Source organism: Enterobacter sp. 22466 (assembly GCF_052044775.1).
Lineage (GTDB): Bacteria > Pseudomonadota > Gammaproteobacteria > Enterobacterales > Enterobacteriaceae > Enterobacter > Enterobacter dissolvens.
The window spans coordinates 1-114330 of the sequence record NZ_JBQENX010000006.1 but is presented as its reverse complement, the minus strand read 5'-3'; the positions used below and the strand labels follow the sequence as shown (position 1 = coordinate 114330).

The following is a 114330-nucleotide window of genomic DNA, read 5'->3' as shown; positions in this document are numbered from 1 at the left end:
CTTGTGCGCCTCCCAGCGGTCCATCATCCACCCGGCGAGAAGAATGCCTGCGGTACCGCCGAAGGTGAACAGCGAGGTGAGCCAGGCAGATTCCGCCAGCGGATAACCCATCCCCTGCATCAGCGTCGGCATCCAGCTCAGCAGAACGTAATAAATCACCAGCCCCATAAAATAAGTCACCCACAGCATCAGGGTGCCGGGCAGCCAGGGCATAGAAAACAGCTGTGCCACGCTCCCTTTCTTAGACGCGACCCGCTCCTCCGCCAGGAAAAAGCCGGTCACGCCATCCAGCGTGCCGCGGGCGAAGCGGCTGGCGATACGGCGGATCTCCATCACGTCTCTTCCACGCTGTACCAGAAACTTCACCGACTCCGGCAAAAGCAGCGCCAGCAGCAGCGTCAGGAGCAGCGGGGCAATTGCGCCGGTCAGCAGTACGCTTCGCCAGCCGTGATGAGGAATCAGCCAGGAGGATATTGCCCCGCCGCCCGCCGCGCCCAGAGGAAAACCGCAGTACATGGTATTGATCGCCATGGCGCGACAGCGCTTAGGGGCAAACTCCGAGATCAGCGTGATGGCGTTAGGCATTGCTGCACCCAGTCCCAGGCCCGTGAGAAATCGCCACAGCGTCAGGGTGTTCAGGGTTTGTGCCCAGGCGGCGCCCAGGCTTGCAACACCAAAGAATAAACACGAAAAGACCAGCACGCGCTTGCGGCCCATCCGGTCCGATACCGGGCCTGCGATCAGCGCACCCAGCGACAGTCCCAGCAGCGCGGCACTCAGTACCGGCCCCAGATCCTGTTTGTGGATCCCCCATTCTGCCGACAGCGTCGGGGCGATGTAGCCCATTGCCGCCGTATCGAACCCATCGACCGCCAGCACCAGAAAGCCCAGCACAATGAGTAGCCAGTGAAACCATGAAAAGGAACTGTCGTCGATCACCTGCTGAATATCCACCTTACCTGAATAGGCCATACGCTCCTCTCTGATGTGATGTTGTTTTTGTGTTCTTGTCTTTGCTTGTCTATACAATTGCGTGTGGCAGGGGATGTCAAATATTCTTATCTAATATGTTATCTGGATGTTATTTGCGACACAAAAACGCGCCCGATGGAGGAGATCGGGCGCGTGAGTAAGGTAGGTTAAGCGGAGGGGATCAGGCCGCGTCTCCGTGGGTAAGCGGTGCCAGTGCCGCAGGGATCTTGCTCAGCTCCTGCACCAGAGAATCCTTGCTGATCTCGCCGATTGTTTTCGCCCCGGTGAGAGTCATAGCAACCTTCATCTCTTTCTCAATCAGGTTGAGCAGGTTTGCTACCCCTGCCTGGCCGCTGGTGGCCAGCGCGTAAAGATAAGCGCGTCCCAGCAGTACGCTGTCGGCGCCGAGCGCAATCATACGTACCACATCCAGCCCGTTACGAATACCGCTGTCGGCGAGGATAGCGATGTCGCCTTTAACCGCATCGGCAATCGCCGGAAGGGCGCGTGCGGATGAAAGGACGCCATCGAGCTGACGTCCGCCGTGGTTCGAGACCACTATCCCGTCTGCGCCAAAACGCACCGCGTCGCGGGCGTCGTCCGGGTCGAGGATCCCTTTGATCACCATTGGACCGTCCCAGAATTCGCGGATCCACTCCAGGTCTTTCCAGGAAATGGACGGATCGAAATTGTTCGCCAGCCAGCCGATATAATCTTCCAGCCCGGTAGGTTTACCGAGATAAGCCGAGATGTTACCCAGATCGTGTGGACGGCCATTCAGGCCCACATCCCACGCCCACTGCGGATGTGTTACCGCCTGCCAGTAACGACGCAGGGCAGCGTTCGGGCCGCTCATGCCGGAGTGGGCATCACGGTAGCGCGCGCCGGGGGTGGGCATATCAACGGTAAAGACCAGTGTGGAACAGCCCGCCGCTTTGGCGCGCTCCAGCGCGTTACGCATAAAGCCGCGATCGCGCAGGACGTACAGCTGGAACCACATCGGGCGCTTGAGGGTCGGGGCGACCTCTTCAATCGGGCAGACCGAGACGGTGGAAAGGGTAAACGGAATGCCTTTGGCATCCGCCGCGGCAGCGGCCTGCACTTCACCGCGACGGGCGTACATACCACACAGCCCGACCGGGGCGAGCGCTACCGGCATGGCGAGCGTTTCGTTAAACAGTTTCGTCTCAAGGCTCAGATCCGACATATTCTTCAGCACGCGCTGACGCAGAGCCACCTCCGACAGATCTTCCACGTTACGGCGCAGGGTATATTCGGCATAGGCCCCGCCGTCGATATAGTGGAACAGGAACGGCGGCAAAATACGCTGCGCCGCGGCGCGGTAGTCACTGGCTGCTGAAATAATCATGCTTTGTTCTCCCTGGATATATCACTGTCGCCAGGCAGACGGGTAATACGCGCCTGTCGGGCCTGATCTTCATCAAATCGTTTAATGGTGGTGTGGACGAAGCCCAGATGCGCCATCATCGCCTTGCGTGCGGCCTCGGCATCACCTGTCAGAATGGCGTTCAGCACCGCCTCGTGCTGTTCGGTCAGTTGGGCAAAGATCGGTGGGACCAGATACATGCGCTGGCGGCTCTGCTTCACGGAGGATTGCAGCAGGTCGAAAAAACCACGCATAGTCTGAAGCAGCACCACGTTGTGCGACGCCTCGGCAATCGCCAGGTGAAAGCGCACGTCCGCCTGCGAAGCGATATCCGGGTCGCTGCTTTGCGTGGCCTCAAAGCAGGCTTTGAGCTTCTCTTTATCGGCATCGGTTGCCCGCATGGCCGCATGCCAGGCGGTACTGGTTTCGATGGCGTGACGGGCTTCGAGGATGTCGAAGCTGTAGTCCGGGTCGTTCTCCATCAGGGTTTTGAGCGGCTGGACGATGTTTTGCTCGGACCAGTCGTCATGTTGCCAGCGCACAAAGGTGCCGCCGCCGCGACGGCTTACCAGTACCCCTTCGCTGACCAGCGTCGCCAGCGCTTCACGCAGGGAATTGCGCGACACGCCAAGCTGGGCGGCGAGTTGACGTTCGGCGGGCAATTTCATACCAGCTTCAAGCTGTTGTTCTTCAATCAGCGCCCGCACGCGAGAGGCAATCTCGTCGGACAGGCGTCTGGGCATAACTATCATGGGATCATCCAGGTTAAGACATAGGCCTGCAGGGTGGTGATCACCCCGACCATGCAGGTGAATATCAGGCTGTGTTTCACGGTAAAACGGAACAGGTCGGACTCTTTACCCACCAGCCCTACTGCCGCACAGGCAATGGCGATGGACTGGGGAGAGATCATCTTCCCGGTCACGCCGCCGGTAGTATTCGCGGCCACCAGCAGCACGTCAGAGACGCCAATCTGCTGAGCCGCCGTCGCCTGCAGGGCGGCGAACAGGGCGTTAGACGAGGTATCTGAACCGGTCAGGAACACCCCCAGCCAGCCGAGGAACGGCGAGAAGAAGGTGAAGGCGTGGCCGGTATGGGCCAGCGCGAGTGCCAGCGTTGATGACAGGCCGGAGTAGTTCGAGATAAACGCGAACGCCAGCACCATGCCGATGGAGTAGATCGGCAGCATCAATTCTTTAATGGTCGCCGCAAAGGTCTGTACCGCGGCGGCCGGCTTCATGCGCAACCACACCACAGAAAGGAGTGCGGCAAACAGGATGGCCGTGCCGGTGGCGGAGAACCAGTCGAATTTATACACCGCGGCGTACGGCGTGGCAGCGTGCACCACCGGCGGCATACGGGCGACCATCTTGTCGAGGAACGGCACGGAGATGTTAATCACCATGTCATACAGCGCACCGCCCGGGGCAAACAGGGCCTTAAACGGCGGGATGCTCCAGAGCGTTACGGTGGCGGTCAGGAACAGGAACGGTGACCAGGCGCGGACGATCTGCCCGGCGGTGTAGCCGGTGCGGGCGATCGTCTGATCCACATGCGATGCACCCATATCGGCGAAGCGGAAAATACGTACCGGCTGCCAGCGTTTCAGGAACAGCGTCAGACAGACCAGCGACACCAGGGAAGAGATAATGTCCGGCAGTTCCGGACCAAGGAAGTTGGAGCTGAGATACTGGGCGATAGCGAACGAACCACCCGCCACCATCACCGCGGGCCAGGTCTCCTTCACGCCGCGCCAGCCGTCCATAATCGCCATGATCCAGAACAGCACGATAATGGTCAGGAACGGCAGCTGGCGGCCAACAATCTGACCAATTTCGAAGCTGTCCAGACCGGTCACCTGGCCTGCGACCAGAATCGGAATACCCATCGCGCCAAACGCCACCGGCGCGGTGTTGACGATCAGGCAAAGACCGGCGGCATAGAGCGGGTTAAAGCCCAGCCCCACCAGCAGCGCGGCGGTGATTGCCACCGGTGCGCCAAACCCTGCCGCTCCTTCCAGAAACGCCCCGAAGGAGAAGCCAACAATCAGCATCTGCAGGCGCTGGTCCGGCGTGATGGAGAGAATCGACGAGCGAATGATGTCGAACTGCCCGGTTTTGACTGAGATTTTATAGACAAACACTGCGGCGATGATGATCCACGCAATCGGCCACAGGCCATAGAAGAAACCGTAGACAACGGAGGCCAGCGCGCGATCGATCGGCATTTTGTAGAAGAACAGCGCCACCAGCAGCGCGATGGCGACGGTGTACGTCGCGGCGAGGTAGCCCTTCAGCTTGAGCTTAATCAGCGCAAAGAAGAAGAACAGGATCGGCAGCGATGCGATCAGGCTAGACAGCCAGATATTCCCGGCCGGGTCGTAGTTTTGTTGCCAGAGGCTCATGCAGGTCTCCTGGGGACCAGACAGCCTATGCTGCGGGTGAGTCTCCGCTCATCTCTGCGTCACAGTCTGTGTAAAAGTGGTCCTGCCAATATTGTGTTGTAGGGGTAATGACAATGAATGGTTAATCAATTGTTGCTATTCGGCAATTCATTTGTGACATGAATCATTAAAAATGTGAACGGAGGATAGCTTTAAAACCTATTGGTAGGACCAAATCCATGATGTTCAGGGTTGAGCTGGAACCGGAGCAAAATCGTCTCATTCAGGCAGGCGCGGCGCGTAGCGAAGGGGGTAAATAAAACAAAACACCACGATTACGTTAACTTAAAGAGGGGGTTATGTTTTATTCTGGTTTGCGGTTGGTGTCTTGCGTGTTAAAGAAGTGATTTTTTTACCTAAAAATAAAAATTTTTTTTAGGTAAAAATGCGGAATATCATGTTTAGCAAAAAATTACATTTAAGATAAATTTCACATATAGGATTTAACAGCTTATTACAAACGATCATTTGCTGATCAATGATAAAATATCCTTTATAAGCGCCCCTAATCAGTATAAAAACGAGGTTTTTCGCACAATGCTAATAATTTCCTCTAATAATATTCTTAAAAAAATTGATCAAACAATGATCAGTTGAGAAAGTAAATTAATTTAGCTTAGGTATTAGGAGGTGGTTAATAATTATCAGGGCTATGGAAATGCGTTAAATATGTTATCTGGTTGTTAAATATGAAATGTGAAACAGGCCTGCTGAGCGCTTTTAAGTGCGTAGACGTTAAAAGACATTTGATTTACTATTTATTCAGATACAACGTTACAGAAGATGCTGAATTAAATTTTAACCACAAACTAATCATTTTTATTTGCGGCCTGACGGTTTTTCCTCAACTGTAGGATATAGCGAAAGGGTTTGCAGAAAATAAACGGATTGTCACGCTGGGATGGACCCTGATTTATTCTGTGAGGTCGTGTCACCAATTCTATTAGAACCCTTTGGGTGACGGTTTTAAAATCCTTATAGCAATTATTGTACCTGGTACAACAAATCTATATCTGTTTAATTTACAGAGGGGGAAGTGTTCCTAATGAAAATCAAAAATGTGGCGCTGGTAATTGCCGCGACAGGGTTACTGTTATCTTCTCAGGCGGTACTGGCAGGCAACGATTCGGGTGTCAATACTAACCTGGATACAGGTGCAGGTACGCAAAGCACTGGCGGGGTGATAAATTTTACCGGCAAAATCACTCTTATTTCCTGTGATATCACTCCTGCGTCAAAAAGCAAAACCGTAGACCTTGGGGCGTGGGCGAAAAACTACTTCGATGAGCACGTCGAAACGACACCGCGTGAGTTTAAAATCAACGTGGAGAATTGTCCGCCAGCGGTTGAATCCGTTGCGGTGCTGTTTGACGGGAATAAAGATGCGGATGATGACACGCTGTTGCAAGTTACGCCAGGCACGGGTATGGCGACGGGCGTCGGCGTGAAGCTTTATAACAGCGATCGCAGCACGGCTATTAAGCCGGGTACGGTTTCAAAAACAACCGCACCGGATAAGGATGGCGATGCTGAATTAACGTTCTATGCCGCACTGGACAAAGATGGTTCGGAAATCAACGCGGGTGATGTCAACGCCGTGTCCAACTTTCTGATGGTTTATAACTGATTTCAATTTTCAGCCACCTCCAGAGATAATAATGATGAAACGTTTATCGTATATTATGCTCACTGCATTAATGGTTAGTTCTGCGTCAGTTTCTGCAGGCGTTGTAATGGGCGGGACACGGATCGTATACCCGCAAAATAGCAAGGAGGTGGCATTTTCTGTTTCTAATATGGAAAGTGCAACGCCCTATCTTATTCAGTCATGGGTTGAAGGCGATGGGAAAACGGGAAATAACGCTGCGCCATTTATCGTCACTCCGCCACTTTTCAGGCTTGATCCGGATCAGACCAACACGCTGCGTATTCAATATACCGGCGCGCCGCTGCCCACAGATCGTGAATCTGTATTTTGGCTCGATATTAAAGCCATTGCGCCAAAGCCAAAAGAGAGCAGCAACGAATTACAAGTTAACGTTAAATCGAAATTTAAAATCTTCTACCGCCCTGAAAACCTGAAAGGCGATGCTGCAACCGCCTGGCAAAAGGTGAGATTCTCAACGACGCAGAAAGGGCTTGAGGCCACCAACCCGACGCCGTACTACGTCTCTTTTTATCGCCTCAGCGTCTCGGGGCACAAAATTGAGCAACCGGGCATGATCGGCCCAGGCGAAACCCGCGAATGGCCTGTGGCAGCCTCCGGCAGCGTTACCTGGTCGGCTATTAATGATTTTGGCGCTATTACCGCGACCCGGTCGCAGCCTCTTTAAACCATGCCTTCTCGCCTGTTTCGTTATGCGCCACTTTCGGTGCTGCTGCTCAGCTTCAGCCGCACAGGATGGGCCGAGGATTATTTCGATCCCGCCGCGCTGGAGCTTTCCTCCGCCGAACAGAAAACGGCGGATCTGCACTATTTCTCCGAAAAGGGCGGGCAGATGCCCGGCACGTGGCTCGTAACGATTGAGGTTAACGGACGCGAGGAGCGGCATCAGGAGATCGCCTTCGTCAATGAGAACGGCAGCCTGCAACCCGTTTTTAGCGTGCCGCTGCTGGAAGCGCTCGGAGTGAACGTGAGTGCAGTTCCGGGATTCTCCCGATTGCAGGAAGGAGAGACCTTTACGCGCCTCGCGGATTTTATCCCGGCGGCGCGCAGCTCCTATGACTTCAGCCAACAGCGTCTCTTTCTCAGCGTGCCGCAGGCGGCGATGACGCACCGCAGCCGCAGCTACGTGCCACCGTCGCAGTGGGATGATGGTATACCGGCGGCATTCGTTGATTACAGCCTCACGGGGGGACAGGCCCATCATCAAAACGGCGACACGACGTCAAGCTATCTCAACCTGCGTAACGGCGTAAACCTGGGACCGTGGCGGCTGCGTAATACGTCAGCCTGGAGCTACAGCAACGCGGGCGGCGATCGTTTTCAGTCACAAAGCAGCTGGCTGAGCAGGGATATTCGCAGCCTGAACAGCCAGCTGCGGATTGGCGATGCCTGGACTGCCGGCGATCTGTTCGATAGCGTGGCGTTTCGCGGGGTTCAGCTTTCGTCCAGCGAGAGTATGTTACCCGACAGCCAGCGCGGCTTCGCGCCGACAATCCGCGGCGTCGCGCACAGCTATGCCCGGGTATCCGTTTCGCAGAATGGTTATGTCATTTATGAAACCTGGGTTGCCGCCGGGCCGTTTGTCATTAACGATCTGTTCCCCGGCGCGCAGAGCGGTGATTTACAGGTGACCGTTACGGAAAGCGATGGCTCGAAACGAGTATTTACCCAGCCTTATTCAGCGGTGCCGTTTATGCGACGCCAGGGCAGCCTGAAATACAGCCTCAATGCCGGACGCTTTCACTCCGGCTCCAGCGATGCCCGATCGCCGGATTTTGTTGAAGGCGCTTTTTTTTACGGCCTGCTCTCCAGTATGACGGTGTACGGCGGCTTTCGTACCGCGAATAACTACCAGGCCGGCGCCATTGGCGTGGGCAGGGGGTTTGGCGCGTTCGGCTCGCTGGGTATTGACGATACGGTGGCAAAAAGCCGTTTACCCAACGGCAAAAGCGTAATGGGCCAGGCGTGGCGCGTTCAGTACCAGAAGGATTTTAATACCACCGGCACCGCCTTCAACCTGGCGAGCTATCGCTATGCCTCGCGCAACTTTTATGAGTTTAGCGAGCTGAATCAATCTGATAGCCAGCAGCTACGGCTTAATAATCGCCGTAGCCGCTCGCAAATAACCTTCTCACAGACGCTGGGGCAGTTCGGCAGCCTCAGCGTCTCGGCGTGGATGCAGGATTACTGGCATACCTCCGGGCAGGACAAAACCATACACCTTGGCTGGTACACCAGCTGGCGGGGAATTTCATGGGGAGCAGGGTATGACTACACCGACTCAGCGCGTGAGCAACATCCCGATCGCACCGTGTCGTTTAATATCAATATTCCGCTCGGTAAGTGGCTACCGGACAGCTCGGTCAGTTACTTGATCAATAAAAGCAACCGTGGGATGTCCACGCAGCAGGTGTCACTCAACGGCAGCGCGCTGGCGAACCGCAACCTCAACTACAGCGTTCAGCAGAGTAAAGCCAGCGGGGGACAAGCCGATAGCACTAGCCTGGCGCTGCAATACAACGGCGGCTACGGCAACGTAAGCCTCGGTTACGATCACAGCCGAAACGGCGATAATGCCAGTCTCGGCCTCGCCGGGGGCGTCATCGCCACCCGGTATGGCGTCACGCTCAGCCAGCCGCTGGGCGATACCGTAGCCCTGCTGCGCGTGCCGGGCGCGGCGAACGTCGAGCCGGAGGGCTACAGCGGCATCCATACCGACAGCCGCGGCTACGCGGTCATGCCCGCGCTTTCGGCCTATCGTAAGAATACCGTCAATCTTGATACGGCGACGTTTGGTGAAAACGTCGATGTTGAGCAGAGCGGGCTGACGCTCATTCCCACCAGCGGCGCGGTGGTGCTGGCCAATTACGCAACGCACATTGGCTATCGCGTGCTGTTCTCCCTGCGATACCACGGCGAGCCATTGCCGTTTGGCGCGCAGGCCGAGGTGGTGGAGCAAAACCGCCGTTCAGCCAACCGAAGCATGGTGGCTGACGCCGGCCAGGCTTACCTGAGCGGAGTACCGGAGCGCGGCACGCTGCGCGTAAGCTGGTATGAAGACGGGGAGCAACGTCAGTGCCAGGCGCCGTTCAAGCTGGGGGCGGCTCATATGGCCCCCGGCATCGCTACGCTATCTCTTGAGTGCCACTAGAGGAATATCATGCGTCACTTTATTCAATGGGTTTTCTATCTCAGTCTGCTTTCTCTTTTTGGCATGCTGAGTTTTCATGCGCACGCTCAGGCCTCGCCCTGCCGCACCACGCGCGATCAGTGGGTCGTCCAGGTGCCCTACGCCATTGGATATGCTCCCGGTACAGCGGACTGGACGCCGGTTTCTGCACCGATACAGTCTACCGGGCAAGACTTCTACAACTGTGATGGTGGTAGTGACCCCTGGCGTAGTATCGGATTTGTCGAGCTGGATAATCCCGTCGGCACCGTGGTGGGGGAAGACGGTGCGTCGCGGCACGTCTACAAAACCCAGATTGACGGCATCGGCTACGCGCTCGGGTTCCGCGAGCAGCACTACTGTGGCGCGGATGCCGTGCGGTATATTGATGGCACCAGCCCGGTAGACGGCAACGAGTCACGGCGTATTTGCGACGCCTCACAAAATCCTGCCTTTGCCAGCGCCTCAACGTACAAGTTGCAGTTCTGGATGGTGTTTTACAAAATCCCGACGACCAGCGCCATGCCTGACGATAACGCCAACTCCCAGGAGCAAAATGTCGGATCGCTGGTATTGCAGGCGGGAGAAAACAAAGCCAGCGCGACTAACGTCGCGACGCCAGTGCAAATCCATCTCGCCAGCTTCACCGTCATGCATACCAGCTGTTCCGTTGGCTCCCGCAGCATTCTGGTACCGATGGGAACCGTAAGCCAGAATGAATTTCACGGCACAGGCTCCCGCGCCGGGGGCGGGCGCTTCAGCATTCCGGTGACCTGTGAAAACAACACGACGGTGAAGATGGGCTTCTTCGGCGATACCACGCCGGGTAACGATAGGGCACTGGCGTTAACGAAGCAGCAGGACAGCGCCAGCGGCGTCGGGATCGAACTGATTTATGGCGACAATACCGGCTCGGTTCAGGGGCAGGTGGTGCCATGGAACACCCCGCAGGTGTCAGCGCTTGGGCAGGTTGGAAATAACCAGACGCAGACCTTCTGGTTTGATGCGCATTACATTCAGACGGAAGAGAGCGTGACGGCGGGAAAAGCGGATGCGATGGCCACGTTTAACCTGATTTACAACTGAGTTTTCCCCTGCCGTTGCGGCAGGGGAAGCGGGATCAGAACGCCGTCTTACAAAACCCCGTCATCTCTTTCAGACCCATCTCGCGGCCAAGCTCGGTCATCGGGTGGACCACCACCAGACCCCGGATGCTTTTCTTCAGCTTGCCCATGTCGGCCTGCTCTTTTTTGGTGATGGCGCGACGGTGCGGCATATTCATTAGCTTCTGCGCTTCTTTGCTCAGCTTCTGGCCTTTTACTTCACGCAGACGCTCGATTTCCGCTTCCAGCTTCGCGGTCTCTTTTTCAAGCTCGGCGTACTTCTCGGCGGAGTCTACCAGCGAGAGACCGGCCATCTGATGGCGGATCAGATCCAGGCGGTCGCTCAGGCGTTTAATTTCGTTCTTTTCGACTTCTTTCATGACAAATAACTCTGAAAACGGGGAATTTAGAGGGAAGGATACACCAATGTGAGCAGGCTTACTTCTGAAACGCTTTTTTTAAGCTGATTCGGGAAATCAGCTCAGTCAGGGAAAGAACCATCGTGGAACGGACAACCTGTTGATAACGCAGCTTTTGCATGGCGTACAGTTCCGGGTCGCTGTTATCAAAATGGGGGGCAGGGGGGAGCGCGGTAACGCAATGCAGCTCGCCGAAGGGGCCGAGGATCTCGTCATCGGTAAAGGTGTACTCATTGCCGTCATGATTGAGCTCTTCGCGCAGCGCCATCAACAGCTCCGCATCTTCATACTCTTGTCGGTTCAGCACGCCAAGACCATATATCAGCTTCAGACGCACGGATAAATCGCCCAGCGGTCCGTCGCCGTCCAGTAACGGTTCTACAGCATATTTTACCGCGTAGTCGTCTTTGCGAAACACCTGAAGTACCAGGATATTCACCGCCTCGGTTAACAACTCGACGGCGGTAATCAGGAAACTTCGTACGGTTTTGCCAGCATTCAGACGCTCAAGCACACGATTTTCAAAGGCCTGGGTTTGTTCCATTATTGCCTGCATATCTGACAATCTGTAATCAGGACGCAGGATTACCTGCGCCTCACTGTGCATCATTTGGTTGCGTTATATGCGTTAACCGCCTCCACAACCACATCGCTGTTGGCGTCCAGACCGGAAATCTGCGCCAGCGCAGCCTGCTCGCCTTTTTCATCAATCAACTGAGCCAGCTCCTGCGCCTGTGGATCCTGCTCGCTGCGGTAGTGCATCGCGGCGGCAATCCCTTTCACCAGGTTGGCGTGCGGCAGGCCGTATTCCAGCGTGCCCAGCAGCGGCTTAATCAGGCGATCGCCCGCGCTCAGTTTACGCAATGGCTGGCGGCCCACGCGCTCAACGTCATCTTTCAGATACGGGTTTTCAAAACGACCGAGAATTTTCTGGATGTATGCTGCGTGTTTATCAGCATCAAAACCGTAGCGTTTGATCAGCACCGCGCCGCTCTCTTCCATTGCCCCTTTTACCACCGCGCGGATCTTCTCGTCGAGGATCGCATCACGAATAGTCTGATGACCGGCCAATTTTCCGAGGTACGCGGTTATAGCATGACCCGTGTTCAGCGTGAAGAGTTTACGTTCCACAAATGCCATCAGGTTATCAGTTAATTCCATGCCTGGAATGGTCGGCAGCGCGCCTTTAAACTGGGTTTTGTCCACGATCCACTCGCTGAAGGTTTCCACCGTCACTTCCAGCGGGTCGTTAGTCGCAGATTCTGACGGCGGAACGATACGATCAACGGCAGAATCCACGAAGCCAACGTGCGTTTCAACCCAGGCTTTGTCTTCGTCCGCAACGGCGGCCAGAACGTGGCCTTTCAGTTGTGTGGTGCCACGCACCATGTTCTCACAGGCGATGATGTTCAGCGGGGTATCAATGCCCTGCGCTTTACGTTTTGCCAGGCCTTTTGCGACCGCAGGCGCGATGCGCTCAAGTACCACCGGGCCCACCGCGGTGGTCACCAGATCAACGCTGGCGATGAGGTCGATAACATCGTCACCAATGCTGCTTACCGCGTTGACGCCAGAGACCGTTTCAACCTGCTCGTTTTCTCCCACCACGTGTACCCGGTAGCTATGACGGGCATTCAGGGCATCCAGAACGACCTGATTCACATCGGCGAATGTCAGCGTAATGCCCGCGTCTGCCAGCAGTTTGCCGATAAAGCCACGACCGATATTACCTGCGCCAAAATGTAATGCTTTCATAGTGTTAACCTTTATCAATGTTTTTACCCGAGAGGGCTGGGGTGAGGAACGTTTACCCCTCACCCTAGCCCTCTCCCCGGAGGGAGAGGGAGGAGTACAGTTATTTGTTCAATAGCGCGAGCACTTCTTCCACGCTGGTGGTATTGGCCAGACGCTCAATGACGGACTCATCGTCCAGCGCATTGGTCAGGCTGGTAATCACCTGAATGTGCTCGTTGTTACGCGCGGCGATACCAATCACCAGACGGGCGATGTCGTCTTCTTCTTCACCGAAGCGCACGCCATCAGGATACTGGCAGAACACCACGCCGGTTTTAAGCACGCGGTCTTTCGCTTCCACTGTACCGTGCGGCACCGCGATGGATTCGCCCAGGTAGGTTGGCGTCAGTTTTTCGCGTTCCAGCATCGCGTCGACATATTCAGGCTGAACGTAGCCGCCTTTTACCAGCTGCTCACCGGCAAAGCGAATGGCCTCTTCTTTGGTCGTTGCGGTACGGCCGAGGAAGATATTCTCCGCACCCAGTTTAAACAGGTGGGCGTTGCTCTCGTCGAAGCTGTCCTGCAGGCTGGAGCGCACTTTCACTTCGTTGTCTTCGTGACGCTGCGCGGCCACCAGACGTTCAGTCAGGCTGGTGTACAGGCCGCTGTCGAGGAAGTTGGTCAGCGAAATATGCTGTGCCTGCGGTACCTGGCGCATGGCGCGTTCGGTCAGATCGCGGTGCGTAATCACCAAGTCAACATCCGGTGGCAGACTGTTAATGGCGCTGTTGGTCACCGAGATGTTGGTCAGGCCCGCATCCTGCACTTTCTTACGCAGCACGCCGGCACCCATTGCGCTGGAACCCATACCGGCATCACAGGCAACGATGATTTTACGCACGTGGCTCAGGTCGTTAGAAACATCACCCGCTGACAGCGGCGTTGCGCCTTTGGACTCGGCTTTCATGTCGTGCATACGACGGGTTGCCGCTTCGATATCGTCATCTTCTTTCACTTTGCTGGTTTTCAGCAGGATAGAAGCGACCACGAAGGAGACCGCCATTGCCGCACAGATAGCCGCGATGTTAGCAAAATAGGCACCTTTCGGCGTCATTGCCAGTACCGCCAGGATAGAACCCGGAGACGCCGGAGAAACCAGACCACCACCCAGCACACTCAGGGTGAACACACCGGTCATACCGCCGAGGATAACGGCCAGGATCAGACGTGGGTTCATCAGCACGTACGGGAAGTAAATTTCGTGAATACCGCCCAGGAAGTGAATGATAGCCGCACCGCCAGCAGACTGCTTCGCGCTGCCGCGACCAAAGAACATGTACGCCAGCAGAACGCCCATACCCGGACCCGGGTTCGCTTCAATCAGGAAGAAGATGGACTTGCCGAGGTCATGAGACTGCTGAATACCCAGCGGTGAGAAGATACCGTGGTTGATGGCGTTGTTCAGGAACAGGATTTTCGCCGGTTCAACAAAGATAGACGCCAGCGGCAGCATGTCGTGCGCCACCATAAAGTTAACGCCCGCCGCCAGAATTTTGGACAGGACTTCAACCGCCGGGCCAATGCCAAGGAACGCCAGAATCGCGAGGATCATCCCGATGATGCCCGCAGAGAAGTTGTTCACCAGCATTTCGAAGCCGGATTTGATTTTGCCATCAACCCAGACGTCGAATTTCTTAATCGCCCAGCCACCCAGAGGACCGGCAATCATCGCACCGAGGAACATCGGCATATCCGCACCGACGATAACGCCCATGGTGGTGATGGCACCCACTACGCCACCACGGTCACCGCCCACCAGACGACCACCGGTATAACCGATGAGCAGCGGCAGCAGATACGTAATCATGGGGCCAACAAGTTTCGCCAGCGTTTCGTTAGGCAACCACCCTGTCGGAATGAATAATGCAGTGATGATACCCCACGCGATAAACGCGCCGATATTTGGCATCACCATATTGCTGAGGAAACGACCAAAGCTTTGAACTTTGATCTTGAAATCGGATGACATAAAACACCCCTTCTTCTGTTGACGCTTAGGCTTGCGGCCCGAGGTTTATTGTTAATGAGGCGGCAGAGGTAGCCGGGCCCTGTTCTGATGCTGTGAAATCTGGCACTGAATCGTTCAACTGTCCAGACAGCGAAAAATTGTGTGATCGCAATCACGTAAACGCAGGGGGTGTGACGGGAAATGAGGTGATCTGAATCACAAAACCGCAGTCTAAAAAAAACACAATGGGGAGAAAATCGGCAAAACACCCTTCTTTTTGTGATGTGAATCACACTTGGTTGTCGCGAGTTTGTTTCTGAGTTGTGACTGAATTCACAAAAAATTTTTATGCAGATTTCTCCGGATGTGATCGCTGACAAATTCTGCTCTGCGATTCAACGCCAGGATGATTACGACACACACATAAAGCTAAAAAACCACTTTTAAGATGTGGTATGGCGAAAAGTTAAAACCTGGATTACGCTCATAATGTAAGGTTAAGTATATTATTATTCAGGATATATTTTGACACGTTTATAAACTTGCATGGAGATATTATAAAAAACGATACTCCCCGGCTCTGAAATTACCCGCATACCTTTTATGTTTAAAAATAAATTAATTAGGTTGCGTACTGTTTTATTAATTTAATGAGTTGACGTTGTTTAAGTGAGGAGAATATGTTTCTCAACTATTTCGCGCTGGGCGTATTGATTTTTGTATTTCTGGTTCTTTTTTACGGAATCATCGCCATTCATGACATCCCCTATAATATGGCCAAAAAGCGTAATCATCCCCATGCCGATGCGATTCACACGGCGGGATGGATTAGCCTGTTTACGCTCCATGCCATCTGGCCGTTCCTGTGGATCTGGGCCACGCTGTACCGGGAAGATCGCGGTTGGGGCATGCAAAACCACATCACCAAACCTGATGAGGTGCCAGGTATGGATGCGCTGGCCAAACGCGTGGCCGAATTAGAACAAAAGCTGGCAGCGGTACAGCCCACTGCTGATACGAAAACGCTGGAGCGCTAATTATGGATCTGTTGATTATTTTGACCTACGTGGCGTTTGCCTGGGCGATTTTTAAAATATTCCGTATTCCGGTTAACCAGTGGACGCTCGCCACCGCCACATTAGGCGGGGTATTTATCGTGGCGGGTCTCATTTTATTAATGAACTATAACCACCCGTATACGTTTACGGCGCAAAAGGCGGTTATTTCTATTCCGATTACGCCGCAGGTGACCGGGGTGGTCAGCGAAGTCACCGATAAAAATAACCAGCTCATTAAAAAAGGCGAAGTGTTATTTAAACTTGATCCAGGTCGCTATCAGGCTCGTGTCGACAGACTGCAGGCCGACCTGGTGACCGCGACGCACAATATTGACGTGCTCAAAGCACAGCTGTCGGAAGCGGTAGCCAACACCACGCGGGTCTCCGCGGAGCGGGACCGTCTGTATAAAGATTACCAGCGCTACCTGAAAGGCAGCCAGGCGAAGGTAAACCCGTTCTCTGAAAGCGATATCGACAACGCGCGGCAGAACTATCTGGCACAGGATGCGCTGGTAAAAGGCTCTGTGGCGGAACAGACGCAGATCAAAAGCCAGCTGGACAGCATGGTGAACGGCGAACAGTCGCAGATAGCCTCTTTACGCGCCCAGCTGGCCGAAGCCAAATACAACCTGGATCAGACCGTGGTGCGTGCGCCGAGCAATGGCTACATCACCCAGGTGCTGATTCGCCCAGGAACGTATGCCGCCGCGCTGCCGCTGCGCCCGGTTATGGTCTTTATTCCTGAACAGAAACGTCAGATTGTGGCCCAGTTCCGTCAGAACTCGCTGCTGCGTCTGAAGCCGGGCGATGAAGCGGAAGTGGTGTTTAACGCTCTGCCGGGGCAGGTCTTCTCTGGCAAGCTCACCAGCATTCTGCCGGTGGTGCCAGGGGGCTCGTATCAGGCACAGGGGGCGCTACAGTCGTTAACGGTGACACCGGGAACGGATGGCGTGCAGGCGCTGATAGAACTGGAGCCGAACGCCGAGGTGGATGCGTTGCCGGACGGTATTTACGCGCAGGTGGCGGTCTATTCCGACCATTTTGCGCACGTCTCGGTGATGCGTAAAGTCCTGCTGCGCATGACCAGCTGGATGCACTATCTCTATCTTGATCATTAATCCTCGCCGGGCAGGAATGCGACATGCATACCTGCCCTTTTTTCAGCGCTTGATCCATACTGACTTTTTCTGGCATCAAGGATCAGGCAATGAAACTCATCGGCAGCTACACCAGTCCCTTCGTGCGAAAGATCTCGATTCTCCTGCTGGAGAAAGGGATTGAATTTGAATTCGTTAATGAACAGCCGTACAACGCCGAAAACGGCGTTGCGCAGTACAACCCGCTGGGGAAAGTCCCGGCGCTGGTGACGGACGAGGGCGAATACTGGTTTGATTCCCCGATTATCGCTGAGTACATCGAGCTGCTCGGCGTTGCGCCAGCCATGTTACCGGCAGATCCGAAGGCGGCCCTGGCAGTGAAGCAAATTGAAGCGCTGGCCGATGGCATCATGGATGCGGCGTTAACTTCCGTGCGCGAGCAGGCAAGGCCCGTTGCTCAGCAGTCGGAAACGGAGCTGCTGCGCCAGCGTGAGAAAATCAGCCGCAGCCTGGACAGGTGCGAGCAGCTCATTCAGGAGGGCAAAATTGCAACGGATAGCCTGAATCTGGCGACGATCGCTATCGCCTGCGCCATTGGTTATCTCAACTTTCGTCGCGTCTCTCCGGGCTGGTGCGTCGACCGTCCACTGCTGGTGAAGCTCGCCGAAACGCTCTTCCAGCGCGAGAGCTTTGCCCGTACCGAACCGCCAAAGGCTTGACGCGGGTTATAACACTTCGCGTCAGGAGGCGGTACAATCCCTCCACATGTTAACTCCCTCTCCCGTCGGGAGGGGGGATGATATTTACTCGCCAGGCGCTTTCATGACTACTCATCATTCCCTGTACAGCCAGATCCCTGCTACCGACCGACTTCTTCGAGAACCCCTTATTCATTCCGCTGTCGAGCGGTTCGGCCATACCGCGACGGTTGAGATGTTACGTCTGCTTCAGGACGAGGCCCGGCGCCATATACAGACAGAAAATGCCTTGCCCGCCTGGTGCGTGGCGTGGGAGCAGGCGCTGGAACAGAGGCTGGTTGAGAAAGGGCAAAGCGCGTTGCGCCCGGTGATTAACCTGACGGGGACCGTCCTGCATACCAATCTCGGGCGTGCGCAGCAGGCAGAAGAGGCGGTAGACGCCGTAACGCAGGCCATGCGTTCGCCTGTCACGCTGGAGTACGATCTCGGCGGTGCAGGACGCGGGCATCGTGATCGGGCCCTTGCGGATCTGCTTTGTCAGCTCACCGGTGCTGAAGATGCCTGCATTGTGAATAACAACGCGGCGGCGGTCCTGTTGATGCTGGCAGCGACCGCCAGCGGCAAAGAGGTGGTCGTCTCGCGCGGCGAACTGGTGGAGATTGGCGGCGCGTTTCGCATCCCGGACGTGATGCGCCAGGCGGACTGTACCCTGCAGGAAGTGGGTACCACTAACCGGACCCATGCGAAAGATTACCGTGCGGCGGTTAATGAAAACACCGCCCTGCTGATGAAGGTCCACACCAGTAATTATCATATTGAAGGGTTCACCAAAACCGTTGAAGAGGCTGAGCTGGCGGCGATTGGCCGCGAGCTGAATGTACCGGTGATTGCCGATCTCGGCAGCGGCTCGCTGGTGGATCTAAGCCAGTATGGTCTGCCGAAAGAGCCGATGGTGCAGGAGATGATTGCGGCGGGCGTTAGCCTGGTCAGTTTTTCTGGCGATAAGCTGCTGGGCGGGCCGCAGGCCGGGATCATTGTCGGTAAGCGTGAGCTGATTGCGAAGCTGCAGCAGCATCCGCTCAAGCGCGCCCTGCGCGCCGATAAAATGACGCTTGCCGCGCTGGACGCGACGCTGCGACTCTATCTCCACCCGGAGAAACTGGCGGAACGCCTGCCAACGCTGCGTCTGTTAACGCGTGATGCCGCCTCGATTCGCGCACAGGCCGAGTTGCTGTTGCCCAATGTCGCGTCGCATTACGCCGATTTCGACGTGCGCATTGAGTCCTGCCAGTCGCAAATTGGCAGCGGCTCGTTACCGGTGGATCGGCTGCCCAGCGCGGCCCTGACCTTCACCCCGCGCGATGGCCGCGGCAGCAGGCTTGATGCGCTCTCTGCGCGCTGGCGTGCCCTGCCAACGCCGGTTATCGGGCGGATTTACGATGGCCGAATGTGGCTGGATCTACGCTGTCTTGAAGATGAAGAGCGATTTCTGGAGATGTTGTTGAAATGATTATTGCCACCGCCGGTCATGTTGACCACGGAAAAACCACCTTGTTGCAGGCCATCACGGGCGTGAATGCCGATCGCCTGCCGGAAGAGAAAAAGCGCGGTATGACCATCGATCTGGGTTATGCCTACTGGCCACAGCCCGATGGCCGCGTGCTGGGCTTTATTGACGTCCCCGGCCACGAAAAGTTTCTTTCCAACATGCTGGCGGGGGTTGGTGGTATTGACCATGCCCTGCTGGTGGTGGCCTGTGATGACGGCGTTATGGCGCAAACGCGTGAACACCTGGCGATCCTGCAGTTGACGGGCAACCCACAGTTGACCGTGGCGCTGACCAAAGCCGATCGTGTGGACGCGACGCGTATTCACGAGGTGCGCGAGGCGGTGCAGGCCACGTTGCGCGAATATGGCTTTACCGATGCTGCGCTGTTTGAAACGGTCGCCACAGAAGGGCGCGGGATCGACGCACTTCGCCACCATTTGCAGCAGCTTTCGTCGCGGGAACATGCCAGCGATCATCGCTTTCGTCTGGCCATCGACAGGGCGTTTACCGTGAAAGGGGCGGGTCTGGTGGTGACCGGTACCGCCCTGAGTGGGGAAGTGAAGGTGGGCGATACCGTATGGCTGACGGGTATTAACAAACCGATGCGGGTGCGCGGGTTGCATGCACAAAACCAGCCCGTTGATCATGCCCATGCCGGGCAGCGTATCGCCCTCAATATTGCCGGCGATGCGGAGAAAGCGCAGCTAAACCGCGGCGACTGGCTGCTGTCTGAGGCGCCGCCAGAACCGTCTGAGCGGGTGATTGTCTCCCTGCAGACGCATATCCCGCTCAGCCAGTGGCAGCCGCTGCATATCCACCATGCGGCCAGCCATATCACCGGGCGCGTGTCGCTGCTGGAAAACGATCTCGCTGAACTGGTTTTCGATACGCCGCTCTGGCTGGCAGATAATGACCGTCTGGTGCTGCGTGATATCTCGGCGCGGGAAACGCTGGCCGGGGCGCGGGTGGTGACGCTCAACCCGCCGCGTCGTGGGAAGCGTAAACCGGAGTATTTGCAGTGGCTGTCGGCACTGGCGCAGGCCAGCAATGACAAGGCTGCGCTGGAGGTGCATCTTGAACGCGGTGCGGTGAACCTGACCGACTTCGCCTGGGCACGACAGCTCAGCAACGAAGGACTCCTCCCGCTGACCCAGCAGCCGGGATTTATCCAGGCCGGTAATAACCTGCTGAACGCGCCGGTTGCGGCGTGCTGGCAGCGTAAGGTGTTAAACACGCTCGCCACCTACCATGAACAGCATCAGGATGAACCTGGCCCAGGGCGCGAGCGCCTGCGTCGCATGGCGCTGCCCATGGAAGACGATGCGCTCGTCCTGCTGCTGATAGAAAACATGCGTGAAAGCGGCGTGATCAAAAGCCACCACGGCTGGCTGCATCTGCCGGATCACAAAGCCGGGTTCACCGCAGAGCAAGAGGCAATCTGGCAAAAAGCGGCCCCTCTGTTTGGCGATGAGCCGTGGTGGGTTCGCGATCTCGCCCGGGAAACGAATACCGACGAGCAGGTGATGCGCCAGGTATTGCGCCATGCCGCGCAGCAAGGGCTCATCGTTGCGATCGTGAAAGATCGTTATTACCGCAACGATCGGATTGTCGCGTTTGCCAGTTTGATCCGCGAACTGGATCAGGCGCGAGGCTCTACCTGTGCGGCTGATTTCCGCGATCGTCTGAACGTCGGACGTAAGCTGGCCATTCAGATCCTGGAATATTTCAACCGCATCGGTTTTACCCGCCGTCGCGGTAACGACCATTTATTACGGGATTCGTTACTCTTTCCAGAAACAGCGTGACCCCTGTCGTAAACACCGTTACCGGCTGGCGATAAAATCACCAGCCGGGACTACCCTTGATGTACACCAACAGCAAGGAGACGGTCATGACAAACAATCCTCCCTCTTCACGCATTCAGCCAGGCGAGTACGGTTTTCCTCTCAAGCTGAAACCCCGCTATGACAACTTTATTGGCGGCGACTGGGTGGCACCCGTCGACGGCGAATACTATTCCAACCTGACCCCCGTCACCGGCCAGCCGCTGTGCGAGATAGCCAGCTCAGGCAGGCGCGATATCGATCTGGCGCTGGATGCGGCGCATAAAGCCAAAGATAAATGGGGACAGACTTCCGTGCAGGACAGGGCGGCGATCCTGTTCAAAATTGCCGACCGGATGGAGCAAAATCTTGAGCCGCTGGCGACGGCAGAAACCTGGGATAACGGCAAGCCGATCCGTGAAACAATGGCGGCGGATGTGCCGCTGGCAATTGACCACTTTCGCTATTTTGCCTCCTGTATTCGTGCGCAGGAGGGGGGGATCAGTGAAGTTGATAGCGACACCGTGGCGTATCACTTCCACGAGCCGCTGGGCGTGGTGGGGCAGATTATCCCGTGGAACTTCCCGCTGCTGATGGCGAGCTGGAAAATGGCGCCCGCGCTGGCGGCCGGGAACTGCATTGTGCTGAAACCGGCCCGCTTGACGCCGCTGTCGGTACTGCTGTTGATGGACATTATCGGTGACCTGCTGCCACCAGGCGTGATTAACGTGGTCAACGGGGCCGGGGGTGAGATTGGGGAATATCTGGCGACCTCAAAACGCATCGCCAAAGTGGCGTTTACCGGCTCGACGGAAGTGGGCCAGCAGATCATGCAGTACGCCACCCAGAACATCATTCCGGTGACGCTGGAGCTCGGCGGTAAATCCCCGAATATCTTCTTTGCGGACGTGATGGAGGAAGAGGACGCGTTCTTCGATAAAGCGCTGGAAGGGTTTGCGCTGTTTGCCTTTAACCAGGGCGAAGTCTGTACCTGCCCAAGCCGTGCGCTGGTACAGGAGTCGATCTATGAGCGCTTTATGGAACGGGCCATTCGCCGTGTGGAGTCGATCCGCAGCGGTAACCCGCTTGATAACGTGACGCAGATGGGCGCACAGGTGTCACATGGACAGCTGGAGACCATCCTCAATTACATTGATATCGGCAAAAAAGAAGGGGCGGATGTCCTGACCGGTGGACGTCGTAAAGTGCTCGGCGGCGATCTGCAGGAAGGGTATTACCTTGAACCGACCATTCTGTCTGGCAAGAACAACATGCGCGTTTTCCAGGAGGAAATTTTCGGACCGGTGCTGGCCGTGACGACCTTTAAAACGATGGAGGAGGCGCTGGAGATTGCCAACGATACGCCGTATGGCCTGGGAGCTGGCGTCTGGAGCCGCAACGGCAATCTGGCGTATAAAATGGGGCGGGGGATTCAGGCCGGTCGCGTATGGACCAACTGCTATCACGCCTACCCGGCGCATGCGGCCTTTGGGGGTTATAAGCAGTCAGGCATCGGGCGTGAAACGCACAAGATGATGCTGGAGCATTATCAGCAGACGAAATGCCTGCTGGTCAGCTACTCCGATAAACCGCTGGGGCTGTTCTAATCATCCAGTTCAGGCCGTCCGTTGGCGGCCTGAGCTATTTGCTGGCGAAGATTATTCAGGACGCCATCCAGAACGTATTGCACGCGCCATGGCTGGTATTCACGCTTGCGGAAAATGGCCGTGAGATCAAGCCACCACTCTTCCTGATGCGGGAAGCAGGGAACAAGTGAACCGTTTTTTAACTCTTTTTTCAGGCTCTCTTTTGGGGCAAAGACGATACCGAGATTATTTCTCGCCAGCTCCAGAGCGGTCTGCGTATTGTCGCAAATATAATTCCCGGTAACCCGGTAATCCTGTACATCATCACTGCCATGAACGCGAAAACGCCAGATGTTAGCATCATCCACCAGCATGGAGTCGATTAAAATACAAGAATGGTTTATTAAATCTTCCGGACCGTTTAATGGGTACTGATTTAAATACTCTTCGGTCGCGAAGGCGGTAACGGAATATTGGGTTAAAACACTCGCGACCAGACTTTCGTCTTTCGGCTGAGCATAGGTAATTAAAATATCGCAGTCATCCGGAAAGGTCACACCCTCAGAAAATTCATTGCGATCCAGATTGTATGTTTTGAGTGAGATACGAATATCACCGATATCTTTTATCTGGTGGATCACATGACGGGAGAGATAGGTCACGATACCTGTCGGGGCGTAAATCGTCACTTTCCCGCGTTTTTCATGCTTATAATCGGCAATAAAATTAATAAGCTGACTATTTTTATCCAGCGTGGCGTTCACATAGGGAAGTAAGGCCTCACCAAACTGCGTCAGTGCCAGCTGTCGGGTGGTGCGCTCAAAGACCTTCAGGCCGACTCGCGTTTCAAAATCAGAGAGATATTTACTGACGTTGGCCTGTGCCATGCCCAGCAGGGCGGCGGCGTCGCCAATGCTGTGGGTGGCGGCGATGACGGAAATTATTTTTAATTCACGGGGTTTTAGTTGTAATTTATTCATCATGCGCACCCATCTATATGATTTTATATATAATATTATATAAACAGCGGCGTTGCACAGGCAAATTTGTAACCATTATTATTCGCCTCGCTTGTTTGGCGTTTAAATGGATTACATGGAATGACTATTAAAAACAATTTACTCATCGCTGCCACGTTATTTGCGACCTCATCCGCAATGGCCGGTGACTTTTCACTTGGCGCGGGGGCTGTATTTAATGAGTCACCTTATAAAGGGTATAATGAAAATACCACCGCGGTTCCGTTAATTAGCTATGAAGGTGACCGATTCTATGTCCGCCAGACCACGGGAGGGTGGATCCTGTGGAAAGACGAAAAAAATGAATTTAGCCTGACCGCGTCGTGGATGCCGCTGCATTTTGATCCCGACGATAACGACGACCCTCAGATGAAACACCTGGATGAGCGTAAAGCGTCCGCTTTCCTGGGGGGCGCCTATTACCGCCATGAAAACTGGGGTTCGCTGAAAGTGGCCGTCTCTGGCGATGCGATGGATGAAAGTGGTGGCGTAGTCGGTGAGATTTCGTACTTCCGCCCCATCCGGATGGAACGCCTCACGCTGACGCCATCTGTGGGCATTTTCTACAGTGACGAGAGCTATAACGACTACTACTACGGGGTTTCCGGCAGCGAGTCTCGCCGTTCAGGTCTCAATGAATACACCGCCGGAGACAGCTGGACGCCCTACGTGGGTCTGGCGGCAAAATATCAGTTAACCCAGAACCTGTTCCTTAACGCCAGTGCGGTTTATACCGTATTGCCTGACGATGTGAAGAACAGCCCGATGATCGACCGCGACGACAGCTTTGCGCTGATGACCGGGCTGAGCTGGCGCTTCTGATGCTGTAAAGCCGGGTGGCGGCTTCGCCTTACCCGGCGTTGTGATAGCGCCTGCATGTTGATCAGCAATTTACCTGTTCCGCCTTTCTTTTTGCGTTGCTTCTTCCTGTTCAGACAAAACCCGGCTGCGTTTGCATTTCCTTTCGTCTATTGTCATCTGCACCAGTAGCGATGGTGTGTATGATGTGTATAATCATGGAAGGATTGGAATGTGAAAAGTGCGGATGTCATTACTGTTCTGGTCAGGCATGGCTGGAAATGTGTAAGAACGAAAGGAAGCCATCATCAGTTTCGCCACCCAGTACATGCGGGGTTGGTAACCGTTCCACATCCCAAAAAGGACATAAAACCCGGCACCCTCGCGCAAATCTGGCGGCAGGCGGGAATCAAACACTGATATCAGGAGTAGTTATGTTTTATCCGGCTTACATTCATTCTGATCCCGACGGTAGCGCCAGCGGTTTTTTTCCTGACTTTCCTGGTTGTTTTTTTGCCGGCAATTCTCTGGATGATGCTTTTCAGGATGCACGTGATGCACTGACAGCTCACTTCGAAGCGCTATTTGAAATGGATGAAGAGTTACCTCTCCCTGGCAATGTTGAAGCACATCTTGAAGCCACACCGGGTGATTTTATCGGCGGACAATGGTTGCTTGTAGATATCAATATGAAGCAATTCGACGGTAAGGCCGAGCGTATCAATATCACCCTGCCTCGTCGATTGCTGGTGAAAATTGATTCTTTTGTGAGTGAACATCCGCAGTTTAGTAACCGAAGCGCTTTTCTGGCTGAGGCAGCGCGTCGCGTGCTGCCTTAACGATCCCTCTCCCGTGGGAGAGGGTTGGGGTGAAGGCATCAGGCCGCAGATACTCAGTCTTCATCCACCCAAATGCGCATTTCCCCTTCTCCCCGGTTAGCCCAGCTAAACCACGGAATAAAGGTCAACGTTTTGGGTTGACGTTGCACCGCAGGACGGTCGTACTGCCATAACGCCTCCGATCCCGCTTCTGCGGCGTCATGCGTGACACCTTCCGCCTGAATCAGCATCTTATGAGCGAAAATTCCTTTACCCTCGAAAACCCGGAATTCACTGTCGGCAGGCAGGGCTAGATTATGCAGGTTGGCGCCATTATCGGCTTCTTCCAGGCAGTAGACCAGCGGACCGCGCTGCAGCGCGACCTTTCCGGCCTGCTGACGAACCTGTGGATGACCGTACACGCGGCGGACCGGCATCGGTAAGGTTAGCGTGAGCGTATCGCCCTCCTGCCAGCGACGGGTGAGGTGAAGATAACCCCGTGATACCTCGCCCGTCATGCCTTCTCCGTTCAGCGACACGTGAGGATTTGCGCACCAGTCCGGCAGTCGCAGGGCCAGGGTGTGCGTTACCGGTACGGGCGAGGCGATCTCAATGTTGACCTCTTCCTGCCACGGATAATTACCGCTGATCCGCAGCTTGAGCGTCTCATCGCCCACCGGGATGGTGACCTCATTCCCTACGTAGAGATTAATGAAAAGCGCATCCGGGCGAACGGTGTAAATGTAATGCCCCAGCGACGTCAGCACGCGAGCGATATTCGGCGGGCAACAGGCGCAGCCGAACCAGCGCTGACGAACCGGTTTGACGTGGTCATAGATGTGGTTAAAGGCCAGCGTCCTGGGGTATACTTCCAGCGGGTTGACATAGAAGAAATGCTTACCGTCCAGCGCCATGCCGCCCAGCACCGTGTTGTACAGGGCGCGCTCCATCACGTCGGCGTAGCGGCTATCCGCTTCCATCTCCAGCATCCGACGGGCAAACATCATCAGGCCAATCGAGGCGCAGCTTTCGGCATACACCGTATCATTGGGCAGATCGTAATCGCTGCTGAAGGCTTCACCGCTACTTTGCGAACCCATCCCGCCGGTAATGTACAGCTGGCGCTGCGCCATGTTGTTCCACAGGCGTAAGCAGTCCTGACGTTTTGCGTCGTCTTTGCTCAGACGGGCCAGGTGTGCCATACCCGCCATCAGGTAGACAAAACGCACCGCATGGCCAATCGCCGTTTGTTGTTCAGCAAGCGGTTGATGCGCCTGGCTGTAAGCTTTGTCCTTGACCATCCATGCCGGGCCGTAGGTGTGCCAGTACGATGTTCTGCCGCGCTTCTCGTATTCGATATCATAGAAGTGAGGCTGCGTACCGCGCGCCTCGATGAAGTATTTCACCAGGTTCAGGTAGCGTGGCTCCTGAGTAACGTCGTACAGCCGCATCAGCGCCAGCTCAATTTCCGGGTGGCCCGGATAGCCGTGAAGCTGACCTTCCCGGGGGCCGAAAACGCTGTCGATATGATCTGCCAGTTTACACACCACCTCCAGCAGTCGGCGTTTTCCGGTGCCCTGAAAATACGCCACGCCAGCTTCGATCATATGCCCGGCGCAGTAAAGCTCGTGGCACTCGGCCAGATTGGTCCAGCGTTCGTCAGGCGCTTTGACGGTGAAGTAGGTATTGAGATAACCATCTTCACACTGCGCCGCGGCGATCAGTTCAATCACCTCATCGGCGGTTTTTTCCAGTTCAGCATCTGGTTTCTGACACAGCGACCACGCCACGGCTTCCAGCCATTTCGCCACGTCACTGTCCTGAAAGACCATGCCATAGAACTCACCTTCTTCAAGACCTGCCGCAATGCGGAAGTTGGTGATGGCATGACTGGGCTCGGCTTCCGCCACGCGATCGTTGAGCGCATCCCACTGATAGGGGATGACCACATCACGCACCAGCCGCTGATACTGGCCAAGAAACGGGTCGGTGATTTTCAGGTTATGCAGGTTGGCTTCCATTATGGACATCACGTTCTCCTCAGGACGGTACATGACGCTGGCGCAAATCGGTGGCAATGCGCGACATCATCGGATTGTTGAGTCTGCACCAGCGGATTGAGACCGCCAGCAGCAGGTGGAAAAGGGCAGGGAGCAGCGTCTCCATGGCGGTAATGCCCTGCAGCGAGGCAGGTGTCTGGTTACCCGCTCCCGGCTGATAGGCGACGGCGATAAACACCAGGCTGATGATCCCGGCGCTGGAGGCCCACGCCAGCTTGATGAAAAACAGGTTGAAGGCGAAGTTCATGCCCGACGATCGCACGCCGGTCTTCCACTCGCCGTAGTCGTCGGCAAAAGCCATCAGCGAGAAGTGCAGCGGCAGGGTAAAGCCCAGGATGACGCCGTTACTCAGAATCACGATCAGCCAGAGCGACTGATGCGCCGGGCCGCCGGGCAGGAACCACATGCCAGCCGCGATCGCGGCGAGCACCAGGTTGGTGTAGTAGTAGAGTTTGACCGTATCAATACGGCGAGAGAGGGGGCTGACGATCACCGCCCCAAGGATCGCTGCGAAGGTCACCATGGTAAAAAACAGCGAGGTGTAAGCGGTGCTGCCCTGCAGCACATAGGTGATGAAGTACATGTATCCGCCGCCACGGATATTGAAGACGTTGATCAGCAAAAACGACATCACCAGCATCAACAGCAGCTGGTCGTTTTTACGCAGCCCAGCCAGGTGTTCGCGCAGGGTGAATTTACCCATCAGCGCCAGTGGGACGCGTTCACGGACCCAGAAGAAGCAGCAGAGAAACATCACCACGGCGAGTGTACACAGAACGCCAACGCCCAGCTGATAACCCCGGGCGGCGTTGCCTTGCCCCAGCGCCGCCACCAGCCACGGCAGGCCGACGGAGACCAAAAATCCCGCAACGCCGCACAGCACAAAGCGCCATGACTGGCAGGAAATGACCTCGCTGTGGCGGGTGGTCATGGTGTTGATCAGCGCACAGTAGGGCACGTTGATGGCGGTATAGCCGACGGACAGCAGCAGGTAAGTGCCGAATGCCCACGCAATCTTCACGCCCATGCTGGCTTCAGGTACGGTGAAGGTCAGCACGCCGATGATGCCAACAGGGAATGCCACCCACAGCTGCCAGGGACGAAAGCGCCCCCATCGGCTTTGGGTGCGGTCGGCAATCACGCCCATGACAGGGTCAGAAATCGCGTCAAATACGCGCAGGGCAATAAACAGCGTGCCGACAAGCGCCGGGGTCAGGCCAAAAATATCGGTATAGAAAAAGGTCAGAAAATTCATGATCAGGCAGGTAATGACCGTGCCGCCCGCGTCGCCCAGGCCGTAGCCAATTTTCTCGCGAACGGACAAACGATCTTCTCTCACCCGTTGTGCAACGTCAGACTCGGTAATCGGTGTGGAAGTCATGAGATAACTCCTCGGTAATCGATTTTTATCGTATTTGTGCAAGGTACCTCATTCATTCTGCACCGAACGCAAAGGGCAACAAGGGAAGGGAAAAGTATAAAAAGAGGACGATTCCGACCTGATGAAGAAAGTGTGAGTTTGATCGGGCAGCTATAACGGTAATTGTTAATAATCAATGGATAAGTCAATTAAATACGGCAATAAAAGCGGAATGGTGAATATCCATGCTCGAATTATCCATAGCGCTTCCGATTAAGGTGCAAAATGGCGGATTATTTATTTCGCGGGGCGTGGGTCGCCACCCGGCGCGTAAATTAACGTCGTGGGAGATTATTTTTGTCGAAAAAGGGACATTAACGATCCGGGAGGAGAACCGTCTTTTTGAGGTGAAGGCGGGGGAGAGTTTATTGCTCTGGCCGAAGCGGCGGCATGTGGGTACAGAAGATTTTCCGGCCGATCTGCGATTCTACTGGCTGCATTTTGAGGTGAAGCCTGAGTCTTCCGCTTTGCCGGAGGCTTCTCCGCTGACCATTGAACAACATTGCTGCGTGAGGGATGTCCCGTCGGTGATTGCGCTTTTTCGCCAGTTCCTCAGTGAGCAGGAAAAATTACAGCGCAGCGTGGCGCTGGAAATGCTTTTGTTACTGATTTTGCAGCAAATATCCCTCTCAGCAGGATATGAGGACCGCGCCGATGAGGCCGGTGCAGCACTGGCCTGGAAGGCAAAACAGCTTATTCGCACGCAGTTTCATTTACCGCTCTCCACCTCGCTGCTGGCAAAATCGCTGCACTGTAATGCCGATTACCTCGGGCGCGTGTTTCGTCGGACATTTCATTTAACCCTGACGGAGGCGATTCATCGCCAGCGCGTCAGGGCGGCAGAAAAAATGCTGCTGAATGACTCAGCGTCATTAACGGAAGTGGCCACCCGCTGCGGTTTTAACGACGTGGGGTATTTCCGGCAGATATTTTCGAAGCATACCGGGTTAACGCCCGCCGTCTGGAAACGGCGGTACTGTAAGGAACACATTAATTCCGGTTGATCACTGCCCGTAATAGGCATGCGCACCGTGCTTGCGCAGATAATGTTTGTCGAGCAGTTCCTGCTGCATAACCGGAAGCTGCGGCGCAAGCTGGCGCGAAAACAGGCCCATGTACGCGCACTCTTCCAGCACCACGGCGTTGTGTACCGCATCGGCGGCATCTTTACCCCATGCGAACGGTCCGTGGGAGTGCACCAGCACTGCCGGGATCTGCATGGGGCTGATGTCGCGCTCTTCAAAGGTTTTGATGATCACTTCACCGGTCTGATACTCGTAGTCTCCTGCGATCTCCGCCGTGGTCATCCGCCGCGTGCAGGGGATCGCGCCGTAGAAGTAGTCCGCGTGCGTCGTGCCCCAGGCCGGCAGATCCTGACCTGCCTGAGACCAGATGGTGGCATGGCGGGAATGGGTATGGACGATGCCGCCCATCTCCGGGTAGCGACGGTACAGCGCAAGATGGGTAGGCGTGTCTGACGACGGTTTCATGCTGCCCTCGACCACCTCACCGGTGGCAATATTCACCACCACCATATCCTTCGCCGTCATCACGTCATACTCCACGCCGGACGGTTTGATCACCATCAGACCGCTGTCGCGATCCACCGCGCTGACGTTACCCCAGGTGAAGGTCACCAGCTGGTGGGCGGGCAGTGCCAGGTTGGCTGCCAGCACCTCGGCTTTGAGTTGTTCTAACATGTCATGCCTCCTTCCTGCATACGGGCTTCAATCCAGCGGCGCGCCTGGATAATCTCCAGCACCGGCTCTTTTGCTTTTTCGGTCCACATTTCAATCAGAAACGCGCCGCGGTAGTTCAGCTTATTGAGCGTGTTAAACACGCCAACGAAATCGACGCAGCCCTCGCCAAAGGGCACGTCGCGGAACTGTCCTGGGCTTTGTGCCGTGACGGGCTGGGTATCTTTCAGGTGAATTGCCGCGATGCGGTCAATGCCCAGCGTCAGTTCGGCGGCCACATCGTTACCCCACGCGCTGAGGTTGCCGACATCCGGGTAAACGCTAAACCACGGCGAGGCCAGCATCTCGTCCCACTTTTTCCATTTGCTGATGGAGTTCATAAACGCGGTGTCCATGATCTCAACGGCCACCATCACCTGCGCGGCGGCGGCCTGCTCGACTGCCCATGCCAGCCCTTCGGCGAAGCGTTGCCGGGTGCCTTCATCATGCTCTTCGTAATACACGTCATACCCGGCCAGCTGGATGGTGCGAATACCCAAATCACGCGCCAGTTTAATGGCGCTGGACATGATCTCCCGGGCGCGGGTGCGGACGGTTTCATCCCGACTGCCAAACGGGTAGCGGCGGTGGGCAGACAGGCACATGGAGGGGATCGACACACCGGTTTCCAGCATCGCTTCCACCAGCGATGCACGCTGCGTGGTGCTCCACGCCAGGCGTGACAGGCGTTCGTCCGTTTCATCTACCGACATTTCAACAAAATCAAAGCCACAGCTTTTTGCCAGCACCAGGCGCTCCGGCCAGGTGAGGGATTTCGGCAGCGCTTTTTCGTAAATACCTAACGGATGCTGACGCATGATTACGCTCCCCAGATGTCGCGGATTTGCGAATGGAAGGCCTCTGCCACCTGCGGTGGATTGGCCGCGCCTGCCAGCGCGCGACCGGCGATAAAGGCTTTGACGTTGATCTGCTTAAACAGCGGCAGGTCAGCCGGGGTGATGCCGCCGGTGACGGACAGCTGCAAACCGATGTCGGAGAGCGCTTTCATTCGGGCGAGATCGGCCTCACCCCACTGCTGACCGCTGGCCTGTGCGTCGCGTCCCCGGTGGTAGATGGCCTGCTTCACGCCGATGCGGTGCCAGGCGCGGGCATCGTCCAGCGTCCAGTTGCCAAACAGCTCCATCTGAATTTCCCCACCGCAGCGCAGCGCCACCGCGTGGCCTTTTTCAACCGTGGCCAGCGGCGCGGCGCAGATGATGGTCATCCAGTTCGCGCCTGCGCCAAACGCCTGCTCTGCCAGCGTTTCTCCGGCGTCGGCCACCTTCCAGTCCGCCACGAGGGTTTTTCCCGGACACTGCTCGCGTAGTGCACGCACGGCGTTAAGCCCTTCGGTCAGACATAAAATGGTGCCCGCTTCGATAATATCGACGTGATCGGAAAGCCTGGCGACATCGCGCTGGGCAGCCTGAAGTGAGGTGTGGTCGAGCGCCAGCTGCAGTAATGGTCGGCTCATAGGTCGTGCTCCTTTACACGGGCGTGATAACCCTGTAGTGCTGAAATCAGTAACTGGTAGCGCTGATACTTGCGCTGATAGGCCGCATGGGCGTGCATGTCGGGTTCAATGACCCGAATGTCGTGTCTGAGCGCGCGCTGCGCTGCGTAAAAATCGGGATAAACGCCGGTGCCAACCAGGGCGGCCAGCGCCGCGCCGGAACAGCCAGTCTCTTCCACCTGCGGCAGCGCAATCGCCAGACCGCTGACATCCGCCAGCATCTGCATCCATACGTCAGAGTGGGTCGGGCCGCCGGTGACGCGCAGTGCCTGTACGTCGGTAAAGCGTTCGAGCATGCGGCTGAGATGGGTCATATGGCTGAACACCACGCCTTCGTAAACTGCCTGCAAAAGATGCGCGCGAGTATGCAGCGCCTGCATGCCGTAGAAGCCGCTCGTCATCTCCAGCCCGGCGTTGCTGCCATAGAGAAACGGCAGGAAGAACAGATCGCTTTCGGCTTTCGGCAGGCTGGCCACGGCGTGGTTGATCTCGCAAAAAGAGATCTCTCCCCACTGGGCGGTTAACCACTCAAGGTTGCCGGAAGAGGTGGGGCTGGCTTCGTGGACAATGTACTGCTGCGGGTGGACGTAACGCCCATAGACATAGGGATACGGTTCGTTGTCCCGAAGCGCATTGGCAATCCCGCTGGTGACGGCCCAGGTGCCCATCACGGCGTTCAGCGTATGTTCGTCGTGCAGTCCGGCACAGATCGCGGTGGAAACCACATCAAACAGCCCACCAACGACGGGGGTTCCCGCCGCGAGACCGGTAAGTGCGGCAGCCTGAGCGGTGATTTCCCCGCAGATTTCTGCTGAACCGACAACAGGTGGCAGAGCGTTGTCGATTTCACTGATACCGAGCCAGCGCGTGAGCTGCGGATCGTACTGGCCGGTGTTCATGTTGTAGAGATTGGATTCAGAGATATTGCTCTCTTCGCAGCCTTTTACGCCGGTGAGGCACCAGCGCAGGTAGTCGTGCGCCATCATCACGCAGCCAATCTGCTGATAGCGCTGTGGCTCATTCTCTTTGACCCAGCGCAGAAGAGAGGCCGGATGCCCGGTCCAGAGCGTCTGTCGCGTGTGCGGATAAAGCTTTTCGGGAATATCGTCCTGCTGCCAGCGCTGCACGATGTCCAGTGCCCGACGGTCTGAGGAGAGCATTGCATTGCCCAGGGGACGATCCTGTTTATCGAGAAGAAACAGCCCCTTGCCCTGGGCGGAGATGCCCACACCTTTGATCTGCTCGCCGCTAACCCGGGCGTTGTTGAGCAGAAGAGCGACGGTGGTGTGACACTGCTGCCACAGCTGGTTCATGTCCCGCTCCGCATAGCCTGCTCGCGGGCTGAGCGTGGCAACCGTGCGGCGTTCAATACAGACCTCTTTGCCCTCGCGGGTGTATAAACCGGCTTTCAGATAAGTACCGCCACAATCGATACCCAGCCAGAAGGGTTCTTTTTCACTCATCTTTGACTCTCTCGTCTTTCTCCCTCTCCCCGTGGGAGAGGGCTGGGGTGAGGGCATCAGGCCGCACGCTTATGCGGGTTCACCGTAGGATTAGGCTCCGCACCGGCATCGCACTTCGCCGGTAGCAGCAGGGCCAGCAGCGAGGCCAGCGCCAGCGACACCGCCAGGCAGTAAACCCCCGCATCTTTGCTATACAAGGTGATCAGCACGCCGACCGCATAAGGGCCACAGAACCCGCCGAGGTTACCCAGGGCGTTAATTACACCCCGCGCACCGCCTGCCATCTCCGCGCTGAACAGGCGTGCCGGAATGGTCCAGAACACGCCCGCCGCCGACTGCAGGAAGAACCCACACCCCACCAGCGCGGCGTAGGCCAGCCAGGTATGCTCTTTCAGCGCCACGGAGAGGAACATGCAGAGCGCAAAACCAATCAGCGGCAGGGAGACAAACAGCTTGCGCTTACCGGTACGGTCAGAGAGCGAAGAGAAGAGGAACATACCCGCAATGGCCCCGATATAAGGCAGGATCGCGAGCACGCCTACCTGGCCGATGCTGGTGTGCGTGAGCTCTTTGAGAATGGTGGGTAGCCAGAGGGTGTAACCGTAAATGCCGGTCTGGTAGAAGAAGTTCAGGGCTATCAGCTGCCACATGGTTTTGTCGGACAGCACCGCGCTCAGCGAGGCGTTTTTCACCGCTTTACCGGCAATGGCCTGCTGTTCTGCGGCCAGGGTTTTGACCAGATAGTTTTTTTCCGCTTCAGAAATCCAGCGTGCTTCCTGCGGGCGGTCGTACACCGTGAAGGCCCACAGCACCAGTACAACGATGGACATCAGCCCTTCAATGATGAACAGCCAGCGCCAGTCGAGTGCGGTAATAATACAGCCCGACAGGGGGGCGGTGATGATCCCGGCAATGGGGACGAACATAATCACGATCGCATTGGCGCGACCGCGTTCGGCGTCAGGGAACCAGTTACTGATCATCGTCAGCACAACCGGCAGCATCCCGCCTTCCGCTACCCCGAGTAAGAAACGCAGCACCAGCAGTTGATACTGGCTGGTGACGAGTCCGGTCAGGACCGAAATCACCGCCCAGGCGACCAGCGACCAGCCAATAAATTTCTTCCCGCTACCATGAACGGCAATCTTGCCGCCAGGCACCTGCAAAAACAGATAGCCAATAAAGAAGATCCCACCCGCCAGGCCTGCCATGGTGGCAGAAATACCTAACTCTTCATCCATCCCGCCGGGCATGGCAAAAGCAATATTCACACGGTCCATATAAGAAATAATGCAGGCGATAAGAATCGGGGGAATAATTCTTAACCAGCGCTGGCGCGGAATGTCCGCATGTAGAGCTTGAGTAGACGTATTCATATTTAATATCTCAGTGTAGGTAACCGGAATAAGATTTTTTTATTGTTATTGCGTTGCTTTTTTCATTTGGCTAATGCCGTCGCGCAAAATAGCGATGCGATGGCTGATATCAGCATTAGCATTTATTTCCAGTAATTTAATACCGGAAAATTTCAATGTTGCGGCGCTCGCCGCAGTAAAGAGTGCTTTTGCATGTTCAGTGGTCATCAAACTGTCGGCACAGTACGATGAAAACGGCGCGTGCAGATCCTGCCATTCACCGTACGCTCCGCGAGTGGTGGTGCCGGAGAACATCAGCGCGGCCAGTTTTCCGGCCTGAAGGGCGGTCTGAACGTGCTCAAGCGGAAGCGTGGTGTTGCGCCCTTCAATGACTGAGCGCGCCCAGTTGATACAGACGCTGATATCCGTCTCTTTTATCACCTCCAGCACCTGCTCTAAGGGTAAAAATCCCTTACGCGGTGCGGGACCGGTCATGGCATCGCAGTGTTCAAGCACCAGATCGCAGTCCCACTCCCAGCGCGTGATGTCGCGGATGGAGCGCGCGAATGCCTCCGTGGCTTGTTCGACAGAACCTTTGCCCGCCTGCGGTGCTGCCTGCATTTCCAGAGCGATCACCTTTCCCGGAAAACGGGCGTTAACCGCAGCAATCTTTTGCTGCAGATGGCGGTAATATTCCACACACGCTTTACGCTGTTCTTCGTCAGCAGACGCCAGCCCAAATGCGCCGTTGGTACCACGGCGACGCATGGTTTCCATCACGGCCGTAACGACGATTTGCCAGTCTCCAGGCGTATGGCGGAACAGCCATTCATCACCAAACGGATGCAGGTTTTCCAGGCACGGTTGTTCCAGCCCACGGATGTGAGGCGTGTCGGAAAGCTCCCGCCAGAAGGCCTGTTCTTCTTGTTCCCCTTTCTGGTGAAACGAGGGTGCGCAGGGGTACGCACCAATAATAAACCCGGTGTTGGTCATTTCGCGTTCCTGTATTTATCAGAAAATTAATCTAATTCGCTGATTGCCACTTTCACCACAATTTTACGAATTGCAGCTTCCTTGTTTTTAATACAGGCAGGACGGTGTACATCCTGCGGGAAAAATATGGCATAACTGCCAGGTACCATTTCAATAAACGATTCATTTTCACTGTTGTGATAAAAAATAATATCCCGTTGTTCCAGTAATGATTCGCTGATTTTGTTATTTCCGGTATCGATAGCAATACCGATTTTTTCTTCACCCCACGCCAGAAATTGAATATCGAGATAGCGGCGATGAACTTCGGGGCGATTCTCATGCTGCTCTTTGGTGGTCAGGTCGATGACCTGGGCAAAGAGGTTCCGTCCGTCAATCTCCACCACGCCCGGCTCCAGGGCGGTGAAATCCGTGGTGCGCAGAAAATCGAGTGCTTTTTCAATCGCCTGCGGCAGGCGGCACGGATTGGGCTGCGAAATATGTCCGAATATCATGGCCCACTCCTTACAGCGCCTGGATTTTCGCCCACACGCTGTCGTCAATGGTGATGCCGTTGCGGCGGTTCTCTTCAAGCAGTCGCGTAAATTCATGCCCCGGCAGACGGACAGCGACGTTTTCGTCAGACTGCTCGGCGGTGGTGATGAAGTCCATAATACGCTGCAGTTTGGCATCGCGGGTTGGGCCGTCGATCAGGCGGTCGACCTCGATGGCGATAAAAATCTGCGACACGCCATACTCGTCGCTGTTGTCCTGGGTGACTTCCGCCACGGAGGCGCCGTTAGAGAGCAGGGTGGCGATCATGTCGAGCACAATCGATAAGCCGGAACCTTTCCAGTAGCCCATCGGCAGAATGCGGCGGTTTTTCTCAATCACGCCAGGCTCTTTGGTCAGATTGCCCTCGTCGTCGAATCCGCCGTCGACCGGTAACGTGCGTCCGGCCAGTCGGTTCACTTCCAGCATGCCGTAGGAGAACATCGACATCGACATATCGACCATGGTGATTGGGGAGGAGGGGATCGCCACGATCAGCGGGTTGGTGCCGATGCAACATTCTTTTGAGCCCCACGCGGGCATCACCGCAATAGAGTTGGTCCAGCAGATCCCGATGTAGCCCTTCTCTGCGGCTTGCCAGCCGTAGCTGCCCCCGCGCATCCAGTGGTTAGCGTTACGCAGCGCAACCAGACCGATACCGTGATCGGAGGCCAGTTCGGTGGCGCGATCCATCATTTTTTTCGCCGTCAGGTTACCGATGGCGCGTTGGGCATCCCACTGTTCGATGGCCCCTAATGTGGTCACCCGTTTTGGCTGGGCATCAGGAAGGATGTCGCCCGCGTCCAGTTGCTGAATAAAACGCGGGAAGCGGTTCACACCGTGGGAATAGACGCCAGATTCCGTGGTGCGGGCAAACATCTCCGCGCAGGCGTCCGCCGTGTCTGCTTTTACACCGCGATCGAGCAGAACCCGATTGAACGCTGCTTTCAACTCTTCGAATGTCACTTTCATCCCTGTTCTCCTGTTCTTCGTAGGGGCAAGTGCGAGTGCTTTTTTATCGCTACATTTCACTATGCGAAATCTGATTTCAAATATAGCGATCAAATTTTGCCAGATCAACGACATTCATGTTTTTCAAAATCGATTAAAATCAACTGGTTGTGTTTTTTCTGTTGAGATCGTGAACTGAACCACACTTTGCGCTACCATCAGGGCGCGATAAAAAGGAGCCATGGGATGAGCATGAAAGAGAGCGACATGACGCAAGAAAAAGAGAGGCCAGCTGGTAGCCAGAGCTTGTTTCGCGGTCTGATGCTGATTGAGATCCTCAGTAACTATCCGAACGGCTGTCCTCTGGCCCATTTATCGGAACTGGCCGGGCTGAATAAAAGCACCGTGCACCGGTTACTGCAGGGATTGCAGTCGTGCGGGTACGTCACCCCGGCACCGGCGGCGGGCAGCTATCGCCTGACCACCAAATTTATCGCCGTCGGGCAAAAGGCGCTGTCGTCGCTGAACATCATCCACGTGGCTGCTCCGCATCTTGAGTCGCTGAATATCGCCACTGGCGAGACGGTGAACTTCTCCAGCCGCGAAGACGATCACGCGATCCTGATTTACAAGCTTGAGCCGACCACCGGTATGCTGCGCACGCGCGCCTATATCGGCCAGCATATGCCGCTTTACTGCTCGGCAATGGGTAAGATCTACATGGCATTCGGTCACCAGGATTATGTGGCGAGCTACTGGGAAAGCCACCAGGATCAGATCCAGCCGCTGACCCGCAACACCATCACCGAACTGAGCGCGATGTATGACGAGCTGGCGGAAATCCGTGAGCACAGCATGGCGATGGACAAAGAAGAGAACGAACTGGGGGTCTCCTGTATTGCGGTGCCGGTGTTTGATATTCATGGCCGCGTGCCGTATGCGATCTCAATTTCGCTGTCGACCTCCCGCATGAAGCAGATTGGCGAAAAAAATCTGCTCACACCGCTGCGTGAAACGGCGGACGCGATCTCCAGAGAGCTGGGTTTTACCGTGCGCGAGGGATAACAGATGAACCGGTTCATCATGGCGGATTCGGCAAAATGCATCGGCTGTCGCACCTGCGAAGTGGCGTGTGTCGTGTCGCATCAGGACGCCATCTCAGCAGACGCCTTTACGCCCCGCATTCGGGTAATCAAAGGGGACGCTTTCACCACGGCGGTGGGTTGCCATCAGTGTGAAGATGCCCCTTGCGCGAATGTCTGTCCGACGCAGGCGATTCGCCGTGGCGAGGGGGCCTGGCAGGTTGAACAGGCGCGCTGTATTGGGTGTAAACGCTGTATGGTGGCGTGCCCGTTTGGGGCGATGCAGGTGCAGTGGGCAGGAAATACGCTTCAGGCGCTGAAATGCGATTTATGCGCGCATCGCGCGGACGGACCGGCCTGTGTGGAAGCCTGTCCGACCCACGCGCTGAGCTGTGTCGATCCCGCCAGATTACGCACTGAACGGTTGCGTCATCTGGCGTAGGTTCTTACTGGGCGTCTTCGCGCCAGGCGAATTCGATCTCCTCGGCGAGAATTTTTACCCCGGCTTCGATTTTTTCCGGATCGGGCACGTAGTTCATGCGCATACATTGATGCGTATGCGGCCACGGCTTGTCCAGCCCCGGGAAGAAGTAATCACCCGGCACCATCAATACGCCTCGCTTCTTCAGGCGCTGGTAAAGCAGCTCGGTGGTGATCGGCAGATCTTTAAACCACAACCACAGGAAAATCGCCCCTTCAGGTTTGTGGATCAGGCAGCGTTCTTCCGGTAAATGGCGGCGAAGAATGGCAATTGTTTCCTGAACGCGCTGATAGTAGAACGGCTTAATCATGTCATTAGACAGGCGCAGCAGATCGTTGCGTTTAATCATTTCGCACATCATCGCCGGGCCAATACCGCCAGGAGAAAGGCTGATAATGCCGTTCATGTTGGTAATGGCGGTGATGATTTTTTCATTGGCGACGATGATCCCGCAGCGGCTGCCCGGCAGGCCGAGCTTGGAAAGGCTCATACACAGGACGATGTTCGGGTTCCACAGCGGACGTGCTTCGCTAAAGATAATACCCGGGAACGGCACGCCATAGGCGTTATCGATCACCAGCGGGATGCCATGCTGATTTGCCAGCGCATCCAGCTTCATCAGCTCATCGTCGGTGATGACGTTGCCCGTTGGGTTGGTGGGACGTGATACGCAGATCATGCCCGTCTCTTCACCAATGTGCAGATGTTCAAAATCGACGTGGTATTTGAACTGGCCTTCCGGCAGCAGCTCAATATTCGGGCGCGCGGAGACGAACAGATCCTCTTCCAGACCCGAATCGGCGTAGCCGATATACTCCGGGGCCAGCGGGAACAGCACTTTTTTGGTGGTGCCGTCGGCGCGACGTCCTGCGAACAGGTTAAACAAGTAGAAAAACGCGCTCTGGCTGCCGTTTGTTAGTGCAATATTCTGCGGTTCGATATCCCAACCCAGCTCTTCACGCAGCATATCGGCGAGGAGTTTCAGCAGTTCGGTTTTACCCTGTGGGCCGTCGTAATTGCAAAGCGCATCGGTTGCTTTGCCGTTTTCCAGCATCTGAGCGAGCAGCGTCTGGAAATAGGTATTCATCTCCGGGATTTGAGCCGGGTTTCCGCCGCCGAGCATGATGGCGCCCGGTGTGCGCAGCCCGTCGTTGAGGTCCTCCATCAGGCGGGTAATGCCTGAATGGCGGGTAAATTTGTCGCCGAAAAGTGAAAACGTCATAGCAGGTGATCTGTCGAGCTTGTTTTGAAAGTGGGTAACCATAACGCTAGCACCGTGCGGGTGCAAATCGGCTGGTGTGGTCGGATTTGTGGTTTTATATGGCGGGTGTGGATTTTTGTAGTGAATAGTTCTGGTGGGTGCCCCTCACTCCGGCCCTCTCCCTAAGGGTTGAGGGATCCCCATAAAATAATGCCTGCACGGAGGACCCCCTCTCCCTTGAGGGAGAGGGTTGGGTGAGGGGGAACATATGGCTGTAGAGGTAATTCCGTTCACTTTATGTTCCTTGCTACTCTGTAACGGCATGACTTGTGAACGTGCCAGGGCGGCTCAATCGCCACCGCCCTGGCGACCCGGGCTCCCGGCGGTAAATCGCCGCTTCGCGGTGCCCTCGGCTTATTCCTTCCGGCTTATCGGGGACGGGCGGATGTAACGTCCCTGTAAAGCCGCCCTCTCGGCGCATCCATGCGCCTCGCCCCGGCCTGCAGGAAACGCCTCAGCGATTTACAGCCGGACCAGGGCGTCGCTGTAAGTCATTCATTTTCCTGAAGCAACATTCATCGCTTCCGGTAAAAAATTACTGGGGATTCCTCAGCCCTAAGGGAGAGGGAGAAAACCGCGGTGAGGGGGCTATTGATTTCCCGCCCAGACGACCATCACCTTATCGCCATCATGTTCACGTACGAATCCATACCCCTCTTTCAGCGAAAGCGTGGTTTGCTTGCCTTCACCTATCGCCGGATGGCGGGCGCGGAACTGACCCAGCGTTTGCCAGTGGGCGACGGTTAACGCCTGTTTGCCCGTCACATCCTGCCAGTTCATATCCGAGCGTGTTCCCTGCAGAGGGTCGGAACCCGTCGGCCCAAACGGACGCTCTGATTCATCCCCATAATAGATTTGTACGCTGCCCGGCGCTAATAGCAGCAGCTCTGCCGCGCGCTGGCCCCCTTCGCGGAACAGGCGGGTGTCATGCGAAGAGAGATAGCTCAGGACGTTAAAGGTTTGCAGTTTTTCCGCCATCTGCTGCCAGGTCAGATCGATATCGGCCAGGCAGCTCACCGCTTTTGCCGCCTGCTCCTGATAATCGAAGTTAATCATCGCATCGAAGCCGTGGCGGTAATAATCGCTCTGCATGACCCCGTGGCCCCAGGATTCACCCGTCATCCAGAATGGCGCATTGTCGAGTTTTTTGTCCGGGTGAGCACCTTTCCAGGCTGCCAGCGCCTGGCTTGCCTGGTCCTTCAACTGCTGCCAGGCCGCCAGCTCAACGTGCTTTGCCGTATCAACACGGAAACCGTCAATACCATATTCGCGTACCCACTGGCTCAGCCAGTGCGTCAGGTAATCTCGCGGGGTGTATCCCGGGATAGCTTTGGCATGGGTATCGGCCTTGTGTTGATAGAAGTTCGGCAAACCGGATGGCGTGGTGGATTCCGTTTTCAGGTCGGGTAAAAACGCCAGCGACATGGTCAGGTCGTCAAAGCCTGGGTTGTCGTAATCACCAATATCGGTGCGGATCCATTTTTTACCCCACCATTTTTCCCATGCGGCTTTATCGCTGAAGTTAATGTAATCATTAAAGCTGTGCCAGCTTTGTCCTGTGCCCGGCTTCCAGTCCGTCCAGCGTTCACCCAGCGTTTTCTTCAGCTCATCACCCTGCAGATAGAGCGCGCCAAACTGGTACTCCTGCATGTCGGCAAGCGTCGCGTAACCCGCGTGGTTCATGACGATATCGAACAGAATGCGGATGCCGCGCTTGTGCGCTTCATCGACGAGATGACGTAAATCATCTTCGGTGCCCATGTTGGCATCAAGCTTTGTCCAGTCCTGCGTGTAGTAGCCGTGGTAAGCATAGTGGGGGAAATCCCCTTTGGTGCCACCGCCGACCCAGCCGTGGATCTGCTCAAGCGGGGAACTTATCCAGAGTGCGTTTATCCCCAGTTGTTGCAGATAATCAAGCTTGCTCGCAAGCCCTTTCAGATCGCCGCCGTGGAAGGTACCAATCTCCTGCATCCCATCTTTATGGCGACCATAGCTGTTGTCGTTGGTGGGGTCGCCATTCACAAAGCGGTCGGTCAGTACGAAATAGACGGTGGCGTTTTGCCAGCTAAACGGCGCGGGTTTGTCGGTTTCGGCGCGCTCAAGCAGCAGCAGGCCGTTGCTGTTGGCGGCAGGCTGAAGGGTAATTTTTCCCTGTTGTACCGTCGCGGTTTGTTTGCTGTAGAAATCTCGCACCACGGAGCCTTCCGGGAACGTATTCCCCACCTCCAGCGTCAGCGGTTTTCCGTCCCATTTTGGACACTGGCGGATAACGTCTGCCACCGGCTGTTCTGCTGTGCTCTTGATGGTCAGCATCAGGGTTGGCGTGCCGGATCGGGTATCGACACGCATCTGGTACTCTCCGTCGCGGAACAGACGCCACTGCGGCGGCGTGCCGTCACACGGTTTGAGCGACAGCATCTCGTTGAGTTTTATCGCTTCTGTTGGCTGCCAGCACGTGTTGTCAAAACTCACTGTCAAAGGGCGCGTACCCTTCGCAAGCTTTGCCTGGCTGGTGAACACGCCGGTGCCTTCGGCGCTAAAGGCGCTAAATCCCGGTGATGACCAGTCGGCATGTGCCAGTGCGGGTAACATCAGAAAAGCCAGTGCGGTGCGTTTCATTCCATTTTCCTGTCGCGGCATTTTTGACCAGTGTGCCATCAGGTGTTGGGTAAAAACTCATCCCCCGGCGCTTTCTGCAAGGATGACGTGAGAGGATGAGTGATCCCGCGCAAAATTAGGCAGTTATCTGCGAGAACGCACACAAATTTTCAGAATTGATGTTTAAATGAGCACGTTTCAGGTGACATAGTTTCGGAATTGGACTATTTCTATACGTGCTCTTGAAGTCTATTTTTGATATGATTTGAGATTCCGCTCTCAAATTTGTGAAAAAAATAAGGTGTTGGAATGTTTATATCCGACCAGGAGACCTAATGATATCGACTCCCATTCGACGATATGGGGCCGCGATACTCATGTTACTCACCACGACATTTTCGGGTGGGGTGCTTGCGAAGACGCACACGGATACAACGAGTAAGAAAGCCCACGTAATAAAGACGACAAGTAGTAAGGTTAGCAGTAAACAAGAGTATTCTCGCAATAGTGCAAAGAGTAGTTCACTTCCTGATTTGCGAAAATACCCTTCCGGAACACCAAGGAAAAAAGCGTTTCTCCGGACGGTAATGCCTTACATCACAAGTCAAAACGCCGCGATTACGGCAGATCGTAACTGGTTGATCGCCAAACAGTACGATAGCCGCTGGACGCCGTCCGAGCGTGCGCGCCTGAAAGATATCGCAAAGCGCTACAAGGTGAGCTGGAACGGTAACACCCGTCGTGTGCCGTGGAATTCGCTCCTTGAGCGTGTCGACATCATTCCGGGCAGCATGGTTGCGACAATGGCTGCAGCCGAAAGTGGCTGGGGCACCTCGAAGCTGGCGCGCAACAACAATAACCTCTTCGGCATGAAGTGTGTGAAGGGGCGTTGTAAAAATGCGCCGGGTAAGGTGAAGGGCTACTCGCAGTTTGAATCGGTGAAAGATTCAGTGAACGCCTATGTGGTAAACCTGAACACGCATCCGGCCTACTCGTCGTTCCGTAAGTCGCGTGCTCAGCTGCGTAAAGCGGATCAGGAAGTGACGGCCAGTACGATGATCCACAAGCTGAAAGGTTATTCCACCCAGGGTCAGCGCTATAACAACTACCTGTTTGCGATGTACCAGGATAACCAGCGACTTATCGCCGCCCATATGTAATCCCAATAACGCCTTCCACTGGAAGGCGTTTTCTTTTCTACATCATGACTTCGCTGTGGCGTTCCCGATACTCTTTCGGCGTGTTGTCATACTCTTTACGGAATACCGAATAAAAATACTGCAGCGACGGATAGCCGCACATCTGCGAGATTTCGTTGATCGACAGCGACGTGGAAATGAGCAAACTGCGCGCTTTCTCCAGCTTCTCAGCGTGAATGACCGCATGGATGGTTTCGCCCACTTCCTCTTTAAAACGCTTCTCCAGATTTGAACGGGAAATACCCACGGAATCCAGCACCTGATCGACCTTGATACCTTTGCAGGCGTGGTTGCGGATGAAGTGCATCGCCTGGATGACCGCCGGGTCGTTCAGGGAGCGGTAATCCGTTGAGCGACGTTCTACCACGCGGACCGGGGGAACCAGCAGGCGCTGAAGCGGCAGGGATTCGTTATCCAGCAGACGATGCAGTAATTTTGCGGCCTGGTACCCCATCTGTCGGGTACCCTGCGCCACTGAAGAGAGAGCCACACGAGAAAGGTAACGGGTCAGCTCCTCGTTATCGATGCCAATCACGCACAGCTTTTCCGGCACCGGAATGTGCAAATGTTCGCAGACCTGCAATACGTGGCGCGCACGGGCGTCCGTCACGGCAATAATGCCGGTTTGCGGCGGCAGCGTCTGCAGCCAGTCAGCCAGACGGTTTTGCGCGTGCTGCCAGTTTTCCGGCGCGGTTTCCAGCCCCTGATAGACCACGCCGCGGTATTTCTCCTGGGCGACAAGCTGACAAAAGGCGTGTTCGCGCTCAACGGCCCAGCGTTTGCCGCTGGAGGCCGGTAAACCATAGAACGCAAAGCGATGGACGCCTTTCTCCTTTAAATGCAGAAACGCGCTTTCAACCAGCGCATGGTTATCGGTGGCGATATAGTGAACGGGAGGATAGTGCTCGGGCGAATGGTAAGAGCCGCCGACGCCCACAATCGGGACGTCGACGTCTGTCAGTAATTGCTCAATGACCGGGTCATCATAGTCAGCGATGACGCCATCGCCCAGCCAGTCTTTGATGTTCTCGAGTCGGGTGCGGAAATCTTCTTCAATAAAGATATCCCACTCGGATTGCGACGCCTGCAAATATTCACCAACGCCCTCTACCACCTGCCGGTCGTAAGCTTTGTTGGCATTGAATAACAACGTAATGCGGTGACGCTTTTCAAACATGGCTCGCTTCCCAAATAAGTCACAATACGGTTATCAGGCACGCCGCTTGGTGGCAGAGTCCATCCAGACTGCCAGCAAAAGAATGGCCCCCTTGACGATATACTGCCAAAATGTCGGGACGTCCATCATACTCATCCCGTTATCCAACGAAGCCATGATAAATGCCCCCATCACCGCGCCCGCCACGCTGCCGACACCTCCCGCGAGGCTGGTACCGCCAATGACGCAGGCGGCGATAGCATCCAGCTCGGCAATGTTCCCGGCTGACGGGGAACCCGCCCCGAGACGCGAGCTGAGGATCAACCCGGCGATAGCCACCATCAGTCCGTTAATGGCGAACACCGCCAGTTTAGTGCGCTCTACGTTAATGCCTGACAGACGGGCGGCCTCAAGGTTGCCGCCGATGGCGTAAATACGGCGGCCAAACGCGGTGCGCGTGGCCATAAACATGCCGCCCAGCAGCAAGAGGGCCAGCAGGAGAACTGGCGTAGGCACGCCGCGATAGTCATTCAGAAGCCAAATCGCGCCGAGCACGATCACCGCCGTGAGCGCCTGACGTCCCACCACGGATGCTGATGGAGAGGAGGCCAGCCCCAGCGACTGACGGCGCATACGGCCACGCCACTGCCAGGCCACAAATGCCAGCAGCCCGACCACGCCGAGGGTAAAGCCCACGCTATCGGAGAGGTAGCTCTGACCTATCTGTGACATGGCCGCGCTGGTGGGGGAGACGGTGGTGCCGTTGGTGATACCAATCAATACGCCGCGGAAGGCCAGCATTCCTGCCAGAGTAACAATGAACGACGGGACTTTCCGGTAGGCAACCCACCAGCCATTCCAGGCGCCAAGCACCAGACCCAACACCAGCGTCACCGCCACGGTCAGCGGCAGCGGCCAGCCAAGCCAGACGTCAAAAATGGCCGCGACGCCGCCGAGCAGGCCCATCATCGACCCGACCGACAGATCGATTTCCGCCGAGATAATGACGAAGACCATGCCCACGGCAAGAATGCCGGTGATGGCAGTCTGGCGCAGCAGGTTAGAGACGTTACGCGCGCTCAGGTAGGAGCCATCGGTCATCCACGTAAAGAACAACATAATGGCGATAATCGCCGCGATCATCACGAATACCTGCAGATTCAGCGCTTTTAACCCCGCGAATGCGCCGGGCGTCTGAACAGCGACTTTGATATCAGACGGATTGCTTTTCGACATGACGTTCGCTCCTTAAAGCGGCTTCCATCACCTGCTCCTGCGTCAGGTTCTGGTTAATCAGATTGGCTTTCAGTTTGCCCTCGTGCATGACCAGCACACGGTCGCTCAGGCCGAGCACTTCGGGTAATTCAGAGGAGATGACAATGACGGCAATCCCTTGCTGTACAAGCTGATTAATCAGTTTGTAGATTTCGTACTTCGCACCGATATCAATGCCACGCGTCGGCTCATCAAGGATCAATATGCGTGGATTGAGGAGCAGGCAGCGCGCCAGAATGGCTTTTTGCTGGTTGCCTCCGCTCAGGCGTCCAATGGCTAACTCCGGGGAGGATGTTTTCACTTTGAGCCGGGCGAGAGACTGCAGAATGCACTGTTGCTCAGCGGCATCATCAAGGCTGCTCAGCGCGCCGGAGAACTGATCGAGTGCCGCGAGCGTGATGTTTTTACCCACCGCCATTACCGGCACGATGCCGTCTTTTTTGCGGTCTTCCGGCACCATGGCAATTCCGTGGGCAATCGCCTGCTGGCAGTTGTCGATTTTTACCGGCTTACCATCGATATAAACCTTACCTTCCCATCGCCCTGGCCAGACGCCGAACAGGCACTGTACGGCTTCAGTCCGCCCGGCACCGACGAGCCCGGCAACACCGAGAATTTCACCCCGGTGCAGGGAAAAGGAGATGTTGTTAACGCGTTTGATATGGCGGTTAACCGGGTGCCACGCGGTCAGGTTCTCCACGCGTAATACTTCATCACCCATTGTGTGAGGTTCATTCGGGTAAAGGGCCGTCAGCTCGCGCCCCACCATCATGGTGATGATGTCATCCTCGCTCATGCCTTCGGCTTCTCGTGTGCCAATGTGTTGACCATCGCGGATCACGCAGATGGTGTCAGAAATGGCTTTGACCTCGTTGAGCTTGTGCGAAATGTAGATGCAGGCGATACCGTGGTTTTGCAGATCGCGGATGATATCCAGCAGGACGGCCGTTTCCTGTTCGGTGAGAGAGGCCGTGGGCTCGTCGAGGATCAGCAGTCTGACCTGTTTGTTCAGCGCCTTAGCAATTTCAACCAGCTGTTGCTGCCCCAGACCCAGGTCTCCCACGCGGGTATCTGGCGAAATGGCCAGACTGACCTGCGCCAGCAGTTTTTCACAGCGTAGCGTCATGGTGTCGTAATCCAGCACGCCGCGTCGCGAAATTTCGGCCCCGAGGAAAATATTCTCCAGCACGGTGAGATGCTTCACCAGCGCCAGCTCCTGGTGGATGATGGCGATACCCTTACGTTCGGTATCGCGAATGTGGGTGGCCTGAATGACCTCACCGGCAAAGACAATTTCACCTTCGTAGCTGCCATGCGGATAGATCCCGCACAACACTTTCATCAGCGTCGACTTACCCGAACCGTTTTCGCCGCAGAGCGAAACCACTTCACCAGGATTTAGCCGCAGGCTCACGTTATCGACCGCTTTCACCGCGCCAAAACGCTTGGTGATGCTCTTCATTTCAAGTAAATAAGGCATAACTGCTCCACATGACCCGAGGTAAAAACAGTACAAGTCGATGCGCCCCCGCAGAGCAGGGGCTGCGCTGGATTACAGTTCACTCTTCTTGTGGAAACCGTCTTTGATGACGGTGGCGTCAATGTTCTCTTTATTGACTTCAATTGGCGTGAGCAGGCGAGCCGGCACATCTTTCAGACCGTTGTTCAGCGTCGCGTCGGCTTTCGGTTGTTTACCGTTCCCCAGCTCTACGGCGATCTCTGCAGCCGTGTTGGCCAGTTCAGTGATGGGCTTATACACCGTCATGGTCTGGGTGCCCGCGATGATGCGTTTGACACCGGCGAGATCCGCATCCTGGCCTGAAATGGCCACTTTCCCGGCCAGCCCTTGGGCGCTCAGCGCCTGAATGGCACCCCCGGCTGTGGCGTCGTTGGAGGCGACGACGGCATCAATTTTGTTGTTATTCGCGGTTAGCGCGTTTTCCATAATTTTCAGTGCATTTTCAGGCAACCAGCCGTCCGCCCACTGATCGCCAACCACTTTAATCTTGCCGCTGTCGATATACGGCTTGAGGACTTTCATCTGGCCTTCGCGGAACAGTTTGGCGTTGTTATCCACCGGCGAGCCGCCCATCAGGAAATAATTGCCCTGCGGCACTTTATCAACCAGACTTTTGGCCTGCAGTTCACCCACTTTTTCATTGTCGAACGAAATATAATAATCAATGTCCGCATTATTAATCATGCGGTCATAGGCCAGGACTTTTATCCCTTCTTGTTTCGCTTCTTTGACGACGTTGCTTAATACCTGGCCGTTATAAGGGATAATGACCAGTACATCAACGCCACGGTTAATCATATTCTCAATTTGCGACATCTGCGTTTCTTCGTTGCCATTTGCAGACTGCACAAACACACTTGCGCCAAGTGATTCCGCTTTTTTAACAAAAATATCGCGATCTTTTTGCCAGCGTTCCAGACGCAGGTCATCAATCGCCATGCCAATTTTGACCTCTTTGGCATGTCCTGCAAAGCTTGCAAGGAGGAGAGTAGTGCAGAGCGTTAGGGTCAGGTTCTTTATCTTCATAATTATTAGGCCTTTTGTAGGGGTATGTGTTGCTGAGATAAAAGAAACATTCACTGCTGAGACGCAGCAAATTTTTAACGCGGAAAGGCGGGCTGGCAATTACAGATTTTTATCTTCTCATTACGATATTTGGTTTATTTCTGAATTTATGACCGCGATCGGATTTTAAAATACGTAAGGTCTTAATTACATTTGATTATGGAATCTGCGCCGAAAAATAGTTTGCTTGCGCATTATTTTGCGAGCTAGCGCACAGTTGCGCATTCTCTCAATAGCAGTGTGAAATAACGTAATTGAGCAACCCAAAATGTCTATTCACTATTACTCCTGTATCAACGACTCGCCGCATACCCTGATTATGGAGCTCAACATGCAAGCTTATTTCGACCAACTCGATCGTGTTCGTTACGAAGGCCCGAAAACGACCAATCCTTTAGCATTTCGTCACTATAACCCGGATGAGCTGGTGCTGGGTAAGCGCATGGAAGATCATCTGCGCTTTGCCGCCTGTTACTGGCATACCTTCTGCTGGAACGGCGCCGATATGTTCGGTGTGGGTTCCTTTGACCGCCCGTGGCAACAGCCGGGAGAGGCTATCGAGCTGGCGAAGCGTAAAGCGGATGTAGCATTTGAATTCTTCCACAAGCTGAACGTGCCGTATTACTGCTTCCATGACGTGGATGTGTCGCCGGAAGGCGCATCGCTGAAAGAGTACCTGAACAACTTTGCGCAGATGGTGGATGTGCTGGCGGCGAAGCAGCAGCAAAGTGGCGTGAAGCTGCTTTGGGGCACGGCCAACTGCTTCACCAACCCTCGCTATGGCGCCGGGGCAGCAACTAACCCGGATCCGGAAGTGTTTAGCTGGGCGGCCACGCAGGTCGTGACCGCAATGAACGCCACGCATCAGTTGGGCGGCGAGAACTATGTTCTGTGGGGCGGCCGTGAGGGTTACGAAACCCTGCTGAATACCGACCTGCGTCAGGAGCGCGAGCAGATTGGCCGTTTCATGCAGATGGTGGTTGAGCATAAGCATAAAATCGGTTTCCGCGGCACGCTGCTGATTGAACCGAAGCCACAGGAACCAACCAAGCACCAGTACGATTACGACGTCGCGACCGTGTACGGCTTCCTGAAGCAGTTCGGCCTGGAAAAAGAGATTAAAGTTAACATTGAAGCCAACCATGCCACCCTGGCGGGTCACTCTTTCCATCACGAAATTGCGTCTGCCATTGCGCTGGGCATCTTCGGCTCGGTCGATGCTAACCGTGGTGATGCGCAGCTGGGCTGGGATACCGACCAGTTCCCGAACAGCGTGGAAGAGAATGCGCTGGTGATGTATGAAATCATCAAAGCGGGTGGTTTCACTACCGGCGGCCTGAACTTTGACGCCAAAGTGCGTCGTCAGAGCACCGATAAATACGATCTGTTCTATGGCCACATTGGCGCGATGGATACCATGGCGCTGGCGCTGAAAGTCGCTGCGCGCATGATTGAAGACGGTGAGCTGGATAAACGTGTCGCGAAGCGTTATAGCGGCTGGAACAGTGAACTGGGCCAGCAAATTTTGAAAGGCCAGTTATCGCTGGCGGAAATTGCGAAGTACGCTGAACAACATCAGCTGGCGCCGCAGCACCAGAGCGGACACCAGGAACTGCTGGAAAATCTGGTCAATCACTACCTGTTCGACAAGTAAAAACGTAGGCCCGGTAAGCGGAAGCGCCACCGGGCATTTCTGTCAAAGGAGCCACCACAATGTATATCGGGATTGATCTTGGCACATCGGGTGTGAAAGCCATCCTCTTAAGCGAGCAGGGTGACGTGTTAGCAACGCAGACTGAAAAACTGCAGGTTTCGCGTCCGCATCCGTTATGGTCGGAACAGGACCCGGAGCAGTGGTGGCTGGCGACGGATCGCGCAATCAAGGCCTTAGGTGAACAGCACAGTCTGCGTGAGGTCACCGCGCTGGGTATCGCCGGACAGATGCACGGCGCTACGCTGCTGGACAGCCAGCATCGCGTGCTGCGCCCTGCGATCCTCTGGAATGATGGCCGCTGTGCGGAAGAGTGCGTACTCCTTGAAGCGCGAGTGCCTGCGTCCCGTGACATCACCGGCAACCTGATGATGCCCGGCTTCACCGCGCCGAAGCTCCTCTGGGTGCAACGCCATGAGCCGGCGATTTTCCGTCAGGTGGCGAAGGTCTTACTGCCAAAAGATTATCTGCGTTTTCGCATGACGGGGGATTTTGCCAGCGACATGTCCGACGCCGCCGGCACCATGTGGCTCGACGTGGCGAAACGCGACTGGAGCGAGGCGATGCTGGATGCCTGTCATCTCACCCGTGAGCATATGCCCGCACTCTTTGAAGGCAGCGAAATTACCGGCACCTTACAGTCCGCCGTTGCGGAACGCTGGAATATGCCTGCTGTGCCGGTGGTGGCCGGCGGTGGGGATAACGCGGCGGGCGCCGTGGGTGTCGGGATGGTTGATGCGGGGCAAGCCATGCTGTCTCTCGGCACATCTGGCGTCTATTTTGCCGTCAGCGACGGGTATCGCAGCAACCCGGAAAGTGCGGTGCACAGTTTCTGCCATGCGCTGCCAGGAAAATGGCATTTGATGTCAGTGATGCTCAGTGCAGCGTCTTGCCTGGACTGGGCGGCGAAGCTGACCGGGATGGCCGATGTTCCGGCATTGATTACCGCAGCACAGCAGGCGGATGAAAATGCCGGTACCGTCTGGTTTTTACCGTATCTCTCCGGTGAGCGTACGCCGCACAACAACCCGGAAGCGAAAGGGGTGTTTTTTGGTTTAACCCATCAGCACGGTCCTGCGGAACTGGCGCGTGCGGTTCTGGAAGGCGTGGGCTATGCGCTGGCGGACGGAATGGACGTGGTCCATGACTGCGGCCTGAAACCAGCAAGCATCACCCTGATCGGCGGTGGCGCACGTAGCAGCTACTGGCGCCAGATGCTTTCTGATATCAGTGGATTGCAGCTGGACTATCGTACCGGGGGCGATGTAGGCCCGGCGCTGGGTGCCGCGCGGCTGGCGCAGATAGCCATGAACCCGGAAAAACCGCTTTCGCAACTGTTGCCACAGCTCACGCTGGAACAGGCTCATCTGCCCGACGCAACTCGCCACGCGCGATATGCTGAAAGGCGCGATGTGTTCCGCAAAATCTATCAGCAGTTGCTGCCGCTGATGTCATAAGCGTGATTGTCTGTCAGAGGCACGAGGATGTCCTTTTTTGGTCTGTCCGTGTGCCTGTTTCCTCGCCAGTATGTACGCATACCCACTGGCGAGGAGATTCATCATGTCACGTATTGCATTAATCAACATCGATACCCAACAGTCTTTTCATCACCGCGATTACTGGCAGGAGCAAGATATGCCGGCCTTTCAGCAGGCAATGCTGGGGCTGATAGAAGGCTGTCAATCACGCGGCATTCCCGTCGTCGATATTTTCCATGTGGATGAAAAAGGCCCCTTCTCACTGCAAAGCGGCTACGTCAAACCGATGGCCTTTTTACGTCATCAACCGGATGTGGTTTTCCAGAAACACGTCCATAATGCCTTCACGGACACGGGCCTGGATCGCTGGCTGCGCGAGCGCGATATCAACCAGCTGATCGTGTGCGGCATTCGCACTGAACAGTGCTGCGAAACCACCGCACGGGTGGCATCCGATCTGGGTTATGCTGTGACCTTTGTTAGCGAGGCAACGCTGACGTTTCCCATGACGTACAAGGGAATTACCCTTAGCGCAGCGGAAATTCGTCATCGTACCGAAGCGGTACTGTCTGGGCGTTTTGCCGGAATTAAAACGGTAGCGGAGACGCTGGAGTCACTGTAATGCGCATCGACGTTTGGTTCGTTATGTTGCCCGGGGTGTTGTCATTAGACATGACCGGCCCGGCAGAAACCTTTGTCCTGGCAGGCGATGCCTTTCGTCTGCATTACATTGGCCCGCAACCTGAGGTTCAAACGTCGATTGGTTTGATGATGAGCGGTATCACGCCATTGCCGGAAAGGCTTCCGGAAGGGAGCCTGCTGGTTCTGCCCGGTGTAAGCGACTCCCGCGTTCAGTTTTCTACGCCGCAGGCGATGCAGATCCAGCACTGGCTGATGCGCCTGCAGCCGGCTATTCAGCGCCAGGATATCACCGTGATGTGCGTCTGTTCAGGGGCATTGCTGGCAGCAAAATCAGGGCTGCTGAACAACCGGCAGTGCACAACGCATCATGAAGTTATCGGGCGTTTACGTGCAGCCGCCCCCACGGCGACGATCAAAGAGAACCGGATATTCGTGCAGGATGAGAATGTCTGGACCAGCGCAGGGATCACCTCGGGTATCGACCTGGCGCTGCATATGATTAACCGCCTGTGCGGCCCAGAAAGGGCCCTGGCTGTGGCGCGCGAGATGGTGGTCTGGTTCCGCCGGTCCGGGGACGATCCGCAGCTATCGCCATGGTTACGCTACCGCAATCATCTTCATCCGGCTATCCATCGTGCTCAGGATGCGCTGACCGCAGACCCACAAAAAGCCTGGAACGTGCCGGATATTGCCGCGCTGGCGCATGTCAGCCCGCGCCATTTAACCCGCCTGTTCCAGACGCATTTGGGGATAAGCGTTCGTGATTACCTGGAACAGCTGCGTCTGGCGGTGGCGGAGCAGTGGTTATTGCAGGGGCGTGGCGTGGAGCAGGCCTCCCTGGCGGCAGGGTTTTCCTCCCCGCGCCAGTTTCATCGGGCCCGACAGCGCGTCGTCAACTGACGAAGCGGCGGGTGTCTACCTTCTGTAGCAGCATCGACAGCAGCAGGCTTACGACCAGTGTGACGGAGAAAATCCAGACGATATCCACCACTGGCCAGTTTTTGAGTTCAACGCCTCTCGTGCGTAGCGCATGGATCACCAGCGCGTGAAAGCCGTAAATGCCCAGCGAGTGCCGCGAGATAAAACCCAGCACGGGAAGAGGGCGCGCGTTCAGGGTGTTTTTAACGAGCGTCAGCAGGGAAACGGCACAGATGAAGACCATCGGCCCGCAGTACAGATACCAGGTATCAGCAAAATTGCCGCGCCATTGCAGCTCATGCAACGTCCCGCGTGAAATGACAATCACGCCGATGATAAACAACGCCCCACATAGCCAGTTGATACCGCGCTTTTGAGTATCCATCATGCCGATAGCACGTCCCAGCATGCCGTAAATTACGTAGTAAAAGGTATCGCCATTGATGTAAAGGTTTACCGGCAGCCACTCAAAACCGTCAATTTTTTGTGAGACGGTATTCGGGTTGGCGATGATGCCAATCACCACCATCAGCGCCAGAAGCATCTTTCCGCTGACGTTTTTTACCTGAATCAACGGTGATACCAGGTAGATAACGATAATGGCGAAGAAAAACCACAGGTGATAAAACACCGGCTTTTGCAGCAGATATTTGAGTGACAGGCCGGGGTTAATTGAGGTGAATAGCGTGATGTAAATCAGCGCGACGGCGCTATAAAACCCCAGGCATGCGGCGATGCGGATGAAGTGTCGCGGTTGCGCGCTACGCTCGCCAAAAAAGAGAAAACCGGAAATCATAAAGAACAGCGGCACGCTCACGCGCGACGCGGAGTTGAGAATATTCGCGATATCCCAGTCAACGGGGCTGATACTGTGTGCGTTTGTGACATACCATGTCGTCGCGTGGATCATGACCACCATCAGACACGCTATTCCTCGCAGATTATCAATCCAGTTAATTTTTGACTGCATCAGTTCCTCTTTTCCCTGTAAATAGAGTGTGACTGCTATTGTGTAAAAGTCTTTCCTTGGAAAAATCTGAGTTTTAATACGCGGACTTGTATGGCAAACGCGAGATTCGCAGAATGCCAGACCGTAATCTATAAAAGCTTTGCTACTAAAAATAACAGCCACTGACCAGGGCGGTAATAAAAATGATGATGAAGCGTGTGGGGTCACTCTTTCTGCTGGTGGTACTGGCCGGATGTAGTGCGCCTCAGGAAGCACCGGTGCAAAAAGCGCAGCAGGGCAAGATCAGCCCGGAACGCTCCCTGAATATGGAACAGCTGTGTAAAGATCAGGCGGCTCATCGCTATAACCTGGACGCGCAGAAAATTGATGTCATCGGCTTTGAGCGCTTTCAGGGCAGCTATGAGCTGCGGGGCCATACTTCTCGTAAAGAGGGCTTTGTCTGCTCGTTTGATGCGGACGGCCAGTTTTTGCATCTCTCCATGCGCTAACCTGCTCGCATAATCGACAGCCAGACGCCCGCCGCGTTCTGGCTCGTACGCTTATTTCCCAATTTTCCCTAAACAACCCCGTTTCGTACTGTATATCTTGCAGCCAGCGGGTATACTGGTCCCTTCCATTTAAAACCACACGTATCCAGCACGAAATACTATGCAAAAGTTTGATACCAAGACCTTCCAGGGCCTGATCCTGACCTTACAGGATTACTGGGCTCGCCAGGGCTGCACCATTGTTCAACCTTTGGACATGGAAGTCGGCGCAGGCACCTCACACCCGATGACCAGCTTACGCGCGTTGGGGCCAGAGCCAATGGCGACTGCTTATGTGCAGCCTTCCCGTCGTCCGACCGATGGCCGTTACGGCGAAAACCCAAACCGTCTGCAGCACTACTATCAGTTCCAGGTGGTGATTAAGCCATCGCCAGACAATATTCAGGAACTGTACCTTGGGTCACTGAAAGAGCTGGGTATGGATCCAACCATTCACGACATTCGTTTCGTGGAAGATAACTGGGAAAACCCAACGCTGGGTGCCTGGGGTCTGGGTTGGGAAGTGTGGCTGAACGGCATGGAAGTGACGCAGTTCACCTACTTCCAGCAGGTTGGCGGTCTGGAATGTAAACCGATTACGGGTGAAATCACCTACGGTCTGGAACGTCTGGCCATGTACATTCAGGGCGTAGACAGCGTTTACGACCTGGTCTGGAGCGACGGCCCGCTGGGTAAAACCACTTACGGCGACGTGTTCCATCAGAACGAAGTGGAGCAATCCACCTATAACTTCGAATACGCGGACGTGGACTTCCTGTTCACCTGCTTCGAGCAGTACGAGAAAGAAGCGCAGCAGCTGCTGGCGCTGGAGACTCCGCTGCCGCTGCCTGCCTACGAGCGTATTCTGAAGGCCGCCCACAGCTTCAACCTGCTGGACGCCCGCAAAGCGATCTCCGTGACTGAACGTCAGCGCTACATTCTGCGTATTCGCACCCTGACCAAAGCCGTTGCAGAAGCGTACTATGCGTCCCGTGAAGCCCTTGGCTTCCCGATGTGCAACCGAAACAAATAAGAGGCGGCCATGTCTGAGAAAACTTTCCTGGTGGAAATTGGCACCGAAGAGCTGCCACCAAAAGCCCTGCGCAGCCTGGCTGAATCTTTTGCTGCGAACGTGACTGCCGAGCTGGATAACGCTGGCCTGGCGCACGGTAAAATTGAGTGGTTTGCTGCTCCGCGTCGTCTGGCGCTGAAAGTGGCTAACCTGGCGGCGTCACAGCCGGATCGTGAAGTGGAAAAACGTGGCCCGGCGATTGCCCAGGCGTTCGACGCGGAAGGCAATCCAAGCAAAGCCGCAGAAGGCTGGGCGCGTGGTTGCGGCATCACCGTTGACCAGGCCGAGCGTCTGACCACGGATAAAGGCGAATGGCTGCTGTATCGTGCCCACGTGAAAGGCGAACGCGCTGAAGCGCTGCTGCCAGACATGATCGCCACTTCGCTGGCTAAGCTGCCCATTCCTAAGCTGATGCGCTGGGGCGCCTCCGACGTACACTTCGTGCGTCCGGTACACACCGTGACCCTGCTGCTGGGCGACACCGTTATTCCGGCGACCATTCTGGGCGTGGCGTCCGATCGCGTGATTCGCGGACACCGCTTTATGGGCGAGCCAGAGTTCACCATCGATAATGCCGACCAGTATCCGCAGATCCTGCTGGAGCGCGGTAAAGTCATTGCTGACTATGAACAGCGTAAAGCCAAAATCAAAGCCGATGCAGAAGAGGCGGCGCGCAAGATTGGCGGTAACGCTGACCTGAGCGACAGCCTGCTGGAAGAGGTCACCTCGCTGGTGGAATGGCCGGTTGTGCTGACCGCGAAGTTCGAAGAGAAATTCCTCGCGGTTCCGGCAGAAGCGCTGGTGTACACCATGAAGGGTGACCAGAAATACTTCCCGGTTTATGCCAACGACGGCAAGCTGCTGCCAAACTTTATCTTCGTGGCGAACATCGAATCGAAAGATCCGCAGCAGATTATCTCCGGTAACGAGAAAGTGGTACGTCCACGTCTGGCGGATGCGGAGTTCTTCTTCAATACCGACCGTAAAAAGCGTCTGGAAGATAACCTGCCGCGCCTGCAGACCGTGCTGTTCCAGCAGCAGCTGGGTACGCTGCGCGACAAGACCGACCGTATCGCGGAGCTGTCCGGCTGGATCGCCCGTGAAATCGGTGCAGACGTTAACCATGCCACCCGTGCGGGTCTGCTCTCCAAGTGCGACCTGATGACCAACATGGTGTTCGAATTTACCGACACCCAGGGCGTCATGGGCATGCACTACGCGCGTCACGATGGCGAAGCGGAAGATGTGGCGGTAGCCCTGAACGAGCAGTATCAGCCGCGCTTTGCAGGCGATGAACTGCCGTCTAACCCGGTAGCTTGTGCGGTCGCGATTGCCGATAAGATGGACACCCTGGCGGGTATCTTCGGTATCGGTCAGCACCCGAAAGGGGATAAAGACCCGTTCGCGCTGCGTCGTGCGGCGCTGGGCGTGCTGCGTATCATCGTTGAGAAGAACCTGAACCTCGATCTGCAGACTCTGACCGAAGAAGCGGTGCGTCTGTACGGTGACAAGCTGACCAATGCCAACGTGGTGGATGACGTGATCGACTTTATGCTCGGTCGCTTCCGCGCGTGGTATCAGGACGAAGGTTACACCGTGGATACCATTCAGGCGGTGCTGGCACGTCGTCCGACGCGTCCGGCTGACTTCGATGCGCGTATGAAGGCGGTTTCTCACTTCCGTACGCTGGAAGCGGCATCTGCCCTGGCGGCGGCGAACAAGCGTGTCTCCAACATTCTGGCGAAATCTGACGAAACGCTGAACGAGCGTGTGAACGCCGCGACGTTGAAAGAGCCGGAAGAGATCGCCCTGGCGATGCAGGTTGTGGTGCTGCGTGACAAGCTGGAGCCATACTTCGCAGAAGGCCGTTACCAGGAAGCGTTGGTAGAGCTGGCGGAGCTGCGTGACGTTATCGACGCCTTCTTCGAGAAAGTGATGGTTAACGTGGAAGATAAAGATCTGCGTATTAACCGTCTCTCTATGCTCGAAAAACTGCGTGAGCTGTTCCTGCGCGTGGCGGATATTTCGCTGCTGCAGTAATGTGCTTGTTGTTATAAATGCTAAAAACCCGCTTCGGCGGGTTTTTTTATGGCGTGCCGGTGAAAATTTAATCTTGAAATGGTCAACACATTACCGCTATCCTTACCGGCGTTAACTTTCTCCCTCAGGAGCGCATTCCGAAAATGAACAAACACGACTGATGAATTTCGATCCTTGCTAAACGCGACCGCGTCGGCAGGGGATGTTTTGATTTCATTCAGGAGTGCTTATGGCTCATTTTGCGCAGTCCCCTTCTTTTATTTTGCATCAGGTCACCTGTCAGTTTGCGACGGGCGATACCCTTTTTGGTCCACTGAATCTCTCTCTAGCTCCGTCCCTGTGCGCGCTGGTTGGGCGTAACGGCAGCGGAAAAACGCGTCTGCTGCGTATGCTGGCGGGGCTGGATGAACCTGCCAGCGGTCATATTGAGCGTTTTGTCTCACATGTCTATGTGGCACAGCAGCAGGATATCTCCCCGCAGACAACGCTTGCTGAACTGCTCGGTTACGACGTGATTTTTGCCGCGCGTAAGCGCATCGATCGCGGTGATTACCAGCCTGACGATCTGGAGACGCTCGACGGCTACTGGGATTTAGCCGAACGCCTGAGCGAGGCGTTTGTCCATGCGAAACTGCCATCGTTTGACCCCAATAAACCTGCCGCCGAATTCAGCGGTGGCGAGCGGATCCGCGCGCTGCTGTGTGGTGCCTTTACGGCTGAAGCGGATTTCCTGCTGCTGGACGAGCCCACCAACCATCTGGATCGACAAGGCCGAGCGTGGTTTTACGACCAGCTGAGTCGTTATCAGGGCGGCGCGCTGGTTGCCTCCCACGATCGTGAGTTGCTGGCGCAGATGCCGCGTATTCTTGAACTGAGCGCCTCCGGGCTGCGCAGCTATGGTGGCAATTACGCAGACTATAAACAGCAACGTGATGCCGAACAGCAGGCTGCCCGCGCGGCGCTGGAGCATGCGGCAACGGAGCGCAAACGCACCCGCGCACGAATGCAGAAAGAGCATGACGACAGCCAGCGGCGCTCGGCGAAGACTTTGCGTACGGTCGATACCCTGAATATCGCGTCGTTTGAGCGGGTCAAATACAAAGGCGCGGCAAAGGAACGTATTGGCACATGGAAAAAGCAGCACAGCGAACAAAACGATGCGCTGAATGCCGCGGTCAACAAGGCGCGGGAACGGGTGGAAGAAGATGCCCCGGTCATGTTTACCCTGCCGGGAAGCCAGATTGCCGAGGGGAAACAGGTGCTGGTGCTGGAGAAACTGCAATTGCCGCATGTCTCACTTCCGCCAATGCACTGGCGGATGGACGGCCCGATGCGCGTGGCGCTCAGGGGGCCCAATGGCTGCGGGAAATCAACGCTGTTGAAAGTGATCCTCGGTGAAACCGCACCCCGTGCAGGCAGCTGCAAGGTCTCGGTAACGTGTGCGTATCTCGATCAACACCTGTCGCAGCTGGATCTGACGCAGTCGGTGATGGCGCATCTCAATCTGAGCAATACGCCGCTGGAAGAGGGGGCGTTGCGTACCCGTCTGGCACAGCTTCAGCTGGGGGCGGATAAAGTCTCACTCCCACTGGCAGCGCTGAGCGGAGGTGAACGTCTGAAAGCCGCTCTGGCCTGCGTATTGTGGCGCGAGAACGCCGCGCAGCTGTTGCTGCTTGATGAACCGACCAACCATCTGGATCTGGCATCGGTTCAGGCGATTGAAGCGGCCCTGGCCGGTTTCCCGGGGGCACTGCTGGTGGTGTCACACGATGAAGGCTTTCTGCAAGGGTTAGCGTTAACACATCAACTGGTGTGGGGGGAGGCGGGTTGGCGTTGTGAAAGCCTTTAAAACACAAGCCCCCGCAAAGGCGGGGGCGGTAACTCACTTTACTGCATCATGCTATCTGTTTGCTGAGTGCAGGGTTGGCCTGAATCAGGCGCATCAGCTTTAACTCGGTTGGCGTGGGTTTCTCTCGTTTCGACTCCCACTCCAGCACCATCGCCACGCTGACACCCATCGCTCTGGCGAATTCATCCGTTTTTAGTCCTGTCCCTTTGCGCAATTGCTCATATTCTGTAAAGGGATTGGATTTTTGTTGCAGGGTAACGGTCTGCGGCACATCTTTAAAAATAATCTGTTCCAGGCTGCTCAGCAGCTCAAACTCAGGATCTTTATATTCCATTGAGAACTCCTCTTAAATCACACACCGGGATCAAGAACATCAGAGAGCCCATTAAGAATAGTCCCTAATACAGACGAGGGATCGTTGTGGTTGTGATTAATCGTGCGGGTGCTGTCGCTTTACGCGTTTCAGCCATATGGATAGTTATGCTAATTACCTGATTAACCATATGTCGGCTTCGCCAGGTATTTTTTTGTAAAGGCTAAGAAATAAAACGGCAATAGCCGTTTTGCATGAAAAGAGTATCTTGCGACGCTGACCTGGACTATCCTTGTCAGCGTTGGGCACGCGTGTGCCGGTGTGCGCTTTTTTGGGTGAAAGGAGTAATGAAATGGCGACAGGAAAGTCCTGCTCTCGCTGGTTTGCGCCTATTGCGGCGTTGTTAATGGTTGTTAGCCTGAGTGGGTGTTTTGATAAAGAAGGCGATCAGCGCAAGGCGTTTATCGATTTTCTGCAGAATACAGTGATGCGCAGCGGCGAGCGTTTGCCGACGCTGACTGCGGATCAGAAAAAACAGTTTGGCCCCTTCGTGTCTGATTACGCCATTCTCTATGGTTATTCACAGCAGGTGAGCCAGGCGATGGACTCCGGTATTCGTCCGGTTGTGGATAGCGTTAACGCCATTCGTGTCCCGCAGGATTATGTGACCCAGCGTGAACCGCTGCGCCAGTCTAACGGTGCGCTCGGTGTGCTGAGCCAGCAGTTGCAGAATGCAAAAATGCAGGCTGATGCGTCACGTTCCGCGCTGAAACAGGGCGACGATCTCAAACCGGTCTTCGACAAAGTGTATGAGAAAGTGGTGACCAAACCGTCTGACGCCATGCAACCGCTGATCCCGGCCGCGCAGATCTTCACGCAGCAGCTGGTTCAGGTGGGGGATTTTATCTCCCAGCAAGGGACTCAGGTGAGTTTTGTTGCCAACGGTATTCAGTTCCCGACCTCACAGCAGGCAAGTCAGTACAATACGCTGATTGGGCCGCTGGCCTCCCAGCACCAGGCCTTTAGCCAGGCGTGGAGTGCGGCCGTCGCTGCCACAGAATAAACCGAAAAAACCCCGCGTCAGGCGGGGTTTTTTTACTGATGTCGAAAATAACGCTTGTTATTCCTCTACCACATCGGTATAACTGTTCGCGTCGGTTTGTTACACAGACCTAAAGCAGTTTAGTAAAGCAGTCCAGATTGTTATCCATAGATACCCTTCGTTGTGACCCTTCCTTCATCGCTTAAAAATCTGTAACGCAATCCATCAAGCCGGAAGGCTCAATATATTTGTTAATTAAGGTAATTCTATGTCTGCTAAAATGACTGGTCTGGTAAAATGGTTCAACGCTGATAAAGGTTTCGGCTTCATCACTCCTGACGATGGCTCTAAAGACGTGTTCGTTCACTTCTCTGCTATCCAGAACGATGGCTACAAATCTCTGGACGAAGGTCAGAAAGTTTCCTTCACCATCGAAAGCGGCGCTAAAGGCCCAGCAGCTGGTAACGTTGTAAGCCTGTAAGCTTCCAACCCAGTAGCAAAGAATTTAAAAACCCGCCTTCTGGCGGGTTTTTTCGTTTCTACTGTTGGACCTGGGGATTGACGCAGTTTTTCTCCACGTTTCCACCCAGCGCGGCGATCAGATTATCCACCGCGGTGGCCGCCATGTTGTAACGCGTCTCATGCGTGGCAGAGCCGATGTGCGGCAGCGCGACAACATTCGGTAGCGACAGCAGCGGGGAATCTACCGGTAGCGGCTCCTGTTCAAACACGTCCAGACCGGCCGCGTGGATCTCGCCGTTTTGCAGCGCCGCAATTAACGCCTTCTCATCCACGACCGGACCACGACCCGCGTTGATGAAAATGGCCGATTTCTTCATCTTTTCAAACGCCGCTTTGCCAATCAGATGACGGGTTTCGTCCGTCAGAGGCAGGATCAGACAGACAAAATCCGCTTCCTGCAACAGCGTATCTAACTCGCAATAACGGGCGTTGAAGCGTTCTTCGGCTTCACTGTGATGGCGACGCGCGTTATACAGAATCGGCATGTTAAAGCCGAAATGTGCACGCTGTGCCAGGGCCAGACCGATCCGGCCCATGCCCACAATCCCCAGCGTTTTGCCATGAACATCCACCCCGAACCAGTCCGGGCCGATGCTTTTTGTCCATTCGCCCGCTTTGACGCGCCCGGCCACTTCCACCACACGGCGGGCAGTACTGAGTATGAGCGCCATCAGCGTGTCGGCCACGGTCTCCGTCAGGGCATGAGGTGTATGCATCAGCAGGATCTTGCGGGCGTTGAGGGCGTCCACGTCAAAATTGTCGTAACCCACGGAAACGGTTGAGGTAGCACGAAGCTTCGGCATTTTTTCCAGCAACGCCACATCCACTTTTTCGCTTGAACCCAGCAGGCCTTCGGCACGGGCGAACGCATCGGCGTGTTGTGCCACGGTCTCCGGACTTAGGTTCTTCACCTGTGTGACGGTGAAGTGTTCTTCCAGGCGTTTTTGCAGATCATCAGGCAGTGCTTTATACAAAATGACGGACGGCTTCATGCTTATCTCCGTTGATTTTTAAAGATTCAGGCGTGGCGTGCGCCGACGGGAATTTGTTGATTATTAGCAGGCTTAACAATCAGAGTAAGCCACACAGAGGCGAAAAGTGCCACCCCCATAAAAATGTATGAGGCTGACGGGCTGCCGGTTGCACCGTTCAGGTAACCGACAAACCACGAGCCGCAGAACGACCCCAGCGCACCCATACTGTTAATCAGTGCCATGGCACCGCCTGCCACGTTACGCGGCAGCATCTCTGGGATGATCGCAAAGAAGGGACCATACGGGGCGTACATCGCCGCACCGGCAATCACCAGCAGCGTATACGAGGCCCAGAAGTGGTTAGTGCCCACGGCCCAGGAGCCAATGAAGGCAAAGGCAGCGATCAGCAGCAGTGGCCAGACAAACAGTTTACGATTTTGCAGTTTGTCCGATGCCCAGGACGCAATGATCATCGCTATGGTCGCCGCCAGATACGGGACGGATGACAGCCAGCCCACCTCGACCATGCCGAGGTTTTCACCGCCGCTGCGGATAATGGACGGCAACCACAGCACGAAACCATACACGCCGATGCTCCAGGTAAAATACTGCGCACACAGCAGGATTACGTTGCGGGAACGGAAGGCTTCGCCATAGTTACGCACCGCCTTCAGCCCTTGCTGCTCTTTATCCAGCTGCGCCTGCAGTGCGGCTTTTTCATCTTCGGAGAGCCATTTCGCCTGCGAAGGTTTATCTTTTACCAGCACCCACCAGCAGAAGGCCCAGATGATTGCCGGCACCCCTTCGATGATAAACATCTCGCGCCAGCCGAAAGACTGGATCAGGTAGCCGGACACCACTGACATCCACAGCACGGTGACCGGGTTACCGAGGATCAGGAAGGTATTGGCACGGGAACGTTCAGACTTGGTAAACCAGTTGCTGATGTAGATCAGCATGGCCGGCATAACCGCCGCCTCAACCACCCCCAGGATAAAGCGAATGGCGGCCAGGGCAGGAATGTTATTCACCACGCCGGTCAGTGACGCGCAGGCGCCCCACAGGATCAGACAGACGAAGATCAGCTTACGCACGCTGCGGCGTTCGGCATAGATTGCGCCTGGGATCTGGAAGAAGAAGTAGCCCAGGAAGAAGAGGGCGCCCAGCAGAGACGAAATACCTTTGGTGATCCCGAGGTCTTCGGTGATCCCCGCGGCGGATGCGAAACTGAAGTTGGCACGATCAAGGTACGCCAGGCTGTACGTGATAAACACGATTGGCATGATGTACCACCAGCGTTTTACTGCATTGGTCGAACTGTTCATAGGCTTGCCTCTGTTGTTGAGGTTGTTACCGCCGTTGTCTGTAGGGTACACGGTGGTTTAATTATATGTGCGGGTCGTTGCCCTCACCCTGGCCCTCTCCCACGGGAGAGGGGATTTACTCGTTGAGCTGTGCGCGCGTCGGCAATCCTTCACTGTCGCCCTGCACCTGAATGGCCAGCGAGCCGATCCAGTTGCCCCGGGCGATGGCCTGCGGCAGCGGTTTACCTTCCAGCAGGGCGCTTATGACCCCGACGGCAAAGCCATCACCCGCACCGACGGTATCGACCACGTTCTCAACCTTCACGGCTGCGACGGCGCCTTGCTCGCCATCCGCGGTTTTAAACCATGCGCCATCGGCACCGGTTTTCAGTACCACCGCTTTTACCCCTTTATTCAGGTAAAAATCGGCAATCCCTTCCGGTGTGTTTTCACCGGTGAGGATTATTCCTTCTTTCACGCCCGGCAGAACCCAGTCAGCCTGGAACGCCAGACGGTTCAGCTTCTCGACCATCTCCGCCTCGCTTTTCCACAGCACCGGGCGCAGGTTAGGATCAAAAGAGATCGTCTTACCCTGGGTCTTCATGGTGGTCGCGGCATGATCGAGCAGCTCATATGAGCTGGCTGACAGCGCGGCTGCCACGCCGCTCAGGTGCAGATGGCGTGCACTCGCAAAGTAGTCGGCGTGATAATCTTCCACCGAGAGATGGCTTGCCGCCGACCCTTTGCGAAAGTATTCCACGATGGGATCGGTTCCATTTTCGACTTTCGATTTCAGCTGAAAGCCGGTCGGGAAGCGTCCATCGAGCGTCACGCCTGCGGCATCAATCCCCTCTTTTTTCAGCGAATCGAGAACGAAGTGACCAAAGCTGTCATCACCCACGCGGCTGACCCAGCCTGTTTTCAGGCCAAGGCGTGCCAGCCCCGTCGCCACGTTCAGCTCTGCGCCTGCCACGCGTTTGATAAAGTGCTCTACCGTGCTCAGCTCACCGGTTTCGGTGGCAACAAACATCGCCATGGCTTCACCGATAGTGATGACATCCAGCGTCTTGTGCATGGTTTACTCCTCGCGCAGCAGGTTAACGTAATGGCGGGTGACGGCGGTTAAGTCCGCCCCTTCCAGCGGGAACTCGATCCCGCGTGGGGCATCGGCAGGAAGCTGACTGAGCAGAGCCAGCCAGCGCGCATCGGCGCGATCCGGCGCGACAGCGCGGAACTGCGCTTTATGCGGTACGGCAGCTTTCACGTGGATATAGCTGACCGCCGGAGCCAGATGGTGTGCCGCTTCTTCCGGCGAGTCGCCAACCCACAGCCAGTTTCCCATGTCGAACGTCAGCGTAACGGGGAGCGCCATTTCCCGGCAGGCGGTCTGGAAGCGCTGCATCGGCGCAAGCTGGCCGCAGTCCGTCTGGTCGTTTTCGACCACCAGCGCCATGCCGCTCTCATTGAGCAGGGTACGCAGAGCGTCTGGCGGTTGCGTGTCGCTGAAATGTCCCAGAGAAACCTTCAGCCACAGGGCGTTCAGCGTGCTGGCTTCGGAGAGATAGCGGGGAAGATCGGGATTGAGGGTACCGTCGGGCATAAACAGCGCAGCGGGCGCGGAATAACACGCCAGCAGACCCAGCAGCTCGATAGATTCACCCAGCGCAGGTAGCGCCAGTAACTCTTCGTTGCTGAACAACTCCCGACGGATTTCTACGCCGTCGGCCCCCGCGCCCGCAATCACGGGCAGCATTGCCCGTTGACCACCCGCCTGTCGCACCTGTTCCGCGCCATACGCGGCGGTAACCACCATTATTTTCCTGCCCATCTTTGGACTCCATCCAACGCACATCGATACTATTACGCTAGATGGAACCGGTTCCAAAGAAAAGTTCAGGATGTTGAATTTATGATCGACATCACAAGGGGAAATTAACGGGCTGTGGAGCCGCGAACAATCAGCTCGCCGGAAAACACCTGCTCGCGCACGGCATCGCTGATCCCTTCAATGCGACGAACCACTTGTTCAACAGCGGCATAGCCGATTTGCCAGGTGGGTTGTTTCAGCGTGGTAATGCCTACGCCGGCCAGTTCAGCCCACTCCAGTTCATCGAAGCCCAGCAGACCGATATCGCTGCCCCAGTGCAGACCAATGCGTTTGAGTGAGCGGGCGACCTGGAGGGTCAGCGCCCCGTTGGCGGAGATGACGGCTTTGCGCATTCCGCGGTGGCGGGTGTGGAACTGGCGCAGGGTATTGTCGAGCTGGTCGGCTTCATGAAGCGGGGTTTCGGCATTTTCGGCGATCACGCCAGGATAGCGCTCAAGCGTGGCGCGAAATGCGCTCAGTCGCTCGCGACGGGTATTCACCATGCCCAGCGGTTCGCTCAGGAACAGGATTGCTTCGAAGCCCTGTTCGATCAGATGTTCGGTGGCAGTCGTGGCTGCCTGGGTGTTATCCAGCCCGACGACGTCGCAGGCGAACTCCGGGATTTTACGGTCGATAAGTACCATCGGCAGGGAAGATTGCTGTAGCCGGTTTAACCCTTCCTCCCGCATCCCCACGGCATTGACCACGATACCTTCCACCTGGTAGCTGCGCAGCAGATCGAGATAATGCAGCTCCTGATCCACCTCGTTGTTGGTGTTACAGACCAGCGGGGTAAAACCTTTCTCGCGACAGGCGGCTTCGATACCGCTCAGCACGTTTACCGAGTAGGGGTTGGTGATATCGGCGATGATAAGTCCGATAAGACGGGTACGGCCACGTTTAAGCCCGCGCGCCATGATGCTGGGGCGGTAGTCGAGATCGGCAATGGCCTGTTCAATTCGTGCCAGCAGCGCATCGGAAAGCAGGTGTTTCTCGCCGTTGAGATAGCGTGAAATACTGGTTTTACCGGTTCTGGCGGCTTTCGCCACGTCGCTGATGGTGGCCCGCGTTGGTTTGCTCATCACTGAATTCCCTGACTTTAGTGAGAATACCTTAGCGGGAAAATCAACGATGGCAAGGGGTTCATGCCGGGGTGTGCGGTCTGATGCCCTCACCCCGACCCTCTCCCACGGGGAGAGGGGGAAATGCGATTACTGAATTGGACTTAACGTAATTTCAACGCGGCGGTTCTGCGCTTTGCCTTCCGCCGTGCTGTTGCTGGCGATAGGGTTTGCCGGGCCCATGCCGCTGGTGCGGATACGGGTCGCTTCAACGCCCTGGGTGATCAGCGAGCTGGCTACGGAATCAGCACGCTGCTGAGACAGACGCATGTTCAGATCCTGGCTGCCGGTGCTGTCGGTGTAGCCAATCACGTTCACGGCGGTCTTGTTGTACTCTTTCAGCACCATCGCCACGCCGGTCAGGGTGTTCGCACCGGCTGGTTTCAGCGTTGCGCTGCTGCTGTCGAAGGTCACGTTGTTAGGCATATTCAGGATGATGTTGTCACCGCTGCGCGTGACGCTCACGCCGGTGCCTTTCATTTTGTCGCGCAGTTTCGCTTCCTGTACATCCATGTAATAACCGACGCCGCCACCGAGCGCTGCGCCTGCCGCTGCGCCAATCAGCGCGCCTTTACCGCGATCCTTTTTGGAGGAGGAGAGCGCACCGACACCCGCCCCGACCAGTGAACCGATACCCGCGCCGATGCCGGATTTACCCGCTTCGCGTTCACCGGTGTATGGGTTTGTTGTGCAGCCAGAAACCGCCAGTGCACCGTTCACCAGAGCGGCAATAACGAGTACGCGTTTTTTCATCTTCTTTCCTCAATCCTTTTTATTCTTTGCCACGACGGACGTGGCAGTTGATTATGACGTCCGGATACGGAGAAAATTCCGGGGATAACTCTGAAATTTGTGACAAACCATAAACGGCCTCAATAACAAGACCGTAAACCTGCACGCAACCAGGAGCGCACGCTTTGAGCACCTCAACAAAAACCATTCTGACCGCCGCCCACTGGGGACCGATGCTGGTTGAAACTGACGGCGAAAATGTCCTGTCTTCCCGTGGGGCATTGCCAACACAACACCCCAACTCTTTACAGACCGTCGTTCGCGATCAGGTGCACAGCAAAACCCGCGTGCGCTGGCCGATGGTGCGTAAAGGATTTCTGGCTTCGCCGGACAAGCCGCAGGGCATTCGGGGACAGGATGAGTTTGTACGTGTGAGCTGGGATGACGCGCTGGCACTGATCCACACCCAGCACAATCGCATCCGCGACAGCTACGGGCCTGCATCCATTTTTGCCGGCTCTTACGGCTGGCGATCCAACGGCGTGCTGCATAAAGCATCGACATTACTGCAGCGCTACATGAGCCTGGCTGGCGGCTACACGGGCCATCTGGGGGATTACTCCACTGGCGCGGCGCAGGCGATCATGCCGTACGTCGTCGGCGGTAATGAGGTTTATCAGCAGCAGACCAGCTGGCCGCTGGTACTGGAGCATACCGAGGTGGTGGTGCTGTGGAGTGCCAACCCTCTCAACACGCTGAAAATTGCCTGGAATGCTTCCGACGAGCAGGGTATTGGCTATTTTGATGCGCTGCGCAAGAGCGGTAAGCGCATCATCTGTATTGACCCCATGCGCTCTGAAACCATGGATTTCTTTGGTGACAGCGCCGAATGGCTCGCCCCGCATATGGGTACCGACGTGGCGATGATGCTGGGTATCGCCCATACGCTGGTGGAGAATGACTGGCACGACGCCGACTTCCTCGCGCGTTGTACTTCGGGCTTCGACACATTCGCCGATTATTTGACGGGTAAAACGGATGGTGTTGCCAAAACGGCAGCGTGGGCAGCCGATATTTGTGGTATTCCTGCGGACAAGCTCCGTGAACTGGCAGCGTTGTTCCATGAAAACACCACGATGTTGATGTCCGGTTGGGGCATGCAGCGCCAGCAGTTTGGCGAGCAGAAACACTGGATGCTGGTGACGCTGGCCGCGATGCTCGGGCAAATTGGTACCCCGGGCGGCGGGTTTGGGCTCTCTTATCACTTCGCCAATGGCGGCAACCCCACCCGTAAAGCCGCCGTGCTGGCCTCGATGCAGGGTTCGGTACAGGGGGGTGTTGATGCTGTCGATAAAATTCCGGTGGCGCGTATTGTTGAAGCCCTGGAAAACCCGGGCGGGTTTTATCAGCACAACGGCCTGGATCGTCATTTCCCGGATATTAAATTTGTCTGGTGGGCGGGCGGGTCGAATTTCACGCACCATCAGGACACCAATCGTCTGATCCGCGCCTGGCAGAAGCCGGAGCTGGTGGTCATTTCGGAATGCTTCTGGACCGCCTCGGCCAAACATGCCGATATCGTACTGCCGGCCACCACCTCGTATGAGCGTAACGATCTCACCATGACCGGTGACTACAGCAATCAGCATATGGTGCCAATGAAGCGCGTGGTGGCACCGCGTGATGAAGCGCGGGATGATTTTGACGTATTTGCGGAACTGAGCGAACGCTGGGAAGCGGGCGGTCGTGAGCGTTTCACCGAAGGGAAAACCGATCTTGAGTGGCTGGAAACGTTCTATCAGATTGCCGCTCAGCGCGGTGCAGCTCAGGGCGTGACGCTGCCGCCGTTTGCTGAATTCTGGGAAGCGAACGCGATATTTGAAATGCCGGAGAGCGAGCAGAACGCGCAGTTTGTCCGTTTCGCTGATTTCCGTCGCGACCCGGAGAACCATCCGCTGAAAACCGAGAGCGGGAAGATCGTGATCTACAGCGAGCGCATTGCCCGCTTTGGGTACGCGGATTGTCCTGCGCATCCGACATGGCTTGAGCCGGACGAGTGGCACGGCAATGCCCAGCCGGAGCAGCTCCAGGTGTTATCCGCACACCCTGCACATCGTCTGCACAGTCAGCTTAACTATACGTCACTGCGGGAGCAGTATGCAGTCGCCGGGCGGGAGCCGATCACGCTTCATACTGAAGATGCGAAAGCGCGCGGGATTGCCGATGGTGATGTGGTGCGCGTCTGGAACCACCGTGGGCAGGTATTGGCTGGGGCGGTGGTGAGCGACGGAATCAAACTTGGCGTGATTTGCATCCACCAGGGGGCGTGGCCGGATCTGGCTCTGGACGAGGGCGGTATTTGTAAAAACGGTGCCGTTAACGTGCTGACCAAAGATCTCCCCAGCTCGAAGCTGGGGAATGGCTGCGCGGGCAATACGGCGCTGGCCTGGGTCGAGAAATATCAGGGTCCTGAGCTTACCTTAACGGCGTTTGATCCGCCTGCCAGCTCATGATCCACGTCGGGTGTTGGGTATCCTCCTGCCAGGCGCTGTCTTCGATGCGAAAGCCCTGGGCATGGTAGAAATTCACCGCCCGGACATTTTTCTGATACACCTCCAGGCTTAAGTGCGGAAAGCGCTGTTGAACGTGGTTCAGCAGCGCACGCCCGATGCCTTTCCCGATGTACGCCGGTGCGACAAACAGTGCGCCGATAAACTGAGACTGCATCACGCTGATAAATCCGTAAGGTTCGCCATCCTGTTCCCAGACCCAGGTTTCTGCTGAAGGCAGGTAAACGTCCCGCACCATGGCCTCGTTCTCTTTCCAGTAGCTCGCCTCGATAAACGGGTGCGCCTCGGTGGTGCTTTCGAGCCATAGGCTCAAAAGCGGCGCGGTATTCTCACTTTGCCATTTGCGGATCATGATGGCCTCCTGGATGACAGAAGCAGCCGGTAACATGGTCATTGACCAGGCCACAGGCCTGCATAAAGGCGTAGCAGATGGTGGAGCCGACAAACTTAAAGCCGCGTTTTTTCAGCGCTTTCGAGAGTGCGTCTGAGGCCGGAGTCGAAGCGGGAATTTCTGCGAGCGTGGTGGCCTGCGTGATTTGCGGATCGTTATTCACAAACGTCCAGACAAACTCTGCGAACGATTCACCGTTTTGTTCCATTGCCAGGTAAGCCCGTGCATTGCCGATGATGGCCTGGATCTTACCGCGATGGCGGATGATACCGGCATCCAGCACCAGTCGCTCCACGTCGTCGTCGGTCATCGCGGCGACCCGGACGGGATCGAACTGATGGAAGGCATTGCGGTAGTTTTCCCGTTTCTTCAGTACCGTAATCCATGACAAACCCGCCTGCTGACCCTCCAGGCAGATCATCTCGAAAAGCTTTTTGCCGTCCGTTTCCGGCACGCCCCATTCCCGATCGTGATAGTCGATATAGAGCTGATCCTGGCTTACCCAACCGCAACGTTGCATCGGTTTTCTCCCTTATGACACGGTTATCGCTATAAATTTCATTCCGTCAGGCTTGACGTGTCTAGTATAAAGACAATAGTTAATACAGGGCCATAAGCCCTAACACTCTTTCTGAACAATGATAAAAATCGCCGAATTCGGCTCTCTCTGGAGTCGCTTTGATGATGATAAAAAAAATCAGTGGTCGCCATGCTGTTTCTGGCCTGGTGGGGATCTCAGCCTGTCTGTTTTTTTGTCACTCAGCATTTGCCTGGCAACAGGAATATATCGTTTCAGACCCGCAAAGTAATACGACGGAACGTTATACATGGGATGCGGATCACCAACCGCGTTATGACGATATCCTGACTGAACGCATTCAGTCCTCACAAAACGCACCGGGGCTCGCTCTGAATCTGCCGTCTGGCTCGACGCCAGCCGGGGCCATGAGCGTCGGCTGGAATTTTCCGCTGTCAGGCCGTATAACGACCGGCCCGGTAGTGGCGTGGCGTTATGACGGTACGACGTCGATGATGATCAATGAGTTTGGTGATAGCGTGACAACCCAGGCGTTGACCGACCCTCTCTGGCATGCCAGCGTGAGTACGCTTGGCTGGCGCGTGGATACGCAATATGGCGATCTCCGTCCCTGGGCGCAGATTAGCTATAACCAGCAGTATGGTGAAAACCAGTGGAAGTCCCAGTTTGGGATGCCGCAAACGCCCGCCCTGGCCCAAAATGGGAACTGGATGGATGTCACCGTAGGCACCGATATTCCGTTCAACACGCATATGGCGGCGTATGCCTCCTTAGCGCAGGGGGAGGGCAATACGACGGGAGAAGCGTTTCTGTACACGCTGGGCGTGAGTGCAAATTTCTGACGTTGTAACTTTTTTAAACGTAACGATAACATATTAAATACAATATCCATGGGGTTTGTAGCGATAGCAGGCACTAACAAACGTTCGCTTCATTCCCCGACAAGGTCATTCATTCCTGATTCCAGGCATTTCATTCCGTTTCTCCTGCATCTCATGCCGTTTTCCCCCAGGCGGATCAGGGTTTTGTTTATCGTTGTCCTCAGCAAATTCCCTTACTTTTTCTTGCAGGACAACTGCCATGAATACATCTTCCTACAACCGTACACGCTGGCTGACACTTTTTGGCACCATCGTCACCCAGTTTGCGCTGGGCTCGGTCTATACCTGGAGCCTGTTTAACAGTGCGCTGTCCGACAAGCTCGGTGCGCCGGTCAGCCAGGTGGCGTTCTCTTTCGGTTTACTGAGTCTTGGGCTGGCGTTGTCCTCTTCCGTCGCAGGCAAGTTGCAGGAGCGGTTCGGCGTGAAGCGCGTCACGATGGCCTCTGGGATCCTGCTGGGATTAGGCTTTTTCCTGACGGCACATTCCAACAACCTGATGATGCTCTGGCTGAGCGCCGGAGTACTGGTCGGTCTGGCGGACGGTGCCGGTTATCTGCTGACGCTGTCAAACTGCGTTAAATGGTTCCCGGAGCGTAAAGGGTTAATCTCTGCGTTTGCCATCGGCTCTTATGGTCTGGGCAGTCTTGGATTTAAATTTATCGACTCTCATCTGCTGTCTTCTGTGGGGCTCGAAAAAACCTTTATGATCTGGGGCGCTATTGTTCTGGTGATGATCCTGTTTGGCGCAACCCTGATGAAAGATGCGCCGCAGCAGGAGGTAAAAACCGTTAACGGCGTGGTAGAGAATGACTTCACCCTGGCACAATCCATGCGTAAACCCCAGTACTGGATGCTGGCGGTGATGTTCCTGACGGCCTGTATGAGTGGTCTGTATGTGATTGGTGTGGCAAAAGATATCGCGCAGGGCATGGTTAAGCTGGATGCCATGACGGCGGCAAACGCGGTGACGGTGATCTCCATCGCTAACCTGTCTGGTCGTCTGGTGCTGGGGATCCTGTCCGATAAAATTGCCCGCATCCGTGTGATTACCCTTGGACAGGTGGTGTCGCTGGTGGGAATGGCGGCGCTGCTGTTTGCGCCTCTGAATGAAGCGACCTTCTTTGCGGCGATTGCCTGCGTGGCCTTTAACTTCGGCGGTACCATTACGGTGTTCCCGTCACTGGTGAGCGAGTTCTTTGGTCTGAACAACCTGGCGAAAAATTACGGCGTCATTTACTTGGGGTTCGGTATCGGCAGTATTTGCGGTTCGTTAATTGCGTCACTGTTCGGCGGATTCTATGTCACCTTCTGCGTGATATTCGCCCTGTTGATTATTTCGCTGGCCCTGTCGACGACGATTCGACAACCGCAGCGCGAAGTGTTTAACGAAGCGCATGCATAACCTGACTGAAAGAGGCTTTAACGGCCTCTTTTATTTCTTTCCGATACGCTTCCAGACTTGTTATTTTGTAAAAATTTGCACCGATCACATTCTCTGCTGCCACTTTTCTCTCCCGCTGTGGTCTACTTACCGCGCTTGTAGACGTTTCTGATAACGCTTTCTTACGCATTTACTTACTCTGTCTGCTTTCTCACTGAGATTCGGCGGGTCTTTATACCCCTTCCCCCAGGGTTGTTTGAATGAAATACATTAGGTCTATTACCCAGCAAAGATTGTGTCTGATGCTGGCTGTCTATATCGGATTATTTCTGAATGGCGCGGTGCTGTTCAGACGAGTGGAAGGTTATTTCGAAGACCTCACCGTAAGAAATGGAATTTTTGCTGCTATTGAAGTGTTCGGCTCCGTCCTCGCTACATTTTTCCTGCTACGCTTGCTTTCACTCTTTGGCCGCCGCACGTGGCAAATTCTGGCCTCGCTGGTGGTGATTATTTCCGCCGCTGCCAGCTATTACATGACCTTTATGAACGTGGTCATTGGCTACGGTATTGTTGCGTCGGTAATGACCACCGACATTGACCTCTCAAAAGAGGTGGTAGGAAAAGGCTTTATTGTCTGGACAATTTTGACCTGTCTAATCCCACTCTTCTTTATCTGGAGTAATACCTGCCGCTATACGTTATTGCGCCAGTTGCGCACTCGCGGACAGCGGATCCGCACTGTCGCTGTGGTCCTGCTGGCCGGTTTGCTGGTATGGGCGCCTATTCGCCTGATGGAAAAGCAGCAAAAACGCATCGAAAAGGCAACAGGTGTGGATATGCCAAGCTATGGCGGAGTTGTGGCCAACTCTTATTTGCCATCAAACTGGCTGTCAGCGTTAGGCCTCTATGCCTGGGCGCAGGCGGATGAATCCAGCGATGTGAAATCGCTAATGAATCCGACTAAAAAATTCCACTACGAGGCACCCGCTGACGGGCTCGATGATACTTACGTCGTGTTTGTTATCGGTGAGACAACGCGCTGGGATCATATGGGTATTCTGGGTTATGACCGCGATACCACACCTAAACTGGCGCAGGAAAAGAACCTGGTGGCTTACCGCGGCTATTCTTGTGATACCGCCACAAAGCTCTCCTTACGCTGCATGTTTGTGCGTGAGGGGGGGGCCAGTGATAATCCACAACGTACCCTTAAAGAGCAGAACGTCTTTGCCGTACTGAAGCAGCTTGGTTTCAGCTCAGACTTGTTCGCCATGCAAAGTGAGATGTGGTTCTACACCAACACTCTGGCAGATAACATCGCCTATCGTGAGCAGATTGGTGCCGAGCCTCGTAATCGCGGTAAAAACGTGGATGACATGTTGTTGCTTCAGGAAATGTCCCAGTCACTGAAGAACCATCCCCAGGGCAAACATCTGGTTATTCTGCATACCAAAGGATCGCATTACAGCTACTACCAGCGTTACACGCGCGATTTTGCGAAGTGGCAACCTGAGTGTGTCGGTATTAATAAAGACTGCAGCAAGCAGGAACTGATCAACGCCTACGATAACTCGGTTCTCTATGTGGATACGTTCCTCAGCCGTGTGATTGATGAGTTGCGTGATAAGAAAGCGATTGTCATCTATGCGGCAGACCACGGTGAATCCATTAACGAAAAGGAACATTTGCACGGTACGCCGCGCAAACTGGCACCGCCGGAACAGTTCCGTGTACCGATGATTATGTGGATGTCAGATAAGTACCTGGAAAATCCTGACAAAGCCAAAATGTTTGCCCATCTGAAACAGCAGGCCGACATCAAGGTACCGCGTCGTCACGTTGAACTATACGACACCATTATGGGCTGCCTGGGTTATACCTCGCCGGACGGGGGGATTAACGAGAATAACAACTGGTGTAAACTGCCTGAAAGCAGCCAGAAAGCCGCGCAGTAGCTTGCCTGGCGAGTTTATCGCCAGTTGAATGGCTTTTTTAAATTAAGGGATTGACGGGGGCGCACCTCAGCAGTAAGATGCGCTCCGCATTCGGCGAGTAGCGCAGCTTGGTAGCGCAACTGGTTTGGGACCAGTGGGTCGGAGGTTCGAATCCTCTCTCGCCGACCACATTTAAAAAAGGGCTAACCGCAAGGTTAGCCCTTTTTGCATTAACGCTTTATTCATACAGATTATTCAAAACGCCCCTTAGCCCTGCTTCTCCCTGTCTGTTAGTGATTTTGTGACATAATCCATTGTATTTTTTTATATATAGATTGATCTTTTTTCGCGTTGCTTATGGATAACCTCAGCATTTTTCGCTGTGCGTTTTAACGTTCGCGGTATTTAGTGCTCAGATAATCACCGTTCTGCAAGAAAATTTACCCATTCTGAATAAAAGTTAATCACTGATTGTTGCGAAATATGAAGATAATTGTGCTGCAACATGGCGAGTAGCATAAATTTCCCTGCTGAAAACTGGCGCTCATAGTTTTTTTAATCTTTGTTTGCGGTTTCTCACACTCAGCGTAAATCCCCGTCACCTGTATTGACGTTTTCACATTCTGTTGACAGATTGTAGGGCACGAGGGGCATTTCAGGGACGATCTGCGCTGCAACTCAAACGCTCTTCTGAAAGGATTCTCCATCCCTTTAACGCCTTCGGGCATCACCGACCGGACCGGGTAAAAAATAAATAAAGGTCAGGCGGCGTAACACAACAAAGCAAAACATCACATTGGAGCAGAATAATGAGTATTTCCTTGAAGAAGTCAGGGATGCTGAAGCTTGGTCTGAGCCTGGTGGCTATGACTGTGGCAGCAAGCGTACAGGCAAAAACCCTGGTTTACTGTTCTGAAGGCTCGCCGGAAGGCTTTAACCCACAGCTCTTTACCTCTGGTACGACTTACGACGCAAGCTCTGTGCCGATCTATAACCGTCTGGTTGAATTCAAAACCGGTACCACGGAAGTTATTCCTGGCCTGGCGGAGAAGTGGGACGTTAGCGAAGACGGTAAAACCTATACCTTCCACCTGCGCCAGGGCGTGAAGTGGCAGGACAGCAAAGAATTTAAACCAACGCGCGACTTCAACGCCGATGACGTTGTGTTCTCCTTCGATCGTCAGAAAAACGCTCAGAACCCGTACCACAAAGTGTCCGGCGGTAGCTATGAATACTTCGAAGGGATGGGTCTGCCAGACCTGATCGCTGAAGTGAAAAAAGTTGACGATAAAACCGTGCAGTTCGTGCTGACTCGCCCGGAAGCGCCATTCCTGGCTGACCTGGCCATGGACTTCGCCTCTATCCTCTCTAAAGAGTACGCGGACAACATGCTGAAAGCCGGTACGCCGGAAAAAGTGGACCTGAACCCAATCGGTACCGGCCCGTTCCAGCTGCTGCAGTACCAGAAAGACTCCCGTATTCTGTACAAGGCGTTCCCGGGTTACTGGGGTACCAAGCCACAGATCGACCGTCTGGTCTTCTCCATCACGCCTGATGCGTCTGTGCGTTACGCAAAACTGCAGAAAAACGAATGCCAGGTTATGCCCTACCCGAACCCGGCTGATATCGCCCGCATGAAGCAGGACAAGAACATCAACCTGCTGGAGCAGGCTGGCCTGAACGTGGGCTATCTCTCCTTCAACACCGAGAAGAAACCGTTTGATGACGTGAAAGTGCGTCAGGCGCTGACCTATGCGGTGAACAAAGAAGCGATCATCAAGGCCGTTTACCAGGGCGCTGGCGTTGCGGCCAAAAACCTGATCCCACCAACCATGTGGGGCTATAACGACGACGTTAAAGACTACAGCTACGATCCTGAGAAAGCGAAAGCGCTGCTGAAAGAAGCCGGTCAGGACAAAGGCTTTACCGTAGAGCTGTGGGCAATGCCGGTACAGCGTCCGTACAACCCGAACGCACGCCGTATGGCTGAAATGGTTCAGGCTGACTGGGCGAAAATTGGCGTTCAGGCCAAGATTGTCACCTACGAGTGGGGTGAGTATCTGAAGCGCGCCAAAGCGGGTGAGCATCAGGCAGTGATGATGGGCTGGACCGGTGACAACGGGGATCCGGACAACTTCTTCGCTACCCTGTTCAGCTGCGCGGCGGCGAAAGACGGTTCTAACTACTCTCGCTGGTGTTACAAGCCGTTTGAAGACCTGATCCAGCCGGCGCGTGCCACCGACGATCACAACAAACGTATTGAACTCTACAAGCAGGCACAGGTTGTTATGCACGATCAGGCTCCGGCTCTGATTGTTGCTCACTCCACCGTGTACGAGCCAGTGCGCAAAGAAGTGAAAGGCTACGTGGTTGATCCGCTGGGCAAACACCACTTCGAAAACGTTTCTGTTGAATAATCAGTAGGGTGTTCTCCCTCTCCCTGTGGGAGAGGGCAGGGGTGAGGGGCGTGCCATGCTAGCCCTCATCCTAACCCTCTCCCGCGGGAGAGGGAATTTACATTTGTGAGCAATACAGACGTCACGCCACTGGTCGTGCGTCTTCAGAGAGAATCCGGGTTATGTTGCAGTTCATCCTCCGACGTCTGGGACTTGTCATCCCCACGTTTATCGGTATCACCCTTCTCACTTTTGCCTTCGTCCATATGATCCCCGGCGACCCGGTAATGATTATGGCGGGCGAGCGTGGTATTTCCCCTGAACGTCATGCGCAGCTGCTGGCTGAACTCGGCCTCGATAAGCCGATGTGGCAGCAGTACCTCCATTATATCTGGGGCGTCATGCACGGCGACTTAGGGATTTCACTGAAAAGCCGTCTTCCGGTGTGGGACGAGTTCGTGCCACGTTTTAAAGCGACACTGGAGCTTGGCATCTGCGCCATGATTTTCGCCACTGCGGTGGGTATCCCTGTTGGGGTGCTGGCTGCCGTTAAACGTGGCTCTATTTTTGACCATACCGCCGTGGGCCTGGCGCTGACCGGTTACTCCATGCCGATCTTCTGGTGGGGCATGATGCTGATTATGCTGGTCTCGGTGCAGCTTAACCTGACGCCGGTCTCCGGACGCGTCAGCGATATGGTCTTCCTCGATGATTCCAACCCGTTGACCGGCTTTATGCTGATTGATACGGCTATCTGGGGCGAAGAGGGCAACTTTATTGATGCGGTCGCGCATATGATCCTGCCCGCAATGGTGCTCGGCACGATCCCTCTGGCGGTGATCGTGCGTATGACCCGTTCCTCCATGCTGGAAGTGCTGGGCGAGGATTATATTCGTACCGCGCGTGCCAAGGGCCTGACGCGTATGCGAGTCATCATCGTACATGCGCTGCGTAACGCCATGCTGCCGGTGGTGACCGTTATTGGTCTGCAGGTGGGTACGCTGCTGGCAGGTGCGATCCTGACCGAAACCATCTTCTCCTGGCCGGGCCTTGGCCGCTGGCTGATTGACGCACTGCAACGCCGTGACTATCCGGTCGTGCAGGGTGGTGTATTGCTGGTCGCGACGATGATTATTCTCGTCAACCTGCTGGTCGATTTGCTGTACGGCGTGGTGAACCCGCGTATTCGTCATAAGAAGTAAGGGGCCATCATGTCACACGTTTCTGAAAATAAAGTGGTTGCTGCACCGGTTCCAATGACGCCGCTGCAGGAATTCTGGCACTACTTCAAGCGCAACAAAGGCGCGGTGGTGGGGCTGGTTTATGTCTCTATTATGATCCTGATTGCGGTGTTTGCGAACGTGCTGGCACCGTATAACCCGGCCGATCAGTTCCGTGATGCTCTGCTTGCGCCACCGGCATGGCAGGACGGCGGTAGCCTTGCCCACCTTCTGGGTACCGATGATGTGGGTCGCGATGTGCTGTCACGTCTGATGTACGGCGCGCGGCTGTCGCTGCTGGTCGGCTGTCTGGTGGTGGTATTGTCGTTGATCATGGGGATCGTCCTCGGCCTGGTCGCGGGGTATTTCGGCGGTATCGTTGATAACATTATCATGCGTATTGTCGACATCATGCTGGCGCTGCCAAGCCTGCTGCTGGCCCTGGTGCTGGTGGCGATATTTGGCCCGTCGATCGGTAACGCCGCGCTTGCGCTGACCTTTGTGGCACTTCCTCACTACGTGCGTTTAACCCGTGCGGCGGTGCTGGTGGAAGTGAACCGCGATTACGTCACGGCGTCTCGCGTAGCAGGTGCCGGTGCGATGCGCCAGATGTTCGTCAATATCTTCCCAAACTGCCTTGCGCCGCTGATTGTTCAGGCGTCGCTCGGTTTCTCTAACGCCATTCTTGATATGGCCGCTCTTGGCTTCCTGGGCATGGGTGCGCAGCCGCCAACACCGGAGTGGGGCACGATGCTCTCCGACGTGTTGCAGTTCGCACAAAGCGCCTGGTGGGTTGTTACCTTCCCGGGTCTGGCAATCCTGCTGACGGTGCTGGCATTTAACCTGATGGGTGATGGCCTGCGCGATGCACTTGATCCCAAACTGAAGCAGTAAGAGGCACGAGATGGCGTTATTAAATGTAGATAAATTATCGGTGCACTTCGGCGATGAAGGCACCCCGTTTCGCGCCGTGGACCGCATCAGCTATAGCGTAAATCAGGGCGAAGTGGTTGGCATTGTTGGGGAATCCGGTTCCGGTAAGTCAGTAAGTTCGCTGGCGATTATGGGGCTGATTGATTACCCGGGCCGCGTGATGGCGGAAAACCTGCAGTTCAATGGTCAGGATCTGAAGCGCATTTCCGAGAAACAGCGCCGCCAGCTGGTGGGCGCGGAAGTGGCGATGATCTTCCAGGACCCGATGACCAGCCTGAATCCCTGCTACACCGTAGGCTTCCAGATTATGGAGGCGATCAAGGTTCATCAGGGGGGTAACAAGAAAACCCGTCGTCAGCGCGCGATCGACTTGCTGAACCAGGTGGGGATCCCTGATCCGGCATCGCGCCTTGATGTCTACCCGCATCAGCTTTCCGGCGGGATGAGTCAGCGTGTGATGATCGCGATGGCGATTGCCTGTCGGCCAAAACTGCTGATTGCCGATGAGCCGACCACAGCGCTGGACGTGACCATCCAGGCGCAAATCATCGAGCTGCTGCTGGAACTGCAGCAGAAAGAGAATATGGCGCTGGTGCTGATTACGCACGACCTGGCGCTGGTGGCCGAAGCAGCACACAAAATCATCGTGATGTATGCAGGACAGGTGGTGGAGACCGGAAGTTCGCACGATATCTTCCGCGCACCGCGTCATCCGTATACCCAGGCTCTTTTACGTGCGCTGCCGGAGTTTGCTCAGGACAAAGAGCGTCTGGCGTCGCTGCCGGGCGTTGTCCCGGGCAAATATGACCGACCGCAGGGTTGTCTGCTTAATCCGCGCTGCCCGTATGCGACCGACAAATGCCGTGCAGAAGAGCCTGAGCTGAACCAGCTGGCTGATGGTCGTCAGTCGAAATGCCACTACCCACTCGATGATGCCGGGAGGCCAACACTATGAGTACGCAACAGGCCACCACGCAACAACCGCTGTTGCAGGCTATCGACCTGAAAAAACACTACCCGGTGAAGAAGGGGATTTTTGCCCCTGAGCGCCTGGTGAAAGCGCTGGACGGCGTCTCCTTTACCCTCGAACGCGGCAAAACGCTGGCGGTGGTCGGGGAGTCCGGCTGCGGCAAATCAACCTTAGGCCGTCTGCTGACGATGATTGAAACGCCTACCGGCGGTGAACTCTATTATCAGGGACAGGATCTGCTCAAGCACGATCCGCAGGCGCAGAAGCTGCGCCGCCAGAAAATCCAGATTGTGTTCCAGAACCCGTACGGTTCATTGAACCCGCGCAAGAAAGTGGGGCAGATTCTGGAAGAGCCGCTGCTGATTAACAGTAATCTCAGCAAAGAGCAGCGTCGTGAAAAAGCGCTGGCGATGATGGCGAAAGTCGGCCTGAAAACTGAGCATTACGACCGCTACCCGCATATGTTCTCTGGCGGTCAGCGCCAGCGTATCGCCATCGCCCGTGGTCTGATGCTCGACCCGGACGTAGTGATTGCCGATGAACCGGTCTCAGCGCTCGACGTTTCCGTACGCGCACAGGTGCTGAACCTGATGATGGATCTGCAGCAGGAGCTGGGGCTGTCTTACGTGTTCATCTCCCACGACCTGTCGGTGGTAGAGCATATCGCTGATGAAGTGATGGTCATGTATCTGGGGCGCTGCGTGGAGAAGGGGACAAAAGACCAGATCTTTAATAATCCTCGTCATCCGTACACCCAGGCGCTGCTGTCTGCGACGCCGCGTCTGAATCCGGACGATCGTCGCGAGCGTATTAAGCTGACCGGTGAACTGCCAAGTCCGCTGAATCCACCGCCGGGATGTGCGTTCAACGCCCGCTGCAGCCGCCGCTTTGGCCCTTGCACCCAGCTACAGCCGCAGCTGAAAGATTATCGCGGTCAGTTGGTGGCCTGCTTTGCGGTCGATCAGGATGAAAACGGCGAAAAGCCGCAGGCGTAAACAAAAAAACCGGCGTTAAGCCGGTTTTTTTTATGTCCGCTTACCTATTTCCGCAAACGAATCTGATCGACAGCGTGTTTCTCACTCTTGGTGAGGATCAGGCTTGCACGCTCGCGTGTCGGGAGAATGTTCTCTTTCAGGTTTACGTAGTTGATTTCGTTCCACAGCCCGGTCGCCACCTTAACCGCCTCTTCTTCAGAAAGCTGGGCATAGTGATGGAAATAGGAGTCCGGGTCAGTAAACGCCCCTTCGCGGAACTTCAGGAAGCGGTTGATATACCAGTTTTGCAGCAAATCTTCCGGCGCATCGACATAAATAGAGAAATCGACAAAGTCAGAGACAAACACATGATGTGGATCGTGAGGGTAATCCATCCCGCTTTGCAGAACATTTAACCCTTCCAGAATCAGAATGTCTGGCTGCACCACCGTTTTGTCTCCGCCCGGGATGCGATCGTAGATCAGGTGCGAATAGACCGGCGCCGTGACGTTAGGCACGCCGGATTTCAGGTCAGAGACAAATTTCACCAGACGGTGCATATCATAAGAGAGCGGGAAGCCCTTCTTCTTCATCAGCCCGCGTTCTTTTAAAACCTCATTCGGGTGCAGGAAGCCGTCGGTCGTGATCAGCTCCACGCTGCGGTGTTCTGGCCAGCGGCTCAGGAGAGCCTGCAGGACACGCGCGGTGGTGCTTTTACCCACCGCCACGCTGCCGGCAATACTGATGATATAAGGAATGCGTTGACCGTTGGTACCGAGGAACTGCTCCAGCACCGCCTGACGGCGCAGGTTGGAACTGATATAGAAGTTAAGCAAGCGAGAGAGGGGGAGATAAATTTCTGCCACCTCTTCCAGGGACAGATCTTCGTTTATCCCTTTTAACCGTGCGATTTCACCTTCCGTCAGCGTCATAGGGACGGAATCACGCAGGGCAGCCCACTGGCTGCGGTTAAAGTGAAGATAAGGCGTCATTAACGTTTGCTCTTTTTTGCTCATAAGCATGCTTCAGCGAGCCAGCACAACACTGCCGGATCATGGCTCATCACACAGTTAATTTTGGACAATGGGCAGGAGGTTAACACCAGATGACAGGAATAATAAGAAAAAAGATGGAAAGCGCTGCGTTACGCGGGAGCCATCACGCTACGGTGTATACAGTGCAAAAGCCACGTTTATGTTGAATATTTGACCGTGAATGACTACTTTTACAGCGCCTGGCGCATACTTCGCATAAAATGTGAGCGAAAGAACGTTTTATGCAAATTTTTAGTTGCATGACCGCGCAGGTATCCATAGAATGCGCGCTACTTGATGCCGACTTAGCTCAGTAGGTAGAGCAACTGACTTGTAATCAGTAGGTCACCAGTTCGATTCCGGTAGTCGGCACCATCAAGTCCGGTGGGGTTCCCGAGCGGCCAAAGGGAGCAGACTGTAAATCTGCCGTCACAGACTTCGAAGGTTCGAATCCTTCCCCCACCACCACTTTCTGGCAGCGTAAATGCCGCCGGAGCTGGTTTAAAAGCTGAATCAGCTCGAACTTAAAAAGAGAGAAATCTCTTTTTTTGTTACAGAAAGAACTGGGTAGCCGAGTTTCAGGATGCGGGCATCGTATAATGGCTATTACCTCAGCCTTCCAAGCTGATGATGCGGGTTCGATTCCCGCTGCCCGCTCCAATACGTGCTGATATGGCTCAGTTGGTAGAGCGCACCCTTGGTAAGGGTGAGGTCCCCAGTTCGACTCTGGGTATCAGCACCACTTCACTTCTCCTTCCCGTTTCTCTCTGTTTCAATTTTACTTTATTCAACAGTTCAGGCATTTCGCCTGGTTGATGTGGTGATATCACCGATTTATCCGTGTCTTAGAGGGACAATCGATGTCTAAAGAAAAGTTTGAACGTACAAAACCGCACGTTAACGTCGGTACTATCGGCCACGTTGACCATGGTAAAACAACGCTGACCGCTGCAATCACTACCGTTCTGGCAAAAACCTACGGTGGTTCTGCTCGTGCATTCGACCAGATCGATAACGCACCAGAAGAAAAAGCTCGTGGTATCACCATCAACACCTCTCACGTTGAATATGACACCCCGACTCGCCACTACGCACACGTAGACTGCCCAGGCCACGCCGACTATGTTAAAAACATGATCACCGGTGCTGCGCAGATGGACGGCGCGATCCTGGTAGTTGCTGCGACTGACGGCCCAATGCCTCAGACTCGTGAGCACATCCTGCTGGGTCGTCAGGTAGGCGTTCCTTACATCATCGTGTTCCTGAACAAATGTGACATGGTTGATGACGAAGAGCTGCTGGAACTGGTAGAGATGGAAGTTCGTGAACTGCTGTCTCAGTACGATTTCCCAGGCGACGACACTCCAATCGTTCGTGGTTCCGCGCTGAAAGCGCTGGAAGGCGACGCAGAGTGGGAAGCGAAAATCATCGAACTGGCTGGTTTCCTGGATTCTTACATCCCAGAACCAGAGCGTGCGATTGATAAGCCATTCCTGCTGCCAATCGAAGACGTATTCTCCATCTCCGGTCGTGGTACCGTTGTTACCGGTCGTGTAGAGCGCGGTATCATCAAAGTGGGTGAAGAAGTTGAAATCGTTGGTATCAAAGAGACTGCGAAGTCTACCTGTACTGGCGTTGAAATGTTCCGCAAACTGCTGGACGAAGGCCGTGCTGGTGAGAACGTTGGTGTTCTGCTGCGTGGTATCAAACGTGAAGAAATCGAACGTGGTCAGGTACTGGCGAAGCCAGGCTCAATCAAGCCACACACTAAGTTCGAATCTGAAGTGTACATCCTGTCCAAAGACGAAGGCGGCCGTCATACTCCGTTCTTCAAAGGCTACCGTCCACAGTTCTACTTCCGTACAACTGACGTGACCGGTACCATCGAACTGCCAGAAGGCGTAGAGATGGTAATGCCAGGCGACAACATCAAGATGGTTGTGACTCTGATCCACCCAATCGCGATGGACGACGGTCTGCGTTTCGCAATCCGTGAAGGTGGCCGTACCGTTGGCGCGGGCGTGGTTGCTAAAGTTCTCGGCTAATTGCTGATAACATTTGACGCAATGCGCAATAAAAGGGCATCATTTGATGCCCTTTTTGCACGCTTTCACGCCAGAACCTGGCTCATCAGTGATTATTTTTGTCATAATCATTGCTGAGACAGGCTCTGCAGAGAGCGTATAATTCGAAAAGCGAATTAGCATTTCGATTTGGTTTGCCTCGCGATCGCGGGGTGAAAATGTTTGTAGAATACTTCTGACAGGTTGGTTTATGAGTGCGAATACCGAAGCTCAAGGGAGCGGGCGCGGCCTGGAAGCGATGAAATGGGTAGTGGTAGCCGTTCTGCTGATCGTGGCGATCGTCGGCAACTATCTTTATCGTGACATTATGCTGCCGCTACGCGCGCTTGCAGTGGTAATTCTGATTGCTGCAGCGGGTGGTGTCGCGCTGTTGACGACAAAAGGCAAAGCGACTGTCGCTTTTGCACGCGAAGCGCGTACCGAAGTCCGCAAGGTAATTTGGCCGACTCGCCAGGAAACATTGCACACCACGCTGATCGTAGCGGCGGTAACCGCTGTAATGTCACTGATCCTGTGGGGACTGGATGGTATTCTGGTTCGCCTGGTATCCTTTATCACTGGCCTGAGGTTCTGAGATGTCTGAAGCCCCTAAAAAGCGCTGGTACGTCGTTCAGGCGTTTTCCGGTTTTGAAGGCCGCGTAGCAACGTCGCTGCGTGAGCATATCAAATTACACAACATGGAAGAGTTATTTGGCGAAGTTATGGTTCCGACCGAAGAAGTGGTCGAGATCCGTGGCGGCCAGCGCCGTAAAAGCGAGCGCAAATTCTTCCCGGGTTACGTGCTGGTTCAGATGGTTATGAACGACGCGAGCTGGCACCTTGTGCGCAGCGTACCGCGCGTAATGGGCTTTATCGGCGGCACGTCTGACCGTCCGGCGCCAATCAGCGACAAAGAAGTCGATGCGATTATGAACCGCCTGCAACAGGTGGGTGATAAGCCGCGTCCTAAAACGCTGTTTGAACCGGGTGAAATGGTTCGTGTTAATGACGGTCCGTTTGCTGACTTTAATGGCGTGGTCGAAGAAGTGGATTATGAGAAATCCCGCCTGAAAGTGTCTGTTTCTATCTTCGGTCGTGCGACCCCGGTAGAGCTGGACTTTGCCCAGGTAGAAAAAGCCTAAGCAGCGATCAAAAAAGCGACGATTTAATCGTTGCACAAGGCGCGAGATTGGAATACAATTTCGCGCCTTTTGTTTTTATGGGTCACGGCCCGTAAAACGATTTTATTCACGGGGAGCCTCCCTGAGGCGCTATCACCCAATCAGAGGATTTTAGAATGGCTAAGAAAGTACAAGCCTACGTCAAGCTGCAGGTTGCAGCTGGTATGGCGAACCCAAGTCCACCAGTTGGTCCAGCTCTGGGTCAGCAGGGTGTGAACATCATGGAATTCTGTAAAGCGTTTAACGCCAAAACTGAATCCCTGGAAAAAGGTCTGCCAATCCCAGTCGTCATCACTGTTTACGCTGACCGTTCTTTCACTTTCGTTACCAAAACCCCTCCAGCAGCAGTTCTGCTGAAGAAAGCGGCTGGTATCAAGTCTGGTTCCGGTAAACCGAACAAAGACAAAGTGGGTAAAATTTCCCGCGCTCAGCTGCAGGAAATCGCGCAGACCAAAGCTGCCGACATGACTGGTGCCGACATTGAAGCGATGACTCGCTCTATCGAAGGTACTGCACGTTCCATGGGCCTGGTAGTGGAGGACTAAGAAATGGCTAAACTGACCAAGCGCATGTCCGTGATCCGTGACAAAGTTGATGCGACCAAACAGTACGACATCAACGAAGCTATCGCTCTGCTGAAAGAACTGGCTACCGCTAAGTTCGTTGAAAGCGTTGACGTTGCTGTTAACCTGGGCATCGATGCTCGTAAATCTGATCAGAACGTTCGTGGTGCAACTGTACTGCCACACGGTACTGGCCGTTCCGTTCGCGTAGCTGTATTTACTCAGGGTGCAAACGCAGAAGCTGCTAAAGCTGCTGGCGCTGAACTGGTAGGTATGGAAGATCTGGCTGACCAGATCAAAAAAGGCGAAATGAACTTTGACGTTGTTATCGCATCTCCAGATGCAATGCGCGTTGTTGGCCAGCTGGGCCAGGTTCTGGGTCCACGTGGCCTGATGCCAAACCCGAAAGTGGGTACTGTAACGCCTAACGTTGCTGAAGCGGTTAAGAACGCTAAAGCAGGTCAGGTTCGTTATCGTAACGACAAAAACGGCATCATCCACACCACCATCGGTAAAGTGGACTTCGACGCTGACAAACTGAAAGAAAACCTGGAAGCTCTGCTGGTTGCGCTGAAAAAAGCAAAACCAACTCAGGCGAAAGGCGTGTACATCAAGAAAGTTAGCATCTCCACCACCATGGGTGCAGGTGTTGCAGTTGACCAGGCTGGCCTGAGCGCTGCTGCAAACTAATGCCTTTACGTGGGCGGTGATTTTGTCTACAATCTTACCCCCACGTTTGCTAACGAAAGTTAGCGGCTAAAAGAATTGTTCGTTGGAGCCTGGCCTAATCCAGGCCTCCGTCGAAGACCGCAGGTGTTTCGCAAGAGACTTAATCCCCTGCGTAGACGGTGACAGAACGCTAAGATTATTTTTGGATATTCTGGCTTGTTTCTGCTCACCGTATTAAGACGCTCTTTCCGTTGGGAAGAGTGAAGTGAGTTCCGGAACATGAGTTCCGGCAAACATCCAGGAGCAAAAGCTAATGGCTTTAAATCTTCAAGACAAACAAGCGATTGTTGCTGAAGTCAGCGAAGTAGCCAAAGGCGCGCTGTCTGCAGTAGTTGCGGATTCCCGTGGCGTAACTGTAGATAAAATGACTGAACTGCGTAAAGCAGGTCGTGAAGCTGGCGTTTACATGCGTGTTGTTCGTAACACCCTGCTGCGCCGTGCTGTTGAAGGTACCTCTTTCGAGTGCCTGCAAGACACGTTTGTTGGTCCGACCCTGATTGCATACTCTATGGAACACCCGGGCGCTGCTGCTCGTCTGTTCAAAGAGTTCGCGAAAGCGAATGCAAAATTTGAGGTCAAAGCCGCTGCCTTTGAAGGTGAGCTGATCCCGGCGTCTCAGATCGACCGCCTGGCAACTCTGCCGACCTACGAAGAAGCAATTGCACGCCTGATGGCAACCATGAAAGAAGCTTCGGCTGGCAAACTGGTTCGTACTCTGGCTGCTGTACGCGATGCGAAAGAAGCTGCTTAATCGCAGTTATCTTTATAAAGCATCTGCTTACGTATAAACTTATTCTGATATTCAGGAACAATTTAAATGTCTATCACTAAAGATCAAATCATTGAAGCAGTATCCGCTATGTCCGTAATGGACGTTGTTGAGCTGATCTCTGCAATGGAAGAAAAATTCGGTGTTTCTGCTGCTGCTGCTGTAGCTGTTGCTGCTGGCCCAGCTGCTGACGCTGCTGAAGAGAAAACTGAATTCGACGTAATTCTGAAAGCTGCTGGCGCGAACAAAGTTGCAGTAATCAAAGCTGTTCGTGGCGCTACCGGTCTGGGTCTGAAAGAAGCTAAAGACCTGGTAGAATCTGCTCCAGCTGCGCTGAAAGAAGGCGTGAGCAAAGACGACGCAGAAGCACTGAAAAAATCTCTGGAAGAAGCTGGCGCTGAAGTTGAAGTTAAATAAGCCAACTTTTCTGGTTGCAGCCTAAGTAATTAGGCTGATGGCTGGTGACTTTTTAGTCACCAGCCTTTTTGCGCTGTAAGGCCTCGGTAGCATTTCACACTGTTTGACTATCGATGTGTCTTTCAATGCTTGTTTCTATCGACGACTTAATATACTGCGACAGGGTGCTCGCTCTGTGTAAATCGCAATGAAATGGTTTAAGCGTGATAGCAACAGGTATTGCGGAAAGTATTCAATTTTCCGGTCCACAAAATGGTGTTGCACAAACTGTCCCTTCGTCGGACAGATGGGTCGACTTGTCAGCGAGCTGAGGAACCCTATGGTTTACTCCTATACCGAGAAAAAACGTATTCGTAAGGATTTTGGTAAACGTCCACAAGTTCTGGACATTCCATATCTCCTTTCTATCCAGCTTGACTCGTTCCAGAAGTTTATCGAGCAAGATCCTGAAGGGCAGTACGGTCTGGAAGCAGCCTTCCGTTCCGTGTTCCCAATTCAGAGCTACAGCGGTAACTCCGAGCTGCAGTACGTCAGCTACCGCCTTGGCGAACCGGTGTTTGACGTTCAGGAATGTCAGATCCGTGGCGTGACCTATTCCGCACCGCTGCGCGTAAAACTGCGTCTGGTGATCTACGAGCGCGAAGCGCCGGAAGGCACTGTTAAAGACATTAAAGAACAAGAAGTCTACATGGGTGAAATTCCACTCATGACAGACAACGGTACTTTCGTAATCAACGGTACTGAGCGTGTTATCGTTTCCCAGCTGCATCGTAGCCCGGGCGTCTTCTTCGACAGCGATAAAGGTAAAACACACTCTTCCGGTAAAGTACTGTATAACGCGCGCATCATTCCTTACCGTGGTTCATGGCTGGACTTCGAGTTCGATCCAAAAGACAACCTGTTTGTCCGTATCGACCGTCGTCGTAAACTGCCTGCAACCATCATTCTGCGTGCACTGAACTACACCACTGAGCAGATCCTGGACCTGTTCTTTGAGAAAGTGATCTTTGAAATCCGCGACAACAAGCTGCAGATGGAGCTGGTGCCGGAACGTCTGCGTGGTGAGACCGCGTCGTTCGACATCGAAGCCGACGGCAAAGTGTATGTGGAAAAAGGTCGCCGTATTACCGCGCGCCACATCCGTCAGCTGGAAAAAGATGATATCAAACACATCGAAGTTCCGGTTGAATACATTGCAGGAAAAGTAGCCGCGAAAGATTACGTTGATGAATCAACTGGCGAGCTGATCTGCCCGGCGAACATGGAGCTGAGCCTGGATCTGCTGGCTAAGCTGAGTCAGGCTGGTCACAAACGTATCGAAACGCTGTTCACCAACGATCTGGACCACGGTCCGTACATCTCTGAGACTGTACGCGTCGACCCAACCAACGATCGTCTGAGCGCGCTGGTAGAAATCTACCGCATGATGCGTCCTGGTGAGCCACCAACTCGCGAAGCGGCTGAAAGCCTGTTCGAGAACCTGTTCTTCTCTGAAGACCGCTACGATCTGTCTGCGGTTGGTCGTATGAAGTTCAACCGTTCTCTGCTGCGCGATGAGATCGAAGGTTCCGGTATCCTGAGCAAAGACGACATCATCGAAGTGATGAAGAAGCTCATCGATATCCGTAACGGTAAAGGCGAAGTGGACGATATCGACCACCTCGGCAACCGTCGTATCCGTTCTGTAGGTGAAATGGCGGAAAACCAGTTCCGCGTTGGCCTGGTACGTGTAGAGCGTGCGGTGAAAGAGCGTCTGTCTCTGGGCGATCTGGATACCCTGATGCCTCAGGATATGATCAACGCCAAGCCGATTTCTGCCGCCGTGAAAGAGTTCTTCGGTTCCAGCCAGCTGTCTCAGTTCATGGACCAGAACAACCCGCTGTCTGAGATTACGCACAAACGTCGTATCTCTGCACTCGGCCCAGGCGGTCTGACTCGTGAACGCGCAGGCTTCGAAGTTCGAGACGTACACCCGACGCACTACGGTCGCGTATGTCCAATCGAAACCCCTGAAGGTCCAAACATCGGTCTGATCAACTCCCTGTCCGTGTATGCACAGACAAACGAATACGGTTTCCTTGAGACCCCGTACCGTAAAGTGACTGATGGTGTTGTTACCGACGAAATTCATTACCTGTCTGCTATTGAAGAAGGCAACTACGTTATCGCTCAGGCGAACTCCAACCTGGATGACGAAGGCCACTTTGTAGAAGATCTGGTTACCTGCCGTAGCAAAGGCGAATCCAGCTTGTTCAGCCGCGACCAGGTTGACTACATGGACGTATCCACCCAGCAGGTGGTATCCGTCGGTGCGTCCCTGATCCCATTCCTGGAACACGATGACGCCAACCGTGCATTGATGGGTGCGAACATGCAACGTCAGGCCGTTCCAACTCTGCGTGCTGATAAGCCGCTGGTTGGTACCGGTATGGAACGTGCTGTTGCCGTTGACTCCGGTGTTACTGCAGTGGCTAAGCGTGGCGGTACCGTTCAGTACGTTGACGCATCCCGTATCGTTATCAAAGTTAACGAAGACGAGATGTATCCGGGCGAAGCGGGTATCGACATCTACAACCTGACCAAATACACCCGTTCTAACCAGAACACCTGTATCAACCAGATGCCTTGCGTATCTCTGGGTGAGCCAGTAGAGCGCGGCGACGTGCTGGCAGACGGTCCGTCCACCGACCTCGGTGAACTGGCGCTCGGTCAGAACATGCGCGTAGCGTTCATGCCGTGGAACGGTTACAACTTCGAAGACTCCATCCTCGTCTCCGAGCGTGTGGTACAGGAAGATCGTTTCACCACCATCCACATTCAGGAACTGGCCTGTGTGTCCCGTGACACCAAGCTGGGGCCAGAAGAGATCACCGCTGACATCCCTAACGTGGGTGAAGCTGCGCTCTCCAAACTGGATGAATCCGGTATCGTTTACATCGGTGCGGAAGTGACCGGCGGCGACATTCTGGTTGGTAAGGTAACGCCGAAAGGTGAAACCCAGCTGACGCCAGAAGAGAAACTGCTGCGTGCAATCTTCGGTGAGAAAGCGTCTGACGTTAAAGACTCTTCTCTGCGCGTACCAAACGGTGTTTCCGGTACGGTTATTGACGTTCAGGTCTTCACCCGTGACGGCGTTGAGAAAGACAAACGTGCGCTGGAAATCGAAGAGATGCAGCTCAAACAGGCTAAGAAAGACCTGTCTGAAGAACTGCAGATCCTCGAAGCGGGTCTGTTCAGCCGTATCTATGCGGTACTGGTTGCCGGTGGCGTTGAAGCTGAGAAGCTCGACAAACTGCCACGCGATCGCTGGCTGGAACTGGGCCTGACCGACGAAGAGAAACAAAATCAGCTGGAACAGCTGGCTGAGCAGTATGACGAACTGAAACACGAGTTCGAGAAAAAACTCGAAGCGAAACGCCGCAAAATCACTCAGGGCGACGATCTGGCACCAGGCGTGCTGAAGATTGTTAAGGTGTATCTGGCTGTTAAACGTCAGATCCAGCCTGGTGATAAGATGGCAGGTCGTCACGGTAACAAGGGTGTTATCTCTAAGATCAACCCGATCGAAGATATGCCGCACGATGCTAACGGTACGCCGGTAGATATCGTACTGAACCCGCTGGGCGTACCGTCTCGTATGAACATCGGTCAGATTCTGGAAACCCACCTGGGTATGGCTGCGAAAGGTATCGGCGACAAGATTAACGCCATGCTGAAACAGCAGGAAGAAGTCGCGAAACTGCGCGAATTCATCCAGCGTGCCTACGATCTGGGTACCGATGTACGTCAGAAAGTCGACCTGAACACCTTCAGCGATGAAGAAGTGCTGCGTCTGGCAGAGAACCTGCGCAAAGGTATGCCAATTGCAACGCCGGTATTCGACGGTGCAAAAGAAGCTGAAATTAAAGAGCTGCTGCAACTGGGTGGTCTGCCAACGTCTGGTCAGATTACGCTGTTTGACGGCCGTACCGGTGAACAGTTCGAGCGTCCGGTAACCGTAGGTTACATGTACATGCTGAAACTGAACCACCTGGTCGACGACAAAATGCACGCTCGTTCTACCGGTTCTTACAGCCTGGTTACTCAGCAGCCGCTGGGTGGTAAGGCACAGTTCGGTGGTCAGCGCTTCGGGGAGATGGAAGTGTGGGCGCTGGAAGCATACGGCGCAGCATACACCCTGCAGGAAATGCTCACCGTTAAGTCTGATGACGTGAACGGTCGTACCAAGATGTATAAGAACATCGTGGACGGCAACCATCAGATGGAACCGGGCATGCCAGAGTCCTTCAACGTACTGTTGAAAGAGATTCGTTCGCTGGGTATCAACATCGAACTGGAAGACGAGTAATTCTCGCTCAAACAGGTCACTGCTGTCGGGTTAACGCCCGACAGCAGAGTGTGCTAACTCCGACGGGAGCAAATCCGTGAAAGACTTATTAAAGTTTCTGAAAGCGCAAACTAAAACCGAAGAGTTTGATGCGATCAAAATTGCTCTGGCTTCGCCAGACATGATCCGTTCATGGTCTTTCGGTGAAGTTAAAAAGCCGGAAACCATCAACTACCGTACGTTCAAACCTGAGCGTGACGGCCTTTTCTGTGCACGTATTTTCGGGCCAGTAAAAGATTACGAGTGCCTGTGCGGTAAGTACAAGCGCCTGAAACACCGTGGTGTGATCTGTGAGAAGTGCGGCGTTGAAGTGACCCAGACCAAAGTGCGCCGTGAGCGCATGGGCCACATCGAGCTGGCGTCTCCAACTGCTCACATCTGGTTCCTGAAATCTCTGCCGTCCCGTATCGGCCTGCTGCTGGATATGCCGCTGCGCGATATCGAACGTGTTCTGTACTTCGAATCTTATGTGGTTATCGAAGGCGGGATGACGAACCTGGAACGTCACCAGATCCTGACTGAAGAGCAGTATCTGGACGCGCTGGAAGAGTTCGGTGACGAATTCGACGCGAAGATGGGTGCGGAAGCTATTCAGGCCCTGCTGAAGAGCATGGATCTGGAGCAAGAGTGCGAGCAGCTGCGTGAAGAGCTGAACGAAACCAACTCCGAAACCAAGCGTAAAAAGCTGACCAAGCGTATCAAACTGCTGGAAGCGTTCGTTCAGTCTGGTAACAAGCCAGAGTGGATGATCCTGACCGTTCTGCCGGTTCTGCCGCCAGATCTGCGTCCGCTGGTTCCGCTGGATGGTGGTCGTTTCGCAACGTCCGATCTGAACGATCTGTATCGTCGCGTGATCAACCGTAACAACCGTCTGAAACGTCTGCTGGATCTGGCTGCGCCGGATATCATCGTACGCAACGAAAAACGTATGCTGCAGGAAGCGGTAGATGCCCTGCTGGATAACGGTCGTCGCGGTCGTGCGATCACCGGTTCTAACAAACGTCCTCTGAAATCTTTGGCCGACATGATCAAAGGTAAACAGGGTCGTTTCCGTCAGAACCTGCTCGGTAAGCGTGTTGACTACTCCGGTCGTTCTGTAATCACCGTAGGTCCATACCTGCGTCTGCATCAGTGCGGTCTGCCGAAGAAAATGGCACTGGAGCTGTTCAAACCATTCATCTACGGCAAACTGGAGTTGCGAGGACTCGCCACCACCATCAAAGCCGCTAAGAAAATGGTTGAGCGTGAAGAAGCTGTCGTTTGGGATATCCTGGACGAAGTGATCCGCGAACACCCGGTACTGCTGAACCGTGCACCAACCCTGCACCGTCTGGGTATCCAGGCATTTGAGCCAGTCCTGATCGAAGGTAAAGCTATCCAGCTGCACCCGCTGGTCTGTGCGGCGTATAACGCCGACTTCGATGGTGACCAGATGGCTGTTCACGTACCGCTGACGCTGGAAGCCCAGCTGGAAGCGCGTGCGCTGATGATGTCTACCAACAACATCCTGTCTCCAGCGAACGGTGAACCAATCATCGTTCCTTCTCAGGACGTTGTATTGGGTCTGTACTACATGACCCGTGACTGTGTTAACGCTAAAGGCGAAGGCATGGTGCTGACTGGCCCGAAAGAAGCTGAGCGTATTTATCGCGCTGGCCTGGCCTCTCTGCATGCGCGCGTTAAAGTGCGTATCACTGAATATGAAAAAGATGCTAACGGCGAATTCGTTGCGAAAACCAGCCTGAAAGACACGACTATCGGCCGTGCTATTCTGTGGATGATCGTACCGAAAGGTCTGCCTTTCTCCATCGTCAACCAGGCGCTGGGTAAGAAAGCGATCTCCAAAATGCTGAACACTTGTTACCGCATTCTGGGTCTGAAGCCGACGGTTATCTTCGCTGACCAGACAATGTATACCGGCTTTGCTTATGCAGCGCGTTCAGGTGCATCTGTTGGTATCGATGACATGGTCATCCCAGAGAAGAAACACGAGATCATCTCTGAAGCGGAAGCGGAAGTTGCGGAAATCCAGGAGCAGTTCCAGTCTGGTCTGGTCACCGCGGGCGAACGCTACAACAAAGTTATCGATATCTGGGCTGCGGCGAACGATCGTGTATCCAAAGCGATGATGGATAACCTGCAAACTGAAACCGTGATTAACCGTGACGGCGTGGAAGAGCAGCAGGTTTCCTTCAACAGCATCTACATGATGGCCGACTCCGGTGCGCGTGGTTCTGCAGCACAGATTCGTCAGCTGGCAGGTATGCGTGGTCTGATGGCGAAGCCAGATGGCTCCATCATCGAAACGCCAATCACCGCGAACTTCCGTGAAGGTCTGAACGTACTCCAGTACTTCATCTCCACGCACGGTGCGCGTAAAGGTCTGGCGGATACCGCACTGAAAACAGCGAACTCCGGTTATCTGACGCGTCGTCTGGTTGACGTTGCGCAGGATCTGGTGGTGACCGAAGACGATTGTGGAACCCTTGAAGGTATCACCATGACCCCGGTTATCGAGGGGGGTGATGTTAAAGAGCCACTGCGCGATCGCGTACTGGGTCGTGTAACCGCGGAAGACATTCTGAAGCCGGGTACCGCAGACATTCTGGTTCCACGCAACACGCTGCTGCACGAACAGTGGTGTGACCTGCTGGAAGCGAACTCTGTTGACTCCGTGAAAGTGCGTTCCGTTGTATCCTGTGACACCGACTTTGGTGTATGTGCGCACTGCTACGGTCGTGACCTGGCGCGTGGCCACATCATCAACAAAGGTGAAGCCATCGGCGTTATCGCGGCACAGTCCATCGGTGAGCCGGGTACACAGCTGACGATGCGTACGTTCCACATCGGTGGTGCGGCATCTCGTGCGGCTGCTGAATCCAGCATCCAGGTGAAAAACAAAGGTAGCATCAAGCTTAGCAACGCGAAATCGGTTGTGAACTCCAGCGGTAAACTGGTTATCACTTCTCGTAACACCGAGCTGAAGCTGATCGACGAATTCGGTCGTACCAAAGAGAGCTATAAAGTGCCTTACGGTGCTGTTATGGCGAAAGGTGATGGCGAGCAGGTTGCCGGCGGGGAAACCGTTGCAAACTGGGATCCACACACCATGCCAGTTATCACCGAAGTAAGTGGTTTCATCCGCTTCACTGACATGATCGACGGCCAGACCATTACTCGTCAGACTGACGAGCTGACCGGTCTGTCTTCTCTGGTGGTTCTGGATTCTGCTGAACGTACTACTGGCGGTAAAGATCTGCGTCCTGCACTGAAAATCGTTGATGCTCAGGGTAACGACGTTCTGATCCCAGGTACCGATATGCCTGCGCAGTACTTCCTGCCAGGTAAAGCGATTGTCCAGCTGGAAGATGGCGTACAGATCAGCTCTGGTGACACCCTGGCGCGTATTCCTCAGGAATCCGGCGGTACCAAGGACATCACCGGTGGTCTGCCACGCGTTGCGGACCTGTTCGAAGCTCGTCGTCCGAAAGAGCCGGCAATCCTGGCTGAAATCAGCGGTATCATCTCCTTCGGTAAAGAGACCAAAGGTAAACGCCGTCTGGTTATCACCCCGGTAGATGGCAGCGAGCCGTACGAAGAGATGATTCCTAAGTGGCGTCAGCTCAACGTGTTCGAAGGTGAACGTGTAGAACGTGGTGACGTGGTTTCCGACGGTCCAGAAGCGCCGCACGACATCCTGCGTCTGCGTGGTGTGCATGCTGTTACGCGTTACATTGTTAACGAAGTACAGGACGTATACCGTCTGCAGGGCGTTAAGATTAACGATAAACACATCGAAGTTATCGTTCGTCAGATGCTGCGTAAAGCGACCATCGAGAACGCGGGCAGCTCCGAGTTCCTGGAAGGCGAGCAGGTTGAGTACTCACGCGTCAAGATCGCTAACCGCGAACTGGAAGCGAACGGCAAAATCGGTGCGACCTTCTCGCGCGATCTGCTGGGTATCACCAAAGCGTCTCTGGCAACCGAGTCCTTCATCTCTGCAGCATCGTTCCAGGAAACCACTCGTGTCCTGACCGAAGCCGCTGTTGCAGGTAAACGTGATGAACTGCGCGGTCTGAAAGAGAACGTTATCGTGGGTCGTCTGATCCCGGCGGGTACCGGTTATGCGTACCATCAGGATCGTATGCGTCGTCGTGCTGCAGGCGAACTGCCAGCTGCACCGCAGGTGACTGCTGAAGATGCATCCGCGAGCCTGGCAGAGCTGCTGAACGCAGGTCTGGGCGGTTCCGAGAACGAGTAATCGTTGATGCAGTAAATAAAAAACCCGCCTCGGCGGGTTTTTTTACAGCTGTAGCTTTTAATTTAGCAACGGGATGCGTCGATAAAGCTCAATCATATCGCCCGCCAGATCCTGGATGACCATCGCGTTCATCAGGTGATCCTGAGAGTGGACGGTAATCAGGTTAACCGGAAGCTTCCCGGAACCTTCATCAAGACCAATAAGCTGTGTCTGGATCGTGTGCGCATGTTTCACATATTCGCGCGATTCTTCCATCGCTTTTTCGGCTTCGTCAAAATCACCCTTGCGAGCCATCTGCAACGCCGTCAGGGCAGCACTGCGCGCCGCACCCGCGTTGACCAGCAGTTCCATGATCGTTGTTTCTAAATCTTCCACGGGTCATTCCAGCAGTTTGAGCGCTTTTTCCAGTACGGCATCACCTTTCATCATGCCGTAATCCATCATGTCGATCACCGCGACCTTTTTTCCCAGCGGGTCGGCCTGGGCCTGAAGTTTCGCCTGCTCGTATTTAACCTGTGGCCCCAGTAATACGATGTCGGCCGTCGCGATGTTATCTTTAAACTCCGCGACCGGAACGGCTTTAATGGTTACTTCAACCCCTTTTTTCTGCGCGGCGTCTTTCATACGTTGAACCAGCATGCTGGTTGACATTCCCGCTGCACAGCATAAAACGATGTTCTTCATAGTCAGCCTCGATCTACATGTGTTTATTGATAATTATCCCGTGCAGACCGCTTCAACAACCGCTTTACCGCGATTGTGTGTCTGGCATCACAAAGAAATCGGCATTTTTCTGAAACCGGTTACAATTTTGCGTCGAGCAGAGAAAATCAGCCGACGGACGTTCGAATAATGCGGTTTTTTCCCTGCTGTTTCGCGCTGTAGAGTGCGTTATCTACACTCCCTACAAGCTGCTCCAGCGGTTCGAAATGCCATTCTCCCAGACCGGCGCTGAACGTAACCCGCAGGTTTTCTTCCCGCCAGACGCGTCTTTCAACGGCGGTACGCCACGCGTCCAGTAACGAGAATGCGGCAGCGATCTGCTCGGCCTGGAAAATCACCGCGAACTCTTCTCCACCGTAGCGGTAAACCGAGACGTTATGCGGCTGCATTATCTGGATCCCTTCACGCGCCACGTTACGCAGGACGATATCACCGCTCAGGTGACCCCAGGTGTCGTTAATCGATTTGAAGTTGTCGATATCAATCAGCGCCAGGGCGAAAGGCTGGTGGGCACTCAGTAACTCATTCACATCGCTATCAAACGCCCGGCGGTTTTTGCAGCCGGTGAGTGCATCGTGAGTTGCCTGGCGCACATAGGCCATCTCACGTTCTTTATTGGACTGGATGGTATGGCTAAGCATCGCTTCCAGACGCGGTGCCTGGCTGACGTCGCCGGTTTTGATGGCGTTGATAATCGTCATCAGCACGGTACGTGACGCATGACGCAGGTACAGACCGAAGAGGATGATAATGATGGCCGCCAGCGCAAAGCCCCAGCCGACGATGGTCGTTTCATGGCGGGTGATATCGGTGAGGGTCGCGCCCGATACCCGGTAGATGACAAACCAGTCCGGGTTAGTGAAGGAGTAGTAGTAATACCAGGCTTTGGTTTTCTTATCATACAGATGGCCTTCGCCGCTGGTCATTTTGTCCATCAGCGCTTCGCTCACATAGTGTTTGAAGAGCGCACCCGTGTCAGGGTGAAGCACCACAGCACCGTCGCGTTCGACGACAAAAAACTCCCCCTGCACAGGCGCCACCATTTGACGAAGGGTAAACCCCATGGAGGTCAGATCAAGATGAAAAGCGATTGTGCCCTTCAGCCTGCCTTCTGGCGAAATCAAGGGCTTGTACAGCGTCACAGTCGGGTGACCGGTGAAATAGTCCATGTAGGGACGGGTATAGTGACTGAAGATGCTGGCTTCCGCCTGGGCGATAAACCACGGACGCGTCCGGGGATCGAACGTTTTGCTCTTTTCCGTGGGGAGCACCTCCGGCGCGCGCAGATAACGCCCCTCGGTGTCTGTCAGAGAGATGGAAGAAACGGTCGGCATCAGGTTCTGCAAATGCATCAACATCTGTAGTCCCTGCGTCGGATTGACGATCAGGGTCTCGTTCAGCGTGTCGTTACGCGAAAAGTATATTGCCGAACGCCCAAGGATATAGTCGTTTTCACGCAGGATAGATTCGGTGTAGTTCACTGCAAGGTTGTGGGTAAAGTTACCATTAATTTTATGATAATCCTCAAGAAAATCCTTTTGTTGTGAAAGGGTAACCACGACCGCGATCAGCGCAAAACTGCACAGGATCCCTGCAAAGCTAACCATAATGGGTCGGGTAAAAGAGAGTTTTCTGCTGTGAAGTGCCATGAGTTGTACATCAATCCTGATGGTGAGTTTTTTCGTTTGCCGACATCCTCTCAGCATAGTCGCTGCCCTGCGGTTAGTTGTGAATTATACGGAACACGATTTCAGGCGAGATGATTTATCTTAAGAATCACTAAGAAAATACTCATTAAACTGGCCGGGGGCGTATGTGCAAAGAATCAGAGGCAGGGCGAAACGAGGAAGAAGCTTTTCGCCCTGGACAGCTTCCGTTGCTGACGGTATGACAATAAAAAAACCGGACGACAGCTGACAATCATCCGGTTGTGACTCTCCAGAGCGCCTCGACAATTTTTTACCGGCTTGCAGTTCGTTTCAACGTATTTGCGAGGCTCTTCCCAGCCAGCTGTCCCAGTCTTTCCAGACCGGTTGTAATCCCTGAGCGGTCAGGGCTGCAGCGACCGCGTCCGGACGTCGTCCATCATGTGGCGCGAATTGTTCCAGCTCCGGATGGTCATCGGCATAGCCGCCTGGCTGCGTTTTTGAGAACGCACTGACGTTGTTAATCGCAAGCGGGATCACGCGATCGCGAAACGCAGGAGATTCACGCGTCGAGAGGGATAATTCAACCTCCGGGGCGAGCAGGCGAAACGCGCAGATGGCCTGGACCAGCTGACGTTCGTCCATCACCGAAGCGGGTTCAACACCCCCAGTACACGGGCGTAATCGGGGGAAGGAGATGGAGTAACGGCTCTGCCAGTAGTGCTGCTGCAGCCATAGCAGGTGTTCCGCCACCATATAGCAATCCACTCGCCAGCTATCGGATAGCCCAATCAGCGCCCCCAGACCGATTTTGTCGATCCCCGCACGGCCCAGCCTGTCCGGGGTCTCCAGCCGGAAGAAGAAATCCTGTTTCTTTCCCTTCAGGTGATGCCGGGCATACGTCGCCTCGTGGTAGGTTTCCTGATACACCATCACTCCGTCCAGCCCGAGGGCTTTAAGCTCCGCGTATTCGTCCTGCGACAGGGGCTGAACCTCCAGCTGTAGCGACGCGAACTGCCGATGAATAGCCGGAAGGTGCTGTCGAAAATAGTCCATCCCGACTTTGCCCTGGTGTTCACCCGTGACCAGCAGGAGATGCTCAAAGCCCATCTCACGGATGGCGGCACACTCACGGGCGATTTCGCCCTCATCGAGTGTTTTCCGCTTGATGCGGTTGCTCATGGAGAAGCCGCAGTAGGTGCAGTCATTGGCGCACAGGTTGGAGAGATAGAGCGGGACGTAAAAGCTCACCGTGTTGCCAAAACGCTGGCGGGTGAGCCTCTGAGCGCGCTGGGCCATCGGCTCAAGAAAGGTGCTCGCCGCCGGAGAGAGCAGGGCCATCATATCGTCGCGGGACAGATGACGGGCTTGTAAGGCGCGCTCCACATCAGCCTGCGTTTTACTGTTGATGCGCAGGGCAATATCGTCCCAGTCAAGTTGCCGCCAGCGATCGGTAAAGGTGATCATGAGAGCGCCTCCAGAAAACCGGTCAGCGGGCTGGTGGCCTGTGCCTGAAAACTGCGCGTTCCCGGGCCGGACTCTCGTGCCAGCAAGCCGGCCTCCACCGCCATGCGGAACGCGCGCGCCATCATGATCGGGTCGTCGGCTACCGCAATGGCCGTATTCACCAGCACCGCATCGGCTCCCATCTCCAGCGCCTGTGCGGCATGGCTTGGCACGCCAATACCTGCATCCACCACCACCGGCACGGTGGCCTGTTCAATGATGATCTCCAGCATGGCGCGGGTCTCCAGGCCCTGATTAGAACCAATTGGGGCGCCCAGTGGCATGACGGCAGCGCAGCCGACCTCTTCCAGCCGTTTACACAGCACGGGATCGGCTCCGCAGTAGGGCAGAACGGTAAAGCCTTGCTGCACCAGTTTTTCCGCCGCTTTCAGCGTTTCGATGGGGTCGGGTAACAGCCAGCGCGCATCCGGGTGAATTTCCAGTTTCAGCCAGTGGGTACCCAACGCTTCACGGGCCAGCTGAGCCGCAAAAATCGCCTCTTCAGCCGTTTTCGCACCCGAAGTATTGGGCAGCAGGGTAACGCCAGCATCCAGCAACGGTGCCAGAATGGCGTCGCTGTGATGGCGCAAATCGACGCGCTTGAGCGCCAGCGTTACCAGCTGGCTGCCGCTTTCACGGATGGCATCCACCATCAGCTGCGGCGAGGCGAATTTTCCGGTTCCGGTAAACAGATGTGAATCAAAGATTTTATCAGCAATACGTAACATCTCAGCCCCCTGCGATTACCTGAAACAGCAGGATCTGGTCGCCTTCACTCACCTGCTGATGTTCCCACTGCTCACGCGGCAGGATCTGTTGATTAAGCGCCAGCGCCGTTCCCGGCCTGAGCTGGCGCAGCTTCCTGAGCAGCGCGGCAACGGTGAGGCCGTCATCGCATTTCATCGGCTCATCGTTAAACAGAATGCGCATTCTGACCTCCGCACACCGGGCAGTGGCTGGCGCGATGCAGCGCCAGATGACGCCAGCCGCTGGAGCGGGCATCAAACAGCCGCAGTGTATTACGCTCTGTTTCCATACCGCTGAGCAATTTGATGGCCTCCAGCGCCTGCAGAGTGCCCATCACGCCCACCACCGGACCAAGAATGCCTGCGGTGCGGCAGTTGCGCTCCGGCTCGGCATCATCCGGCCACAGGCAGCGATAACAGCCCTGCGCCCAGGGCGGGGTCAATACCATCATCTGGCCGCCGAATCCTACCGCGCTGGCGGTGATAAGCGGCGTATTCTGTGCCACGCAGGCGGCGTTAATGGCCTGACGGGTCGCCATATTATCGGTGCAGTCCAGCACCACATCCGCAAGGGCAACTTCGCGCTGCAGGCTTTCGCCGCTGAGCCGCTCCTGGAGTGCAATAAGCGTAATATCCGGATTCAACGCATTCAGGCGTTTACGGGTAATGTGTGCTTTGGGCTGGTTGACGTCCTCAGTGGTGAAAAGGATCTGTCGCTGCAGGTTGCTGAGATGTACCTCGTCGTCGTCGGCCAGCACCAGCGTGCCCACGCCCGCACCCGCCAGATAGAGCGCGGCAGGTGCACCCAATCCGCCCAGGCCAATAATCAGAACCCGGCTGGCGAGCAGCTTTTGCTGCCCGTCAATGGCGATATCCTCCAGCAGGATCTGGCGGCTATAGCGCATAAAATCACGATCATTCATCGCCTGCTCCTGCCAGCTGTAAGAGCTGTGCGGTGGCGGCCTGCCAGTCTGCCGCCTGGGTAATGGCGCTGACGACAGCGATACTGCCGACACCGGTATCCAGCACGGCAGGAGCGCGTTCCAGACTGATCCCACCGATCGCGACGGTAGGGTAATCGGCAAGGCGTTTAACGTGCGCCGCCAGTTGCGTCAGCCCCTGTGGGGTAGAGGGCATCTGTTTAGTCTGCGTCGGAAAAACATGGCCAAGTGCGATGTACGAAGGGCGAGCCGCCAGCGCCACGTCGATCTCCATGTCGTCGTGTGTTGATACCCCCAGTCTTAATCCAGCGTCCCGGATTGCGCTCAGGTCCGTTGTTTCCAGGTCCTCCTGACCCAGATGCACGCCGTAAGCCTGGTGCTTAACGGCCAGTCGCCAGTAGTCGTTGATAAACAGGCGCGCGTCGTAACGACGTCCCAGCGCGATGGCGGCGACCACATCGGCCTCCACCTCGTCATCACGTTTATCCTTGATGCGCAGCTGGATTGTGCGAACGCCGCACGCCAGCAGGCGCTCGATCCACGCCACGCTGTCTACCACCGGATAGAGTCCTAAACGAAAGGGAACGGAGGGGAAATCAGGCTGATACATTACGCCTCCTCTTGTTTGAGGTAGATTTCGCCGCCCTTCGCGCGGAAGGTTTCTGACATGTCCGCCATACCCACTTCGATGGTTTGCGCGGCGGCGTAGTCACGGACTTCCTGGCTGATTTTCATCGAACAGAATTTTGGCCCACACATGGAGCAGAAGTGAGCCACTTTGCCCGACTCCTGCGGCAGGGTTTCATCGTGATACTCACGGGCGGTGAAAGGATCGAGCGCCAGGTTGAACTGGTCTTCCCAGCGGAATTCAAAGCGCGCCTTCGACATGGCGTTGTCGCGAATTTGCGCGCCGGGGTGGCCTTTGGCCAGGTCCGCGGCGTGGGCGGCGATTTTGTAGGTAATCAGCCCCTGCTTCACATCCTCTTTGTTAGGCAGACCGAGGTGCTCTTTCGGCGTCACATAGCAGAGCATGGCGCAGCCGAACCAGCCGATCATCGCCGCACCAATCCCGGAGGTGAAGTGGTCATAGCCTGGTGCGATATCCGTGGTCAATGGCCCCAGGGTATAGAACGGCGCCTCATGGCAGTGCTCCAGCTCTTCGGTCATGTTGCGGCGGATCATCTGCATCGGGACATGTCCCGGGCCTTCAATCATCACCTGTACGTCATACTCCCAGGCGATTTTGGTCAGCTCGCCCAGAGTATGCAGCTCGGCAAACTGCGCTTCGTCGTTGGCATCACGAATGGAGCCCGGACGCAGGCCGTCGCCCAGCGACAGGGAGACATCGTACGCGGCACAGATTTCACAGATCTCGCGGAAGTGTTCGTAGAGGAAGTTTTCCTTATGGTGCGACAGGCACCATTTGGCCATGATAGAGCCGCCGCGCGAGACAATACCGGTCAGACGCTTCGCCGTCATCGGCACGTAGCGCAGCAGTACGCCCGCGTGGATGGTGAAGTAGTCTACGCCCTGTTCAGCCTGCTCCAGCAGCGTGTCGCGGAAGGCTTCCCAGGTGAGGTCTTCGGCAATACCGTTCACTTTCTCCAGTGCCTGATAAACGGGCACCGTTCCGATAGGCACCGGGCTATTGCGCAGGATCCACTCACGGGTTTCGTGGATGTAACGCCCGGTGGAGAGATCCATCACCGTGTCCGCGCCCCAGCGCGTCGACCAGACCAGCTTTTCGACCTCTTCTTCGATGGAGGAGGTCACGGCTGAGTTGCCGATGTTGGCGTTGACCTTCACCAGGAAGTTGCGGCCGATGATCATCGGTTCAGATTCCGGGTGATTGATGTTGGCGGGAATAATCGCACGGCCAGCGGCCACTTCATCACGCACGAACTCCGGCGTAATGTTTTCTGGCAGACGTGCCCCGAAGCCTTCCCCCGGGTGCTGGTGGCGCAACACTTCGCTGCGGATGCGCTCACGGCCCATATTTTCGCGAATGGCGATAAATTCCATCTCCGGCGTGACGATACCCTGGCGTGCGTAGTGCAGCTGGGTGACGCATTTGCCCGCTTTCGCCCGTTTCGGCGTCAGCAACCCGGTGAAGCGCAGTTCATCCAGACCGTCGTCCGCCAGACGCGCTTTGGTGTAAGCCGAGCTGCGGTCAGACAGCTCTTCGCAGTCGTTACGCGCGTCAATCCACGGCTGGCGTAATTTCGCCAGACCCTGCTGAACGTTAATGGCAACCGCAGGATCGCCGTACGGACCAGAGGTGTCATACACCGGCACGGCTTCGTTATCTTCATACTGCGGGTGCGCTTTGCTGCCACCGATGAGCGTCGGGCTAAGCTGGATTTCACGCATTGGCACACGGATATCCGCCTGTGAGCCGGTGATGTAAATGCGTTTTGAGTTCGGGAAAGCGGTACCTTCCAGGGTGTCGATGAAGTGTTGGGCTTGTGCGCGCTGTTCGCGGCGGGTCAGTTTTGTTGTAGACATAGCTCATTCCAAAAGTGAAGGACATGGCTTGTCAGACGACGGATGAAGCAAGAGAGGATCGCCCTGGGGGCGATACAACAGCAGTGTGACTCTTGTTCCCTTCGCAGGTATTAGCCTGATCAGGTTCCGCGGATCCCGAATTAACGGTCTCAGCCCGTGCTTGCACACTGGGCACTCCGACAAGAAAAATCCCCCTCCAGAGAGGGGCGAATGGTTGTAAATTACTCGTTAACGATTGAGAACTCAAGCAGGGCGCGCAATGTTATCTTCGCTGCTGATGTTCAGGTTGTTATCCAGGGCGAGAGCGATCAGCTTATCTTCCAGCGTGAATCGCTCTTCCAGCGCTTCGCCAAGGTCGGAAAGCGCCTGCTGGAACTCAAGATAGTTATCGTGATCGATAGCGTTCTCAAGCGTGGAATCGTAGTAATCCATGATCTGCTGGGTGTTGGCTTCCAGCAGCGGATAGAGTTTGCTGGCGGTTAAATACGGCGTCGTCCCTTCCATTTCACGGATAATACGTTCATAAATATTGAAATGGCCATCGGACAGATAGTCGACCAGGCTCTGACAAAAATCATCCAGCGCTTTTTCATTCAACCGCATAAACGATTCTTTGCCAGGCTTAATACCGACCAGATTGTAATAAGCCACGAGTAGATGCTTGCGCACATGTAGCCAGCGATCCACCAGTTTGTTACTTCCTCTAACGCGCTCAGTCAGGCTTTCTAGCTGGTTTAACATGGTCGACTCCGCAAGGTTTAGAATGGGATCTGCTTATCCAAAATGTAACCACAATGCTAACAACATGTCAGTGAAGCGAAGGTAGTGCAATAGATATGGATCGTATTATTGAAAAATCAGATCTCGGTTGGTGGATCGTCAGTCACGAACAAAAATTATGGTTGCCTGCCGGGGAGATACCCTATGGTGCGGCAGATCGTTTCGATCTTGTAGGCCTGCCCGCGCTGAGGATCGGGGAATGGCAGGGAGAACCCGTGTGGTTGATCCAACAGCTACGCCGCAATGACATGGGATCGGTTCGTCAGGTGCTGGATCAGGATGTGGGCTTGTTCCAGCTGGCGGGCCGGGGCGTTCAACTGGCTGAGTTTTACCGTTCGCATAAGTACTGCGGCTACTGTGGTCACACCATGCACCCCAGTAAAACCGAGTGGGCAATGCTCTGCAGCCACTGCCGTGAGCGCTACTACCCGCAAATTGCGCCGTGCATTATCGTCGCTATCCGTCGTGACGATTCCATCCTGCTGGCGCAGCATACCCGCCATCGCAACGGCATTCATACCGTGCTGGCCGGCTTCGTCGAAGTGGGCGAAACGCTGGAACAGGCGGTGGCGCGTGAAGTGATGGAAGAGAGCGGTATTAAGGTTAAGAACCTGCGCTATGTCACCTCGCAGCCGTGGCCGTTCCCGCAGTCGCTGATGACGGCCTTTATGGCCGACTATGACAGCGGGGAGATTGTTATCGACCAGAAAGAGTTGCTGGAAGCGAACTGGTATCGCTACGACGATTTACCGCTGCTGCCACCACCAGGCACCGTCGCTCGTCGACTGATAGAAGATACCGTAGCAATGTGTCGGGCTGATGCTGAGTGACATGTTACACTGAGGCCATGACGCTTAAGGAACTGCAAAAATGACCGAACTGAAAAACGATCGTTATCTGCGTGCGCTGCTGCGCCAGCCCGTTGATGTCACCCCGGTGTGGATGATGCGCCAGGCGGGACGTTATCTGCCAGAGTACAAAGCCACGCGTGCGCAGGCGGGCGATTTTATGTCGCTGTGCAAAAATGCCGAGCTGGCGTGTGAAGTCACGCTCCAGCCGCTGCGCCGCTTCCCGCTGGATGCCGCCATTCTCTTTTCGGACATTCTGACCATTCCGGATGCGATGGGCCTTGGGCTCTATTTCGAAACCGGCGAAGGCCCGCGCTTCACCTCCCCAATCAAAAGCAAAGCCGACGTGGATAAGCTGCCGATCCCCGATCCGGAAGGTGAACTGGGCTACGTGATGAACGCCGTGCGCACCATTCGTCGCGAACTGAAAGGCGAAGTCCCACTGATTGGCTTCTCCGGCAGTCCATGGACGCTGGCGACCTATATGGTTGAAGGCGGCAGCAGTAAAGCCTTTACCGTCATTAAAAAGATGATGTATGCCGAGCCGCTGGCCCTGCATGCGCTGCTCGACAAGCTGGCGAAAAGCGTCACCCTCTATCTGAACGCGCAGATCAAAGCGGGTGCGCAGTCGGTGATGATTTTCGATACCTGGGGCGGCGTGCTGACCGGGCGCGATTATCAGCAATTTTCGCTCTACTACATGCACAAAATCGTTGATGGCCTGCTGCGTGAACATGAAGGCCGCCGTGTGCCGGTCACGCTGTTCACCAAAGGCGGCGGTCAGTGGCTGGAAGCCATGGCGGCGACCGGCTGCGATGCGCTGGGACTCGACTGGACCACCGATATCGCCGATGCGCGCCGTCGTGTGGGTGACAAAGTGGCGCTGCAGGGCAATATGGATCCATCCATGCTCTACGCGCAACCTGCCCGTATTGAAGAAGAGGTGGCTTCCATTCTGGCTGGCTTTGGCCAGGGGGAAGGGCACGTGTTTAACCTCGGGCACGGTATCCATCAGGACGTTCCGCCAGAGCACGCTGGCGCGTTTGTGGAGGCGGTGCATCGACTTTCTGCGCAATATCACAAATAAGGAGTGGTTATGGATCTCGCGTCATTACGCGCTCAACAGATAGAACTGGCTTCATCCGTGATCCGCGAGGATCGTCTGGATAAGGATCCCCCGCAGTATATAGGCGGTGCGGATGTCGGATTTGAGCAGGGCGGTGAAGTGACGCGAGCGGCAATGGTGCTGCTGAAGTACCCCTCACTTGAGCTGGTGGAGTACAAAGTGGCGCGTATCGCCACCACCATGCCGTACATACCGGGTTTTCTCTCCTTTCGTGAATATCCCGCGCTACTGGCAGCGTGGGAGCAACTCTCGCAAAAACCCGATCTGCTGTTTGTTGATGGACACGGTATCTCTCATCCACGTCGCTTAGGCGTTGCCAGCCACTTTGGCCTGCTGGTGGATGTGCCCACCATCGGCGTCGCCAAGAAACGCCTGTGCGGTGCGTTTGAGCCGCTCTCCGCTGAGCCGGGCGCGCTGGCGCCGCTTATCGATAAGGGTGAGCAGCTGGCGTGGGTCTGGCGCAGTAAAGCGCGCTGTAATCCGTTGTTTATCGCGACCGGGCATCGCGTGAGTATGGACAGCGCCCTGACATGGGTACAACGGTGTACGAAGGGTTACCGTTTACCTGAGCCCACCCGCTGGGCGGACGCCGTGGCCTCTGCCCGTCCGGCTTTTGTTCGTTGGCAGGAAATTCAGCGCTGATTCAGGTAAACTGCGGCTAATTTTCGATTCGAGACATCATCATGCTACAAAACCCGATTCACCTGCGCCTTGAGAAGCTGGAAAGCTGGCAGCACGTCACCTTTATGGCTTGCCTGTGCGAGCGCATGTATCCGAACTACGCCGCGTTCTGCAAGCAGACGGAGTTTGGTGATGGTCATATTTATCGCCGGATCCTGGACCTCATCTGGGAAACGCTGACGGTCAAAGACGCGAAGGTGAACTTCGACTCTCAGCTGGAAAAGCTCGAAGAGGCTATTCCGGTAGCGGATGATTTTGATCTCTACGGTGTCTATCCGGCGATCGATGCCTGCGTGGCGTTAAGCGAACTGATCCACTCTCGTCTGAGCGGTGAAACGCTGGAGCATGCCATCGAAGTCAGTAAGGCATCCATTACGACCGTGGCGATGCTGGAAATGACCCAGGCAGGCCGCGAAATGACCGACGAAGAGCTGCGCGCTAACCCCGCGGTCGAACAAGAATGGGATATCCAGTGGGAGATTTTCCGCCTGCTGGCAGAGTGTGAAGAACGCGATATCGAGCTGATAAAAGGGCTGCGTGCGGACTTGCGTGAGGCGGGTGAGAGCAATATTGGTATAATTTTTAACCAATGAGACAACAAAACGTGATTTAACGCCTGTTTTGTCACACCTCAACTCTTCCCTTCTGCCCCCCGTCTGGTCTACATTTGGGGGGCGAAAAAAAGTGGCTATCGGTGCGTGTATGCAGGAGAGTGCTATTTTGGCCTTTTCGTCGCACTCGATGCTTAGCAAGCGATAAACACATTGAAAGGATAACTTATGAACAAGACTCAACTGATTGATGTAATTGCGGACAAGGCTGATCTGTCTAAAGTGCAGGCTAAAGCTGCTCTGGAATCTACCCTGGCTGCTATTACTGAGTCTCTGAAAGAAGGCGATGCTGTACAACTGGTTGGTTTCGGTACCTTCAAAGTGAACCACCGCGCTGAGCGTACTGGCCGCAACCCGCAGACCGGTAAAGAAATCAAAATCGCCGCAGCTAACGTGCCGGCATTTGTTTCTGGTAAAGCACTGAAAGACGCTGTTAAGTAAGACGCGTGGCAGTGAACAGTTTTAGCGAAGGGGCGGTAACGCCCCTTTTGTCTGTCTGGCGTGGTCTGTTTGCGCTGGCGGGCGTGCTGCTGCTGTCAGCCTGTAGCCACGACACCTCTCTGCCACCGTTTACCGCCAGCGGCTACGCTGACAACCAGGGGGCGGTCAGGATCTGGCGTAAAGATTCCGGCGGTGAAGTGCATCTGCTTTCCGCTTTTAGCCCGTGGCATAACGGCAATACATCGACCGCAGAGTATCGCTGGCAGGGAGACGACCTGTCATTCATCGAACTCAATATCTACGGCAAAACCCCCGAACATGTAAAAGTGCGGTTTGATGACCACGGCGAGCTGAGCTTTATGCAGCGTGAAGTCAACGGTCAAAAACAGCAACTCTCCAGCGATCAGGTTGCCCTCTATCGTTATCGTGCCGGACAAATCCGCCAGACCAGCGACGCGTTGCGTCTGGGACGCGTGGTGCTGCGCCAGGGGCGCTGGCATACCGATGGTACGGTCACCACCTGCGAAGGACAGACAGTTAAACCTGAGCTTGAATCCTGGGCAACCGAACATATTCAGCGCCGTCAGCGTCATTCATCAATGGAAGTGAGTGTGGCATGGCTTGAAGCGCCGGAAGGCTCTCAGCTGTTGCTGGTCGCGAACGAAGATTTCTGCACCTGGCAGCCGACAGAAAAGAGTTTTTGACGTAAATCCCCTCTCCCTTGAGGGAGAGGGTTAGGGTGAGGGGGGGTTACTCCCCTTGCTCGCGTGCAATCGCACGATAGCCGATATCCTGACGGCTAAAGCTACCGTTCCAGTGAATATCCGCCATCAGCGCATAGGCACGCTTCTGGGCATCGGCAACAGTATGGCCCAGCGCGGTGGCGCACAGCACGCGGCCACCATTAGTCAGTACGCGATCGTCCTCAGACAGTTTCGTACCGGCGTGGAACACCTTCGCACCTTCAACTTCTTCCAGCGGCAGGCCGTGGATCTCATCCCCGGTGTTGTAGTGGCCAGGATAACCGCCCGCAGCAATCACCACGCCCAGAGACGCGCGTTCGTCCCACTCGGAGGTTTTCTCATCCAGCTTGCCGTCGCATGCGGCCAGGCAAAGATCCACCAGATCGGATTTCATGCGCAGCATGATTGGCTGTGTTTCCGGATCGCCGAAGCGGCAGTTAAATTCGATTACCTTCGGATTGCCCTGCTTGTCGATCATCAGGCCCGCATAGAGGAAACCGGTGTAGGTGTTACCCTCGGCAGCCATTCCTTTTACGGTTGGCCAGATGATACGGTCCATGGTGCGCTGATGCACTTCATCAGTTACCACAGGTGCAGGGGAGTAAGCGCCCATACCGCCGGTATTCGGCCCGGTATCCGCATTGCCTACGCGCTTATGGTCTTGGCTGGTGGCCATTGGCAGAACGTGTTCGCCATCGACCATCACGATAAAGCTCGCCTCTTCACCGTCGAGGAACTCTTCAATCACGATGCGGTGGCCCGCGTCGCCAAAGGCGTTGCCGGCCAGCATATCGTGAACCGCGGCTTCGGCTTCTTCGAGCGTCATCGCGACGATAACGCCTTTACCGGCAGCCAGACCGTCGGCTTTAATAACGATCGGCGCGCCTTTTTCACGGAGGTAAGCCAGGGCGGGCTCAATCTCGGTGAAGTTCTGGTATTCCGCCGTCGGGATGTGATGGCGCGCGAGGAAATCTTTGGTGAAGGCTTTAGATCCTTCCAGCTGTGCGGCACCTTCCGTTGGGCCGAAGATTTTCAGACCCGCGGCACGGAACGCGTCAACAACGCCAATCACCAGTGGAGCTTCGGGGCCGACGATGGTGAGATCGATTTTCTCGTTCTGTGCAAAGCTCAGCAGCGCGGGAATATCCGTCACGCCGATGGCGACGTTCTGCAGAGCAGGTTCCAGTGCCGTACCCGCATTACCCGGCGCGACGAAGACGGTTTTCACCCGCGGCGACTGAGCTGCTTTCCACGCCAGCGCGTGCTCGCGTCCGCCGTTACCAATCACTAATACTTTCATTTTCTGCTCCGTGGATTAATGGCGGAAGTGACGCATATCGGTGAAGATCATCGCAATACCGTGTTCGTCGGCTGCGGCAATGACTTCGTCATCACGGATAGAACCGCCAGGCTGGATCACACAGGTGATGCCCACTGCTGCGGCAGCATCAATACCGTCGCGGAACGGGAAGAAGGCATCAGATGCCATGGCGGAGCCTTTCACTTCCAGACCTTCGTCACCGGCTTTAATCCCGGCAATTTTCGCGGAGTAAACGCGGCTCATCTGGCCTGCACCTATCCCGATGGTCATGTTCTCTTTGGCGTAGACAATGGCGTTGGATTTCACGAACTTCGCCACTTTCCAGCAAAACAGCGCGTCGCGCAGCTCCTGTTCTGTTGGCTGACGTTTGGTCACGACGCGCAGGTCTGCGGCTGTCACCATGCCTAAATCGCGATCCTGTACCAGCAGCCCACCATTTACACGTTTGAAATCAAGACCCGGCACGCGCTCCGCCCACTGGCCGCAAACCAGCACGCGCACGTTCTGTTTCGCAGCGGTGATTTTCAGGGCTTCTTCAGACGCAGATGGCGCGATGATCACTTCAACAAACTGACGAGAGATAATGGCCTGTGCGGTTTCGGCATCCAGTTCGCGGTTAAAGGCGATAATGCCGCCGAAAGCAGAAGTCGGGTCGGTTTTATAGGCGCGATCGTAAGCATCCAGAATGGATGTACTCACCGCTACGCCGCATGGGTTCGCATGCTTCACGATAACGCAGGCAGGCTCGCTGAACTCTTTCACACACTCCAGCGCAGCATCGGTATCGGCAATGTTGTTATAAGAGAGCGCTTTGCCCTGAACCTGCTGCGCGGTAGCGACAGAGGCTTCTTTTACCTCTTCTTCTATATAGAAGGCAGCCTGCTGGTGGCTGTTCTCGCCATAACGCATATCCTGCTTCTTGATGAAGTTCAGGTTCAGCGTGCGTGGGAAGCGGCCGGAAGGATCGTTGCTTTCACCGTGGTAAGCAGGCACCAGGCTACCGAAGTAGTTGGCGATCATGCTGTCGTACGCGGCGGTGTGTTCGAATGCTTTAATCGCGAGGTCGAAACGGGTGTCCAGAGTCAGTGACCCTTCGTTCGCATCCATCTCATTAATAATGGCGGAGTAGTCGCTGCTCTTCACCACAATGGCCACATCTTTATGGTTCTTGGCCGCGGAGCGCACCATCGTCGGTCCGCCGATATCAATATTCTCTACGGCGTCTTCCAGAGAGCAGCCTTCGCGCGCTACGGTTTGAGCGAACGGATAAAGGTTAACGACAACCATATCAATTGGCGCGATCTCATGTTGTTCCATAATCGCGTCGTCCTGACCGCGACGACCCAGAATACCGCCGTGGACTTTTGGGTGCAGGGTTTTGACGCGTCCATCCATCATTTCCGGGAAACCGGTGTAATCGGACACTTCGGTTACCGGCAGACCTTTATCTGCTAACAGGCGTGCGGTACCACCTGTGGACAGCAGCTCTACACCACGTGCAGAAAGTGCCTGAGCGAATTCGACGATACCGGCTTTATCAGAAACACTGAGCAGAGCGCGGCGGACTGGACGACGTTGTTGCATGGTAAATCCCCTGGATTTCACGATTACAGAGAGCGTTAGATGAATTTTCCAGCGAAAAACTCATCTAACACACCTGACGAGGCATCCTTGTTAAGCGCGAGCATTTTAACGAAAACGTTTGCGCAACGCTCGCGAATTTTCACTTTTTCGCATCGCTGTGGATAAGTCTGTGCGTAAAAGGGTATAAAGCGGGGTTTTGCTGGGGAATGCAGCAGTCAGTCATTTTTCTGTCATTTAGCGGTTGCGGCCTGCGGAGAACTCCCTATAATGCGCCTCCATCGACACGGCGGATGTGAATCACTTCACAAACAACCCGGTCGGTTGAAGAGAAAAAATCCTGAAAATCAGGGTTGACTCTGAAAGAGGAAAGCGTAATATACGCCACCTCGCGACAGAGCGCTGAAGCGCGTCGCAACTGCTCTTTAACAATTTATCAGACAATCTGTGTG

101 protein-coding genes, 5 tRNA genes and 1 riboswitch (1 of these 107 only partly in view) are annotated in these 114330 nt (G+C 55.1%); of the genes, 56 read left to right on the top strand and 50 right to left on the bottom strand.

The features are described from left to right. From ACTJJI_RS16415 to lldP, 4 genes are all read right to left on the bottom strand, one after another. Positions 1-972, bottom strand: the 5' portion of a protein-coding gene (locus tag ACTJJI_RS16415; protein WP_440654846.1) for an MFS transporter. The gene continues 369 nt to the left of window position 1, outside the view; only the first 972 of its 1341 coding nucleotides appear in the window; its start codon is at positions 970-972; the stop codon falls past the left edge of the window. Positions 973-1153: 181 nt separating this feature from the next. Next, the gene (lldD, locus tag ACTJJI_RS16410) at positions 1154-2341 is read right to left on the bottom strand and encodes an FMN-dependent L-lactate dehydrogenase LldD (RefSeq protein WP_014830174.1); all 1188 of its coding nucleotides are present in this window, start codon (positions 2339-2341) and stop codon (positions 1154-1156) included. Then, entirely contained in the window at positions 2338-3111 is a 774-nt protein-coding gene (lldR, locus tag ACTJJI_RS16405) for a transcriptional regulator LldR (protein ID WP_440654844.1), read from the bottom strand. The genes lldD and lldR overlap by 4 nt, the downstream gene beginning before the upstream one ends. Then, complete coding sequence (gene lldP, locus ACTJJI_RS16400) at positions 3108-4763, bottom strand: L-lactate permease (RefSeq protein ID WP_440654842.1); 1656 nt, start codon at positions 4761-4763, stop codon at positions 3108-3110. Before lldP ends, lldR begins: the two co-directional genes overlap by 4 nt. Before the next feature lie 1084 nt (positions 4764-5847). Between lldP and ACTJJI_RS16395 the strand changes: the two genes are divergently transcribed. From ACTJJI_RS16395 to ACTJJI_RS16380, 4 genes are read left to right on the top strand one after another with little or no spacing between them, the layout of a single operon-like run. Next, positions 5848-6429 carry a fimbrial protein gene (locus tag ACTJJI_RS16395; protein ID WP_440654840.1) on the top strand — a complete coding sequence of 194 codons (582 nt, stop codon included), beginning with the start codon at positions 5848-5850 and terminating at the stop codon, positions 6427-6429. 31 nt (positions 6430-6460) lie between these two features. Then, positions 6461-7135, top strand: a complete 675-nt coding sequence (locus ACTJJI_RS16390) for a fimbrial biogenesis chaperone (protein WP_440654838.1) — start codon at positions 6461-6463, stop codon at positions 7133-7135. Positions 7136-7138: 3 nt separating this feature from the next. Continuing rightward, positions 7139-9619 carry a fimbria/pilus outer membrane usher protein gene (locus ACTJJI_RS16385; protein WP_440654836.1) on the top strand — a complete coding sequence of 827 codons (2481 nt, stop codon included), beginning with the start codon at positions 7139-7141 and terminating at the stop codon, positions 9617-9619. Between the two features lie 9 nt (positions 9620-9628). Further along, positions 9629-10723, top strand: a complete 1095-nt coding sequence (locus ACTJJI_RS16380; protein WP_440654834.1) for a fimbrial protein — start codon at positions 9629-9631, stop codon at positions 10721-10723. 34 nt (positions 10724-10757) lie between these two features. Here the strand turns inward: ACTJJI_RS16380 and ACTJJI_RS16375 are convergent, their stop codons facing one another. The 4 genes from ACTJJI_RS16375 to ACTJJI_RS16360 all read right to left on the bottom strand — a co-directional run bounded on the left by ACTJJI_RS16375 (position 10758) and on the right by ACTJJI_RS16360 (position 14922). Beyond that, positions 10758-11120, bottom strand: a complete 363-nt coding sequence (locus ACTJJI_RS16375; protein WP_248063556.1) for a YibL family ribosome-associated protein — start codon at positions 11118-11120, stop codon at positions 10758-10760. Between the two features lie 58 nt (positions 11121-11178). After that, positions 11179-11769: a mannitol operon repressor MtlR gene (gene mtlR / locus ACTJJI_RS16370; protein ID WP_013094931.1), complete on the bottom strand. Its 591-nt coding sequence runs from the start codon at positions 11767-11769 to the stop codon at positions 11179-11181. After that, a complete protein-coding gene (mtlD, locus tag ACTJJI_RS16365; RefSeq protein WP_440654831.1) occupies positions 11766-12914 on the bottom strand; it encodes a mannitol-1-phosphate 5-dehydrogenase in 1149 nt (382 codons plus the stop codon). The genes mtlR and mtlD overlap by 4 nt, the downstream gene beginning before the upstream one ends. 100 nt (positions 12915-13014) lie before the next feature. Further along, a complete protein-coding gene (locus ACTJJI_RS16360; RefSeq protein WP_047360584.1) occupies positions 13015-14922 on the bottom strand; it encodes a PTS mannitol transporter subunit IICBA in 1908 nt (635 codons plus the stop codon). Positions 14923-15581: 659 nt separating this feature from the next. Between ACTJJI_RS16360 and ACTJJI_RS16355 the strand changes: the two genes are divergently transcribed. The 6 genes from ACTJJI_RS16355 to exaC all read left to right on the top strand — a co-directional run bounded on the left by ACTJJI_RS16355 (position 15582) and on the right by exaC (position 22733). Further along, on the top strand, positions 15582-15938 hold the full coding sequence (locus ACTJJI_RS16355; protein ID WP_013094935.1) for a DUF3302 domain-containing protein: 357 nt from the start codon (positions 15582-15584) through the stop codon (positions 15936-15938). Between the two features lie 2 nt (positions 15939-15940). Next, positions 15941-17077 (top strand): HlyD family secretion protein, encoded by a 1137-nt coding sequence (locus ACTJJI_RS16350; RefSeq protein ID WP_014830180.1) that lies wholly within the window; start codon positions 15941-15943, stop codon positions 17075-17077. Positions 17078-17166: 89 nt separating this feature from the next. Further along, positions 17167-17775, top strand: a complete 609-nt coding sequence (locus ACTJJI_RS16345) for a glutathione S-transferase (RefSeq protein ID WP_013094937.1) — start codon at positions 17167-17169, stop codon at positions 17773-17775. 103 nt (positions 17776-17878) lie between these two features. After that, positions 17879-19264, top strand: coding sequence for an L-seryl-tRNA(Sec) selenium transferase (selA, locus tag ACTJJI_RS16340; protein ID WP_440654828.1), 1386 nt, complete (start codon positions 17879-17881; stop codon positions 19262-19264). After that, a complete protein-coding gene (gene selB / locus ACTJJI_RS16335; protein ID WP_182380808.1) occupies positions 19261-21108 on the top strand; it encodes a selenocysteine-specific translation elongation factor in 1848 nt (615 codons plus the stop codon). The genes selA and selB overlap by 4 nt, the downstream gene beginning before the upstream one ends. Before the next feature lie 86 nt (positions 21109-21194). After that, complete coding sequence (gene exaC, locus ACTJJI_RS16330; RefSeq protein WP_440654826.1) at positions 21195-22733, top strand: acetaldehyde dehydrogenase ExaC; 1539 nt, start codon at positions 21195-21197, stop codon at positions 22731-22733. Here the strand turns inward: exaC and ACTJJI_RS16325 are convergent. Next, entirely contained in the window at positions 22730-23695 is a 966-nt protein-coding gene (locus tag ACTJJI_RS16325) for a LysR family transcriptional regulator (RefSeq protein WP_072057264.1), read from the bottom strand. The two genes, exaC and ACTJJI_RS16325, sit on opposite strands and share 4 nt — an antisense overlap. A gap of 117 nt (positions 23696-23812) precedes the next feature. Between ACTJJI_RS16325 and ACTJJI_RS16320 the strand changes: the two genes are divergently transcribed. The 3 genes from ACTJJI_RS16320 to ACTJJI_RS16310 all read left to right on the top strand — a co-directional run bounded on the left by ACTJJI_RS16320 (position 23813) and on the right by ACTJJI_RS16310 (position 25368). Further along, entirely contained in the window at positions 23813-24553 is a 741-nt protein-coding gene (locus tag ACTJJI_RS16320; protein WP_050859955.1) for a MipA/OmpV family protein, read from the top strand. A 210-nt stretch (positions 24554-24763) separates the two neighbouring features. Continuing rightward, a complete protein-coding gene (locus ACTJJI_RS16315) occupies positions 24764-24949 on the top strand; it encodes a type II toxin-antitoxin system HicA family toxin (RefSeq protein WP_071843252.1) in 186 nt (61 codons plus the stop codon). 14 nt (positions 24950-24963) lie between these two features. Continuing rightward, complete coding sequence (locus ACTJJI_RS16310; RefSeq protein ID WP_440654823.1) at positions 24964-25368, top strand: type II toxin-antitoxin system HicB family antitoxin; 405 nt, start codon at positions 24964-24966, stop codon at positions 25366-25368. Between the two features lie 53 nt (positions 25369-25421). Here ACTJJI_RS16310 and ACTJJI_RS16305 read toward each other — a convergent pair whose 3' ends face one another. Both ACTJJI_RS16305 and ACTJJI_RS16300 read right to left on the bottom strand, forming a co-directional pair. Continuing rightward, a complete protein-coding gene (locus ACTJJI_RS16305) occupies positions 25422-27377 on the bottom strand; it encodes a glycoside hydrolase family 127 protein (protein WP_440654821.1) in 1956 nt (651 codons plus the stop codon). A 10-nt stretch (positions 27378-27387) separates the two neighbouring features. Continuing rightward, complete coding sequence (locus ACTJJI_RS16300; RefSeq protein WP_014830190.1) at positions 27388-28788, bottom strand: MFS transporter; 1401 nt, start codon at positions 28786-28788, stop codon at positions 27388-27390. 224 nt (positions 28789-29012) lie between these two features. On the opposite strand from ACTJJI_RS16300, the gene ACTJJI_RS16295 reads away from it, so the two are divergent. Further along, on the top strand, positions 29013-29831 hold the full coding sequence (locus ACTJJI_RS16295; protein WP_440654819.1) for a helix-turn-helix domain-containing protein: 819 nt from the start codon (positions 29013-29015) through the stop codon (positions 29829-29831). Here ACTJJI_RS16295 and araD read toward each other — a convergent pair whose 3' ends face one another. From araD to yiaK, 8 genes are read right to left on the bottom strand one after another with little or no spacing between them, the layout of a single operon-like run. Beyond that, entirely contained in the window at positions 29832-30527 is a 696-nt protein-coding gene (araD, locus tag ACTJJI_RS16290) for an L-ribulose-5-phosphate 4-epimerase (protein WP_020686526.1), read from the bottom strand. Then, complete coding sequence (locus ACTJJI_RS16285) at positions 30521-31381, bottom strand: L-ribulose-5-phosphate 3-epimerase (protein WP_046888974.1); 861 nt, start codon at positions 31379-31381, stop codon at positions 30521-30523. Before ACTJJI_RS16285 ends, araD begins: the two co-directional genes overlap by 7 nt. 2 nt (positions 31382-31383) lie before the next feature. Next, positions 31384-32037, bottom strand: coding sequence for a 3-keto-L-gulonate-6-phosphate decarboxylase UlaD (ulaD, locus tag ACTJJI_RS16280; RefSeq protein ID WP_038418390.1), 654 nt, complete (start codon positions 32035-32037; stop codon positions 31384-31386). Further along, entirely contained in the window at positions 32034-33539 is a 1506-nt protein-coding gene (locus tag ACTJJI_RS16275) for an FGGY-family carbohydrate kinase (protein WP_334752499.1), read from the bottom strand. The genes ulaD and ACTJJI_RS16275 overlap by 4 nt, the downstream gene beginning before the upstream one ends. A gap of 56 nt (positions 33540-33595) precedes the next feature. Continuing rightward, on the bottom strand, positions 33596-34915 hold the full coding sequence (locus tag ACTJJI_RS16270) for an MFS transporter (RefSeq protein ID WP_440654815.1): 1320 nt from the start codon (positions 34913-34915) through the stop codon (positions 33596-33598). Positions 34916-34960: 45 nt separating this feature from the next. Beyond that, positions 34961-35887 carry a DUF4862 family protein gene (locus tag ACTJJI_RS16265; RefSeq protein ID WP_257256377.1) on the bottom strand — a complete coding sequence of 309 codons (927 nt, stop codon included), beginning with the start codon at positions 35885-35887 and terminating at the stop codon, positions 34961-34963. A gap of 26 nt (positions 35888-35913) precedes the next feature. Further along, positions 35914-36381, bottom strand: a complete 468-nt coding sequence (locus ACTJJI_RS16260; RefSeq protein ID WP_014830198.1) for a YhcH/YjgK/YiaL family protein — start codon at positions 36379-36381, stop codon at positions 35914-35916. 10 nt (positions 36382-36391) lie between these two features. Beyond that, positions 36392-37390 carry a 3-dehydro-L-gulonate 2-dehydrogenase gene (gene yiaK / locus ACTJJI_RS16255; RefSeq protein ID WP_440654812.1) on the bottom strand — a complete coding sequence of 333 codons (999 nt, stop codon included), beginning with the start codon at positions 37388-37390 and terminating at the stop codon, positions 36392-36394. Positions 37391-37615: 225 nt separating this feature from the next. Here yiaK and yiaJ point away from each other — a divergent pair, with 225 nt between their 5' ends. Together yiaJ and ACTJJI_RS16245 are read left to right on the top strand one after the other, a co-directional pair. Then, a complete protein-coding gene (gene yiaJ, locus ACTJJI_RS16250; protein WP_020686532.1) occupies positions 37616-38434 on the top strand; it encodes an IclR family transcriptional regulator YiaJ in 819 nt (272 codons plus the stop codon). A 3-nt stretch (positions 38435-38437) separates the two neighbouring features. Then, positions 38438-38893 (top strand): 4Fe-4S dicluster domain-containing protein, encoded by a 456-nt coding sequence (locus tag ACTJJI_RS16245; protein WP_096928336.1) that lies wholly within the window; start codon positions 38438-38440, stop codon positions 38891-38893. 4 nt (positions 38894-38897) lie between these two features. Here ACTJJI_RS16245 and avtA read toward each other — a convergent pair whose 3' ends face one another. Together avtA and ACTJJI_RS16235 are read right to left on the bottom strand one after the other, a co-directional pair. Continuing rightward, positions 38898-40154, bottom strand: a complete 1257-nt coding sequence (gene avtA, locus ACTJJI_RS16240) for a valine--pyruvate transaminase (RefSeq protein WP_440654810.1) — start codon at positions 40152-40154, stop codon at positions 38898-38900. A 627-nt stretch (positions 40155-40781) separates the two neighbouring features. Next, the gene (locus tag ACTJJI_RS16235) at positions 40782-42812 is read right to left on the bottom strand and encodes an alpha-amylase (protein WP_440654808.1); all 2031 of its coding nucleotides are present in this window, start codon (positions 42810-42812) and stop codon (positions 40782-40784) included. A 314-nt stretch (positions 42813-43126) separates the two neighbouring features. Here ACTJJI_RS16235 and ACTJJI_RS16230 point away from each other — a divergent pair, with 314 nt between their 5' ends. Beyond that, complete coding sequence (locus ACTJJI_RS16230) at positions 43127-43951, top strand: protein bax (RefSeq protein WP_014830204.1); 825 nt, start codon at positions 43127-43129, stop codon at positions 43949-43951. Positions 43952-43988: 37 nt separating this feature from the next. Here ACTJJI_RS16230 and xylR read toward each other — a convergent pair whose 3' ends face one another. The 4 genes from xylR to xylF all read right to left on the bottom strand — a co-directional run bounded on the left by xylR (position 43989) and on the right by xylF (position 48966). Continuing rightward, complete coding sequence (gene xylR, locus ACTJJI_RS16225) at positions 43989-45167, bottom strand: D-xylose utilization transcriptional activator XylR (RefSeq protein ID WP_014830205.1); 1179 nt, start codon at positions 45165-45167, stop codon at positions 43989-43991. A gap of 33 nt (positions 45168-45200) precedes the next feature. Then, positions 45201-46382 (bottom strand): xylose ABC transporter permease XylH, encoded by a 1182-nt coding sequence (gene xylH / locus ACTJJI_RS16220; RefSeq protein ID WP_248042293.1) that lies wholly within the window; start codon positions 46380-46382, stop codon positions 45201-45203. Continuing rightward, positions 46360-47901 carry a xylose ABC transporter ATP-binding protein gene (locus ACTJJI_RS16215; RefSeq protein WP_182380801.1) on the bottom strand — a complete coding sequence of 514 codons (1542 nt, stop codon included), beginning with the start codon at positions 47899-47901 and terminating at the stop codon, positions 46360-46362. The genes xylH and ACTJJI_RS16215 overlap by 23 nt, the downstream gene beginning before the upstream one ends. A gap of 72 nt (positions 47902-47973) precedes the next feature. Next, positions 47974-48966 (bottom strand): D-xylose ABC transporter substrate-binding protein, encoded by a 993-nt coding sequence (xylF, locus tag ACTJJI_RS16210; protein WP_013094963.1) that lies wholly within the window; start codon positions 48964-48966, stop codon positions 47974-47976. A 370-nt stretch (positions 48967-49336) separates the two neighbouring features. Between xylF and xylA the strand changes: the two genes are divergently transcribed. The 4 genes from xylA (at position 49337) to ACTJJI_RS16190 (ending at position 53736) form a co-directional block, all read left to right on the top strand. Continuing rightward, a complete protein-coding gene (xylA, locus tag ACTJJI_RS16205; protein ID WP_014830210.1) occupies positions 49337-50659 on the top strand; it encodes a xylose isomerase in 1323 nt (440 codons plus the stop codon). Positions 50660-50718: 59 nt separating this feature from the next. Further along, positions 50719-52173, top strand: coding sequence for a xylulokinase (gene xylB, locus ACTJJI_RS16200; protein WP_440654804.1), 1455 nt, complete (start codon positions 50719-50721; stop codon positions 52171-52173). Between the two features lie 103 nt (positions 52174-52276). After that, a complete protein-coding gene (locus ACTJJI_RS16195; protein WP_118283500.1) occupies positions 52277-52816 on the top strand; it encodes an isochorismatase family protein in 540 nt (179 codons plus the stop codon). Further along, positions 52816-53736 carry a GlxA family transcriptional regulator gene (locus ACTJJI_RS16190; RefSeq protein WP_014830213.1) on the top strand — a complete coding sequence of 307 codons (921 nt, stop codon included), beginning with the start codon at positions 52816-52818 and terminating at the stop codon, positions 53734-53736. The genes ACTJJI_RS16195 and ACTJJI_RS16190 overlap by 1 nt, the downstream gene beginning before the upstream one ends. Here the strand turns inward: ACTJJI_RS16190 and ACTJJI_RS16185 are convergent. Next, entirely contained in the window at positions 53729-54724 is a 996-nt protein-coding gene (locus tag ACTJJI_RS16185; RefSeq protein ID WP_194516707.1) for an acyltransferase, read from the bottom strand. The genes ACTJJI_RS16190 and ACTJJI_RS16185 overlap by 8 nt on opposite strands. 182 nt (positions 54725-54906) lie before the next feature. Here ACTJJI_RS16185 and ACTJJI_RS16180 point away from each other — a divergent pair, with 182 nt between their 5' ends. The 4 genes from ACTJJI_RS16180 to ACTJJI_RS16165 all read left to right on the top strand — a co-directional run bounded on the left by ACTJJI_RS16180 (position 54907) and on the right by ACTJJI_RS16165 (position 60212). Continuing rightward, the gene (locus ACTJJI_RS16180; protein ID WP_014830215.1) at positions 54907-55212 is read left to right on the top strand and encodes a YsaB family lipoprotein; all 306 of its coding nucleotides are present in this window, start codon (positions 54907-54909) and stop codon (positions 55210-55212) included. A gap of 160 nt (positions 55213-55372) precedes the next feature. After that, a complete protein-coding gene (glyQ, locus tag ACTJJI_RS16175; RefSeq protein ID WP_003860141.1) occupies positions 55373-56284 on the top strand; it encodes a glycine--tRNA ligase subunit alpha in 912 nt (303 codons plus the stop codon). A 9-nt stretch (positions 56285-56293) separates the two neighbouring features. Then, a complete protein-coding gene (glyS, locus tag ACTJJI_RS16170) occupies positions 56294-58363 on the top strand; it encodes a glycine--tRNA ligase subunit beta (protein WP_014830216.1) in 2070 nt (689 codons plus the stop codon). A gap of 229 nt (positions 58364-58592) precedes the next feature. Then, on the top strand, positions 58593-60212 hold the full coding sequence (locus tag ACTJJI_RS16165) for an ABC-F family ATP-binding cassette domain-containing protein (RefSeq protein ID WP_047360602.1): 1620 nt from the start codon (positions 58593-58595) through the stop codon (positions 60210-60212). Positions 60213-60258: 46 nt separating this feature from the next. On the opposite strand, the gene ACTJJI_RS16160 is transcribed toward ACTJJI_RS16165, so the two are convergent. Continuing rightward, a complete protein-coding gene (locus ACTJJI_RS16160) occupies positions 60259-60546 on the bottom strand; it encodes an HTH-type transcriptional regulator (protein WP_013094972.1) in 288 nt (95 codons plus the stop codon). A 331-nt stretch (positions 60547-60877) separates the two neighbouring features. On the opposite strand from ACTJJI_RS16160, the gene ACTJJI_RS16155 reads away from it, so the two are divergent. Together ACTJJI_RS16155 and cspE are read left to right on the top strand one after the other, a co-directional pair. Continuing rightward, the gene (locus ACTJJI_RS16155) at positions 60878-61588 is read left to right on the top strand and encodes a DUF3053 domain-containing protein (protein ID WP_014830218.1); all 711 of its coding nucleotides are present in this window, start codon (positions 60878-60880) and stop codon (positions 61586-61588) included. 247 nt (positions 61589-61835) lie between these two features. Beyond that, complete coding sequence (gene cspE, locus ACTJJI_RS16150; protein ID WP_003860775.1) at positions 61836-62048, top strand: transcription antiterminator/RNA stability regulator CspE; 213 nt, start codon at positions 61836-61838, stop codon at positions 62046-62048. Positions 62049-62106: 58 nt separating this feature from the next. On the opposite strand, the gene ghrB is transcribed toward cspE, so the two are convergent. The 6 genes from ghrB to ACTJJI_RS16120 all read right to left on the bottom strand — a co-directional run bounded on the left by ghrB (position 62107) and on the right by ACTJJI_RS16120 (position 68108). Continuing rightward, positions 62107-63081 (bottom strand): glyoxylate/hydroxypyruvate reductase GhrB, encoded by a 975-nt coding sequence (gene ghrB, locus ACTJJI_RS16145; RefSeq protein ID WP_046889072.1) that lies wholly within the window; start codon positions 63079-63081, stop codon positions 62107-62109. A gap of 26 nt (positions 63082-63107) precedes the next feature. Beyond that, entirely contained in the window at positions 63108-64388 is a 1281-nt protein-coding gene (locus ACTJJI_RS16140; RefSeq protein ID WP_196372993.1) for an MFS transporter, read from the bottom strand. A 115-nt stretch (positions 64389-64503) separates the two neighbouring features. Beyond that, complete coding sequence (locus tag ACTJJI_RS16135; protein ID WP_014830221.1) at positions 64504-65442, bottom strand: sugar kinase; 939 nt, start codon at positions 65440-65442, stop codon at positions 64504-64506. 3 nt (positions 65443-65445) lie between these two features. After that, a complete protein-coding gene (locus tag ACTJJI_RS16130; protein ID WP_014830222.1) occupies positions 65446-66195 on the bottom strand; it encodes a sugar phosphate isomerase/epimerase family protein in 750 nt (249 codons plus the stop codon). 104 nt (positions 66196-66299) lie between these two features. Then, positions 66300-67316, bottom strand: a complete 1017-nt coding sequence (locus tag ACTJJI_RS16125) for a LacI family DNA-binding transcriptional regulator (protein ID WP_014830223.1) — start codon at positions 67314-67316, stop codon at positions 66300-66302. Positions 67317-67445: 129 nt separating this feature from the next. Further along, positions 67446-68108: an OmpA family lipoprotein gene (locus ACTJJI_RS16120; protein WP_440654798.1), complete on the bottom strand. Its 663-nt coding sequence runs from the start codon at positions 68106-68108 to the stop codon at positions 67446-67448. Between the two features lie 164 nt (positions 68109-68272). Here ACTJJI_RS16120 and ACTJJI_RS16115 point away from each other — a divergent pair, with 164 nt between their 5' ends. Further along, complete coding sequence (locus tag ACTJJI_RS16115; RefSeq protein ID WP_440654796.1) at positions 68273-70600, top strand: molybdopterin guanine dinucleotide-containing S/N-oxide reductase; 2328 nt, start codon at positions 68273-68275, stop codon at positions 70598-70600. On the opposite strand, the gene ACTJJI_RS16110 is transcribed toward ACTJJI_RS16115, so the two are convergent. Together ACTJJI_RS16110 and tag are read right to left on the bottom strand one after the other, a co-directional pair. Continuing rightward, complete coding sequence (locus ACTJJI_RS16110) at positions 70563-71009, bottom strand: N-acetyltransferase (protein ID WP_083021594.1); 447 nt, start codon at positions 71007-71009, stop codon at positions 70563-70565. The genes ACTJJI_RS16115 and ACTJJI_RS16110 overlap by 38 nt on opposite strands. Then, complete coding sequence (gene tag, locus ACTJJI_RS16105) at positions 70987-71568, bottom strand: DNA-3-methyladenine glycosylase I (protein ID WP_063412516.1); 582 nt, start codon at positions 71566-71568, stop codon at positions 70987-70989. Before tag ends, ACTJJI_RS16110 begins: the two co-directional genes overlap by 23 nt. A 161-nt stretch (positions 71569-71729) precedes the next feature. On the opposite strand from tag, the gene ACTJJI_RS16100 reads away from it, so the two are divergent. Then, the gene (locus ACTJJI_RS16100) at positions 71730-72428 is read left to right on the top strand and encodes an autotransporter domain-containing protein (RefSeq protein WP_142966646.1); all 699 of its coding nucleotides are present in this window, start codon (positions 71730-71732) and stop codon (positions 72426-72428) included. Positions 72429-72533: 105 nt separating this feature from the next. Here ACTJJI_RS16100 and ACTJJI_RS16095 read toward each other — a convergent pair whose 3' ends face one another. Continuing rightward, positions 72534-72668, bottom strand: a complete 135-nt coding sequence (locus ACTJJI_RS16095; protein WP_255250235.1) for a hypothetical protein — start codon at positions 72666-72668, stop codon at positions 72534-72536. Between ACTJJI_RS16095 and ACTJJI_RS16090 the strand changes: the two genes are divergently transcribed. Beyond that, positions 72667-73869 (top strand): L-lactate MFS transporter, encoded by a 1203-nt coding sequence (locus tag ACTJJI_RS16090; RefSeq protein WP_142966645.1) that lies wholly within the window; start codon positions 72667-72669, stop codon positions 73867-73869. The genes ACTJJI_RS16095 and ACTJJI_RS16090 overlap by 2 nt on opposite strands. Here ACTJJI_RS16090 and ACTJJI_RS16085 read toward each other — a convergent pair. Beyond that, complete coding sequence (locus tag ACTJJI_RS16085; protein WP_170289913.1) at positions 73850-74038, bottom strand: hypothetical protein; 189 nt, start codon at positions 74036-74038, stop codon at positions 73850-73852. The two genes, ACTJJI_RS16090 and ACTJJI_RS16085, sit on opposite strands and share 20 nt — an antisense overlap. Positions 74039-74108: 70 nt before the next feature. Between ACTJJI_RS16085 and eptB the strand changes: the two genes are divergently transcribed. The 7 genes from eptB to dppF all read left to right on the top strand — a co-directional run bounded on the left by eptB (position 74109) and on the right by dppF (position 82296). Then, positions 74109-75803 carry a kdo(2)-lipid A phosphoethanolamine 7''-transferase gene (gene eptB / locus ACTJJI_RS16080; protein ID WP_063427605.1) on the top strand — a complete coding sequence of 565 codons (1695 nt, stop codon included), beginning with the start codon at positions 74109-74111 and terminating at the stop codon, positions 75801-75803. Between the two features lie 91 nt (positions 75804-75894). After that, positions 75895-75971: transfer RNA gene (locus ACTJJI_RS16075), tRNA-Pro, on the top strand. A 620-nt stretch (positions 75972-76591) separates the two neighbouring features. After that, positions 76592-78199, top strand: coding sequence for a dipeptide ABC transporter periplasmic-binding protein DppA (gene dppA / locus ACTJJI_RS16070; protein ID WP_014830231.1), 1608 nt, complete (start codon positions 76592-76594; stop codon positions 78197-78199). A 161-nt stretch (positions 78200-78360) separates the two neighbouring features. Continuing rightward, positions 78361-79380, top strand: coding sequence for a dipeptide ABC transporter permease DppB (gene dppB / locus ACTJJI_RS16065; protein ID WP_014830232.1), 1020 nt, complete (start codon positions 78361-78363; stop codon positions 79378-79380). A gap of 9 nt (positions 79381-79389) precedes the next feature. Beyond that, on the top strand, positions 79390-80292 hold the full coding sequence (gene dppC, locus ACTJJI_RS16060; RefSeq protein WP_028018276.1) for a dipeptide ABC transporter permease DppC: 903 nt from the start codon (positions 79390-79392) through the stop codon (positions 80290-80292). Positions 80293-80302: 10 nt separating this feature from the next. Beyond that, positions 80303-81286 (top strand): dipeptide ABC transporter ATP-binding protein, encoded by a 984-nt coding sequence (gene dppD, locus ACTJJI_RS16055; protein WP_440654790.1) that lies wholly within the window; start codon positions 80303-80305, stop codon positions 81284-81286. Beyond that, positions 81283-82296 carry a dipeptide ABC transporter ATP-binding subunit DppF gene (dppF, locus tag ACTJJI_RS16050; protein ID WP_014830234.1) on the top strand — a complete coding sequence of 338 codons (1014 nt, stop codon included), beginning with the start codon at positions 81283-81285 and terminating at the stop codon, positions 82294-82296. The genes dppD and dppF overlap by 4 nt, the downstream gene beginning before the upstream one ends. Before the next feature lie 44 nt (positions 82297-82340). On the opposite strand, the gene coaA is transcribed toward dppF, so the two are convergent. Continuing rightward, the gene (gene coaA / locus ACTJJI_RS16045) at positions 82341-83291 is read right to left on the bottom strand and encodes a type I pantothenate kinase (RefSeq protein WP_014830235.1); all 951 of its coding nucleotides are present in this window, start codon (positions 83289-83291) and stop codon (positions 82341-82343) included. Positions 83292-83608: 317 nt separating this feature from the next. On the opposite strand from coaA, the gene ACTJJI_RS16040 reads away from it, so the two are divergent. From ACTJJI_RS16040 to rpoC, 13 genes are all read left to right on the top strand, one after another. Beyond that, positions 83609-83684, top strand: a tRNA-Thr gene (locus tag ACTJJI_RS16040). An 8-nt stretch (positions 83685-83692) separates the two neighbouring features. Continuing rightward, positions 83693-83777, top strand: a tRNA-Tyr gene (locus ACTJJI_RS16035). Positions 83778-83894: 117 nt separating this feature from the next. Then, positions 83895-83969, top strand: a tRNA-Gly gene (locus tag ACTJJI_RS16030). A 6-nt stretch (positions 83970-83975) separates the two neighbouring features. Continuing rightward, positions 83976-84051 (top strand) — tRNA-Thr (locus ACTJJI_RS16025). Between the two features lie 118 nt (positions 84052-84169). Then, positions 84170-85354, top strand: a complete 1185-nt coding sequence (gene tuf, locus ACTJJI_RS16020; protein ID WP_014830236.1) for an elongation factor Tu — start codon at positions 84170-84172, stop codon at positions 85352-85354. 229 nt (positions 85355-85583) lie between these two features. Further along, positions 85584-85967, top strand: a complete 384-nt coding sequence (gene secE, locus ACTJJI_RS16015) for a preprotein translocase subunit SecE (protein ID WP_013094999.1) — start codon at positions 85584-85586, stop codon at positions 85965-85967. Position 85968: 1 nt separating this feature from the next. Continuing rightward, positions 85969-86514, top strand: coding sequence for a transcription termination/antitermination protein NusG (gene nusG / locus ACTJJI_RS16010; RefSeq protein WP_003862341.1), 546 nt, complete (start codon positions 85969-85971; stop codon positions 86512-86514). Positions 86515-86669: 155 nt separating this feature from the next. After that, positions 86670-87098: a 50S ribosomal protein L11 gene (gene rplK / locus ACTJJI_RS16005; RefSeq protein ID WP_008503452.1), complete on the top strand. Its 429-nt coding sequence runs from the start codon at positions 86670-86672 to the stop codon at positions 87096-87098. A gap of 3 nt (positions 87099-87101) precedes the next feature. Next, positions 87102-87806: a 50S ribosomal protein L1 gene (gene rplA / locus ACTJJI_RS16000; RefSeq protein ID WP_013095000.1), complete on the top strand. Its 705-nt coding sequence runs from the start codon at positions 87102-87104 to the stop codon at positions 87804-87806. 292 nt (positions 87807-88098) lie between these two features. Further along, the gene (rplJ, locus tag ACTJJI_RS15995; protein WP_014830237.1) at positions 88099-88596 is read left to right on the top strand and encodes a 50S ribosomal protein L10; all 498 of its coding nucleotides are present in this window, start codon (positions 88099-88101) and stop codon (positions 88594-88596) included. A gap of 66 nt (positions 88597-88662) precedes the next feature. Then, positions 88663-89031 (top strand): 50S ribosomal protein L7/L12, encoded by a 369-nt coding sequence (gene rplL, locus ACTJJI_RS15990; RefSeq protein WP_013095002.1) that lies wholly within the window; start codon positions 88663-88665, stop codon positions 89029-89031. A gap of 319 nt (positions 89032-89350) precedes the next feature. Beyond that, entirely contained in the window at positions 89351-93379 is a 4029-nt protein-coding gene (gene rpoB / locus ACTJJI_RS15985; protein ID WP_014830238.1) for a DNA-directed RNA polymerase subunit beta, read from the top strand. A 76-nt stretch (positions 93380-93455) separates the two neighbouring features. After that, a complete protein-coding gene (gene rpoC, locus ACTJJI_RS15980) occupies positions 93456-97679 on the top strand; it encodes a DNA-directed RNA polymerase subunit beta' (RefSeq protein ID WP_440654785.1) in 4224 nt (1407 codons plus the stop codon). Positions 97680-97736: 57 nt separating this feature from the next. Here the strand turns inward: rpoC and ACTJJI_RS15975 are convergent, their stop codons facing one another. The 10 genes from ACTJJI_RS15975 to ACTJJI_RS15930 all read right to left on the bottom strand — a co-directional run bounded on the left by ACTJJI_RS15975 (position 97737) and on the right by ACTJJI_RS15930 (position 106487). Further along, a complete protein-coding gene (locus ACTJJI_RS15975; RefSeq protein WP_014830239.1) occupies positions 97737-98054 on the bottom strand; it encodes a PTS lactose/cellobiose transporter subunit IIA in 318 nt (105 codons plus the stop codon). Positions 98055-98057: 3 nt separating this feature from the next. Continuing rightward, positions 98058-98363: a PTS sugar transporter subunit IIB gene (locus ACTJJI_RS15970; RefSeq protein WP_014882067.1), complete on the bottom strand. Its 306-nt coding sequence runs from the start codon at positions 98361-98363 to the stop codon at positions 98058-98060. Positions 98364-98509: 146 nt separating this feature from the next. Continuing rightward, positions 98510-100051, bottom strand: a complete 1542-nt coding sequence (locus ACTJJI_RS15965) for a sensor domain-containing diguanylate cyclase (protein ID WP_014830241.1) — start codon at positions 100049-100051, stop codon at positions 98510-98512. Positions 100052-100381: 330 nt separating this feature from the next. Beyond that, a complete protein-coding gene (gene thiH / locus ACTJJI_RS15960) occupies positions 100382-101515 on the bottom strand; it encodes a 2-iminoacetate synthase ThiH (protein ID WP_440654782.1) in 1134 nt (377 codons plus the stop codon). Beyond that, positions 101512-102282, bottom strand: coding sequence for a thiazole synthase (gene thiG / locus ACTJJI_RS15955; protein ID WP_014830243.1), 771 nt, complete (start codon positions 102280-102282; stop codon positions 101512-101514). The genes thiH and thiG overlap by 4 nt, the downstream gene beginning before the upstream one ends. A 1-nt stretch (position 102283) precedes the next feature. Further along, positions 102284-102484: a sulfur carrier protein ThiS gene (gene thiS, locus ACTJJI_RS15950; protein ID WP_014830244.1), complete on the bottom strand. Its 201-nt coding sequence runs from the start codon at positions 102482-102484 to the stop codon at positions 102284-102286. Next, entirely contained in the window at positions 102468-103223 is a 756-nt protein-coding gene (gene thiF / locus ACTJJI_RS15945) for a thiazole biosynthesis adenylyltransferase ThiF (RefSeq protein WP_014830245.1), read from the bottom strand. Before thiF ends, thiS begins: the two co-directional genes overlap by 17 nt. Then, the gene (gene thiE, locus ACTJJI_RS15940) at positions 103216-103851 is read right to left on the bottom strand and encodes a thiamine phosphate synthase (protein WP_440654779.1); all 636 of its coding nucleotides are present in this window, start codon (positions 103849-103851) and stop codon (positions 103216-103218) included. The genes thiF and thiE overlap by 8 nt, the downstream gene beginning before the upstream one ends. After that, positions 103851-105746, bottom strand: a complete 1896-nt coding sequence (thiC, locus tag ACTJJI_RS15935) for a phosphomethylpyrimidine synthase ThiC (RefSeq protein ID WP_440654777.1) — start codon at positions 105744-105746, stop codon at positions 103851-103853. The genes thiE and thiC overlap by 1 nt, the downstream gene beginning before the upstream one ends. A 79-nt stretch (positions 105747-105825) precedes the next feature. After that, positions 105826-105935: riboswitch (TPP riboswitch) on the bottom strand. A gap of 54 nt (positions 105936-105989) precedes the next feature. Further along, positions 105990-106487, bottom strand: coding sequence for an Rsd/AlgQ family anti-sigma factor (locus ACTJJI_RS15930; RefSeq protein ID WP_014830248.1), 498 nt, complete (start codon positions 106485-106487; stop codon positions 105990-105992). Between the two features lie 95 nt (positions 106488-106582). On the opposite strand from ACTJJI_RS15930, the gene nudC reads away from it, so the two are divergent. The 6 genes from nudC (at position 106583) to ACTJJI_RS15900 (ending at position 110937) form a co-directional block, all read left to right on the top strand. After that, on the top strand, positions 106583-107356 hold the full coding sequence (gene nudC / locus ACTJJI_RS15925; protein ID WP_182380786.1) for an NAD(+) diphosphatase: 774 nt from the start codon (positions 106583-106585) through the stop codon (positions 107354-107356). Positions 107357-107396: 40 nt separating this feature from the next. Continuing rightward, positions 107397-108461, top strand: coding sequence for a uroporphyrinogen decarboxylase (gene hemE, locus ACTJJI_RS15920; protein ID WP_046889083.1), 1065 nt, complete (start codon positions 107397-107399; stop codon positions 108459-108461). Positions 108462-108470: 9 nt separating this feature from the next. Next, positions 108471-109142 (top strand): deoxyribonuclease V, encoded by a 672-nt coding sequence (nfi, locus tag ACTJJI_RS15915; protein WP_014830251.1) that lies wholly within the window; start codon positions 108471-108473, stop codon positions 109140-109142. 41 nt (positions 109143-109183) lie between these two features. Then, the gene (locus tag ACTJJI_RS15910; RefSeq protein ID WP_013095017.1) at positions 109184-109774 is read left to right on the top strand and encodes a YjaG family protein; all 591 of its coding nucleotides are present in this window, start codon (positions 109184-109186) and stop codon (positions 109772-109774) included. A gap of 186 nt (positions 109775-109960) precedes the next feature. Continuing rightward, positions 109961-110233, top strand: coding sequence for a nucleoid-associated protein HU-alpha (hupA, locus tag ACTJJI_RS15905; protein WP_002445246.1), 273 nt, complete (start codon positions 109961-109963; stop codon positions 110231-110233). 11 nt (positions 110234-110244) lie between these two features. After that, on the top strand, positions 110245-110937 hold the full coding sequence (locus ACTJJI_RS15900; RefSeq protein ID WP_014830252.1) for a DUF1481 domain-containing protein: 693 nt from the start codon (positions 110245-110247) through the stop codon (positions 110935-110937). A 46-nt stretch (positions 110938-110983) separates the two neighbouring features. On the opposite strand, the gene purD is transcribed toward ACTJJI_RS15900, so the two are convergent. Further along, positions 110984-112276, bottom strand: coding sequence for a phosphoribosylamine--glycine ligase (gene purD / locus ACTJJI_RS15895; RefSeq protein ID WP_047360217.1), 1293 nt, complete (start codon positions 112274-112276; stop codon positions 110984-110986). Between the two features lie 15 nt (positions 112277-112291). Next, the gene (gene purH, locus ACTJJI_RS15890; RefSeq protein ID WP_046889086.1) at positions 112292-113881 is read right to left on the bottom strand and encodes a bifunctional phosphoribosylaminoimidazolecarboxamide formyltransferase/IMP cyclohydrolase; all 1590 of its coding nucleotides are present in this window, start codon (positions 113879-113881) and stop codon (positions 112292-112294) included. Between the last annotated feature and the right edge of the window lie 449 nt (positions 113882-114330).

What these genes read in the sequence shown, in the direction of transcription:
- lldD (WP_014830174.1), bottom strand. Translation starts at nt 2,341, where the DNA reads ATGATTATTTCAGCAGCCAGTGACTACCGCGCCGCGGCGCAGCGTATT.
- lldR (WP_440654844.1), bottom strand. Translation starts at nt 3,111, where the DNA reads ATGATAGTTATGCCCAGACGCCTGTCCGACGAGATTGCCTCTCGCGTG.
- lldP (WP_440654842.1), bottom strand. Translation starts at nt 4,763, where the DNA reads ATGAGCCTCTGGCAACAAAACTACGACCCGGCCGGGAATATCTGGCTG.
- ACTJJI_RS16395 (WP_440654840.1), top strand. Translation starts at nt 5,848, where the DNA reads ATGAAAATCAAAAATGTGGCGCTGGTAATTGCCGCGACAGGGTTACTG.
- ACTJJI_RS16390 (WP_440654838.1), top strand. Translation starts at nt 6,461, where the DNA reads ATGATGAAACGTTTATCGTATATTATGCTCACTGCATTAATGGTTAGT.
- ACTJJI_RS16385 (WP_440654836.1), top strand. Translation starts at nt 7,139, where the DNA reads ATGCCTTCTCGCCTGTTTCGTTATGCGCCACTTTCGGTGCTGCTGCTC.
- ACTJJI_RS16380 (WP_440654834.1), top strand. Translation starts at nt 9,629, where the DNA reads ATGCGTCACTTTATTCAATGGGTTTTCTATCTCAGTCTGCTTTCTCTT.
- ACTJJI_RS16375 (WP_248063556.1), bottom strand. Translation starts at nt 11,120, where the DNA reads ATGAAAGAAGTCGAAAAGAACGAAATTAAACGCCTGAGCGACCGCCTG.
- mtlR (WP_013094931.1), bottom strand. Translation starts at nt 11,769, where the DNA reads ATGATGCACAGTGAGGCGCAGGTAATCCTGCGTCCTGATTACAGATTG.
- mtlD (WP_440654831.1), bottom strand. Translation starts at nt 12,914, where the DNA reads ATGAAAGCATTACATTTTGGCGCAGGTAATATCGGTCGTGGCTTTATC.
- ACTJJI_RS16360 (WP_047360584.1), bottom strand. Translation starts at nt 14,922, where the DNA reads ATGTCATCCGATTTCAAGATCAAAGTTCAAAGCTTTGGTCGTTTCCTC.
- ACTJJI_RS16355 (WP_013094935.1), top strand. Translation starts at nt 15,582, where the DNA reads ATGTTTCTCAACTATTTCGCGCTGGGCGTATTGATTTTTGTATTTCTG.
- ACTJJI_RS16350 (WP_014830180.1), top strand. Translation starts at nt 15,941, where the DNA reads ATGGATCTGTTGATTATTTTGACCTACGTGGCGTTTGCCTGGGCGATT.
- ACTJJI_RS16345 (WP_013094937.1), top strand. Translation starts at nt 17,167, where the DNA reads ATGAAACTCATCGGCAGCTACACCAGTCCCTTCGTGCGAAAGATCTCG.
- selA (WP_440654828.1), top strand. Translation starts at nt 17,879, where the DNA reads ATGACTACTCATCATTCCCTGTACAGCCAGATCCCTGCTACCGACCGA.
- selB (WP_182380808.1), top strand. Translation starts at nt 19,261, where the DNA reads ATGATTATTGCCACCGCCGGTCATGTTGACCACGGAAAAACCACCTTG.
- exaC (WP_440654826.1), top strand. Translation starts at nt 21,195, where the DNA reads ATGACAAACAATCCTCCCTCTTCACGCATTCAGCCAGGCGAGTACGGT.
- ACTJJI_RS16325 (WP_072057264.1), bottom strand. Translation starts at nt 23,695, where the DNA reads ATGATGAATAAATTACAACTAAAACCCCGTGAATTAAAAATAATTTCC.
- ACTJJI_RS16320 (WP_050859955.1), top strand. Translation starts at nt 23,813, where the DNA reads ATGACTATTAAAAACAATTTACTCATCGCTGCCACGTTATTTGCGACC.
- ACTJJI_RS16310 (WP_440654823.1), top strand. Translation starts at nt 24,964, where the DNA reads ATGTTTTATCCGGCTTACATTCATTCTGATCCCGACGGTAGCGCCAGC.
- ACTJJI_RS16305 (WP_440654821.1), bottom strand. Translation starts at nt 27,377, where the DNA reads ATGTCCATAATGGAAGCCAACCTGCATAACCTGAAAATCACCGACCCG.
- ACTJJI_RS16300 (WP_014830190.1), bottom strand. Translation starts at nt 28,788, where the DNA reads ATGACTTCCACACCGATTACCGAGTCTGACGTTGCACAACGGGTGAGA.
- ACTJJI_RS16295 (WP_440654819.1), top strand. Translation starts at nt 29,013, where the DNA reads ATGCTCGAATTATCCATAGCGCTTCCGATTAAGGTGCAAAATGGCGGA.
- araD (WP_020686526.1), bottom strand. Translation starts at nt 30,527, where the DNA reads ATGTTAGAACAACTCAAAGCCGAGGTGCTGGCAGCCAACCTGGCACTG.
- ACTJJI_RS16285 (WP_046888974.1), bottom strand. Translation starts at nt 31,381, where the DNA reads ATGCGTCAGCATCCGTTAGGTATTTACGAAAAAGCGCTGCCGAAATCC.
- ulaD (WP_038418390.1), bottom strand. Translation starts at nt 32,037, where the DNA reads ATGAGCCGACCATTACTGCAGCTGGCGCTCGACCACACCTCACTTCAG.
- ACTJJI_RS16275 (WP_334752499.1), bottom strand. Translation starts at nt 33,539, where the DNA reads ATGAGTGAAAAAGAACCCTTCTGGCTGGGTATCGATTGTGGCGGTACT.
- ACTJJI_RS16270 (WP_440654815.1), bottom strand. Translation starts at nt 34,915, where the DNA reads ATGAATACGTCTACTCAAGCTCTACATGCGGACATTCCGCGCCAGCGC.
- ACTJJI_RS16265 (WP_257256377.1), bottom strand. Translation starts at nt 35,887, where the DNA reads ATGACCAACACCGGGTTTATTATTGGTGCGTACCCCTGCGCACCCTCG.
- ACTJJI_RS16260 (WP_014830198.1), bottom strand. Translation starts at nt 36,381, where the DNA reads ATGATATTCGGACATATTTCGCAGCCCAATCCGTGCCGCCTGCCGCAG.
- yiaK (WP_440654812.1), bottom strand. Translation starts at nt 37,390, where the DNA reads ATGAAAGTGACATTCGAAGAGTTGAAAGCAGCGTTCAATCGGGTTCTG.
- yiaJ (WP_020686532.1), top strand. Translation starts at nt 37,616, where the DNA reads ATGAGCATGAAAGAGAGCGACATGACGCAAGAAAAAGAGAGGCCAGCT.
- ACTJJI_RS16245 (WP_096928336.1), top strand. Translation starts at nt 38,438, where the DNA reads ATGAACCGGTTCATCATGGCGGATTCGGCAAAATGCATCGGCTGTCGC.
- avtA (WP_440654810.1), bottom strand. Translation starts at nt 40,154, where the DNA reads ATGACGTTTTCACTTTTCGGCGACAAATTTACCCGCCATTCAGGCATT.
- ACTJJI_RS16235 (WP_440654808.1), bottom strand. Translation starts at nt 42,812, where the DNA reads ATGAAACGCACCGCACTGGCTTTTCTGATGTTACCCGCACTGGCACAT.
- ACTJJI_RS16230 (WP_014830204.1), top strand. Translation starts at nt 43,127, where the DNA reads ATGATATCGACTCCCATTCGACGATATGGGGCCGCGATACTCATGTTA.
- xylR (WP_014830205.1), bottom strand. Translation starts at nt 45,167, where the DNA reads ATGTTTGAAAAGCGTCACCGCATTACGTTGTTATTCAATGCCAACAAA.
- xylH (WP_248042293.1), bottom strand. Translation starts at nt 46,382, where the DNA reads ATGTCGAAAAGCAATCCGTCTGATATCAAAGTCGCTGTTCAGACGCCC.
- ACTJJI_RS16215 (WP_182380801.1), bottom strand. Translation starts at nt 47,901, where the DNA reads ATGCCTTATTTACTTGAAATGAAGAGCATCACCAAGCGTTTTGGCGCG.
- xylF (WP_013094963.1), bottom strand. Translation starts at nt 48,966, where the DNA reads ATGAAGATAAAGAACCTGACCCTAACGCTCTGCACTACTCTCCTCCTT.
- xylA (WP_014830210.1), top strand. Translation starts at nt 49,337, where the DNA reads ATGCAAGCTTATTTCGACCAACTCGATCGTGTTCGTTACGAAGGCCCG.
- xylB (WP_440654804.1), top strand. Translation starts at nt 50,719, where the DNA reads ATGTATATCGGGATTGATCTTGGCACATCGGGTGTGAAAGCCATCCTC.
- ACTJJI_RS16195 (WP_118283500.1), top strand. Translation starts at nt 52,277, where the DNA reads ATGTCACGTATTGCATTAATCAACATCGATACCCAACAGTCTTTTCAT.
- ACTJJI_RS16190 (WP_014830213.1), top strand. Translation starts at nt 52,816, where the DNA reads ATGCGCATCGACGTTTGGTTCGTTATGTTGCCCGGGGTGTTGTCATTA.
- ACTJJI_RS16185 (WP_194516707.1), bottom strand. Translation starts at nt 54,724, where the DNA reads ATGCAGTCAAAAATTAACTGGATTGATAATCTGCGAGGAATAGCGTGT.
- ACTJJI_RS16180 (WP_014830215.1), top strand. Translation starts at nt 54,907, where the DNA reads ATGATGATGAAGCGTGTGGGGTCACTCTTTCTGCTGGTGGTACTGGCC.
- glyQ (WP_003860141.1), top strand. Translation starts at nt 55,373, where the DNA reads ATGCAAAAGTTTGATACCAAGACCTTCCAGGGCCTGATCCTGACCTTA.
- glyS (WP_014830216.1), top strand. Translation starts at nt 56,294, where the DNA reads ATGTCTGAGAAAACTTTCCTGGTGGAAATTGGCACCGAAGAGCTGCCA.
- ACTJJI_RS16165 (WP_047360602.1), top strand. Translation starts at nt 58,593, where the DNA reads ATGGCTCATTTTGCGCAGTCCCCTTCTTTTATTTTGCATCAGGTCACC.
- ACTJJI_RS16160 (WP_013094972.1), bottom strand. Translation starts at nt 60,546, where the DNA reads ATGGAATATAAAGATCCTGAGTTTGAGCTGCTGAGCAGCCTGGAACAG.
- ACTJJI_RS16155 (WP_014830218.1), top strand. Translation starts at nt 60,878, where the DNA reads ATGGCGACAGGAAAGTCCTGCTCTCGCTGGTTTGCGCCTATTGCGGCG.
- cspE (WP_003860775.1), top strand. Translation starts at nt 61,836, where the DNA reads ATGTCTGCTAAAATGACTGGTCTGGTAAAATGGTTCAACGCTGATAAA.
- ghrB (WP_046889072.1), bottom strand. Translation starts at nt 63,081, where the DNA reads ATGAAGCCGTCCGTCATTTTGTATAAAGCACTGCCTGATGATCTGCAA.
- ACTJJI_RS16140 (WP_196372993.1), bottom strand. Translation starts at nt 64,388, where the DNA reads ATGAACAGTTCGACCAATGCAGTAAAACGCTGGTGGTACATCATGCCA.
- ACTJJI_RS16135 (WP_014830221.1), bottom strand. Translation starts at nt 65,442, where the DNA reads ATGCACAAGACGCTGGATGTCATCACTATCGGTGAAGCCATGGCGATG.
- ACTJJI_RS16130 (WP_014830222.1), bottom strand. Translation starts at nt 66,195, where the DNA reads ATGGGCAGGAAAATAATGGTGGTTACCGCCGCGTATGGCGCGGAACAG.
- ACTJJI_RS16125 (WP_014830223.1), bottom strand. Translation starts at nt 67,316, where the DNA reads ATGAGCAAACCAACGCGGGCCACCATCAGCGACGTGGCGAAAGCCGCC.
- ACTJJI_RS16120 (WP_440654798.1), bottom strand. Translation starts at nt 68,108, where the DNA reads ATGAAAAAACGCGTACTCGTTATTGCCGCTCTGGTGAACGGTGCACTG.
- ACTJJI_RS16110 (WP_083021594.1), bottom strand. Translation starts at nt 71,009, where the DNA reads ATGATCCGCAAATGGCAAAGTGAGAATACCGCGCCGCTTTTGAGCCTA.
- tag (WP_063412516.1), bottom strand. Translation starts at nt 71,568, where the DNA reads ATGCAACGTTGCGGTTGGGTAAGCCAGGATCAGCTCTATATCGACTAT.
- ACTJJI_RS16100 (WP_142966646.1), top strand. Translation starts at nt 71,730, where the DNA reads ATGATGATAAAAAAAATCAGTGGTCGCCATGCTGTTTCTGGCCTGGTG.
- ACTJJI_RS16090 (WP_142966645.1), top strand. Translation starts at nt 72,667, where the DNA reads ATGAATACATCTTCCTACAACCGTACACGCTGGCTGACACTTTTTGGC.
- ACTJJI_RS16095 (WP_255250235.1), bottom strand. Translation starts at nt 72,668, where the DNA reads ATGGCAGTTGTCCTGCAAGAAAAAGTAAGGGAATTTGCTGAGGACAAC.
- ACTJJI_RS16085 (WP_170289913.1), bottom strand. Translation starts at nt 74,038, where the DNA reads ATGCGTAAGAAAGCGTTATCAGAAACGTCTACAAGCGCGGTAAGTAGA.
- eptB (WP_063427605.1), top strand. Translation starts at nt 74,109, where the DNA reads ATGAAATACATTAGGTCTATTACCCAGCAAAGATTGTGTCTGATGCTG.
- dppA (WP_014830231.1), top strand. Translation starts at nt 76,592, where the DNA reads ATGAGTATTTCCTTGAAGAAGTCAGGGATGCTGAAGCTTGGTCTGAGC.
- dppB (WP_014830232.1), top strand. Translation starts at nt 78,361, where the DNA reads ATGTTGCAGTTCATCCTCCGACGTCTGGGACTTGTCATCCCCACGTTT.
- dppC (WP_028018276.1), top strand. Translation starts at nt 79,390, where the DNA reads ATGTCACACGTTTCTGAAAATAAAGTGGTTGCTGCACCGGTTCCAATG.
- dppD (WP_440654790.1), top strand. Translation starts at nt 80,303, where the DNA reads ATGGCGTTATTAAATGTAGATAAATTATCGGTGCACTTCGGCGATGAA.
- dppF (WP_014830234.1), top strand. Translation starts at nt 81,283, where the DNA reads ATGAGTACGCAACAGGCCACCACGCAACAACCGCTGTTGCAGGCTATC.
- coaA (WP_014830235.1), bottom strand. Translation starts at nt 83,291, where the DNA reads ATGAGCAAAAAAGAGCAAACGTTAATGACGCCTTATCTTCACTTTAAC.
- tuf (WP_014830236.1), top strand. Translation starts at nt 84,170, where the DNA reads ATGTCTAAAGAAAAGTTTGAACGTACAAAACCGCACGTTAACGTCGGT.
- secE (WP_013094999.1), top strand. Translation starts at nt 85,584, where the DNA reads ATGAGTGCGAATACCGAAGCTCAAGGGAGCGGGCGCGGCCTGGAAGCG.
- nusG (WP_003862341.1), top strand. Translation starts at nt 85,969, where the DNA reads ATGTCTGAAGCCCCTAAAAAGCGCTGGTACGTCGTTCAGGCGTTTTCC.
- rplK (WP_008503452.1), top strand. Translation starts at nt 86,670, where the DNA reads ATGGCTAAGAAAGTACAAGCCTACGTCAAGCTGCAGGTTGCAGCTGGT.
- rplA (WP_013095000.1), top strand. Translation starts at nt 87,102, where the DNA reads ATGGCTAAACTGACCAAGCGCATGTCCGTGATCCGTGACAAAGTTGAT.
- rplJ (WP_014830237.1), top strand. Translation starts at nt 88,099, where the DNA reads ATGGCTTTAAATCTTCAAGACAAACAAGCGATTGTTGCTGAAGTCAGC.
- rplL (WP_013095002.1), top strand. Translation starts at nt 88,663, where the DNA reads ATGTCTATCACTAAAGATCAAATCATTGAAGCAGTATCCGCTATGTCC.
- rpoB (WP_014830238.1), top strand. Translation starts at nt 89,351, where the DNA reads ATGGTTTACTCCTATACCGAGAAAAAACGTATTCGTAAGGATTTTGGT.
- ACTJJI_RS15970 (WP_014882067.1), bottom strand. Translation starts at nt 98,363, where the DNA reads ATGAAGAACATCGTTTTATGCTGTGCAGCGGGAATGTCAACCAGCATG.
- ACTJJI_RS15965 (WP_014830241.1), bottom strand. Translation starts at nt 100,051, where the DNA reads ATGGCACTTCACAGCAGAAAACTCTCTTTTACCCGACCCATTATGGTT.
- thiH (WP_440654782.1), bottom strand. Translation starts at nt 101,515, where the DNA reads ATGATCACCTTTACCGATCGCTGGCGGCAACTTGACTGGGACGATATT.
- thiG (WP_014830243.1), bottom strand. Translation starts at nt 102,282, where the DNA reads ATGTTACGTATTGCTGATAAAATCTTTGATTCACATCTGTTTACCGGA.
- thiS (WP_014830244.1), bottom strand. Translation starts at nt 102,484, where the DNA reads ATGCGCATTCTGTTTAACGATGAGCCGATGAAATGCGATGACGGCCTC.
- thiF (WP_014830245.1), bottom strand. Translation starts at nt 103,223, where the DNA reads ATGAATGATCGTGATTTTATGCGCTATAGCCGCCAGATCCTGCTGGAG.
- thiE (WP_440654779.1), bottom strand. Translation starts at nt 103,851, where the DNA reads ATGTATCAGCCTGATTTCCCCTCCGTTCCCTTTCGTTTAGGACTCTAT.
- thiC (WP_440654777.1), bottom strand. Translation starts at nt 105,746, where the DNA reads ATGTCTACAACAAAACTGACCCGCCGCGAACAGCGCGCACAAGCCCAA.
- ACTJJI_RS15930 (WP_014830248.1), bottom strand. Translation starts at nt 106,487, where the DNA reads ATGTTAAACCAGCTAGAAAGCCTGACTGAGCGCGTTAGAGGAAGTAAC.
- nudC (WP_182380786.1), top strand. Translation starts at nt 106,583, where the DNA reads ATGGATCGTATTATTGAAAAATCAGATCTCGGTTGGTGGATCGTCAGT.
- hemE (WP_046889083.1), top strand. Translation starts at nt 107,397, where the DNA reads ATGACCGAACTGAAAAACGATCGTTATCTGCGTGCGCTGCTGCGCCAG.
- nfi (WP_014830251.1), top strand. Translation starts at nt 108,471, where the DNA reads ATGGATCTCGCGTCATTACGCGCTCAACAGATAGAACTGGCTTCATCC.
- ACTJJI_RS15910 (WP_013095017.1), top strand. Translation starts at nt 109,184, where the DNA reads ATGCTACAAAACCCGATTCACCTGCGCCTTGAGAAGCTGGAAAGCTGG.
- hupA (WP_002445246.1), top strand. Translation starts at nt 109,961, where the DNA reads ATGAACAAGACTCAACTGATTGATGTAATTGCGGACAAGGCTGATCTG.
- purD (WP_047360217.1), bottom strand. Translation starts at nt 112,276, where the DNA reads ATGAAAGTATTAGTGATTGGTAACGGCGGACGCGAGCACGCGCTGGCG.
- purH (WP_046889086.1), bottom strand. Translation starts at nt 113,881, where the DNA reads ATGCAACAACGTCGTCCAGTCCGCCGCGCTCTGCTCAGTGTTTCTGAT.